We start from the raw sequence: 115,343 nt of genomic DNA, 5'->3' as shown, positions 1-115,343 counted from the left end.
CTGTCTTAATGGCTTTGATCGAAGGTGGCATTCTATTGCTGCTTGGTTTACAAGTACAAGCAGTAGGTCAATTTTTTGTAATGGCTGTGTTAGCAGGATTAGCGTTCATGTCGATCGTCTTATTCCTGACCATCACATTAGATAACGTTGGACGTTTTATCGCCATGTTATTATTGATTGTTCAACTGGGCGGTTCGGGTGGAACATTCCCGATGCCGTTGACAAATAGCTTCTTTAACGCGATTCATCCTTTCTTGCCGATGTCTTACTCTATTTATGGTTTCAGACAAGCCATCACTGGAGGAATGGGTCAAAACTTATACATGCAAAGTATCTTGATTTTACTGATTGTATTTGTAGTATTCAGCGGTTTATTGTTGCTGTTTATGACCATTTCACAAAAGAAAAAAGTTGAGACAACAGAAAACGAAGAAACGTTAACAGCATAAAAAATAAGCGGTCTGCTTTTCTCATTGAGAAGAGCAGACCGCTTTTATTTATTCAAAACCTAAGATGAAAATTCCGACCATAATGCCTGCAATAACCAAGTATTGGCTTCTGGTTAATTTTTCTTTTAAGAAAATACGGGAAAGAATGACTGAAACGATACTGTAACAAGAAATCAGGGGTGTGACAATAATAGCATTGCCCGCGATAGCATAGACGTAGAAAAATTGTCCGAACGTTTCAAACAAGGCTGCATAGCCTTTTGTTCTTTCTTCAAAAAGATTAAACGATTGTTTTTTTATACCAATCAGGTAAATACCAGCTAAAATAGCACAAATCAGAAATGTAAGCTCATAAGAAGTGTTGGCTTGGTTTTCACTCATAACTTTATCTAAGATAAAAGCATCAGCAAAAGTCCCAACACCGTCGATAATGGCATATAAGATGGGTAAAATAATGGCAAGTGCACCAATTTGATATTTTCGATCAATTTTTTCTTTGTGTCTCATTCTGTCCAAATCAGCTTCTCTTTTTTCAAAGATAGATAATAACAAGATACCCACTGAAATAAGAGCAACAGCAAAAAACTGCAGACCGGTCATGACTTGCCCTAGAAAAATGAATGTCAGCAAAGAGGCAATAGCTCCGGATGAGTTCATCACAGGGGATGAAACGGATAGTTCGATATAACGCAATCCAATGTACCCAATCGTCATCGAAAGGATGTACATGCTGGAAACCGGTAAGTAACGAATGATATTCATGGGATCATAAGAAATATCAGTAAATAAAATCGTCCAAAAGGCATGAATTCCCATAACTAGACCGACCATCATCACAATTCTTAAATGGCTGTAAGGGTCTTTTGGATTTGTTCCTTTCTTATAAAATAAATCTGCTGCTCCCCAAGAGAAAATAGAAATCAATGTAAAAACAAACCACATACTCTTCACCTTTTCATATTTATAAATTTGCGAATAACTTATGTAGAACAGACAATGGAATGAATGCTAAAACGACTGTTAATTTCGCCTTATTTATAGTAGCACAAAATGACCGTAAAATAATAGAAATAAAAAAAATCTATGAAAAAAAATGAAAATATAAGATTAAGTGTTGCCTATCCAGGCAATAGCATAATGGATAAGCATCCCAACCCTTTTAAGTACCTTAAGTCTTTGAAAGTTCTATCAATAAGGTAGGCAAACTTCTTTTGAATATAATAAAGAGTTTAAATCCCTACCTATTTAAAAAAATCGATAGTATCCTTCTTTTTCCATATGGTCCCATTACTTGATTAATAGGAGAAGAGCGACTAGACTAAATTTGAGTTTAGAATTTAGGAAAGCATAGGTAAGGAAGCTATGAAGTAATTCACTTTAAAGCAGAAAATTTTAATGACCAAATAACAAAAGAAAAGCTGATCTGGCTTTATTTGGTATGAATAAAAACATCTGAAAGTGGATTGATTTCAATGAGCTGTAGTTGCCTAACTCTTATCCTAATGCGGTTAGGTTTATTAAGAATAGCCCAAGAAACGATCTTCTTCAGAGTTGAAGGAGGTTTTTGTGTTAATTGAAGTACACAATTGTGAAAAACCATGGGAGAAAACCAGCTTTTTGCTATCCTTGAATGGTATGTTTATGAAAATGATCGAATTGAAATCGTAGGGCGAAACGGCTCTTGTAAAACAACCTTATTGAATGTCTTAGCTGATCGTTATGCATAAACGGGGTTTATCGAACAACTGCTGAAAACACTGAAGCAGTTAAAAAATACTGAGAAATGAGAGGATGTTGGAGATGAACCAAAAGGTGGTTTTCGAAAAACTAGCGGTCAAGGAGCGCACGCAGTATCTAGAGCTTTTCTTATTGGCTGATGAAAGTGAGGCGATGATTGAACGCTACCTTAATGAGGGCGAAGCGTATTTGATCCAAATAGAAGAAAAAACTATTGGAGTCATCCTGTTTACTTTTCCAGATTCGCAAACGGTCGAAATAAAAAACATCGCTATCGAACCATGTCATCAAGAACAAGGCATCGGCAAGCAGACACTAGCACTTGCAGAAAGCCATTATGCTGCAAAAGGGTTTAACACGATGGTCGTTGGTACGGCTAACTCTAGCATCTCAGCTATCGTTTTTTATCAAAAAGCAGGATTCAGAATAAATAGTATAAAAAAAGATTTCTTTCTTCATTATCCAGAACCAATCGTGGAAGATGGTATTCCAGCTATCGATATGCTCATCTTTGAAAAAAAGTTAAAAGTCTAACGTCTAACCGATAGACAATCAAAACCTTTTAGTAGTGAGCTTAAAGTGGCAAACAATATCCTATAGCTTTATAATAGGGATACGATAGAGGATAACTAAAAGAAAGCTGGTGTAATGATGAAACTATTTATTAAGGAAAAACGTTTTTCATGGCGCGATACTTTGATTGTTCGAGACGAGCAGGATAACGTTGTTTACGAGGTTAAAAGCGAGTTGCTTTCGATTGGAAATAAAGTCCATATTCAAGATCAGGAAGGCAAAGAAGTAGCTTCTATTGAGGAAAATAAAATGGGGTTTTCACCTAAATATACGGTTTACCAAATGGATAAAAAGGTAGCGGTGCTTAAAAAAGATAAGAACTTGATTGGTTCGGATTACACGATTGAAAAATTAGATTGGAAAATCACCGGACATGTAGAAAAAGATGACTTCCATATTAAAAAAGGTTTTGGCACCATTGCTACGTTCAAGAAAAAATTCCTTTCTATTGGAGATGTTTTTGTCTTAGATGTGGATCATGAAGAAGATACTGTAATGGCGTTAACCGTTGTTATAGCCATTTGGTGTCTGAAGCTGGATGCTGAAGAAGCTGAAAAAAAGGAATAGAGTCACGCTCTAAGCCGACCTCAAATTTGAATGTAAAAAAAACGTGCATTGCCTATTGTTATTGCAATAGGCAGAGCACGTTTTCTATTAGAACGGCCGCAAAGCAAATCTTTAAAAAGAGTCCTTAATTCTTATTCTGAAGGGACTGGTTCAGTTGTATCGTATTTTTGCAAAGAGTGGGAGGCCATTTTAAAGGCGACCATAGCAATGACGCTGACCGAAAAGAAAAAACTTAATGCCGGCCAAAATACATTTACGCCAATAACAACTGCTACAGTAAGCAGCATAGACAAGGTCACGAAAGGCTGCGTGAGACCAATAGTCAGTGCTAAAAAATAAATTTTGTAAATCGGCAATTTGTATTGAACAAAAATAGGGAAACTGTAAAGAACCATAATACTAAATAAAAGGGTCAAAGTGTAAATGGCATAGCGCAGGATAAGTAATCCATCAGATGTTTGTCCTGCCGTGTAATAGATATCTACGATCAAGACGACACTGATAAGAAGTAAAGGCAATCCTACTTTATAACTATGCCAAAAGCTTTTTCGAAATTCGTAAAAAAATGTTTTGAAAATCGGGATTTTTTTATTCCCTTTTTCCCAACTCCGAATGACTTCGAATAAAGCCACCAACGAGGGAATCAATGTGATCAGCGGAATTGAAAATAAGATAAAAACAAGGTTCAATGTAGCTAATCGGGCTGCCCATTCAGTACCCACAATAATGGCTTCTGAGAATTTCTTTTTTTCCATAATTTGAACCTCCTAACGAAAACTCTGGAACTAAAGGTAAATTTGTCATCTACCCTTTAGAACCAGCCGTTAAATCCATACCTTCGATAAAGTAACGTTGTGCAAAGAAGAAGAGCAAGACAGTAGGCAGCAAGACTAAGGTTGCACCAGCCATCAAATAATTCCATTGCGCAGTAGCTTGACTTTGGAAAGTCTTCAATCCAATTTGAAGTGTGTACATTGATTCCTCATGAATATAAAGCAAAGGCCCTAGAAAGTCATTCCATGCTCCGTTAAAAGCACCAATAGCAATCGTAATGATTGCAGGCTTTGTTAAAGGAATCATCAGACGGCTCCAAATATAAATGTGATTCGCTCCATCTATTTTAGCTGCTTCAACTAATTCGTTGCTGATGGACATATAAAATTGCCGCATAATAAAAATACTAAAGGCATTTCCAAAAAACGAGGGTACGATTAACGGCAAATACGTTCCGACCCAGCCGATTTTTGAAAATAAGACGTATTGCGGAATCATGGTAACAAATCCTGGAATCATCATAGTTGTTAAGACCAGTGAAAACAAGAGATTGCGCCCAGGAAAACTGATTTTTGCAAAACCATAAGCAATAAAAGAATTAGATAACACATTTCCAATAACAACAAAGAATGTGATAAATAAAGTATTCAAAGCATAACGGAAGAAAGGAAAAGTTTTAATGGTTTCAACATAGTTTCCCCACTGGATTTCTTTAGGAAAGAGTGTTGGAGGAATACGGACGATTTCCGACATCGGCTTCAATGAAGTAGAAACCATCCAAACAATAGGAGTCATCAAAACGATGCTCACAGTAATCAATAAGATAAAAATAATTATCTTTAATGTTCTTTCTGATTTTTTCTTACTTTTAAAATGATTCTTTTTTACAGTTATTTTGGCTTCCGTTGCTGCAACAGTTTTTTCCATTAACTATTCCCTCCTTCATACCGTACCCAGAGAGGCGCAAGTTTAAGGTTGATGAGTGTTAAAATAAAGACAATGAAGAATAATCCCCAAGACATCGCCATAGCGTAGCCCATATCAAAAGCTACAAAGGCTTTATTCCACATATGCAAATTATAGAAAAGCAGAGAGTTGGCAGGTCCGCCTGTTCCACTATCGGTCATAATGTAAGCCTCTTGGAAAATTTGAAAAGATCCGATGATCGATGTGACCACGTTATAAAAAATAATCGGGGTGATCATCGGCAGTGTGATATGCCAAAAGCGTTTGAAAGTATTCGCTCCATCTAATTCTGCAGATTCATAAAGTTGCGTGGGGACGTTCTGCAATGTAGCTAAGAAAAGCAGCATTGAACCGCCTACGCTCCACAAGCTCATAATAATAAGTGCTGGTTTTGTCCATTGGGGATCAAACAGCCAGGCAGGTCCTGTAATACCAATGTAACTTAAAACAGTATTGATCAATCCGGTGGAAGGGGCCAGCAATTGCATCCATAATACATAAACAGCAACTCCTGATAGAATAGCGGGCATATAAAAAATAGTTCTAAAAAATTTTATTCCCCGCATTTTTTGATTCAATAATACGGCCATTAAAACCGCTCCAACTGCATTTAGAGGGACACTGAACACAACGTAATAAAGAGTATTGTAAAGGGATTTCCAGAACAAACCATCTTGTGTAAACATTCTTTTATAATTGTTGAACCCAATCAAATCCATCTTAGAAGTTAGGTTGTAGTTTGTAAAACTTCCATATAAAGAAAAAAGCATCGGTCCCATTAAAAAGGCAACAAAACCAATAATAAAAGGAGAAACAAAAAGAAGTCCCCATAAAGCTTCTTGTCGTTTTAATTTAGTCCATTTTGTTTTATTCTTATTTTGTTTTCGAGATAGCATCGAATTCACCACATTTCTTTTTTTTTGAAAGCGACGTTTGAAACGCTAAGAGCTAAGTATGTTTAGTAAAAAAATAAAAGCTAGGACAAACTTGAAAGGCAACTTTTTAATTAAGCTACCTTTCAAGTTTGCTGCCATAGCTTTTTTTGCAAGTTTGTTTATACAGTGGAAGAACTAGTTGTTTTGTTCAACAAGATTTTCTACAGATTTTTGTGCATCATCCAAAGCTTCTTTGGCTGATTTGTTTCCTAACATAGCCGCATCGATTTCTGTATTGACTAAAGGTAAATAGTCAGGTGCAGAAAGGGGGACAGGCGTGATGACAGTTGTTTCAAGAGCCTCATTAGCTATTTCATAAATCATTTGTCCATTCTCGTCAAGTTCAGAACTTTTTGCTAAGCTTTCATTAGCAGACTGGTTAGCCATAATATCAAAACCTTGTGAGCCCCAGTATTCTTGAACATCATCACTAGTTAAATATTTAATGAATTCCCATGAAGCATCTGGGTTTTTAGCACCGTAAGGAATCTCGGCTGTAAAGCCTCCACCCCAACTATAGTGACCAGATCCTTCTGTTTTTTCTGGTAAAAGAGCAACGCCAAAATTGACGTCTTGGTCCAATTGCTGCAGTTCAACAAAGTAATTGATATTCTGACCTCTCATAGCCACAAGTTCCGAAACAAATGGATCGGCTATACCAGCTCCAAATTCAGCTTCATAAGATTCTACAGTGCTTTTACCGATATGATTTTGCCAATCTAACACCCACTGTAACGATTCGACTTTATTAGGTGTGTTGATTTTTACTTCATCTTTACTATCAAACCAGCTGGTACCATTATCAGCGTTGATAGCCCAGACATCCTCGCCAGTACTCCAAAGCGGATAAAACCCGATAGTTTTCCATTTGTCGCCGTCTTTTTCTTCTAGAGCTGAAGCATATTCTTCTAAGTCAGCCCAAGTTGCAGGAGGGGTTTCTGGATCTAAACCAGCTTTTTCAAATAAGTCTTTATTATAAAATAGGACCTGAGTATCTGTGTTGAAAGGAAGACCATAAACTTCATCTTCATAGGTGGCTGCATCTAAAAGCTGAGGATAAAAGCGCGATTCGATTTCTTCATCTTCTTTGTCAATATATGGTTGAAGATTGATGGCTTGATTTGCGTCTGCACGTTGTTTTACAGAGTTGATGTCTTGAATGATCACATCTGGCGGATTTCCTGCAGCTACTGAAGCAAGAGATTTTGTCCAAATGTCCCCCCAAGGCTGATAAACATGTTTTACCACAATGTCGTCTTGTTTTTCATTAAAATCAGTAATAATTTTGTTGACTGCTTCGCTCCGTGGGCCGGATCCCCAGAAACTCCAAAATTCAATTTCAACTGGTCCATCACCAGCATTGGTGCCTGGTTTTCCAGTAGCGGAATCGTTATTGCTGCCGCATCCTGCTAACAGCAATACAGCTCCTACAGACAAAACGAGTGACACTAAAGAACGCTTAGTAAATTTTTTCATGCTTTTCCCATCCCATCTTTTTTATTAGTTGTCTGTTAAAATAATGATTTAAAAAGTTCATTTATAATGACATAAACCATTGATAGCTTTTATGGGATCACCTCCTGCTAGTTCCTTTTTTATGTATAAAAGGTTGCTTTATCAAAATTGGAAAGCTAGAAAAAGCAAGCCCTTACATTCAAGCATTTCTCAATAATCAGTTTGCTAAAAACCTACTTCAACTACTTTCAGAGATCATGCCGAGAACCTCCAAATAATCAATAGAGAACCAAATCAACCCTTTTTTCGTAGAAGCGCTTCTCTTCTCTAAAACTATACCATTAAAGATTTTTTGTCAATTTAAACGGCCATTAATCCTTCAACAAAGCTATTTTGTATTAGATTTAACAGAACGGAAATTATTTACTGAAATCCAGTAGAATTTTAATTTGAATTGTGGTAGTATTGTATAATTACAAAAAAATACAAAAAAGAAAAAGGAGACAATGATAGATGGACTCAGACCCCGATAGTCAGTCGTTAGCAGTACAGATTCTGATCATAGTAATATTAACCGCACTTAATGCATTTTTTGCAGCAGCAGAAATGGCATTTGTTTCATTAGATCAACGCAAAATAAAGGAGACTGCTTTACAAGGAGATAAAAAATCGCTTAACATTCTAAAATTATTAGGCAACCCAGATAATTTTTTAGCCACTATCCAAGTAGCTATTACGTTAGCTGGATTCTTCTCAAGTGCATCCGCAGCAACTAGTTTTGCTGTTCGCTTAAAACCGATTTTAACGAATGTTCCTGGTGGGGAACAAATTGCTGTTGTAATAGTGACCATCGCACTTTCTTATATTACGCTCGTATTTGGTGAATTGTATCCAAAACAAGTAGCCTTGCAAAAAGCTGAAGAAATTGCAAAGTTAACTGTGGGCCCTATATTACTCGTTCAAACGTTTGCTATGCCTTTCGTGAAACTACTGTCATTCTCAACCAGCATTTTGAAAAGAATGACTCCGATTGATTTTAACAATGAAGAAGAGAAGATGACTCGTGATGAATTTCGTGCTTACTTAGAAAATAGTCAAAAAGAAGGAGCCATCGACCTTAACGAATTCTCGATGTTAAGAGGCGTCATGTCAATGGATACGAAAATGGCCAAAGAGATCATGGTACCTCGAACCGATACTTTTATGATCGACTATAAGGATGGAAATAAAAAAAACATTCCACTATTATTGGATTGCAGATATTCACGTGTTCCTGTGTATGAAACTGACAAAGATAACATTATCGGTGTCTTGCACGTAAAAAGCTTATTGCAAGCTTCTAGGACAACAAACCTTGATGAAATTAATATTAGAGAAATTATGAATACCCCATTATCTGTTCCGGAAACCATCTATATGAATGATTTGCTGTATGAAATGAAACATACGCGTAATCAGATTGCTATTTTAAATGATGAGTATGGAGGAACAGTAGGAATCGTAACATTAGAAGATTTATTGGAAGAAATCGTAGGCGATATTGACGACGAATACGATGAAACGCATCAATTAGTCGAACAGTTAACTGAAAATCGTTACTTAGTAGCTGGATCAACGCCTCTTTCCAAGTTCAATGAATTTTTTGATACCAACATTAAATCAAACAATGTAGATTCTATTGCCGGATACTTTATAACTGAATATGGAAATATTCCGCAAAAAGGAGAAAAAATCAGTATAAAGCATAAAAATTATGTTTTTACAGCTAATGAAATTGAAGGTTCAAGGGTAATGAGTCTGTTTATTGAACGAAATGCAGACAGTGTTGACAATAAGGCAGCTGTCCAGAAAATAGTATCAAATGACCAGCTTCAACTGCAATAAAAGGATCAGACAATCACTGAACCCTTAAAACGTATGACAGTATAAAGCTGTTATGCGTTTTTTTGTGGTTCGAACATTATTGATGTTAATAAATGAAATGTATGTAGTCCACAATCTTGATAGTTCTGCTTGTTGGGACTTAATTAAGCATATTAACTAAAGTAATAAGAACAAAACGTTAGATAAGGCAAACAATCATTGATCTAAAGAGTCAGTGTAATGAAGCCGATTGTTGGTAGTCGGTAAAAAGAACAAAGGAACAAAAGTGTAGTTAATTGTTATTTAATTTTAAGGAGGGTATACTTAACTTGTAGCAAAATTACTTTTTAGGAGGAATTTATAATGAGTTATATGACTGAGTCAGATGTAACAAGTTTATTGAATGAATCAAAAAAAGAATTGGATCGCCTTACGACAAAGCGTACGGAAGATTTAGGGAATTCAATTAATTACATTGAAAATGAACTTGAGATCCAACGCACACAAGGTAAAATTACAGCTTATGAATATGTCTTGAATGCAGATGCTAACTAAGCAATATACCAAATTGATTTTAATCTTCCAATAAGAAAAAGAAGCAGGTTTTAGACTGCTTCTTTTTCTATCTAAAAATCGTCTAACGAGAAGAAGTAAAAAAAGAAAAAATATCTTAAGTGAAGCGGTTTCATGGTATACTAATGAGAATAACAACACCTCTAGAGAATCCATCTTCTAACTGCTAACAACACGAAACAGGATAGCTGTTGATAAAAATACAAGGAGGAAAAAAACAATGGATGAATTTAAAAAAATAATCTTAGCTGGTATTGGCGGAGCATCTGTAACGTATGAAAAAATGGAAGACACCCTTAACAAACTGGTTGTTAAAGGCAGGCTGACAGTTGATCAAGGGAAGTTATTAAGTCAAGAATTAGTCCGGAAGAAAAAAGAGAAAAACTCAGAGGAAGAATTGAGTCGAGAAGATGTGCAAGAATTATTGATGGCTATGAATGTTGCACAACGAAAAGATATTGAAGAATTAGAGAAGAAGGTTGATCAATTAAACGAAACGATTGATAAACTGATCAACAAATAATAATAAGACTTAAAAAGCAGGAGGTGGAGAGCATCTGTGAGAGATCGTGATCGATTTAGAGAAATTGTTGGGGTATTGACGGCTTATGGTTTTGGACATATTTACAATACAAAAATTCGGACTCAAAAAAAAGAGTTGGACCCGAAAAATTTACGTAAAGCTTTTGAAGAATTGGGTCCCAGTTTTATTAAAATAGGACAAATCATTTCAACAAGAAGAGATATCTTGCCGAAAGAATACATTGATGAATTGTCTAAACTGCAAGATGCTGCTCCACCCTTTCCATTTGAAGATGTTCGAAGAATTTTTAGAGAAGAATTTAACCAAGAATTAGAAGATGTTTTTGAAAGTGTAGCAAGAAAACCCATTGCTAGTGCTTCAATTGCGCAGGTTCACCGCGGTCGGTTATTGAATGGGAAAGAAGTGGTTTTAAAAGTTCAACGGCCTAGTATAGAAGAAAGCTTTTTAAGAGATATCGATTTATTCATTAGAATTGTATCTAAAGCTGAAAACATGTTGAAAGAAATTGTGGTCGATCCAGTTGCGGCATTTAAAGAGATTCGGGAAACGACTAAAGTTGAATTAGATTTTCGCAACGAAGTACATTACATGCTTAAATTTAAAGAATTAAACGCTGATATTGCCTGTGTTGGTGCTCCCGCAGTGTTTACAGAACTTAGTTCAAAACGAGTGATCGTCCAAGAATATATCGAAGGATTGAAAGTAACACATACAGAAGCATTGCTTGATGCAGGATATGATTTGGACGATATTGGCCAAAAATTACTGTTATCTTATCTATCTCAAGTTTTTCACGATGGTTTTTTCCATGGAGATCCTCATCCAGGAAATTTGATTATCAAAGAAGGAAAGATTTACTACATTGATTTTGGTATTATGGGAGAATTATCTAAACCGAATAAAGAAGTATTGAACCAATTATTGAAAGCTATTGTTTTAAAAGATATCAATTTATTGATTCATTTGATTTTGCAGATGGGCATTCAAAAAGGCCGAGTGGATCGCAATGAATTATATGAAGATTTGTCTTATCTGTTTGATACGTATTTTTCGACTAATTTGAGCAATATCCATATTGCCAGTGTCTTAACCGATATGTTCGAAATGACCAGCAGGCACAATTTGGCAATGCCCAGTGATCTAATTACCTTGGTAAAATCAATGACTATCTTAGAAGGAGTCATTACCGATTTATCGCCAGAAGCTAATTTGATACAGATCACAAAAAGTTACCTGAAAACAAGCGGAACGTTTAGTGCACGTGATTTATTAGATACGGAAGAAGCATTGTTGCGAACGTATCAATTTGTTAGTCATTCAGCTAAATTGCCAAGTCAGCTATCGACTTTTTTAGATGACTTGATCAATGGACGCAGCAAATTTACAATCGACTTGGCGGGTATGGACGAAAAATGGATAGGTATCAATAAAATGGTGAATCGTTTAGTTTTTGCTCTCATTGTTTCTGCTTTAATCATTGCATCCGCTTTTGTTGTCATAGCCACAAAAGGTACACAGCTGTCTATTATTGGAGTAGCAGGCTTTTTAGCTGCTGGCTTTTTAGGATTGTGGCTTTTGATTTCCATTATTCGATCCGGCAATCTCTAGAACAAAAACCCCTATAAGTCGTTAGAGCAGAGAATCTCTCATGACTTACAGGGGTTTTATTTAGTATTAGTTGGTTTTTTCAGTTTTTTTTCTTTTGAAGAACCAAATGATAAAAGCAATTGCAGCAATGGCAATCACAGCGTAAGCGATGTGCGAATAGATGTCCATATAATGGACGATAACTTCCCATTGTGAACCTACAGCGGCGCCTAAATAAATCAAAATGGTATTCCAAATCAATGTACCGATAGTTGTCAAAGTAATAAATAGTCCGAAGTTCATATTGGACATTCCGGCTGGGATTGAAATCAAACTTCTGATCAGCGGAATGAAACGGCAAAAGAAAACAGTCCATACGCCATGCTTATCAAACCAGCGATCGGCTTTATGAATATCCTTTCTAGTTAAACGTAAGATATGACCCCAACGGTCTACGATTTTTTCTAACCGTGCAACATCTAACAACAACCCAATACCATAAAGAATCACAGCACCGATCACAGCACCAATGGTTGAAGCAATAATCATTCCCAGAATATTTAAACTAGTGCCTGTCGTCATAAAACCGCCAAAGGTTAAAATAACTTCTGATGGAATCGGCGGAAAAACATTCTCGATCATAATTAAAAATGCTACCCCGATATAACCAAATTGTTCCATAATACCTTGAATCCAAGCTTCCATAATTAATCTCCTTAGTGTTAAAATCATTTTTTTACTTCATGCATTAAAGAATAATAGTCTAATATATTACAAGTTGTTTTTTGCTTTATCTAGTAAAGCTTTAGCAGTTTCCAAGTTCATATGAGGTGCTTTTTTTAACTCATCGGCAACTGCTTCAATCCAATGATCCGTTGCTCCAGCACTGATTGCCAAAGACTTAGCGTGCAGTCCCATATGCCCTTTTTGGATGCCTTCCGTTACTAAAGCTTTAAGAGCTGAAAAATTTTGTGCTAGTCCAATGGAAACAATCACTGATTCTAATTCTTTAGCATTTTTAACACCTAGTAAACGCTGACTGAATTGAGCAGTGGGGTGAATGGAGATTGATCCTCCAACAAAACCAATGGGCATGGGCAAGGTCAAACTGCCGAGTAGATCTCCATTATCAGCTTTTTTCCAAGTGGAAAGAGCCCGGTATTGTCCTGATTTAGCAGCATAGGCATGAGCACCTGCTTCAATTGCCCGCCAGTCATTGCCGCTTGCTAAAACAACCGCATCAATGCCGTTCATGATCCCTTTGTTGTGGGTAACAGCTCGATAAGGATCAGCATAGGCAAATTGAGCAGCTTCGATTAAACGATCGCGGACTGCTTCACCTGACAAATCACCACGCTTTAATAAGTTTAACGGAACTCTGCAAGTAGCAGTCGCTAAACATTCTGTAGCGTAGTTTGAAAGGATGCTCATTAAAACCTTTCCTTCGGTCAATAGTTCTAAATAAGGAGCAATAGCCTCCATCATAGTATTGACGATATTAGCTCCCATTGCTTCTTGAACATCGATATAAACATGAACGACTAAAAATTCAGGAGACTCTTCAGTCGATTCAATCAAACGAATCATGATATCGTCTGCTCCGCCGCCACGTTTTACGATAGAAGGATGAGCTTGATTAGCTTTGTTAAGGATGTCTTTTTTATGTAGCTTTAATTGTTTTTGAGCATGTGTTGTATCTGGAACTGCTTTTAACGCCACTTGTCCGATCATCCGCCGTTTTGTTATGCTGGTTTCAAATCCGCCTGCTTGAGCAATAAGTTTGGCGGCAGAGCTGGCTGCTGCAACTACAGAAGGTTCTTCAGTAACCATCGGGACAGCATATTCTTTGTCATCCACTATTAAATTCAGCGCCACACCTAAGGGCAAAGCATATTGTGTCAATTGGTTTTCTACCATACTATTAGCCAATCCGTCAGATAAAAGAGGAGTTTCTTTTAAAAACTGTTCATCCTCTGATGTAAGGATTTGTGCCTCTAAAAGTGCTTGGACTTTTTCTTGTTTGGATTTTTTATAAAACTTTGAAAAATAAGCAGCAGCCATTTTTTAAACCTCTTTCTATATATAAAGTAGAAAATTAGCTCGTTTATTATCTTAGCATAGAACGATGCCCAGCTCTAGCTTAAAGTTATTATCTTAAGAGAAACCTTAACTATTAAATCAACGCTAATGGTTGATAAGGAACTGACAAAGCGATAATCCTATATAACCTGCATACTGAAAAATAATCGGCTAAACTTGATCAGCATCAATGTTTGTTAGAAGAGCAGCCGGTATACTAACAGTAGAAATAAGAACAAGAGCAAATCAGAAACAATAAAGCGAAAAGCTCGATTTGCATCCTGCTTTTTATTTACTAGCTTTAAAAATACAAATAAAGTATAGGAGGAAACAAACATGAGTAAAGCCGTTTATCAATTAGAACCGTTAACTTGTCCATCTTGTATCAAAAAAATTGAAACAACTCTAAGCAAAACAGCAGGTGTTGAATCTGCAAAAGTGATGTTCAATTCCAGCAAAGTCAGAACCGAATTTGATGAAAACGAAATTAAAGCGGATAAAATTGAAGAAACCATTACAAAACTAGGTTATCCAGTTTTGTCTGTCAAGGTATCTTAATAGCCAGCAAAAAGATTCTGACGTTGTTTCGTTAGAATCTTTTTCAATTTGTAAATGAAGTGCTGTAAGCAGCTAGCTTTAGAGTTATAATGACAGAAGACAGTTTAAAAAATTAGCAAATAGAGTTATTTTAGGTTACTGGAGGGGAAAGAAATGAGAAAAGAAGATACCAATGCTGGTCATAATCAGCACCATCATTCACATTCACATAAATCGTGCGTTTCTTCGGTTCCAATTTTTAACCACTTAGAAGAAGAACAAATGAACGAAATAACGAAAACCATCCATTCTGTAAACTATAAAAAAGGCGAAACTGTTTACCACGCCGGAGAACAGTCGGATTCTTTGTTTATTGTCAATAAGGGGAAAATCCGAGTTTATCGTTTATCGGAAAGCGGCAAAGAACAGCTGGTTCGTATTTTAATGCCGGGAGATTTTACAGGAGAATTGGCATTATTCACTGAAACCACCTATGTATCGTTTGCTGAAGCCATGGCAGAGACTAGTGTTTGTAGGATCAAACGTACTGATTTTCAAAATTTATTGTTACAATATCCAACGATTTCTTTAAAGGTGCTAACGGAATTTTCTAAGCGGCTGGCGCAATCGGAAAAACAATCCATGCGCTTCGCCACTGAAAAAGTAGAGACACGCATCGCATTATTTTTAGCTGAATGTTTCGATAGTGAAAATCAAACGGATACTATCGAATTGCCTATGAGCAAAAAAGACCTAGCTTCTTATCTAGGAACTACTCCAGAAACAATCAGTCGAAAGTTTACAGAATTAGAAGCACAAGGTCTGATTGAACAAAAAACACATAAATTAATCAAAGTGTTGGACTTGGATGGCTTATTATTATATTGAGTGTTTTAAAGAATTAAATAGGTTTAAAAAACTAGATTGCAACGATTAGTTTTTTAAACCTATTTTTCTTGATGAACTTAAAGCAGCTTCTTTATCTATTTGGTATTGCTTAGCAGGAAATTTTATTTTCTTTAAAACACAATATGTAGTGGTTGAAAATAAAGACATTATGCTATATAGTGATTTAGAGAGAAGGGATAAAAAAGAAAGAGGTGAACATTAAATGCAAATCTATACTAAAAGAGGCGACTACGGAAATACAAATATCATTGGCGGCCGTACCGTCAAAAAAGATTCTGTACGAGTAGAAGCCTATGGGACGATTGATGAAGCCAATTCTTTGATCGGATACATAATCAGTCAGATGAGCGAACAAGACGAATCTTTAAAAAGTGAACTAATTGAACTGCAGCACAGTTTATTTGATTGCGGGACAGATTTGGCGACACCCCACGGGAAAAAAGACTATAAGGTAACAGAAGAAATGATCAAATGGATTGAATCGCGAATCGATGTTTATGCAGAAATTCCAGATGCAATCGAATCTTTTGTTTTGCCAGGCGGTCATCCCGTTGCGAGTTTATTACATTTGGCTAGAACGACCGTTAGAAGAGCTGAACGGCGCATTGTCAGTTTAGCTGCAGTAGAAGAAATAAATCCTCATGTCGGCATTTTTATCAATCGTTTGTCAGATTATTTGTTTGCTGCAGCACGGTTGGTCAACCATCAAGCAAGCGTAAAAGAAACCTTGTATGAAAGAGGCGGAAAAGTTTTCCATACATCTTTAACAAAAAAAGATATCCGCTAAAATTGAATAAGCTATTGAAAACTGGAAGTTGGTGAAAATCCAACACGGTCCCGCCACTGTAAAAAGCAGCCGCTTTGAGTCAGGTCTTTTTTCAATTGCTTTTGAACCGACTGTTTCGAGGCAGAACAGACGGGTGTCCAACAAGATTCTGCCTTGTTGTTTTTTTGTCTCAAAAAGCTTACTATTATTGATTTGGAGGAAGAAAAATGAAATTAAAATTAAAATTAGGTTTGGTTATTGCAGCTTCATTAGCATTGGTGGCTTGCAGCGATACCAATCAACCAGCAGGAAATGAAAGCAGTTCAGTCGCTTCAAGTGAGATGACCGCCACAAGTTCGGCTATAGAAACAGTAGCGGTATCGATCAATGTCCAAGAAGCAGGCGAAGATTTACCTGACGCAAATAAAGAAATAAAAGCAGAAGCAGGCGAAACCTTGCTAGAAGCCATGGAAAAGAACTATGACATTACCGAAAAAGACGGTTTTATTTCTGCTGTTGAAGGACATGAACAGGACGATAAAGCAGGGAAATACTGGCTATACACTGTCAATGGCGAACAAGCTGCTGTAGGGGCAGCAGACTATATTTTAGAAGATGGCGACACTATCGTGTGGAACTTAGATGGCATGTAAATCTAAACCATTGTCTATTCAACGAATGACGTTACTCGCCATGATGACGACACTTTGCCAAGTGAGCCGGTTAGTATTTCAATTCTTGCCAAATGTCCAACCCGTGACCGTTATCTTAATCATTTTGACCCTTTCATTGGGAATCAGCGACGGCATGATCGTAGCTGTTTTATCTATTTTTATTTCCAATATTACATTAGGCATGGGGGTATGGACACTTGCTCAAATGATTTCATTTGTTTTTCTTGTCTTGCTGACAGGACTAGTCGTCAAACCGTTTTTTACACGCATTCCGTTTGTGTTCATGGTTTTTTACGCCGTGTTGTCTGGGTATCTGTATGGTTTTATTATTTCACTTGTACAAGCGCCTTTCTTTGGCATTCAAAACATCTGGGTCTATTATATTTCTGGTCTGCCGTTCGACACCCTGCATGCTATAGGGAATGGAGGATTTTACCTGATATTAGCTCCGATTTTATTTCCATTGCTGAAAAGATTCACTGAAAAGTATTTTGCTGAAAAGAATTAATGAGTTTAAGTAACAGCAGTTTAAAGAGGAATCTAACTTTAAACTGCTGTTACTTTTTTCATTTAAACATATGGTAGACTATAGGAGTAAGAGAAATAGGGCTCGTAGATGAAAAATGTTAGCGATACCATGTTATAATGTTGGCATAGGAAAAGCTAGGGCAATCAAATCCTTAGCAGCTAAATGACAGTAGGGAAGGTGAAGAGATGACTCAGTATTTAGGAATGGATATTGGCGGAACGGAAATTAAGTATGGTCTTATCAATCATGACGGAGAAATCAGTGAAACTCAAAGAAAAAAAACGCCCATGGATTCATTAGACCATTTTATTGAAGCAATTGGAGACATTTACGATGCTTTTGCGGATGAAATCGAAGGAATGGCCATTAGCATGCCAGGAATCATTCATTCAAAAACGGGCTATGCTGTTCATGGCGGGACATTGGAATACATTAAAAATATGAATATGGTGGAATTACTCGAAAGTCGGTGTCCAACCACTATTCATATAGAAAATGATGGCAAAGCAGCAGCTTTAGGGGAGTTATGGAAAGGCCATTTTCAAGAGATTCAAAATGGTGTGATTTTAGTTTTAGGAACAGGCATTGGAGGCGGAATCTTGATCAATGGACAAGTGTTGAAAGGAACCCATCACTCAGCTGGAGAATTCTCTTTTATAAAAACCAATGTGGATAAAAGCGATGATCAAGATTACATGTTTGGTTTTCAAAATGGGTTAAGAAAATTATTTAAAACTGTTTCAAAACGAAAAGATATTCCGCTAGAAGAAATCGATGGCCATTTAGTCTTTCAACTTGCTGAAGAAGGCGATCCCGTTATTTTAGAATGCTTAAATGCCTATTGCCGAACGTTAGCAGTACAAATTTTTAATTTTCAGACCATCTTAGATCCTGAAAAAATATTGATCAGCGGTGGAATCAGTAAAGCACCGTTACTGATCGAGTTGATCAAAAAAAATGTTGCCGAAGTTTTTCAAGAAAAAAACACAGAATTATTTTATGCGCCAATCATTGAAAAAAGTAAAAACGGCAACAGAGCCAACATTATTGGAGCTTTGTACAATTACAAATTAAATGAAGGACTTTCTTTTTGATAGTTATTTTTACCTATATAAATAAAAACAGCTTCAAACCAAAGGATTTAATCTTTGGTTTGAAGCTGTTTTTGTTAACGATAAGGGCGCATAGCACGTGGTTTATCAATGATCTCTTTGTAAACCACAGCTTTCAATAGTTCTTTTTGAAAAGGCACTTGTTTTTTTTGCTTATTTACGCGTTTTTCTGATTGAACAAAAGCTTTAGCTTTTTGCTGCATATCTTTTGAGACGGTTTTTGCAATCCGTTCCCTATCTTGTGCTTCAGTCTGCAGTTGATGTTGCGTGACTAAGGGCTGAGCACTTTTATGGTGGCTTTGCTTAGTGGTGATATGTTGATCGTAATTACGCGCTGGACGTTGTGTTCGCGTTGTTTGTTGCTTAACAGCACGTGTCTCTTTTTGAACAGCCTTATTCCGTTGTTGCGCCGGCGTATTTCTTAACCGATGTGTTTCTTGTTCTACTTCAGTCTTAAGTGTTTGGTATTTTGCCAAAACTTCTTTTGACCGCGGCTTATTTCCTTGGGTTTTTGAATTGGAAGCCTGCTGTTTAAGAAGCGCACCTCCGATTGACTGTATTACTGAAATAATGAGAATGATAGGAACTAAAAGACTTAATAAACCAATAATTGTGTCCATTATTGATCACGATCACTTTCGCCTAACCCAGAAATGGAATCTCTCATAGAGGTATCCGCATTGATGTTTTTCATATTGTAATAATCCATCACGCCTAATTTACCAGCTTTTAAAGCTTCCGCTAATGCCAATGGAACTTCCGCTTCCGCTTCAACTACACGAGCACGCATTTTTTGAACTTCAGCAAGCATTTCTTGTTCTTGGGCAATGGCCATTGAACGTCTTTCTTCCGCTTTTGCTTGAGCAATGTTTTTATCTGCTTCGGCTTGTTCCATTTGCAGGCTGGCACCAATATTACGTCCAACATCGATATCTGCGATATCGATAGACAAGATTTCAAAGGCAGTACCTGAGTCTAACCCTTTTCTCAAGACAGTTTTTGAGATAGAATCAGGATTTTCTAAAACGTCTGTGTGTTTCGCAGCACTACCGACTGTGGTAACAATTCCTTCGCCAACACGAGCGATGATAGTTTCTTCACCGGCTCCTCCAACTAATCGTTCAATGTTCGCACGAACGGTTACTTTAGCACGGGCTTTGACTTCAATTCCGTTCATTGCCATAGCAGCAATTTGCGGTGTTTCGATAACTTTTGGATTAACACTGACTTGAACCGCTTCGAATACGTTCCGACCAGCTAAATCAATAGCTGCTGCTTGTTTAAAAACTAAATCAATATTAGCACGTTGAGCAGCAATCAGGGCATCGATAACTTGGTTGATATCCCCGCCGGCTAAATAGTGAGCTTCCAATTCATTGATATCAATGTCTAAGCCAGCTTTAGTAGCTTTGATCAAAGGACGAATAATATTTTGGGGAGCAACTCTTCTTAAACGCATCCCTACTAATGTTCCGATAGAAACTTTCACTCCAGAAAAATAAGCTGTTACCCATAACCCCACTGGAACAAATCGGAAAAACATACTTAAAATGACAATAACGATAATTGCAATAATCCCAATACCGATTAAACTACTTGTTTCATTTTCCATACTGATTACACTCTCCTAACAATTATTTTAGAACCTTCAACTTTGATCACTTCAACAGGTGTATCAAATTCAATTTGTTCCCCGGAACTTAACACATCTAGTTCTTTGTCGTCAAACTTAACTTTTCCTGTAGGTCTTAAAGTCGTCGTTGTGACACCTTTTTTTCCTAGGTATTCAGAATAATCTTTGCTGCTGGAATAACCGCTGATTCGATCCAAATTATTTTCCAGTACCAATTTATTTAAATTTCCAAAAGAATATCCATTTTTTAACAACACGATAGCTAAAATGACAGCCACTAAACCGGCCACACTTAAATCAATCAAACTTTTTCCGATATTTTGGTCATAAGTGAGATAAATACCGCCAAAAAGCAAGATGCCGCCTAAAATGCCTGCAACTCCAAAATTTGGAATGAACACTTCAAGTATCATTAATAGGATACCTAAAATAAATATAGTGATGGGAAACCATTCGCCGCTTCCATTCAATAAAAAGTACCCCGCAAAACTCCCGAGTGCCAATATGCCGCCTAATACATAATGAGGAGTTAAACCGACAACCACTAAACCAACAAAACCTAGACTTAAGAGCAAGATATTCAAATTTTTCACCTCCTTCAAAAACAGACATGTCTTTTTTTATAATGAATTCACTCATCCACTGAAAGTTACCGTAACTAATTTTCTGAATCTTGCTATTTAAGAGTGAAGGACAAAAAAACAATAGCATTTTAAGCCTCAAACAGCCTGTGTATTTCTTTTGCAAGAAATGTCTATAGTTTATTTTACCATTCTTAAGACATTTACGCACTTATGAATAAAAAAACATTGTTTTGATTTTACGTAACTACATAAATCAAAAAATAGAACCGTTAGTTTGGATGGCCGAGTAAGACAAGCGCCAAACAAATAGCTAACTTTCAATATTTTAAGTTAAATAAAGATTGAAAGGCTTTAAAAAAGGAATTTTTGAGTAGAAAGGATCAGTTTTTTTTTATTTAAGGAGGTATTTAGCAGAGATACTAAAAATAGCAGAATCTTTTTTTTATAAAGAGAAAAAAAGATTGTTCTCTTTACGAATTAAAGGTATAATTGTTGTGACAACAGTTGTTAGGACAACCAATTTCAGGGCTTGATTTTAGCAAGAGTTTAAACACATTTATTCAAAATACCAATGAACACAATAAAAACAAACGAAGAAGGAAGTGGAACCTATACGCACGAATTTAGAAGCACTCAAAAAAAAGATGTTTGATACGTTGCCTTATCTTTGCTTAGGAATCATTTTATTTGCGACGATTATTTTATTTTTTGGCAGCGCCAATGCGGTAATCGGAATAATCTTTTTGTTTTTCGCAAAAGGAGCAGTCCATTCTGCGTTTACTATAGAAAGTCATTTGACAAGCGGCTTTTTATTTTTATTAATGGCCGTACTCGGTACTTTTGCAACGATGGGTTACGTAACGTCTATCGTGTTAAATTTTTTGGTTTTCTTTTTGTTGATTTTCGTTTATTCAGATGATTTTGCACCAAAAAATTATTTTTTATTCGGATTAGAATTTGTGTTAATGCAAATGAATCCGGGAACTTTTGACATGTTATTAAATAGAAGCTTTGCAGTATTATATGGTTTTGCTGTCACAACCTTATTTATCATTGTTGCGAAACGGTTGAAAAAAGAACCGGCAGAAAATCCATTGATAAAGAAAGGGTTTGCTGTCATTTCCAATCAGCTGAACAGCTTATCAAAAGGGCAATTATCTCAGCTGCATGCTGGGGAAATCTTTGACATTGTCTCAAAATATTGTGCGGTAGAATACAATACTGTTTTTAAACAGAATGGTTTGATGTCTGGAAAAGAGAAAAACAGATTTCAGTTAGTGCTTTGCTTGGAACAACTTGGACAATTGATCAATGAAGCAAAGCTTCATTATGAAGAGTTGGATCAAGCCGACCAGTCATATTTTTATGATCTAAGCAAACTTTTTGAAAATAGTATGACCCGAGACAAATTAATATCACAATTGGAACATTTTTTGAAGAACTCTCATTTACAAGATTCGCATCTGAATTCAGATTGGAGATTACTGCTTCAGAGTTTGATCAAAACACTCCATGCAAAAACTGAAAAAGTAAACCACACAGCAACCGTTAAAAATAAATTAGCGTATAAAGGCAGTCAGTTAAAGCAACATTGGGGATTTCACTATTTTCAATTTCGTTTTGCAATACAAAAATCCTTGATCTTAGCTTTTTCTTTTGCTTTAGCAAACGCATTGCCTTTTTCTAATAGTTATTGGATTCCAATTATGGTTTATACAACCATTGGCGCTTATCCTGATGAAGCCTTTAAAAGTGCTGTGACACGTGTGGGAGGAACACTGGCGGGTCTCGCTTGTTTCGTTCTGGTGACCCAATTTATTCCAGTAAATATTCGCTTATTCGTTGTTTTATTCATCGGATTAACGATTATATTATCGACAACCAATGTTTTTATTACCATGATAGCAGGGACTCAAATGGCGGTATCCAGTATTGCACCTGTTTTTGATACCATTCCTTCCATTTTATTACGTTTTGCGTGCGTTATTGTGGGCGCAGTGATAGCTGTTGTTGGCGGAAGACTTATTTTACGTGCCAATCGTGATGATAATTACCAAGCTAAGTTAAATGAACTGTTGCAGATTGATAACCAGCTGGTGACGGAATTAAATCACGCACTGGAACAGGGCATGAGAGGCAACCATGTTAGCGAGCTGATTTTATCGTTGCATTTAACAACCAATGAGCTCCTCAAAGCTATGCCTCGTCGAAAAATGATTGATAAAGTACAATTAGCTAAATTAATTATCTATAACCGAAGCTTTTTGAAAGAAGTTTTGCTTATCTTTATGAGTTTAGATTTATCGAAAACGGACAAAGAGAATTCTGAAACTATTCAAGAAGCCCTTATTGTGCTCGAGCACTTGCTGGCAACTAAGACTGAAGTCCAAAAAGAGTCAGAAATTTATTCAGCTTATATTGAAAAAGCCAAATCAAAAACAAACTTAGATTACAGAATCGCTAAATGCAGTCTTGCTTTTCAGCAAATCAGGGGAAAAGTACATTTGTCTGGTGATTAATCTAAGAAAATTGCCGTTTTATGAAGCGAAAAGAAAACAAGAGCAGTGTCTAATGCTGCTAAGCCTAAAGGAGGCAAAGAGGTGAATACCAACAATTATTTTTTATCGTTTCGTACAGCAGTCGTTTCTAAAAAAATGCATCTTTTTGTAATGCGTCAATTGGCACCATTAGATATCACGCCCGAACAATGGGCCGTTCTTAGTGCGATCAAAGAAACAGAAAATACATCCCAAAGGATATTAGCAGAATTGACTGAGAAAGATCGGCCAACAGTGAACCGAATCATGGATGTTTTATTAAGGAAAGAATTAGTGGAAAAATGTGTTGATGAAAAAGACCGACGTAAAACCATTATTTCACTGACAGAGTTAGGTATTAAAAAAATTGAAGCCATTTCTCTCGTTATTAAAAAAGCATTAACCGAAATGTTTAAAGGTTTGACGGAAAGCGAAATCGAACATTTTTTAAGTACGCTGCAATTAATAGAAAAAAATATCGAAGAATAGTTAGAATATGGAAGAGGGGAATTGATGAAGAAAACAGTAATAGAACTATGGAAAATGAAAAAAACCAATGACCCCATCTTGCGTGTCATCGGGGCAGGGTTTAGTATGGGGATCCCCTTGTTTTTGGGACTGTATTTAGGCAACATGCAGATTGGAACGTTCGGTTGTTTTGGGGCATTTGCTTTTTTATCTTATCAGCCTTTGCCGTTAAAAAAATTGATTCAACGTATTGTAACGGTGGGGCTAGCTATTTTAACAGCTTTTTTCTTCGGTATGTTGGCGACTCTGATTCCTTGGACGATTCCGATCGTGATCAGTTTGGTGAGTTTGATTGGATTTATGGTTTGCCGGGCTTTTAAAATACCCAATCCAGGCCCTTTTTTTGTGATTATGGTTTGCTCAATGGGAACAGGTATGAAGTTGCATTTTCCAGAAATTTTGCAAGCTGTTGCTTATGCTGGTATCGGTGTTTTGTCAGCAGTTGTAATGGCAGCAATCGTTGGTTATATCAATCAGAATTGGTTGCATCGCGAGGTAATAGTTATTACTGCAACCAAGCATGAATTGATACTAGACACTGTTGAAAATGATTCTAGAATGTTATTGTCAGCAATACACGATGCTGGAATTATTTTCTTTGCGGCTTATATCGGCCAGTCGCTTGATTTGGGAAACCCTTATTGGATCACGATTTCTTGTGCGGCCGTATTGCAGGGAAGAGATTTAAAGATGGTGTTTCACCGCAATATCCAACGAATCGTTGGCGGGATGGTCGGTTTGTTTATCGGAGCCCTTTTGTTGAATCTGCATTTGCCGGTCTGGCAAGTCGTTCCGATCATCGTACTATTAAATCTGTTCGTAGAATTCTGTATGGTTCGTAATTATGGCATTGCTAATTTTTTTACAACACCGTTGTCTTTATTGTTAGCTAATCTGTCACGCGAACAGTTTGCGATGGACCTAGTTGAGTACCGGTTTTGGGGAATCGTATTGGGAAGTTTAATTGGTCTTGCCGGAGCTTTTTTAATTACTTACAGTCTTAAAATGTATGATAAAGAATTGTCGATCATCCAACTAATGAATAAAAAAGACTAAAGAGATTTCCAAGCATAGGGATTTATGTTTGGAATTTTTTTTAGTTGAAAATAAAAAGAAAGCGTTATCAATAAAAATGCGGTATACTAATAGTATAGAAAAGAAACAACGGGAATTATTCTTTGGGAGCTTTTTTTACGATTCCATACAAAAATAGTATCTTTTCTGGTATCATTAAAATATAGTGATAATATGATGAGTATAGTTCTTTTTTTGTTCAATATATTGAAAGGGGTCCTGTAAATGGTTAAACAAGTTAGTAAGGAAACATATGAAGCAGCTTTAGCTAAAGAGTTGTATTTATTTAATATAGGACAGCATTTCGACAGCTATTTAGTTTTGGGATGTACAGCTGAAGTTTTTGATCACGTTGCAGGTTTTCGTTTTACTGTTTGGGCACCACATGCACAAAGCGTTGCTGTAGTAGCAGATTTTTGTGATTGGACAGAAGGTTTGCCAATGGAGAAAGTAGATGAAACAGGCGTTTGGACCCTGTTTAGTCAAAATGCTCAAGAAGGACAATGTTATAAATACCGTATTGAACAAGCAAATGGCGAAGTGAAACTTAAAATCGATCCATACGCTCATGAATTTGAAGTACGTCCAAAAGATGCTTCGATCGTAAAAGCTTTACCAGAAAAAAAATGGAAAGACCATTTATGGATGGCCAATAAAAAACGGCGCACAGCAGCAGAAAGGCCGTTAAATATCTATGAGGTGCATTTAAGTTCATGGAAATGCCATGCAGATGGATCCTGGTATAGCCTACCGGAATTACAAGACGAATTGATTCCTTATGTTAAAGAAATGGGGTATACCCATATTGAGTTTATGCCGTTGATGGAACACCCGCTAGATGCTTCGTGGGGATATCAACTGACTGGGTATTACGCTGTATCTTCTAAGTTTGGGAAAATGGAAGAGCTGCAAAACTTTGTTGAAGCAGCTCATCAAGCAAATGTCGGCGTTATTATGGACTGGGTTCCAGGACACTTTAACCGCAATGATTATGGCATGGCTTACTTTGACGGTACTCCGCAGTTTGAATACACCGATAGCAACAAAGCCCAAAATTTCAGATGGGGTACAATGAATTTTGATTTAGGCAAAGCACAAGTTCACAGTTTTTTGATTTCCAATGCTTTGTTTTGGTTAGAACAGTTTCACTTAGACGGTTTACGTGTAGATGCTGTTTCCAGCATGTTGTATCTAGATTATGATGAAGGCCCATGGATTCCGAATGAAGATGGCAGCAACCATAATCGTGAAGGAGTCAGTTTTATCCAAAAATTAACGACAACCGTTTTTGAACGCCATCCGGAAACACTCATGATCGCGGAAGAAAGTACTGCATGGGCCAAAGTAACTGCACCAGCCGCTCAAGGCGGTCTAGGCTTTAATTACAAATGGAATATGGGCTGGATGAACGACACCTTAAAATTCTTCGAAATGGATCCACTTTTGCGAAAACACCACTTTAACTTAATTACTTTTTCTTTTATGTATGCGTTTAATGAAAAATTTATTTTGCCTTTCTCACATGATGAAGTTGTCCATGGGAAAAAATCTCTGATGCATAAAATGCCTGGCGATCGCTACAATCAATTTGCTGGTTTACGGACAATGGAAGCTTACAAGATGGTTCATCCCGGGAAAAAGTTAGATTTTATGGGAAATGAGTTTGGCCAATTTTTAGAATGGCGAGTTCATTCAGAATTGGAATGGAGCAGTCTGGAAGATGAAATGAACCGCAAACACCGCTATTTTATGCAGACACTCAATGAACTGTATAAAAAAGAACGAGCTTTTTGGGAAATAGACCACGAAGCTTCAGGTATAGAAATTTTGGATGCGGATAACGCAGAAGAAACAATTTTGACATTCTTGCGCAAAGGCAAAAAAGCTCGTGATTTCTTAATCGTTATTTGTAACTTTGTTCCTATTGAACGACGCCATATGAAGGTTGGCGTACCTTACGAAGGTCAATATGAAGAGGTGCTGAATACAGAGATGATTGAGTTTGGCGGCGTTTGGACAAAGGGGCAAGGAACCTTAAAAACGGCTAAAGAGCCCATGAATGGTTATGACTATTCAGTAGAACTGATTTTACCAGCGATGAGTGTGGTGATTTTACGGCCTAAACGAGTGATGGGAGTCCCAAAAACGAACTAGAAAAATAGAAGCAATGGTTGGATTGCACCAATGGTTAATTATAGAAGAAAACATAAAAGGAGGGATGAGGAGGAATAAGGTTTTTCTATTCTTCCGACCATTATTATGAGAACAGAAACGTTAGCTATGATTCTAGCAGGTGGACAAGGAACACGTTTAGGAAAATTGACGAAAGAAATTGCAAAACCAGCGGTACCGTTTGGAGGAAAGTATCGGATCATTGATTTTGCTTTAAGCAATTGCGTTAACTCAGGTATTAAAAATGTCGGCGTAGTGACACAATATCAGCCAAGAGAACTAAACAGCCACGTTGGCAATGGAGCTGCTTGGGGTCTGAATATTCATAATGGAGGTGCAACGATCCTTCAACCCTATTCTAGTGTAGAAGGAGAAAAGTGGTTCAAAGGAACAGCTCATGCTATTTACCAAAACATTGATTTTATCGATCGTCACAATCCAGAATACGTATTGATTCTTTCAGGAGACCACATTTATAAAATGGATTACCAAGAAATGCTGACTTTCCATAAAATGAAGAAAGCGGCTTTAACAGTCGGCGTGATCCCTGTTCCAATCGAAGAAGCGCCGCGTTTTGGTATTATGAATACCGACCAAACAGGACGGATCATTGAATTTGAAGAAAAACCCAAAGAGCCAAAAAGCAATTTAGCTTCCATGGGAGTCTATATTTTTGATTGGGCCATGTTGAAAAAATACCTGATCGATAACCAAGCTAAAGAGCGGACGATGGAAGATTTTGGACAACACGTTATTCCTGCTTACTTAAGAAATAACGAAAATGTCTTTGCATATGCCTTTAGAGATTATTGGAAAGACGTAGGGACCATTGAAAGTCTCTGGGAAGCGAATATGGAATTTTTAGATCCGACGCATGCTTTGAATATCCGGAATTCAGACTGGCGCATTTATTCACAGAACCCTTCTGCACCGCCGCAATTTTTAACAGCTGCTTCCAACGTCACGAATGCGATGATTGTTGACGGATGTTATGTAGCGGGAGAAGTGACGCATTCCATTTTGTCTCATAACGTCAAAATCGGAAAAGGGTCGGTTGTGAAAGACAGTTTTATAATGGCAGATGTGACTATTGGGGAAAACGTTACAATAGAGTACGCTATTGTTGGCGAACATGCCAGAATTCATGATGGAGCTCAGATCATTGGAAAAGAAAAAGAAATTGCGGTTGTTGGATACAGTGAAGAGATTGGGGGACTAAAAGATGAAGAAGCATAAAGTATGTGCTATTTTAAATTTAAATGAAGATGGTTCAAGGTTGGCGCCCTTAACCGATACACGGCCGATTACCTCATTGCCCTTCGGCTGCCGGTATCGATTAATTGATTTTCCTTTTACAAGTTTACACAGTGCTGAAATCGAATCAGCTGCTTTTTTCTTGACGGGAAATGGACGTTCTTTGCACGATCATATTCGCAGCGGAGCTTCTTGGGGATTAGATTCTTCTATTGGCGGAGGATTGTTTCCTCATACGGAGATTGATATAAAAGAAGCTGTGGAAACTCATCAACCGAACCAGCTAAGCAGTTTTTATCATGACCAAATCCATTATGTTGTCCGTTCAAAAGCAGATTATGTTGTTGTGATGGGCAGCAAGATGTTGTGCAATATTGACATTCAACCGCTCTTGCATTACCACCAAGAAAAAGGATCCGATGTGACGATCATGTATAAAAATGTGCCAAAAGAAACGTGCACAGCAAGTGCTGCAGAATCTCATTTTTCTTTTGATGCTGAAGGAACGGATAGAATTACTGGCATCAACTTGGTTAGTCATATTCCTGAAGAAGTGGGGAGAGTTGCTTTAAGCATGGGAATTGCCATTATGCGTTCTGAGAAATTTATTGAATTGACGACTGAAGCTGGCAAACAAAACTTAAAAGGGGACACGTTGCTGTTGGTGAAAAACCAATTGGAACACAATAAAGTTTACGGATATGAGTACACTGGGTATTTAAAAGACATCGATGATATTGAAAGTTACTTTGATGCCAACATGGACATGTTAAATGAAGATAACTACAACGCGTTGTTTAACCGTGGCGATGCTATCATTACAAAAGTTAAAAATGGTGCGCCAACCTTTTATTCTAAAGAAGCTGAAGTTAAGAATGCTCAATTCGCGAGTGACTGTTTCATTGAAGGAAAAGTAGAAAACTCATTGATTTTCCGTAAAGTGAAAGTGGCTAAAGGAGCTGTGATCGATCACTCAGTCGTGATGCAAGGCAGCGAGATTGGCGAAGGAGCCCACTTAGAATACGTGATCTTAGATAAAGGAGTAAAAGTCGGCGCGGGGGTCAGTCTTAAAGGAACTCCTGAAGACGTTTTAGTGATCAAGAAAAATGCAGTGATTGAAGCAGAGAAAGGGGCTTAAGCTCTGATGAAAGTATTATTTGCAGCAGCTGAATGTGCACCTTTTTTTAAAACAGGGGGCTTAGGCGATGTAGCTGGCGCGCTGCCGAAAGAATTAAAAAAACAAGGAATCGATGTAGCCGTCGTTTTGCCATTTTATACGACGATGCCGCAACTATATAAAGACCAATTAGAAGATGTCATGCAGTTTGAAGTGAAAGTCGGCTGGCGCAATCAGTTTTGCGGCATAAAAAAATTAATAAAAGATGATGTAACGTATTATTTTATTGATAATCTTTATTACTTTGATCGTCCTAGTATTTATGGTTTTGACGACGACGGCGAACGGTATGCTTTTTTTGCACAAGCTATTTGTGAAATGATGGAAAAAATTGAGTTTATACCAGATGTATTGCACGTAAATGACTGGCACACTGCCATTATTCCGGTCTTATTAAAAGATAAATACCACTGGATCAAGCAATACAAAGAGATCAAAACGATGTTGACCATTCATAATCTTCAATTTCAAGGTATTTACAATCAAGCTGTTTTATCTGATTGGTATGGAATTGGTTATAATGCCTTTCACGAACAGGGGCTGAAGTATTATGAAGATGTCAATTGTTTAAAAGGCGGTATATTTTTTGCAGATCATGTCACTACTGTTAGTCCAACATATGCTCAAGAAATTCAAACCGCTTATTTTGGCGAAGGTTTAGATGGTGTTTTACGCCAAAATAATTACAAATTAAGCGGCATTTTAAACGGAATTGATTACGATGTTTTCAATCCAGCAACGGATGACAAGATTGAAGCTCACTTTTCGATCGATGATCGAAGCGGTAAAGCTTTGGATAAAGCTTTACTACAAGAGCGCGTTGGTTTGCCAATTGAACCTGAAGTGCCTTTGATGTCGATGGTGAGTCGTTTGACAACGCAAAAAGGATGCCATTTATTGCAAGAAAAAATGGATGAACTGATGCAGCGAGATATCCAAGTCTTGATTTTGGGTACAGGAGAAACGGAATACGAAGAAAGTTTCCGTTACTTTACTTGGCGTTATCCGGATAAGTTTAAAGTCATCGTTGATTTTGATACGACGTTAGCACAGCAGATTTATGCCGGCAGCGATTTGTTTATAATGCCTTCAGCTTTTGAACCCTGCGGCTTGTCTCAGCTTTATTCGCTTCGTTATGGAACATTGCCTATCGTGCATGAAACAGGCGGCTTAAAAGACACTGTTGAGCCGTACAATGCTGTTACAGGCAAAGGAACAGGTTTTAGTTTCTACGATTATCGAGGTCATGTAATGCTCAAAACCATTGATCAAGCCTTAACCGTTTACTATGATGAACCTGATCAGTGGGACAGTTTGATCGAACAAGCAATGCAGCAGGATTTCAGTTGGGAAAAATCAACTGAAAGCTATATTGAACAGTACAAAGCATTGTAACAGCTGGAAATGCTGTTACTGCGAATTTCGTAGCAATTGAAAGAGCCCTGATTATTGAATAGCCGAAGGAGAAAATCTGACTGTATTCAAAATTGGGGCTATTTTTATCTTTGCACAACGTTGCTGTGAATCGATTCTGAAGTTAAGAAAAGAGGGGTTTTTATGGTTTTAACGACAAAAGAATTTAGAGAAGACTTTAGTAAGACATTTGAAGGATTGTATGCTTTTGATCTTTCAGAAGCTTCGCCGATCCAATACTATACAGCATTAGGAAATTATTTGAAAGTTTATAGTGCAGACAACTGGAGTCACACGAATCAAGCTTACTTAGAACATCAAGTGAAGCAAGTGTACTATTTTTCGATGGAGTTTTTACCAGGACGTATGCTGAAAAGCAACTTGCTTAATTTAGGAATCTTGGATACTGTTCGTGATGGTCTAAGAGAAATGGGCTTAGATTTTGAAGTTATCGCACGTGCAGAAGTAGACCCGGCGTTAGGAAACGGCGGATTAGGAAGGTTGGCTTCTTGTTTTATGGATTCGATTGCTTCACTAGGTATTCCAGGCAACGGCAACGGCATTCGGTACCGTTACGGCTTATTCCAACAAAAATTTGTTGATGGATATCAAGTTGAGCTGCCCGAAAACTGGCTGCGTGACGGCAATGTATGGGAAGTGCGTAAAGAAAATAAAGCCGTGACGGTTCGGTTTGGCGGGCAAGCAATCTTAAGCGAAGATTCTGATGGCCGCTTAAAACCGATTTACTCTCAAACACAAAACATTTTAGCAGTCCCTTATGATACAGGGATGATTGGGTACCAAAATGAAGTTGTGAATAATTTGCGGCTATGGTCGGCTGAAATTCCACCTGAAGAAGAAATCCATTACCATACGATTGCTGATCGTGAGAAGGTGAACCAAATCACTGAAGTTTTGTATCCAGATGATTCAAATTACGAAGGACAGATTCTGCGTTTAAGGCAAGAATATTTCTTTACTTCGGCAGGCGTCCAAAGTATTGTCCGTTATTACAAACAGATGGGATTAGCTTGGCAGCATTTTCCAGATAAAGTTGCTATCCACATCAACGATACTCACCCGGCTTTATGCATTCCAGAATTAATGAGGATTCTTTTGGATGAAGAAGAACTAAGCTGGGAGCAATCCTGGGAAATCACTCAAAAAACGATGAGTTATACCAACCACACTATTTTACAAGAAGCGATGGAAAAATGGCCAGTGCATATGGTTCAAGAATTAGTGCCGCGTATTTACCAAATCATTGAAGAAATCAACCAACGGCATATCGATAAAAAACTGCCATTATATACTCCAGAATTAACGTATCGGACAACGATCATTGCCGACGGGAATGTGAAAATGGCTCATTTGGCTATTATTGGAAGCCATAGCGTCAATGGTGTAGCTAAATTGCATACCGAAATTTTGATGCATGAAGTCTTACGAGATTTCTATCAAATGTATCCAGCTAAATTCAATAATAAAACGAATGGCATCACGCAGCGGCGTTGGTTGCACTTAGCTAACGAAGGATTAACAAAATTGATCGACAACAAAACCGGAACCGCATGGAAAACTAATCCGTCTGAGTTAAAACTGTTTAAATCTTTTGCCAATAATGAAGATACATTAGCTCAGCTTGCTGAGATCAAATTAGAAAACAAGAAACAATTCGCTGTATATGCAGAAAAAGAAATGGGAATAAAGTTGGATCCGACTGCATTGTTCGATGTACAGATCAAACGTTTGCACGCCTATAAACGTCAACTGTTAAATGCATTGCATATTTTAGATCGCTATCTAAAAATCAAAGATAATCCTGATTTGGATATCCAACCGCGTGTTTTTATTTTCGGAGCAAAAGCTGCTCCCAGTTATGTTTATGCGAAACAAATCATCAAGTTAATTAATGCTATTGCTGATATGGTCAATAACGACCCAGCTATCGGCAACAAAATCAAAGTCGTTTTTGTGGAAAACTATGGCGTTTCATTAGCTGAATTGATCATTCCAGCTGCAGAAGTGAGCGAGCAGATTTCATTGGCTGGCAAAGAAGCCTCTGGAACGAGCAATATGAAACTGATGCTGAACGGTGCCTTGACAGTGGCAACATTAGATGGAGCCAATGTGGAAATCCGCGATTTTGTTGGAGAGGATAATATTTTCTTGTTTGGGTTGAACGATCAAGAAGTCTATGCTTTTTACGAAAATGGCACTTATCATTCGCGGGATATTTACGACTCGAATCCTCGATTGCAACGTGTTTTAAATACTTTTATTGACGGGACTATTCCAGGGATCGAAACAGAAGGTCGAGTTATTTTCGATTCATTAGTACAGTACAATGATGAATATTTTGTGCTGAAAGACTTTGAAAGTTACGTTGAAGTTCAAGAAAAAGTTGATCAATTGTATCAGGATCCAATGGCTTGGAACCAAAAGTCTCTTTTGAACATAGCTAGTTCAGGTCCGTTTTCAGCCGATTTTACGATCAAACGCTACGCAGAAGAAATTTGGAAAACCGATTCTCAATTGCCCGCGATACAACAATACATTCATTTAACGGAACCCATTTAAAAAATCGTGTTCAGATGGAAAGATTCTATCATCTGTGTATTTGAATCAAAGCAGATTAAGGAAGGTTTTTATATTGGAAAAGATAACCTATAATTCATGGTCAAACAACTATAAAACACCATTTGGGGCTTTAAAAGTGGATAGCCAAGTGGTGTTTACCATCAACTGCCAATTGCCCGCTATCCATGCAGTCTATCTTATGATCCACAAAGATTTTGGACAGAGCTTTCAGATTGAAATGGAGGCAGTAAAAGAAGGGAATTATCAGACTACCTTTGAATTAAGCGAAGGCAGTGGGTTGTATTTTTATTACTTTAAAATCGATTATCCCTTAAACAATCATGTTGAAACTCTTTACTATGGCAATAATCGATACCAATTGGGCGGTCTAGGAGAAACGTATTATGAAATTGAAGACATCAAACAATATCAGCTAACTAGTTATTTATATGATGACCCAGCTCCTGAATGGTATCGGTCAGGAGTAGCTTATCAAATATTTGTTGATCGATTTTATAATGGAAACGAGAAAGGAATTGTTTCCCATCCTAAGAAAAACTCATTTATTTATGCTTCACCAGAAGATGATCCTGTCTATTTAAAAGATGAAATAGGCGACATTATGCGTTGGGAATTTTTTGGCGGGAATTTAAAAGGCATTATTCAAAAGCTGCCATATCTAGCTAACTTAGGAATCACGATCCTTTATTTAAATCCTATATTTGAAGCTCGCAGCAATCATAAATACGACACGGGAGATTTTTTGAAAATCGACCCCATGTTTGGCGATGAAGCCATTTTTAAAGAGTTAATCGAACAAGCTCGAACATTGGGTATCCATATTATTTTAGACGGCGTCTTTAATCATACAGGAGCGGATAGCCGGTATTTTAATCGTTACGGAACGTATGATGACCTTGGAGCTTACCAGTCGCGCGAAAGCGAGTACGCTGATTGGTACACCTTTGATCAATTTCCTGAGGAGTACCAATCATGGTGGGGTATCAAGGATGTACCGACTCTTAATAAAGAAACGCCAGCAGTTCAAAACTTTATTTACGCTGGTAAGGACAGTGTGATCCGAACCTGGTCTAAATTAGGGTTAGGAGGGTGGCGTATTGACGTGGCTGATGAGTTGAGCGACTCTTTTTTAGCCGGTATCCGAAAGGCGTTAGAGGAAACGATTGCTGAACCGGTGTTGATCGGAGAAGTCTGGGAAGATGCGTCCAACAAAATTGCGTATGAGCAGCGTCGCCATTATCTTGAAGGCGGTATGTTGCACGGCGCCATGAATTACCCTTTTCGAGAAATCATTATCGGGGTATTAAACCATACCATTACAACGAAAGAAGCAGCTTTGCGAAGCATGCATCTAAAAGAAAATTATCCTCCAGAAGCCTTTAAAAATAATTTTAACAACATAGGAACCCATGATACAGCAAGAATCTTAACGGCTGTTCAAAATAATGTACCGGCCTTAAAGCAAGCTTTAGCATTATTGTTCGCTTTGCCAGGAATACCTTGCCTTTATTATGGAGACGAAGCGGGGGTAGAAGGTGGAGAAGATCCTGCGAATCGCAAAATGTTTCCATGGGGGCGAGAAAACAAAACGATCCAGTCTTATGCTTATGAATGGATAGCTTTAAGAAGAGAAGAAGCTGCCTTACAAGAAGGAGACTATTACGCTTTTTCAACTAGAAAAGTCTTAGGAATCGTACGCTACTTAAGCGAAGAAGAATACCTCGTTCTTTTGATAAACGTATCAGACCAAGAAGTAACGTTCACTACAAAAGAAACCACAGCAGACTATTCTTTTGATATCCAAGCTTTTTTAACTAAACAAGGTTTGGCTGAAAAAACTATTCCAGCTCAAGGAATTCAAGTGATCAAAAAATCAAGATGATCTGTGTTTAACAGAAAGTAAAAGGAGAAGTTGGGGTACCATTCCAGCTTCTCTTTTTAAATGAGAAAAAAATAAAAAAAGTATGTATCTTAGAAAAAAGCTGATATAATAGACTGTTGGGGCGTGTAAAGGAAGCTTGCTTTCTTTTATGCTGCTTTGGATGAACGATTCAGCGGCCCATGACTCCACATTTAATGTCTGCCTGATAAAGGCAAACAATTAAAAAAGGAGAAGATAAAGTGAAACTTTTTAATTTAGAAGAAAAAAATACAAGTGTCAAACAAGAAATGATGGCAGGGTTCACCTCGTTTTTTGCGATTTCGTACATTATTGTCGTCAATCCTTTGATTTTAGCTGATGCGGGTATGCCGGCACAATTGAGTGTCTTTGCGACCATATTTGTTTCAGCTATCGGAAGCATTTTGATGGGTATTTGGGGAAAAGCACCCTTAGTGATGACCCCTGGTATGGGAGTCAACGCGTTTTTCACTTATACTATTGTGGGTTCCATGGGATTGAGCTGGCAAGAAGCACTGGCCGTGGTGGTAACCTCAAGTTTTATTTTTATTATCATTGGCTACACGAATATCAGTACTTTACTGGTACAAGCCATTCCGGATTCATTAAAACATGGCATCACAGCTGGGATCGGGTTGTTTTTAGTGATGATCGGTTTGGAGAATGGCGGGATTATTGTTGACGGGGGAGCTAACTCATTTGTTGTATTAGGAGATTTAACGAATCCCTTAACCCTTTTGGCTTTATTGGGAATTACGCTCTCTGCTGTTTTATATCTTAGAAGAGTAAGAGGCAGCTTTTTCATCGGAATTGTTGTTGTAACGCTCCTTTCATTAGTGCTAGGGGCTCACACGCCGGGAGATTCATCATTTTCTTTGAGCAACTTGACTGAATACCCTGCTTTGATCGGAGCGTTTGATTTCTCCAGTGCATTCACTATTCCCTTTATATTAGCAGTATTCTCATTGACGATGATTTTGATTTTTGAATCGATTGGACTGTTTGAAGGGATGTTAGAAGACAAGAGCCGTTTCAAGAATGCCTTTCGTGTTAGTGGTGTAATGACGCTGCTATCAGGACTGCTGGGAACTAGCCCAACTATTCCTGCTGCTGAAAGTGCTTCAGGAATCAAAGAGGGTGGAAAGACCGGGCTTACCGCTGTGACGGCTGGAGTATTGTTCCTGCTTTCTTTAGCATTTACACCGTTATTGGCTTACATTCCGAATGCGGCTTTAGCTCCGGTTATTGTGATCACTGGAGCAATTATGATGGAAAATTTACAGCACATTCCATTTGATGATTTTAGTGAATGGCTGCCGGCTTTCTTTATTGTCGTGATGATTCCGTTGACTTCAAGCATTGTAGATGGCTTGGCCTTTGGTTTTATTGCTTACCCTATTTTAAAATTAGCAATAGGCGAGATTGGAACAGTCAAAAAAGAAATGCGAATCGTTTCTTTCTTATTTCTATTGACGATGATTGCCATCGCGGTGCTTTAACATACACATTTGAATAATACAAAGAGGAGGTTGGGATTTTTGTCCCAACCTCCTCTTTGTGTTTTGTTTAGGATTCTTCTTTCTCGATATCAGCGATCACTTCTTTAAATGTAGCAACGGGTTGTGCGCCGCTGATGCCATATTTTTCATTGATCACGAAGAACGGAACGCCTTGCACACCTATTTCAGCTGCTTCTGCTTGATCTATCCGAACAGCGGAAAGAAATTCTTCAGAGGAAAGTATTTCGCGGACTTTATCTTCGGCTAAGCCTAATGAAACTGCAAGCCTAACCAACACGTCAGTATCGTTTAAGGATTGGCTCTCAATAAAGTAAGCTTTTTTTCCGAGTTCGATAAATTCATTGCCTTTGCCTTGTTCTTTAGCGTATTGAAACAAACGATGAGCTTTTAAACTGTTTCCGTGCTGAATGGTTTCATAATGGTAATCTAAGCCGGTTTCGTGAGCCATTTGCGTCACTTGTTTGATCATCTCTTGAGCTTGGGATTCTTCCATACCTTTTTTTTCTTTGAAATATTCTTCGATTGATCCTTCATATTTTTCAGGAGCAGTTGGATCTAATTCATAACTATGGTACTCGATTTCAACATCTTGTCGATCCCCTAATGCTTCTTCCAAATGTCTTTTTCCAATATAACAAAAAGGACAAACAAAATCTGTCCAGATATCAATTTTCATCCATCATTCTCCTATCTCTATTTGCTTACTATTTGATAGTTCATTCTTTAGCATACCGAAAATCTGATTCTTTTGTCAATGAAAACTGTTCCCAATATTCTTTTTTTAATCCTCTGCACGTTTATCCCCTCTAATCCAATAAGGCGGATAAAATATATGAGGAATTTAATAAAAAAGTTAAGCACTTATGGAGTTTTGAGGTATTTTTTGTATCCTCGTGTCAAATTTTCGTATCGTAAAAGGGATTCCTGATCTATTTAAAAAAAGTAAAATTTTAAAAGTAGTTGCATTATGAAATTTTTATGTGTATATTATTAACATGTTCTCATTTAATTGGAATTTGATTTCAATACGATTAAAAATGAGCAAAAAGGAGAATGGGCATAATGAAAAATAAAAAGTGGTGGCAATTGAGTGCTGTGGTATTAACAGCAGGTTTATTAGCGGCATGTGGAAACAGTACTGAAACAGATGCGGAAACAAGTTCAAAAGATAAAACAAAAGGCGAGAATTTAGCAGAAGAACAAGTCTTAAACTTAGTGGAAATTGCTGAGTTGCCGACAGGAGATACTGCACTTGCGACCGATACAGTTAGTTTTACTGTTTTTAACCAAGTAAATGAAGGGCTTTATCGTTTGGATAAAGATAGCCAGCCTATTCCTGCTTTAGCAACAGAAGAAGCAACAGTTTCAGAAGACGGATTAGAGTATACCTTTAAATTACGGGAAGGGGCAACCTGGTCTAATGGCGATCCTGTAACAGCGAAAGATTTTGTTTATGCTTGGCAACGGGTAGTGAATCCTGATACAGCCGCTTCTTACTCTTATTTATTTGAAGGAATCAAAAATGCTGCTGCCATCATGGCTGGCGAAGCAGAACCAGAAACGCTGGGAGCTGAGGCCGTTAATGATTATGAGTTTAAAGTAACCATGGAAAAGCCCGTCCCATACTTTATTTCTTTAATGGCTTTCCCAACGTTCTTCCCTCAAAACGAAGCGTTTGTTGAAGAACAAGGCGAACGTTATGGTACTTCTGCGGAAACGATGATTTTCAATGGTCCTTTTACATTTAGTGAATGGGACGGAACGAATTTGAACTGGACATACGAAAAGAATGAAGATTACTGGGATGTTGAAAATGTTATCTTAGATGAAATCAATGTAGAAGTTATCAAAGAAACTTCTACAGCGCTAAATTTATATGATTCTGGACAATTGGATCGTGTTAATTTAACAGGAGAATTTGCGAAACAATTCCAAGGGAATGAAGATTACGTTGTTGAAACTGAAGCAAGATCTTCTTACTTGCAGTTTAACCAAGAACGTGACGGCCAAAAGACCGATTTAGCTAACGAAAACTTGCGTAAAGCCCTTGCCATTTCTTATGACCATGAATTGTTAGTCAATGAAATTTTAGCAAATGGTTCTCAAGAATTAGGAGGATTAGTTCCTGCCGATTTAGCAGCGAATCCGACAACCGGAAAAGATTTCCGCGAAGAGTCTGGAGATTATCTAGCTTATGATAAAGAAGCAGCTGTTGAGTATTGGGAGAAAGCAAAAGCTGAATTAGGCGTCGACAGTCTAGAGTTAGAATTACTTGGCGACGATGATGAATCCAATAAAAAAATTGCTGCTTATATGAAAGATCAGATTGAAAGCAATTTACCAGGTGTAACCATAAAAGTTAGAAACGTACCTTTCAAAGTCCGTTTAGAAGCACAGACTAAACAAGATTACGATTTTGCTTTAGGCGGTTGGGGAGCAGATTTTGCTGATCCGGTAAACTTTATTGATTTGTTAATGACAGACAGCCCGTATAACCGTTCTAGCTACAGCAATGAAGAATTTGATAAATTAGTCGACTTGTCTAAAGGCGAAAATGCAACCGATGTAGATGCTCGTTGGAAAAACTTATTGGATGCAGAAAAAATCCTATTAGATGAAGCAGGCGTGGCACCACTTTTCCAAAGAGCTGCTGCCACTTTGCAAAAAACATATGTTAAAGACATTTACAATCACCAAGTAGGAGCAAAATACACTTACAAGAATGCTTATATCGAAGCTCATTAAACTGAGTTAATTAAAAAGCCAACATGAAAGCTTTCCTTTTCATGTTGGCTTTTTGTATCGCCTAGTTCATTAAAGTCTTGGAACTTAGGATACAGATAAGAATCATGAGGACTGGTAATAGAACTGCCAAAAAAACACTCATGCTTTTTGCATGAATGCTTCAATCGTGTTGGCGCAGCAACAGGTAGTCTTTTTCGTCTGCTTCATCGAACAAATTCAATGAATCAGGTGTCAATTTGGACACGATCAATTCGTATCCATAATGGTCTTTGAAAACCAGTTTTTGTTCAGTAATGGTGGTTAACTGGCCGTTCATTATTTGTTCATTTAGATAAATTTTTTCATCATCAGTGATTTGGATCGATAGCGCGATAAAAGAGTTAGGCTCAGATATGGTCCATTTTCCAACAAAAAAGGTTAAAGGGTTTTGTGTAGAACGCGTCTTTTTAGCCTTAGCAGCCGAACAAGTGAGACCGGTTAAGATTGAAAAAGCGATAAGAAGTTTTAAAATAATTTTTCTATACATGTGCGTATCTCCTTAGAAAATAAGTGCATCCTATGCAACTCAATTCAGATGAACTGAATTAGGAAGCCCGTAATCAACTATTCTATTATACCGCTCTTGAAAGACGATAGACAGGGCAGTAAGATATCATTTTGATGACAGAATGAAGATGATTTAATGACTGTCCTAAAAAAGGACAACAATGATGAAACAAGTTGTTTTCAGAAAATATGCGTGAAAGACTTGATTCTTTTCATAAAAAAAGGGAAAATGAAACAAGCTATTTAAACTGAGAAGGAAGTGGATTTGATGAACGTGGTAAAATTTGGCGGAAGCTCTCTGGCTTCAGGAAGCCAGTTAAAAAAGGTGCTTCAAATTGTCAAAGGAGATAAAGCACGTAAAGTGGTGGTTGTTTCAGCACCGGGCAAGCGTTCATCGGATGACGAGAAAGTGACTGATCTGCTGATCGACTTAGGAATGAAAGCTTTAGCGAAACAAGATTATCAAGCTGTTTTAAGCAGTGTTATTGCTCGCTACTCGAGCATAGCAGAAGAATTAAACTTAGGAAACGAGATTATCGATGAGATTGAACTAAATCTGGCAGCCTTAGTAGCTGGAAATAAACAAGAACCAGATTATTATTTAGATGCTTTCAAGGCTAGTGGAGAAGATAACAATGCTAAGCTAGTGGCCGCTTATTTCAATCACGAAGGCCTTCCTGCTCGTTACGTCAATCCCCAAGAAGCTGGGTTGATCGTAACCAATGAACCTGGAAATGCTCGTGTGTTGCCGGAAGCTTATGAAAAGCTGCAGCAGTTGCGTGCATCTGAAGAAGTAATTATTTTCCCTGGTTTCTTTGGATACACTAAAGACGGAAAAGTTTGTACCTTTTCACGGGGAGGCTCAGACATTACCGGTGCCATTTTAGCAAATGGAACCCAAGCGGATCTATATGAAAATTTTACAGATGTAGATGCGATTTACGTGGCTAATCCTAATGTTGTGGAAAATCCGAAGGGGATAAAAACATTAACGTATCGTGAAATGCGTGAACTATCGTATGCTGGTTTTTCTGTTTTGCATGATGAAGCTTTGCAGCCAGCTTTTAAGCAAGGGATTCCAGTACAGATTAAAAATACGAACAACCCTGAAGCTCCTGGAACCAGCATTGTCAAAGAACGGCATTCTGCAGATCAAGGAGTGGTCGGGATTGCCAGTTCACATGGATTTTGCAGTATTTACATTGAAAAATATTTAATGAACCGTGAGATTGGATTTGGCCGGCGTGTATTAGAAATACTAGAAGACCAAAAACTTAGTTACGAACATATGCCTTCAGGAATCGATGATTTAACGATCATCTTAAGAGACCACCAACTGTCTGACGAAGGAGAAGCGGCCCTTTTAGAACGGTTAAGAGTAGAACTAGAAGCCGACAGTGTTGTCGTAGAACGGAATCTGGCGTTGATCATGATCGTTGGAGAAGGTATGCGCCGCAAAATCGGGACGATGTCCAAAGCAGCTACAGCTTTTGCAGAAAGCAATATTAATATCGATATGATCAACCAGGGAGCATCAGAGGTCAGCGTTATGTTCGGTATTGCTGCTGATCAAGAAGATAAAGCGATCCAAGCGTTGTACAAAGCATTTTTTGAATAAGAAACTAGGTAGAACGTATAAGGATCCTGGAAAAGCGATATTGTCGCTTTTCCAGGATCCTTTTTTAATCTCTGATCAATCCTCGTTTTGAAAAACTCAATCATCAATCTTACTAGTTGTGCGAAGCAATCTTAACCCATTTAAAATGACTAGTAGAGTACTGCCTTCATGGCCAATGACGCCTAAAGGCAATGTAATCACTTGAAATAAGTTGCTTAGAATCAAAAGAACGATGACCGTAATGGCAAAAATGATATTTTGCAGCGTAATTTTTTTCAACTGGTTTGATAGTCGGAAACTAGCAGGCAATTGATTCAAGTCGTCTTTCATCAATACCACATCAGCCACATCAATGGCAATATCTGTGCCCGCTCCCATAGCAATACCAATCGATGCATTCGCTAAAGCGGGGGCATCGTTGATCCCATCTCCTACCATTGCAATGGTTCCGTATTGTTTTTTCAGCTGCATAATGAGCTCAGCTTTCTCATGAGGCAAACAATTCGCTTTGACTTCATCCACCCCCAGCATCTGCCCAATCGTTTCCCCTGTTGCTGAATTATCACCGGTGATCATAACAGTATGGATGCCGTGAGCTTTGAAGTAAGCAACCATAGATTGAGCGTCTTTTTTAGGCATATCCAGCAAACCGAAGTAAGCGACTACTTGACAATCGCGGCTGACATAAACCACTGTTTTTCCTTCTTTTTGGATTTTATCAGCATGGCGGATAAAAGGGGAGTCAGCTTCATTGACGATGTATTCTTTTTTACCGATCCTCCATTCACTGCCCAAAGCAGTTCCAGTCAAACCATATCCAGTATGATCGTTAATATTTTCTATCAAAAGCGAAGTATGACTGCTTTTACTGAAAGCTTGAACGATGGCTTTAGCGATAGGGTGTGTGGAGGTCTTTTCTAAAGCCGCACAAATGCTCATAATTGTCTGTTCGTTCTCACCAGATTTGAAGCAGGTATCGGTAACTACAGGCTTTCCTTCAGTTAAAGTACCGGTTTTATCAAATGCGATAGCGTTTATTTGACCAAAGTTTTCAAGATAAGAGCCGCCTTTGAACAAAATGCCTTTACGAGCTCCATTTGAAATAGCAGCGAGAGTCGCAGGGGCAGCTGAAGCAACTAAGGCACAAGGAGAAGCAACCGTCAGTAAAACCATACCGCGATAGAACGATTCATTCCAATCCCATTGTAAGACAAAATAAAAAATAGCAATCATCACTGGAACAAAAATCAGTACGATCAGTACATATTTATTTTCAATCGCTTCAATCATGGTTGCTGTTTTAGAAGGTGTACTTTGTGCTTCAGCAACCATTCGCAGAATCTTAGCAAACAACGTATCAGAGCTGTCTTTAGTGACTTGCATCATGATGGCTTCGCTTAAATTGATCGTCCCTCCGATAAGTTCATCGCCATCCGTTTTTTCAATTGGAATAGCTTCTCCTGAAATCGCAGATTCATCGATCAAACCGTTTTTAGTCAGCAGTACTCCGTCAATCGGGATGTTGGCGCCTTTTGGGATCATCAGTTGATCACCGATAGACAAGGAAGCGGTCGGCACTTCTGTGATCGAACCATCCTTGTGAACCAAGTGAGCTGTTTCAGGAGTCAAATTTATTAAGTCTGTAATGGCTTTAGTACTTTTATTCGTTGCATAAACTTCAAGTGAACCGCTAAGTGAAAAAATAAAGATCAATAAGGCGCCTTCCATCCAAAATCCAATGATAGATGCACCGATAGCAGCTAAAATCATTAAAATATCGACATTCAGCTGCTTATTTTCAACAGTATTCTTTAGACCTTCTTTAGCTTGATAGAAGCCGCCTATCATAAAAGAAAGAATGTAAATTAACGCCGCAGCTTCATAATTAGCCTTTACGCTTAAAAATAGACCTAAAGCAATGAGCAGACCACTTAAAATGGTTGCGACCATAGGCTTATTGTCTTTAATTAACCCTCTCATAAGTTTTCCTCCTTTTTTGTTCGTTGACCATTCGTTAAGTTAAATATATCACAAATAGTTATCAAATGATAATGATTCTAATGAAGTGAGAATGATAATTGTTCTCAACGTTCATTAATTTGTTTAAATAGGAATAGATAGAAAAAAGGATCAAACAACTAGGGGAATGTTGTTTGATCCTTTTTTAACGTAGATGGCTGATTTGATTCCAGCCTTCTAATGAAAACTGATCATCTTGATGCAGTAAAATTGAAATACTCGTATTTTCCAAAGGAATTTGGGAACGAATTTGTTTAAGGTCTTTTCCTAGCAAAGACAACAAGGTGGCAGTCGTGGTAATGCTGTGGCCAACAAACAATAAATCTTGATTAGGAAATTGTTCAATAGCTTGGTGGACGGTTTTGGTGCCTCTCACAATCAATTGACTGTATGTTTCTCCATTGAAATCAGTTGGATCGTATAAGTCTGGTCGATTGCGCAAATGATAAAAAGTTTCTGGTTTCTCTTTTTCAAAATGGGGAATATAAGCACCTTCCCATTCACCGTATCCGAATTCTTTGAAATCTTCATTGTAGTGTATATCATAAGAATGCTGAAATTGAGAGGCAATCAACTGAGCTGTATCGACGACACGTTTTTGCGGACTGGCAATAATTTGTTTAATGGCATACGGGTTTAAAACTATCCCCGTTTTGACAGCATCTTTTTTACTTTGTTCTAATAAAGGAGAATCAATATCTCCACCTTGTACTCGATCCGCTAAATTATACTCTGTTTTTCCGTGCCGGACAAAAAATAGTCGTTGCATAGTAAAAAGCTCCTTATCAATTTGAAATTTTATTTCATTTTAACACATAAAATAAATGGCGAGTAGTGCTTTATGAAAAATAGACAGTAAGAAATGACACTGATAAAAAAGTGAGTGTTGAACTTTAATTATGTGGTATAGGTTGTTAATTGCTTTACCCAAAAGGAATTTATAGGCTTCAATAGACGATTGGTCCAAAATTTATTTTTTGATAGAAAAAACTTGAAATATTATTTCAACATGGTATGATGAATTTATCAAATAAAACGTTTTCAAAGGAGGGGTTCTATGCTAGGTGTTTCAGTCTTCCTTGGAGAAGATTTAAGCGAGGAGACAAAAGACTATCTCGTCACAATGAAAAATATTGGATTTAAAGGTATTTTTTCTTCGCTGCATATTCCAGAAGACGACAGCACACAGTACCTAAAACGATTGATCACATTAGGAGAGTGGTCTAAAAAATTAGGTATGGAATTGATGGTGGATATTTCAGGATCTGCTTTAACCAAAATTGGTTTGTCTTTTGATGATCCGGCAGAAATAACCGCGACAGGTATCACAGGTTTACGAATAGATTATGGCATTTCGAATCGAGTTATTGCTGATTTATCAAAAGTCATGAAGATCTCGCTGAACGCTAGTACGATCACCGATAAAGATGTGGCAGAGCTAAGAGCCGCTGAAGCTGATTTTCAACAATTGGAAGCATGGCATAATTATTATCCAAGGCCGGAAACAGGATTGGCTAAAGTTGATTTTATTGCTAAAAACAGTTGGCTGAAACAATTAGGATTTCGTGTAATGGCTTTTGTTCCTGGAAATGCAGAATTAAGAGGGCCTTTGTTTGAGAGTTTGCCGACGCTCGAGAAACAACGTCATATGCACCCGTTGGCAGCAACACTTGAATTGCTTAGGGACTGTTTAGTAGAGGATGTCTATATCGGCGATCCAAAAATAGACGATAAAACACAACGGCAATTTGAGGCTTATTTTAATAAGGATCATTTGCTGCTGTTTGCCGCACCTGAAAAAGACTCTGCTTACACACAGGCTGTTTTAGGCCACCATCAGAATCGTTGGGATCCAGCACGAGATGTATTGCGTAGTGCGGATGCTCGATTCAAGAAAATAAGCACGGTTCTACCTGAAGATCCGAAGCCTCGGCCCAAAGGCAGTATTACCTTGGATAACCAGCTTTACGGCCGCTACATGGGTGAAATTCAAGTAGTGGTTCGTCAGTTATCGGCCGATGAGAAAGTAAATGTTGTGGCTCAGATTATTCCAGAGGATACATCATTATTGGATTGGTGTACTGCTGGCCAACAGTTCGAGATTCAATTGAGTGAGAATTAAAAAGAGGAGTTTATGAGAATGGATTTAGGTAAATTAGCAACAGAAACAAGAAATGAGCAAACGATGGAGTTAGATAAATTATCCACAGCAGAATTTTTGCAGGTCATGAACCGAGAAGACCAAACGGTTGCCAAGGCAGTCTCGCTTGAAATTCCGCAAATCACTAAAGTAGTAGATGCTATTATACAATCATTTAATCAAGAAGGACGTTTAATTTATATGGGAGCCGGAACGAGCGGCCGTTTAGGGGTACTGGATGCAGCTGAATGCGTACCGACGTTCAGTGTGGACCCGAGCATGGTGCAAGGATTGATTGCCGGTGGAATGAAAGCGATGACAGTAGCTGTGGAAGGTGCTGAAGATTCAAAAGAATTAGGAGCACAAGATTTGAAAGCGATTGATTTAACTGAGAGAGATGTTGTTGTCGGGATCGCAGCTAGCGGTCGAACGCCTTATGTGATCGGCGGATTGGAGTATGCGGATCAAATTGGAGCAATGACGGCTACGATTTCATGTAATAAAGATGCTGAAATCAGTGCATTTGCTAAGCTGCCTATTGAGGTTGAAGTTGGACCAGAAATTCTGACAGGGTCCACACGCTTGAAATCAGGAACAGCCCAAAAATTAGTATTAAATATGCTATCGACAGGTGCTATGGTGGGAATCGGAAAAGTTTACCAGAACTTAATGGTAGATGTAAAGCCGTCTAATAAAAAATTAGAAGAACGTGCCAAGCGTATAATTATGGAAGCGACGGAGTGTTCTTATGACGTCGCAAGCGAAATGTTTGAAGCAGCAAATCATCAAGTAAAATTAGCAATCGTTATGATTTTGACTGACTCATCCAAGGAAGAAGCCAGTGAAAAGTTAACGACTGCCAAAGGATTTATCCGTAAAACAATTGCATAAGAATGCTAACCTAGGAGGATATAAAAATGGCTGAAACAAAAGTACAGCGTTTAGCTAGAGAAATCTATGCGCAAGTTGGCGGTATGGGAAATGTTAATAAAGTGATTCACTGTATGACACGAGTACGAATGGACATCAAAGACAATGAAAGCGTTGATCTAGACGGATTAAAAAAAATAGACGGCGTCATGGGAGTTGTTGAAGATGATACATTGCAAGTTGTATTAGGCCCAGGCATTGTTAATAAAGTTGCCAATGAAATGGTCAGTATGGCCGGTGTACGTTTAGGCGAAACGATTCCGACTCAAGCAGCATCCAGCGGTCCTTTGTCTGGCCGCGAAGAAGCAGAAAGAAAAGCCGCAATCACGAAAGCCGATCAGAAGAAAAAGAACAATACCCCTTTTAAACGAGCACTAAAGTCGATCGCTAACATCTTTGTTCCGTTAATTCCAGCATTTGTTGGTGCGGGGATCATCGGCGGAATCGCCTCTGTCATGCAAAACATGCTGACAGCGGAGACGTTGAGCGGAGAAACATGGGTAACCATGGTTGTTGTATTAAACATTATTAAAAATGGGCTGTTTGCTTATTTAAATATCTATGTCGGGATCAATGCTGCAAAAGTATTTGGAGCAACCGAAGGACTCGGAGGAGTCGTGGCTGGAATCATCTATCTAACCGGGATGGACCCAGAACTGCCTTTGCCAAATATTTTTACAGGCGGCGATTTAGCTGCAGGTCAAGGTGGAATCATTGGCGTTATCTTTGCAGTCTTTCTTTTAGCGATTGTTGAAAAATGGTTGCGTAAATTCATTCCTGATTCAATTGATGTTATTGTGACACCAACGATTGCTTTATTAGTTATTGGACTTGTAACGATTTTCTTGATCATGCCGATTGCGGGTGTTATCTCATCTAGCTTAGTTGGAGCGATCACTTGGGTCTTGAATGTTGGCGGCGCATTTGCCGGATTTGTTTTAGGTGCAACGTTCTTACCGATGGTTATGTTCGGACTTCATCAGATATTGACACCGATTCATATCGAAATGATTTCGACACAAGGCATGACATTGCTTTTGCCGATTCTGGCAATGGCAGGCGGCGGACAAGTTGGAGCAGCAGTAGCTCTTTGGGTAAAATGCCGTAAAAATAAACAGTTGACGAATATGATCAAAGGATCTTTGCCTGTTGGGATTTTAGGGATTGGAGAACCGCTGATTTATGCAGTAACATTGCCATTAGGTCGTCCGTTCATCACTGCTTGTATTGGTGGAGGTATCGGTGGAGCTGTGATTGGCGCAATTGGCGGAATTGGAGCAACAGCGATTGGACCATCAGGTGTGGCTTTATTGCCGTTGATTGCTAATAACTTATGGTGGGGTTATGCACTAGGATTAGCAGCGGCTTATGCTGGAGGATTTGTGGCGACCTATTTATTCGGAGTTCCTAAAGAAGCAATGGAACCGTCAGAATTGCCTTCAACTGAAACAGCAAACCCTGAGATGGTTGACCTGGAAGAAACAAGTGTTGTAAGATAAGACAGTTAAAAGAATCGATAAAAGGCCTCTAAGTCTGTTGATTTAGAGGTCCTTCTTTTTACTGAAATGAAAGGAGAGGTCTTATGCAGAGCAATCTTTTATTTAGGATCAAAGAAAAAATGGCTGATCTGCCTCAATCAGAAAAAAAAATTGCGGCTACGATCTTAGCTGATCCAGCAGCTGTGATTCAAATGAATGCCACGAGTTTAGCCTTGCAAGCCGGTTCCAGCTCTGCAGCGGTTATCCGCTTTTGTCATTCGATCGGGTTAAAAGGGTTTACTCAGTTAAAGTTAAATTTATCAGCGGATACTCAAGGGATCCAAGAAAAATTGTACAGTGAAATTCAACCGAATGAAGAGTTGGGTCAAATCAAAAAGAAGTTTTTAATGCAGACTCATCATGTTTTTAAAGAAACCAACCAGACTCTAAAGGCCGATTGCGTAGCGCAAGTCACCCAATGGTTTAATGAGAGCAAAGTAATCTATACTTATGGAATCGGGGCTTCTCATTTAGTGGCTTTGGACTTGCAGCAAAAATTCAGCCGGATCGGCAAATCGATCATCTGCTCGCAAGATCAGCATCTGCTTGTGACATCTATGTCGGTGACGGAAGAAAATGCAGTATTTTTAGGCGTTTCTAATAGCGGCGAGAAACAAGAGGTTATCGCTTTGATGAAAACGGCTAAGAAACTCGGAATAAAAACCATTTCATTAACGAAAGAAACGACGAATACATTAAGTCAATTAGCAGACATTTCGTTAAAGACAGCTAACAGTCATGAAGCGCCTTTGCGAAGCGGCGCCACTGTTTCATTATTAGCACAAATGTATGCTGTTGATTTATTGTTCTACGATTTTGCCACCAAGTATTATGATACAACGATTGAGAACTTAGAAAAATCAAAAGAAGCTATTCGGAGTTTGTCTCATGATTTAGAAGCATAAAAAAAGAGGTTCTCCATTTGCTGAAAAAGCAAATGAGGAACCTCTTTTTTATTAACCAAATAAAGCAAAGTAACCAATAACTAATATCCCTAAGACAATTCGATACCAACCAAATGCTTTGAAGTCATTATTTTTAATGTACCCCAACAAGAATTTGATAGCCAAAACTGAAACAAGGAAGGCTACGACCATCCCGGTCACTAAGATACCGATCTCCATGCCCGTAAAGTTAAAGCCAAATTTAACAAGTTTTAATGCACTGGCACCGAACATAACTGGAATAGATAAGAAGAAAGAATATTCTGCAGCAATGTAACGAGAAGAGCCTAATAAGATAGCACCTAAAATCGTTGCTCCTGAACGTGACGTTCCTGGGATCAACGATAGGACTTGGAACATCCCGATCAAGAAAGCCGTTTTATATGTTAAATCTTTGAAGGTTTTAATAGAACCTTCACGTCCAGCATTCCGGTTTTCAATCACAATAAAGAGTACTCCATAAACGATCAGCATGATGGCAACTGTTAAATAATTGTATAAGTGTTCGTTCAACCAATCATCAAACAATAAGCCTAAAACAGCTGCAGGCAATACTCCAACGATAACTTTATACCAAATAGACATCGTATCTTTTTTTTCTTGTGTTGTTTTTTTTGGTGAAAATGGATTTAGTTTATGGAAGAAAAGCAAAACAACTGCTAAAATAGCTCCTAACTGAATCACAACAAAAAACATTTCTTTAAATGCTGGAGAAGCATCCAACTGAATGAATTCCTCCACTAAAATCATATGGCCGGTACTGCTGATTGGCAGCCATTCAGTAATTCCCTCAACGATTCCTAAGAAAATCGCTTTTAATAATTCAATGAAAACCATGTTGTACTCCTTTCGACTCTTTCATTCTATCAAGACACAAAAATAAGTATACCGAAATTTTATTAAACTTCCAAATGAATTAAGTAAAATATCTCCTTTTTATTAGAATCTTATTCTCTAGAGAGCTCATTTTCTTTTAGTCAGTGAAAAAAGGTTAGAGCTGTCCGTAAATCATTTGAACCAATAAACTGCTGACAGCCACAAAGAACCAGGTGATCAAACCTAATAAAACGGGCTTAGTACCTGTTTTTAGCATATCTTTTACATTAGCTGTTAAACCAATTGATCCTAAAGCCATGGCGATCATAAAGCGAGAAGCCCATTTTGCTGCAGCAATAAACCCAGCCGGTAATATTCCAGTACTGCTGATAATGGAAGCAACTAAAAACCATAGAATAAACCAAGGGAAGATTTGTTTGATCGAAACGGTATCACTGGTTTTCTTTTTCTTGAAAATTTGAATACCCGCAATCACTAAAGAAACGGGAATGATCAGTGTAGCACGTGTCAGTTTAACAATAGTGGCATAATCACCCGCTGTTTCACTAAAACTATACCCAGCAGCAACAACGGAAGAAGTATCATTGATTGCTGTTCCAGCCCATAAACCAAAACCAGCATCAGACAACTGCATTAAATGCCCGAAAAACGGAAACAGAAAAACGGCCAGAATGTTAAATAGAAAAATAGTGGAAACGGAAAGGGCAACTTCATCATCATCCGCCTCAATAATCGGAGCAACGGCAGCAATCGCAGAACCCCCGCAGATAGCTGTGCCTACGCCGACTAAGATTTTTAGATTCGTTGGAATTTTCAACCATTTACCAACTAAAAAAGCGACAATGAAAGCAACAGCAATGGTAACTAACGTGACACTGATAGAAGTTGCGCCTGTTTTGCCGATATCTTGGATATTCAAACTAAAACCTAGTAAAATAATGGACCACTGCAAAACTTTTTTTGCTGAAAATTTGATTCCGGGTTGAAAATCCTCTCCGACTCCAACCGTGTTTTTGAGCACTAGCCCAATAATGATAGCGAAAACAGCACTGCCGATAATGGGGAAAAAGTTTCCCAATACTGTAGAAACAGCGGCAATCAAGCCAGCTAAGATAAGGCCTTTTGCTTTTTTCATAGATAAGAACTCCTTTCAAAATTTTCCTTATCTAACTATAGCACAATTTTAATAAAGAGCAGCCGAAAAGGGGATAAAAAGAAGACTTGATTTAAGAAGTATCTATAAGCTCAGCCGTTCGATAATAACTGCTAATAGAAAAAGAAAGATGGCTCCGGGTTCCAATAAACAAAAAATGGAAAGGGTGCCGTTTATCTTCAAAAACAAAGAGCTTTATGGTATCATAAAGTGAGCCTTTTCATTGGGATAAATTAATGGGAAGAATTATAGAATTTCTAAGGAGATGGATATACATGGGAATGTTTGATTTTTTAAAGAAAAAAGATACAACACCTGAAAATAGTCCAGTAAAATTATACGCACCAGCAAATGGGAAATTGATCCCAATTGAGGAAGTTGCTGACCCTGTCTTTTCACAAAAAATGATGGGCGATGGTTTTGCGGTTATTCCAACAGATGGAAAAATCACTTCACCAGCAGCAGGTAAAGTACTAAGTGTGTTTCCAACACAACACGCAGTAGGCCTTTTACTTGAAAACGGCGTAGAAATTTTACTCCACATGGGGCTAGACACAGTAGAATTAAGCGGCGGACCTTTTGAAACAGTCGTTAAAGAAGGCGACCAAGTGACACCGGAAACCGTTATATCTACCGTTGACTTAGCTGCATTAGAAGCAGCTGGAAAAGACAATGCAATGGTCGTTGTCTTTACAAATATGGACAAAGTATCTGATTTCAACTTGTCTGCTTCAGGCGATGTTTCAACTGCTGCAGAAATAGGATCGGTTACAGCTAACGCATAAAAATAGAAAAAATAAAAAGGCCAGAGAAAAAGCAACTCTTTTCTCTGGCCTTTTTTTTTATTGGTTCTATCATTTTGGGTGTTGGTAAGTGAAATGACTATATGCTGCAATCTTGAAATTTTTGGAGGAATAGTGGCTGCTTGTAGCCTTGAAAACCTGGAGACCCAAAGGGGCTCCAGGCGGTCCAATGGCTTTCTACAAGCAAACACGTAAGTTCCGAAGGAAATTTCAATCTAAGAGACACCAACACGATTTGATAAAGAGCCTTTTTATTTAGCTGGTCTAACAAGTGTATACTCTTCATTCAATGTTGCATACTGATCACCAGCTAAACGAGCAACAGGATTTAAATTTCCTGTGAGAATATACTCTTTAGCTAAATCAAACACAGTTTCATCAAAGAAGAAATCTGTTACACGAATGATGAAGAGGTCAGTGACCACAGTTCCATGATCATCTTCGATTGGAACATATTGATGCACTGTTCCTTCAAAATGGATTTTAGCTTCTTTGATCGTTGGAACGCTGACCGTGTGGCTGTCTATCAAGGTTAAATTTGTCCGTTCAAGCTCGCTTTCATCAGGGGCTAAAGGAGCAGAGGTCCGATTCATTTCTTCAACCAAATCATAATCTACGATATGAACGACAGCTTCTCCACGGTCTAAAATGTTGCGCGCCGTATCTTTGATTTCGCCTGATTTTCGTAAAATAGCTACAGTTAGTAATGGCAGTTCATTAGAGGCAGCACTGAAAAAACTGAAAGGAGCAGCATTAACGACCTCGCCGTTTTTTGATAAAGTCGTAACCCAAGCAATTGGGCGAGGAATCACACTGCCGCTGATAAACTTGTATTGTTGTTTTTTAGTTAATTGAGCTGATGTAAAATGAAGCACATAAATCCCATCCTTTTTTCCTGTTAAAACAAAATCCGCAGTCTGCTTCTTGAAAAATCAAAAGCATTCGTGACTGCGGAATTCAGTTAATAGTTGTATTTCTGTAAACTAATCCAAGTTACACCTTTTTTGTCTTACAGGTATTCTTTTTCAAAGACTTTGTTGCTGCGAACCGTGTCGATCGGACGCACAAGTTTTTCGATTTCAGCACGCTTATTACGGAAAGCTGGCGGCAAAGCCAATTTTTCGCCAAGGGTTTCATAACTTTCTTCATCATCAATAAAGCCAGGACCGTCGGTTGCAAATTCAAACAAGATGCCTTGTGCAATACGGGCGTAGAGCGATTCAAAATAGAAGCGGTCGACATAGCCAGAAGTTGGGAATCGGAATTGCGCCATTCGTTCGACCCATTCATCTAGAGCAGCCCGATTTTCCACACGGAAAGCTAAGTGATGCACACTGCCATAACCTTGTTGAGCTTGCGGCAAAACTTGGTTGTGTTCAACGATCATTTGCGCTCCGTTACCGCCTTTTCCAACTTCAAATAAATGAAAGTCGCCTTCTTGGGCAATTTCTTTGAAAAGGAGAACTTTTTCGAGAACTTCTTTTAAAAAGTCGAAGTTAGCGATACGTACAAAAACGGGCCCTAAGCCAGTAATAGCAAATTCATCAGGAACGGGACCTTTATGCCAAGGCGCTCCAGAACCGATACCGGTATTGTTTTCATCGGAAATCAATTGATAGAGTTGTTCATCAAAGTCTTCAAAAGATATTGTTTTAACACCAAATTGTTCCTTGATACCGGTATGCTTTACATCATATTTAGCAAAACGCTTGATCCAATAATCCAGTGCAGCATCGCTTGGGACACGAAAAGAAGTCTTAGAGATATCATTCGTCCCTTTGATCCCTTTAGGGGTACCCGGAAAATCAAAAAAGGTCATATCGGTTCCGGCACTGCCTTGATCATCTGCAAAAAAGAGATGATAGGTTTGGATATCGTCTTGATTGACGGTTTTTTTGACTAGTCGCAAACTTAAGACAGAGGTAAAGAAATCATAAATTTTTTCTGCACTGCTTGTAATAGCGGTGACGTGGTGAATCCCTTTTAATTCGTTCATATTAAAATTCCTCCAATTGAGCTTCGATTTCTGCTCGTTTATTTTCTAAAAAAGGGGGTAAAGAAAAGCTTTTTCCCAATTCTTCCACTGGCTCATCTAATGTAAAGCCAGGTCCTTCGGTCGCAATCTCTATTCGCAAGTGATTGGGTTCCTTAATGTAAAGACTCTTGAAATAACCCCGTTCAACATACAATTCAATATCTAACTGAGATTCTTCAGCTTTTTGGTGCAGCGTTTCAAGTGCTTCTGAAGAATCAACGGAATACGCAATGTGGTCAATCGTTCCGCGTCCCATTCTAGTAACCGCTCTGCTGCAGCTAGGTTTGACTGTAGTCAGGAAATGAGTAGCAGGATCGGCTACTTGTCCAATAGCTTTAGTTCTTGTTAAACCTAAAAAATTCGTTAAAAAATTTAATGTTTTTTCCGGTTCTTCAACTCGTAATGAAGCTTCAGCTAAACCGATGATTTGATAGGCAACAGGTATATCAGAATGTCGGGTAGCATTTTCAGGTAAAATAGTTTCATCTGTTTCAATGAATGCAAGAGGCAATGAATCATCGTCTTCAAAAGCTAAAGTCTGCTTGCAACTATTGTATTCTGTTACAATTGAATAGTCATTTAACCGTGATTCCCAATACGCTAAACTTCCCTTTGGAACGTTTAAAAAAACAGTAGAAAAATAATTATTTTCATTATAGGCATGCCCAATATTCTTGTATTCAAAAAACGTTAAAAGTGTACCGGGATTGCCTTGATGATCTCCATAGAAAAGATGCCGGATTTTTGTGTCTTGCTGATTAACAGTATTTTTTACAAATCGTAATCCCAAAATTTCTGTATAAAAATGATGGTTCGCAGTTGCTGATTTTGTAAAAGCTGAAATATGATGAATTCCTTTAATCATTGTCAAGTCTCCTTTATTTCAAAATAGGTCAATTGTTGGTTCATCGTTTTGATCTGCGTTAATCTTAGTGTAACATAGAAAAAACGCACTTACAATAAATAAGTTTAATTAGAGATAAATTAAGTCGAAGTAATAAAAAACAATAATAAAAACTCACTAAGAGTTTCTATTATTGTTTTTTATGTCCTGCTTATTCAAAAAATACACAAACACATTCAGGTGCATAAACGTCTTTTTGAATCAACGTTAATTTTCCAGATTCTTCGTTACGTTCAAACAACGTTAAATTATCTGAATCTTGATGTGCGACCACTGCGAATTTTCCAGAAGGGTCTAAATCAAAGTCACGCGGAATTTGTCCTTCAGAAGGAACCCGTTCGATCAGTTTCAATGACCCGTCTTCAGTTGAAACAGCGAAGACAGCGATTGAATCGTGGCCACGGTTAGAAGCATAGACAAAACGGCCGTCATTAGAAATGCGAATAGCTGCTCCGCCATTAAAACCAGTGTATTCAACTGGAATAGTAGAGAGCGTTTGGATATGCGAGAAAGCACCTGTTTCTGGTTCATAACTCACGGTAATGATCTCGCTGCTTAATTCAGCAAAGATATAGGCAAATTTTCCATTGGGATGAAAAACTAAGTGCCGTGGGCCAGCCCCAGGCGCAGTGTCAAAGCGGCTCACTTCAGTTAATTTGCCTTTTTCACTGATGGCATACGTGTATACGGCATCTGTTCCTAAATCGCAAGCAACCAAATAAGTACCGTCAGGTGTTAAATCACTATAGTGAGCATGAGGGCTTTGTTGGTTTTCGTGAATACTAGAACCGGTATGTTTAACCGTATCTAATAACGTTAAATGACCTGCTGCATCAGTTTTTAGAACAGCGATCTCGCCTTTGTGGTAATTAGCGGTATATACAAAAGAACGGTCATCGTCAACACTGACATAGCAAGGAGGAGCTCCTTCAGCCGTTACAGCGTCTACAGGAACAAATTCGTCTCGTTCATTCTTTTTAAAAGAGACCAGTCCGCCTTCGCCGTTTTCTTTTGAAATGGCATATAAAATTTCTTTATTTCCTGATAAAGCGAGGTAAGTAGGGCTGTCAGCTCTAGCAATAAAATGTAAGTTTGTCAGTTCTTTTTTTTCAGTATCCAATTGGATTTGATAAATTCCTTTGCTTTCGCGTTTAGTATAGGTTCCTAAAAAGATAGTTTCTTTCATATGAACTTCCTCCTAATGATTTCGTATTCAGTAATAAATTAAGTATAGCATAGAACGAAAAAACAATGATAATAAAACCTGCAAATTCAAAAAAAGGTTCCCCTTCTAGTAACAAAAACTAGAAGAGAAACACAGAAAAAGTTTAGGTCGTTGCATTTCGCGGGTTTAGCAGCTTCATAACCGCTGCATAGATCCGTTCGTTCGATTGAGTATCGCGGTATTCGATCAAAGCATCGGCTTTTTTCCGATTTTTCCGATTCAGTTTGAAAGGAGGTTTACCGAGTTGTTCTAGAAGATAAATAAGATTTTCTTCATTTGAAGTGATCTCACCCGGCAGTTCATTTAAGTAAATTTCACGAGGAGCGATAGGGCTGGTCGTGTCTGATAAAGCCACCTCTGGCTGATAAAAATAAACAGGTTTCGTTAAAAAACTGAAATCAAAAGCAAGCGGATCAGAATCGGTTATAAAAATGCTGCTTTCTTTGACTAACTGCAAAACATCAACATATTCTTGCAGCAGAACCTGACAATTTAAGGCAGAGAAGTCGCTCAAGTAACGCAACATGGCATGCGGCAAAGCGACCACCACTTGTAAATCGCGTTCTGCACTAAATCGTTTAAAGTCAGGGTTGTCTAACAGACTAAGAAAACGCTTGGCCGTTCGGTCGATTGCTTCCGTTTGATAATGCAGTCCAGTTTCTTGTTCCGTCGGGAAAATCAAAAGTTGATGAGTGTTTAAAGCACCTTCTTTTTCTTCTAAAAGAGTATCAAAGCGAGCTAAACCAGTGATGGCTACTTGCTGTTCAGGATAATCCAGCGTTTCAATAGCATAACGCTTTTCGTTTTTGGAACTAACAAGTACTAGGTCTGTCTCGAATTGCTTTGTGTCAAAACCAAGAGAGGCTTTAACTGGCTGCAGTCCTAAAACATTATTTTGTAAAAGAACGCGTTTAGCACCGATGGTATCTATCCATAGCGGGTTGCGCGTTGGATAAATGTGGTAAGGCGCTTCAGAGGTCAAAATGATTTGAGCCATCAATAATGTTCGGATGTATTTCTTCGATTTAAAGGGCAAGACATGATCTTCCCCTAGAGCGCATACTTTTTCATAATCAGGCGAATCTGGATCAAGAACGTAATAAACGTCTAGTTCAGGATAGGTTTCGCGTAAGTAACGGAAGTAGTACCAGCCGTTATTGCGGGCTTCCATTGGTTTTTCGCCGATGATCCAAATCTTTCGGTCGGTATAGAAAGGTTTTATTAAACGAGCAAACGGTTGGATCTCTCGATAATATTCATAAACCTCTTTAGCGTACTTTGTTGCAGCTAAGGTTAACCCGTTATACTGTTCAGTAAAGTTAGGCGCAAAGAGATAAACCCATTTGCCATATGCAACAGCGTAGTCTTTATAAATCTTACGAGACTTTAAATCTTGTGGGTGTGCTATGCGTACCACAGTTGGATCAAACAGACCATTTAAGTAAACTTCAAAGTAAAAGTCGAAATCTTCATCGCCAATGTTGTCAATAAATAATTCCTTGGCAAAGTCATCTAACGCAACGTCGATCTCATAGTCGTAAAAGTAATGATGAGTTCCGTTTTCCAAGCGATTCAATTGATGATTGGAATGGATGGTGCGTTGAGTACCTGATTTGCGGCCCACCATAATCGTATCAACGCGGTTAATGGCTATCGCTGTCGTGATAAGTTCGCCAGCAACGTGTAAGTGGCCTTTTTGGATTTCAACTTTATTGATTTGACTAGCATGGATATAACGAATGCTGCGCACAGGGACATTTACTGTAAAACAAAAGCCATGGGTCTTGCGGCTGAAATAAGGATAAATATTATTGTCTTCATCCTTAAATTGCGATAAACCAAACGAATCAAAATGATCAAATAAATCAAGCGAAAGCGGTTCTTCTTTTTGAATCCACTCGTCATTCACCAAATATTGGATAACGAAATAAAACTCAAAATGTTCTTTTGGATTTTTTGAAGTGTTTTGGCGAATAAATTCGCGGATAGAAACTGTAAAACGGTAGGTCGATTCGCCTGTTTTCTCAGCTAAAAAAGGGTAACGAGTCCCTGTTTCTCTATGCAGGATATAGAATTCCTTTAAGCTGGGCGTTTGCTCTTTCGAAAGGGAAAGAGTGGTCATAATTGTATCGCCTTCTTTGCGTATTGAAAAAGAAGGGTGTTTAATCGTTTTAAGTTGTTGCTCAATGATTTCTTCAGATTGGATGTCTTTGCTGGATGACATAAAATAGTACCCCCAATATCGCATAGTTAGCGATGATTCACTAAATTTATCATACCAGTCCATTCAACAGGTGGCAAACGGTTTCGGTCAAATGTATGGAAAAATTGATTGAAAAACTAAAAAAAGGGCCAAACTTCAAACCTCCCGAGACAAAATGTGTCTTTCTTTACCATTAAAACCCTGAATTATGTTAAAATATAGAGTAACAAGTTAAGTATAGTTTAAGAAGGGAATGGATAGGATGTTAGTTGGAAAAATCACCGCCATTGGCGAACACGCAATCACTCAGAAAGACCCTATTATTATTTTATTTGGAGAACAAGCAACGGAGGATCTTCGAACGGTTTCTATTATTCAGTCTTTTGAAAAAGATAAAGAGAGAGTGGACTTAAAACCAGGTCAAACCATTACATTTGATGAACAAGTTTATACTATTTTAGAAGTAGGCGCTTTAGCCAATGAAAATCTAAATACGATCGGTCACGTAACTTTAAACTTCTCTGAAGTTCCTGAGGAAGATAAATTAGCAAGCGGGATCTACTTAGAACCGTTTACTTTGCCAAAAGTAGCGGTTGGTACTACTATTCATTACGCAAAATAATAAATAAACGCTGGAACCGAGGGGGGAGAACCGGATGGAACAAGAACAAGAAAAAGTCAAAGTCAAAACTGTTGCTACTTGGTTTTGGAGATGGTTTTTAAATAACAAAGTGGTGACTATTTTATTGGTCTCATTGTTGATATTGCTGAATATATTGGTTTTTTCAAAGATCACTTATGTCTTTGATCCCCTTAAAGGTTTTATTGAGGTGATCGGATTGCCTCTTCTAATGGCTGGTATTTTGTATTATTTAGTAAATCCATTGGTTGATTGGATAGAAATGAAAAAAGTTCCACGGGTTGGCGGTATTCTGATTATTTTTGTAGTGATTATTGCTTTGGTTGTTTGGGGCGTGACTACCTTGATCCCGATTATTCAAGAACAAACCTTGAGTATCATCAAAAACTGGCCGCAGTACTGGGAAAGTGTTGTCATCCAAGCCGATGCGTTAGTAAGAAGCGATGTTTTTTCTCAGTTCCAAGAACAACTGACAGATATCAATCAAAACATTATGTCGTCTATTTCTAAACAAGCAACAAATGTAGTGAATTCTACTGTTTCTGGTATAGGAAGCGTGGTAGGAGCTGTAACGAACGTTTTTATAGCGTTGATCACTATGCCGTTCATCTTATTCTACTTATTAAAGGACGGCCGCGATTTGCCGTATCATATGATGAAGTTTATCCCAACAAAAATGCGGTTAAACACCTATAATTTATTAAGCCAAATCAATACACAAATCAGTCAATACATTCGGGGACAACTGCTAGTCGCATTTTTTGTGGCTCTTATGTTTTGGATTGGATTCGCTATTGTGGGTCTTGAATATGCGGTAACATTGGCTGTTATGGCAGGTTTTTTGAATTTGATTCCTTATTTAGGTTCATTTCTGGCGATGGTGCCCGTCGTGATCATCGCATTTGTCGCCTCACCTGTGATGTTAGCAAAAGTTTTGATCGTTTTTGCTATTGAACAGATGATTGAAGGACGAGTTATTCAACCTCAAATTTTAGGCAGCAACTTAGACATTCACCCAGTAACCATTATTGTGGTGTTGTTAACTTCAGGAAAATTGTTCGGTATTCCCGGAGTGATTCTAGGGATTCCTGGATATGCAGTCTTAAAAGTTATTTTTGAGCATTTCTTCCAATGGTACCAACAACATTCCGGCTTATATGAACACGATTATAATCCGGCCTATGAGCCAAGTCTTCCGATTGAAAAAAGGAAGCACTTTAAACGGAAAAAAAAGAAAAAATAATCTAAAAAAAAGAACACCGGAATATTTTTCGGTGTTTTTTTTTTTTGAATTATTTGGTTAAAAGGTTTGGCCTAAAGCTGTTGCTTCTGCTACTGCGTCAGCAACGATTTTTGGAGCGTCTTCTGGAGCAAAATCCATTCCTTCTACGAATAGTTCATGAAAATCGGAAACGCCAATAAAATTAAAAATAGTTTTGATGTAGATACTGGCAGGATCTTGACCGGCATAAGTACCGCCGCTGGCTTGAATGTGCAAAACTTTTTTATCTGCAGCCAGACCGATTGGTTGGCCCAACTCATTGTATTTAAAGGTTTTCCCAGAAACGTTGATTGTATCTACCCAGGCTTTTAACCGGGCTGGCACATTTAAGTTCCATAAAGGATTAGCTACGACGACTTTATCGGCAGTTAAAAAATTATCTGTATAATTGCCGAATAAAGTAACTTTTTCCTGTTGAACTTCTGATAATTTATCAAATGGAGTGCCAGAACCAAGAGCAGCCCAAGCGTCAAGCAAGTTGCGGTCAATTTCCGGTACAGCCATATCGTATAAATTAGTATCCTCTATAACATGATCAGGATTTTTCTTTTTATAAGATTCAACAAAAGCATCCGTTACTTTCATTGAACGTGAAACCTCACCGGTTAATGGATGGGCCCTAACAATTAGTAATTTAGTCATTTTGAACATCCTTCTTTCTTTTGTCTTTGTGATGAAAAGGATAACGAACTTTATTCTTTATTATCTTACTAAAGATAAGTAGCGGTTGCAATAAAAAAATGACGGTATAAAACGGATTCATGAAAAAACAAGAGAAAAATACTTGATTTTTTTTTCATAGTCTCCTATAATGACAAAGTGTCATATGACGAGGTGTCATTTTTTGTACGTTGAAAGGAAGGAAAAACGTGCCAACAAAAACTTATTTTAATCTATCGGAAGGCAAGAAAAGCCGCTTATTAGCAGCAGCAGCAGCAGAGTTTTCTCGAGTTCCTTTAAACGAAGCATCCATCAATAACATTATCAAAAAAGCAGATATTTCACGGGGCAGTTTTTATCAGTACTTTGAAGATAAAGAAGATCTGTACTATTATTATCTGAGTTTATTGAAACAAGATACGCAAGAGATGTTGTTCGACAGCTTCAAGGAAGCGGAAGGCAATCTGTTTGACGGTTATCGCATCTTTTTCCCAAAAACACTCGCTTTGATCATGGACGAAGAACATGTTGAATTTTTTAAGCATTTATTCTTACACATGGATTATCGAACCACTAAAGAAGTTACTCCTGAATCTGTTAGACATTGTGGTCAGAAAAAAAATTTCCACAAAGAAAAACTAAAGGAATACATCAATATCGAGGGAATGAAATTGGAGAAAGAAGAAGATTTTCCTATGCTGATTAAGTTAGTGATGTCTATGTTATTCAATACGATTGGAGAAGGCTTTTACAAACAATATTCGCAAGAAGAAACCATTTTAATATTTAATAAAAAGTTGAAATGGATCGAACAAGGTGTTAAAAAAGATTGAACAATTAGGAGGAAAACAATACTATGATGAAATTAGCTAAACGCATGAACGGTCTTGCGGTATTTGGAGCAATCCTGTTTATGGTCATTCAAGTTATCGGCGATTTATACTTGCCAACTTTAACAGCAGACATTATCGATAACGGAGTAGCGACAGGAGATGTTGACTACATTATTTCAGTCGGTATCAAAATGCTCGGGTTTTCTTTATTAAGTGTGGCGGCAGCGACGGCTAATGTTTACTTGGCTTCACGTCAGTCTCAGTTGCTAGGAAAAAATGTTCGAAGCAGTATTTTTAAGAAAGTATCGTATTTTTCAAATGATGCGATCGATGAGTTAGGAACGTCTTCATTGATCACCAGAACAACGAATGACGTTGTACAAGTTCAAATGGTAGCGATGATGGCTTTAAGAATGATGATCATGGCTCCGATCATGTTAACAGGAGCAGGAGTGATGGCTTACAACCGTGAGCCTAAACTAGCCAGTATTTTTCTTTATGTTCTTCCTATTCTAGCAATATTTATGGTTGCGATTATGTACTTTGCTGTTCCTTACTTTAAGAAAATGCAAAGCAAAACGGACCGGTTGAACTTAGTGTTCCGTGAAGGATTGACTGGTATTCGCGTTATCCGTGCGTTTAACCGTAACGATTCAGAAATCAAACGTTTTGATGCAGCCAATAAAGATTTTGCAGATACTTCGATCAAAGCTAATACAATCATGAGTTTCATGATGCCGGTTATGACGTTGATCATTAGTGCAACCAACATTTCAATTATCTGGTTTGGCGGACATTACATTGGCGATGGCTTGATGGAAGTAGGAAACTTGATTACATTTATGACTTATGCTATGCAGATTCTTATGAGCTTTATGATGTTATCAATGATTTTCATTTTCATTCCCAGAGCACAAGTATCTGCAGCTCGGATAAATGAAGTCTTAGAAACAGAAAGTTCTGTTAAAGACCCAGAAAAACCTGTTAAAGTTCAAATGGCTGATAAAGGAACATTAGAATTTGACCATGTTGATTTTCGTTACACAGGCGCCGAACAACTAGCCCTAGAAGACATTGACTTCAAAGGAAATAAAGGCGAAATGGTGGCTGTTATCGGTGGAACAGGTTCGGGTAAATCTACTCTAGCTAACTTGATTGCGCGTTTTTATGATATTGAATCTGGCAGCATTCGTATCAATAATGTTGATATTCGTGATATGAATCAAAAGGATTTACGCAGTCTGATTGGTTATGCTCCACAAAAAGCAGTGTTGTTTACAGGAACGATCCGTTCAAATATGCAATACGGTAAACCTGATGCAACCGACGAAGAAATTTGGCATGCATTAGAAGTAGCGCAAGCTAAAGACTTTGTATCAGAATTGCCAGATGGCTTAGACAGCAATGTGGAACAAGGAGGAGGCAACTTCTCAGGTGGACAAAAACAACGCTTAAGCATCGCACGTGCGCTTGTTTCTAAAGCCGATATTTTAGTGTTTGATGATTCGTTCTCAGCATTAGACTTTAAAACAGACGCTGCTTTAAGAAATGCTTTAGTGCCTGAAACGAAAGATTCTGTCGTGATGGTCATCGCTCAACGGATCAGTACCGTTATGAACGCCGATACTATCTTAGTAATGGATGGCGGGCGAATCGTTGGTAAAGGAACACACGAAGAATTAAAAGAAACGAATGCAACTTATCAAGAAATCATGAACTCTCAAATGAGAGAGGAGGAAATTTAATGAAAAACGCAGGCTCATCAAAAATGCAGGCACGTAAAGCTAAAAACTTTTGGGGAACACTAAAAAGATTGCTCGGCTATATGTCGAATCGCTTGTTCGCGATTGCTTTAGTATTTGTCTTAGCGATCGTAGCGACTGTTTTACAAACCAAAACACCGAAAATTTTAGGGGAAGCAACGACTGAAATTTTCAAAGGGGTTATGGCTGGAGCTAAAATGCAACAAGCCGGCCAGGTTGTTGACAAGCTGCCCATTGACTTTGATGTGATTAAAAATGTTTTAATAACCGTAGCCATTTTGTACGTTTTATCTGCAGTATTCCAATATTTCCAACAGTTCACGATGACGCGTGTAGCTCAAAGAACGGTTTACGATTTGCGGAAAGAATTAAAAGATAAAATGAATAAAGTACCCATGAGTTATTATGACACACACTCAAACGGAGACATCATGTCACGTGCCGTTAATGATATGGATAACATTGCTAACACATTGCAACAAACTTTAACCCAATTCGTTAATAGTTTTGTATTGTTCTTTGCTGTTTTATATATGATGCTCAGCATCAGCTGGCAAATGACATTGATCGCGTTTATAACAGTCCCATTAAGCGTACTAGTCATTAGTTTAATAGCACCACGATCTCAAAAACTTTTTGCTGCACAACAAAAAAAATTAGGCTTATTAAATGACCAAATTGAAGAAACTTATGCCGGTCATGTTATTGTTAAAACGTACAACCGTGAAGAAGCAGAAATTGAACTGTTTGAAAAACAAAATGAAGAATTATACCAATCTTCATGGAAAGCTCAATTCTTCTCAGGATTTGTTATGCCTTTAATGAACTTTGTTAAAAACTTAGGTTACTTGCTAGTTGCTGTAGTTGGGGGAATTAAGGTTGCCAATGGCGGAATGACACTAGGTGACGTTCAAGCTTTTCTACAATACACCAATCAATTCAGCCAACCCATGAGCCAAATGGCAAACTTGGTAAATACGATCCAAGCTACGATTGCTTCTGCTGAACGGGTTTTTGAAGTGCTGGATGAAGAAGAAATGACAGAAGAAAAATCTAATGTCACTCCTATTCCAAACTCGCCCTATAAGATTTCCTTTGACCATGTTCAATTTGGTTATGGCGATGACAATGAAGAATTGTTGATGAAAGACTTCAATTTGAATGTCAAAGAAGGCCAAATGGTTGCTATCGTTGGACCAACAGGTGCGGGTAAATCGACCTTGATCAACTTGCTAGAACGTTTTTACGATGTTAAAGGCGGAAGTATCAAGTTGGACGGTGTGGATACCAGAGATATGACGCGCGAGGAATTGCGTTCACATTTCAGTATGGTATTGCAAGATACATGGTTATTTAATGGAACGATTCTTGATAATATCAAATACGGTAGTGAAAAGTATGGAAAAGACGAATCTCGTGTTTCTGCAGCAACGAAAGCTGCTCATGTGGATGACTTTGTTCATACATTGCCGCTTGGTTACGATACTATCTTGAATGAAGAAGCCAGCAACATCTCACTTGGACAACGTCAATTGATCACCATTGCTCGGGCTTTCTTAGTTGATCCAGAGATATTGATTCTAGACGAAGCTACTTCAAGTGTAGATACACGAACAGAAGTCTTGATTCAAAAAGCAATGCGTAAATTATTACAAGGTAGAACAAGCTTTGTTGTCGCTCACCGTTTATCAACGATTCGCGATGCAGATAACATTATTGTCATGAATGAAGGAGACGTAATGGAAACCGGCACACACGATGAATTGATGGCAAAAGGCGGTTTCTACGCAGACTTATATAATAGTCAGTTTGCTGAACAACCAGCTATCTAATGAAGTAAAAGGATAAATAAGCCTCTTTTGATAACTTTATTATCAAAAGAGGCTTATTTTTTCACACAAAAAACCACCTTAGCAGGAGTAGCTAAGGTGGAAAGGGTAGGTTTTCTTTTAAACCTGGAGGAGGTAAAAGAAAAAATAAAAAAGTTGGTTGTTATTGGTATGACTTTAGTATAGTGGGAAATTGTGAAGAAGTTGTGATGAAAGTTAAAGCATTTCATGAAGTAAGCTAAAGATGCAAGAGAAATAGAGAGTGTGTTAAACTAAAAGAAAAAAACAAAGAAAATGAGGGAGACAAAATGACCGAGTATAAAACGATGACGCTTGAAAAAAATGAAGAGATGTTAGAGTTAGCCTGCTATGCTTTTAATCTAGAAAAAACAGAAAAGCGTGAAAAAGAATTCAAGGAACTTTGTGCTGTTTCAGCTTGTTATGGTGCCTTTCAAAATGAAACATTAATGAGCCAAATCATTGTCCGTCCAATGGAAGTTTATTTACATGGAAAGCCTTTTTCTATGGGAGGCATCGGTTTCGTATCCAGTTATCCTGAAAATAGAGGGGCCGGAGATATCGCTCAGTTAATGAAGCTGTCATTGGAAAAAATGAATGAACAAGGCCAATTATTGTCTTATTTAGCGCCTTTTTCTTATCCTTTTTACCGAAAATACGGCTATGAACAATGTTTCGATGATATTCAATATACGATTGATGTGAGTGAATTACCGAAAGTTCAGAAGACACCAGGGATGGTTCGCCGTGTCAAATGGGAAGATGTAAAAGAAACGATGAGAGCGCTTTATACCGAGCGTTACGAAACCAGTGTTGGTCCGCTTAAGCGCAGTGAGTGGGATTGGGAATTTTTAATGATGTCGCGAGAAGATTCTGCTGTTGCTTTGTATCTGGATGAAGAAGGGGAAGCACAAGGTTATTTGATCTATTCTTTTAAAGGTCAAGCTGTCGGAACTTTTGTATTGCAAGAAATGGTTTATCTGTCTCATGAAGCCTTTAAAGGATTATGGAACTTTGTAGCTTCGCATAAAGCTACTTTTCACACCTATCGTTATAAGACGGGCGAACATGAAAAAATGGCCTACTTGTTAGAGAATCCAAGAATCAAACAAGAGCTGGTTCCTTCTATGATGGCTCGAATCGTAAATATTCAGCAATTTCTCATGGCTTACCCTTTTAAAGAACGGGCTCCTCAAACCTTTTATTTGAAAGTTGAAGATACTGCGGCTTCCTGGAATACAGGCGTTTGGAAAGTGGAATTGCATTTAACAGACAGGAAAGTTACAAAAATAACAGACGAGCAAGAAATATTTCAAGAATCGATCCTATCGGGAACCATTCAAGCTTGGACTCAAGTTTTTATGAACTACCGCACAATTGAAGAATTGCACTTTTTCGAACGAATCCTAGGAGACAAGCACCTACTGGCAGAGTTTGCAGAACGCATACCAGCAGGAGTACCTGTTTTATACGATTATTTTTAATTAAAACCGATTTCCAGTTCTTCTTGCATTCTACGTCTTTTTCATTTATACTTATAAAAAGTAAGTGAAAAAAAGTGTGATAAATGACGTGAACTAAGGAAGGAATTAAAAAATGATGAGCTTAAATGAAAAAACGCATATTGGAGAAGTCGTTTTAAATGTTGAAAACTTAAAGGACATGAAACAGTTCTATCAAACTATTATTGGCATGGATATAAAAACTGAAACATCATCAGCAGTTTCTTTTGGAGCAAAAGAAGATGAAACCATTCTCTTGACACTGCAATCCGTTCCCGCAGGCGATGTTGATGTTCGTTCAACAGGTTTGTATCATTTGGCTTTATTGTTGCCTACTCGACAGGATCTAGGCGAGATGCTGTACCATATTCTCGTTTCTGGTTATCCTTTGACTGGTGCCAGTGATCACGGTTATAGTGAAGCTCTTTATTTGGATGATCCTGAAGGAAATGGGATTGAAATTTACTGGGATAAACCAAAGACTGACTGGGATATACGTGCCGATGGCCAAATTGCGGGCGTAACAGAGCCAATGGATGCAGAAGGTGTGATTGCTGAAGCCAAAAAAGCGTTCAGCGGATTGCCTGTAGGAAGTTTTATGGGGCATGTTCACTTATTTGTAGCTGATTTAGATAGGACCGAAGCTTTTTATAAAAATTTAGTGGGCTTTGATTTGAAATTTGATTTTGGTGCTCAAGCAAAATTCTTCGCGGCAGGTGAGTACCACCACCAAATCGGAGCAAACACTTGGGCTGGAAAAGGAATTCCAGCAGCTGAAAAAGGAACTCGCGGTTTGGCTTATTATACGATCGTAGTCCCTGTTAAAGAGGACTTTACACGTATTCAAGCAACGTTAGATGAACAGCAGTACGCTTACCAATTGGATGAAGCGGCAAACGTTCTTTCATTGGAAGATCCTAATGGAATTACATTAAAAATCGTACAAGGATAATCTAAACACTAGACCCTAAAGGCTGCAGCCTTTAGGGTCTAGTGTTTTTTCTGACCTCTGCAGACGACAGAAATAAAAAACAACATTATCGAAAGAATAAGAATACCATTACTTTGAAAACAGCTTCTATGCTATGATCAAATTAAAGCTAGAAGGTTATTTGTTTGATAGAAGAACGCCTGCTATATAAGGAAAGAGCATTACTCTGAATGACGGAACCAGTAAGTATGAAAAACAAGCACATAATAGTAGCTTCTTCAAGCAAGTGAAAAGCTGCAACAGCATCCATAATGGATATAACATTAGAACAATTTAAAAGAAAGGAAGAGTGCAATGTACAGCAATACTAGAAAATTGATCCAACGCTACATCGAAGATCAGACACTACCTGGAGCGAGTTATGCGTTCATTAAGCAACAGGAAACCAAACAGTATCGTGAGGGTTTGGCAGCGGTGATTCCTCATAAAGAATCGATTATAGAAAACCAACAATACGATGTTGCTTCGTTAACAAAAGTTATCTTGACGACAACCGTTATTCTGCAGTTATGGGAAAGCGGGACAGTGTCACTGGAAGATTCTGTCCAGACCTACTTGCCTGACTTTAGCGCTGGCCAGGTAACCATTCGCCATTTGCTGACGCACACTTCGGCCTTAAATGGGTTTATCCCCAACCGGGATGCTTTATCAGCAAGTGAATTAAAAGCAGCTTTATTGAGAGTGCCAATGGAAGACTCTTTCGGAATAGAAGCGAAGTATACCGATACGAATATGATCTTATTAGGGTATATTATTGAAGTTATTGAAAAGGAAACGCTAAGTGCTGTTTTTGAAAAGCGAGTGATCCAGCCTCTAAATTTGCGGTATTCAACCTTTCATCCAGCAGACCTGGCCCAATGTGCTCCAACAGAAAAACAACCGGATCGCGGTGTGATCAGAGGAGTGGTACATGACCCCAAAGCATTAGTATTAGGCGATCATTGCGGCAGTGCGGGGTTGTTTTCTACGTTGAACGATGTTTCGCGCTTTAGCCAGATGCTGCTTCAAAAAGGGCAGTTAGACGGTATTCGTATCTTGCAGGAATCAACCGTTGATCAATTGTCACAAGATTGGACGCCAAATGGGAAATTAGAACGCTCTTTAGGCTGGGATTTAAAAGTCAGAAAGAAAGACTGCTACCTTTTTCATACTGGTTTTACGGGTACGTTTATTTTACTGGATATAAAAAAACAAGAAGCTTTTGTCTTTTTATCTAACCGCGTTCATCCAACTAGTGATACACCGGTGTATCTCAAGAAACGAGATCAATTGATCGATACGTATTTTTCAGAAAAAGAAGCAGCTATGAATTAAATTTTCCAGAAAAGCAATATAAAATCGTTTTCAACTATGGTAAGATAATAGAGAAGTATACACATGGGAGGAATTTTAAAAAATGAATGAACCATTGTTTCTGAAAGCTATTTTACAAGAGAAGATTTGGGGCGGTACAAAATTAAAAGATGTCTTCGGGTATGATTTGCCCAGTGACAAAGTCGGCGAATGTTGGGCTATTAGTGCTCATCCGAACGGACCGAGTACAATACTGAACGGTCCTTACCAAGGAATGACCTTAGCGGAAGTATGGGAAAAGCATCGCGATGTTTTCGGCAATGCCAAAGGAGACGTTTTTCCATTACTAACTAAAATATTAGACGCGAACGATGATTTATCAGTACAAGTTCATCCAGACGATGCTTATGGTTTGGCGCATGAAGGTGAATTAGGGAAAACGGAATGCTGGTATGTGATCGATGCCGATGAAGGAGCAGAAATCATTTACGGGCATCATGCTCAAACAAAAGAAGAATTGGAAACAATGATTCGTGAAGGCAAGTGGAATGATTTGTTGCGCCGCATCAAAGTGAAAAAAGGCGACTTTTTCTTTGTACCAAGTGGAACCATCCATGCCATCGGGGCTGGGATCATGATTCTGGAAACTCAACAATCCAGTGATACGACTTATCGTGTTTATGACTACGACCGTAAAGGCGATGATGGAAAACCAAGAGAATTGCACATTCAACAATCTGTTGATGTGACGACCGTCCCGCATGTCGATGCTGCATCAGACATTAAAACAGAAAAGTTGGAAAATGTTGAAATCACAAGTTATATAAAAACTGATTTTTTTGATGTTTACCAATGGAACATTACAGGGAAAGCAGCATTTGAAGCTACAGCACCTTATACATTAGTGAGCGTTTTAGAAGGCGAGGGAACGCTGTCAGTTGAAGCAGGCGATTACCCATTACACAAAGGAACGCATTTCATTTTACCAAATGAAATCAAAAACTGGTCAATTGACGGCACTTTGCAAATTATTGCCTCTACACCAGGAACGAGCCTTTAACAGAAATTAAAAAACCACCGCTCTAAACGATTTTTTTCGTTTAGAGCGGTGGTTTTTGGTTAAGTGAATAACGTTTCGGCTTCTTGCGGAAAGCGTTTCTTAACAGCTTCTTTTAAAATACGGTCTGTTAAGGTTACGTTGCGCACCAAGAGCGGTCCGTGCAGATAAGAACAATACGTTTGTTTGTAATGAGCACCTTCCGTTTTGTCTTCGCCGTTGTTGCCTTGTCCGATTTCAACGATGCCCAAAGGTTTGACATTCTCACCTAAGAAAGTTCGGCCGTTGTGATTTTCAAAGCCTTTGTACGTTTCACCAAACTCATCGTTTTTAATCACGATATCGCCAATGAAACGATTGTTTTCTTGATTGAGTGTGTAGTGATCTAAAGCACCGGCGCCTTCGATTTTATTGCCGGCAGCATCGACATAATAATGCCCTAACAATTGGAAACCGCCGCAAATGCCGACCATTACGCCATCTTTTTCAATATAAGTTGTGATGTCTTCTTTTTTGTTTTGCAAGTCTTTTGAAACGATACGCTGCTCAAAATCTTGACCGCCGCCAAAGAAAACCAAATCGTATTTAGCTGGATCAAAAGGCTGATCTAAACTAACGATTTCAGTATCAAAAGTAATGCCATGCTGTTTGGCACGGTGTTGGAGCATCAATAAATTGCCGTTATCGCCATATGTGTTCAGTAAATTTCCATAAAGATGACAAACTTTTAATTCAACCATCTTACATGCCTCCTTCAATATAATGCTGATTGGCAAGTTCTTTACGCAGTTGCAAGACAGCTGTATAAGTTGCTAATACATGGATTTTCTTAGTAGGTGCATTTTTGAAACTAGTGATCAAATCAGCAATGCCAGGAACGACCTGTAAATCTTCTTCAGGAACACCCGCGACTTCTAAACGAATTTTGATATCCTCAACACGTTCGCCGCTGACAGTGATTTGTTTGATATTCATATCCGTGATGCTTTCATAATCTGCGTCCCATATCCAGCTAACATCGGTTCCATCTGCAGCGTTTGCGTTTAAAATCGAAACCAATGAAAAAGGTTCAGGATCACGAGCGATCATATCGAGTACTTGGTTCAAACCAACCGGGTTTTTGACTAAGTTGACTGTGATTTCTTTGTCATCGATGTTAATGATCTCTTGACGGCCGAAAACTCGTTTGGCAGATTGAAACCCTGTGCGGATCTCATCAGGCGTGACATCGAAAATGCGTCCAATACTATAAGCTGCTAAAGCATTGTAGATGTTGTACTGACCGCCGATCGTAATTTCAAAAGGTTCACCATCGATCACGAAACGAGAAGACTGATGGTCCATTTTCATGATATCGGTCATGCGATAAGTTAATTCTGGACGTTTAAACCCACAATGCGGGCAGTAGTACTTCCCTAAGTTACTGTAAGAAATAAACTTGTAATGCAAAATATGATGGCATTGAGGACAAAGAACTCCATCAGTATTATAATGAGCCTGCATTTCTCCATCTGGTAAGTGATCAAAGCCAAAATAAACGCGTTTATTAACGGTTTCTTTCGAATTAAAGATAGGTGCGTCGCCGTTGCTGACAATTAAAGCATCTGGCGCTAATGCTGCACCATCTACCATCAATTGATACGTAGTGTAAATTTCTCCATAACGATCCATCTGGTCGCGGAAAACGTTGGTGAAAACGATTGCTTTTGGTTTGACGTATTTAGTGACGTGCACTAAGCTAGCTTCGTCTACTTCCAAAATCGCCACTTTTTTCTTGTCATTTTTAGTGTAAGAATGGTGTTGCAAAAAAGTCGAAATGATTCCTTGCAGCATGTTGGCACCAGTCGGATTTGTAATAATATCTGGGTGTTTTTGTTTTAACACTTGATAAGTCAGAGCAGTGGTCAAAGTCTTTCCGTTTGTTCCTGTTACAATAACAACTTCATAGTCTTTTGATAAAGCGCCTAAAACGGTCGGATCAAGTTTTTGAGTGATCATTCCAGGATAACTGCTTCCACCTTTAAAAAATGTGTGGAGACCCCATCTAGTTGTTTTTCCTACCATAATGGCAAATGCGTTACGTATACTCAATCGAGTTTCCTCCAATAAATGAAATTACTTTTTTTATACTACTTTGTCATTCTAGCATAATTTTTTTGAAAAAATATTAAAATTGACTAACTTGTTCTATTCTATAGATAAATTTAAACAATTTACTGGCTTTAAAGCAAGAATAAGAACAGTAAACGAAAGAAGCCAAAACAATAGGAAAACAAAAAGCGGCAAGAGAAAAGCAGTTAAATAAATCTTTTGTAAGCGATCCGATTAAGCAGATTCCGTTTTTCTTTTATAAATTTAATGCAAAGTCAGGGCATTTACCGTATAATTCTAAGAGATTCCTATGAAAGAAAAGAGGATAAGCAAATATGGCACAACTTTTTTTCAAATATGGCGCAATGAATAGTGGTAAAACTATTGAAATTCTTAAAGTTGCCTATAATTATGAAGAGCAAAATAAACCAGTCGTCATTATGACAAGCGGACTGGATAACCGTGATGAAATAGGTGTGGTTTCAAGCCGCATTGGTTTGCGACGTGAAGGCATCGCTATTTTTAACGAAACAGATGTTTTTCAAACGGTTAAAGAACTGGATTTTGAACCGGCTTGTGTTTTGATCGATGAAGCTCAATTTTTATCTAAAGAACACATTTTTCAATTGGCTCATATTGTCGATAACTTAGGCATTCCGGTAATGGCCTTTGGATTGAAAAATGATTTTAAAAATGAATTGTTCGAAGGATCAGAATATCTATTGCTTTACGCAGATAAAATAGAAGAAATGAAAACAATCTGTTGGTACTGCCACCGCAAAGCTATCATGAACATGCGCTTGATTGACGGCAAACCTGTTTATGCAGGAGAACAAATTCAAATCGGTGGAAATGAAAGTTATTTTCCAGTATGCCGAAAACACTATTTCAATCCGCCGTTAGACACCATTGAGGTAAAATAGAGTTCAGAACGCCTTAACTAAAATAGATAGGCAGAAAATCATAAAAATAGAAAAGGAGCATCTAGTTATGTTTGATAGATTAGCAAGCGTTGAAGGACGTTATGAAGAGCTAAACGAATTACTGAGCGATCCTGAAGTCGTGAGTGATACAAAACGTTTAATGAAACTGACCAAAGAAGAAGCAAGTTTGCGCGAAACGGTTGCTACTTACCGTCGCTATAAAGAAGTCGAAAAAGATATTTCGGACACAGAAGAGCTTTTAGGAGAAACTACAGATTCCGAAATGACCGAAATGGCTAAAGAAGAATTAGCCGATTTAAAAACTGAAAAAGTACAAATAGAAGAAAAAATGAAAGTTTTGATGCTTCCTAAAGATGAAAATGATGACCGCAATATCATCATGGAAATTCGAGGAGCAGCTGGCGGCGATGAAGCAGCTTTGTTTGCTGGTGACTTATTCGGGATGTACCAAAAATATGCGGATGCACAAGGCTGGAGAACAGAAGTTTTAGATGCGAATGTAACGGGAATAGGCGGCTATAAAGAAGTTACCTTGATGATCACTGGCGAGAACGTTTATTCGAAATTAAAGTATGAGAATGGCGCACACCGCGTACAACGTGTTCCGTCAACAGAATCTCAAGGCCGTATCCATACTTCAACTGCAACAGTAGTCGTTATGCCTGAAGCCGAAGAAGTAGAATTGAACATTGCAGACAAAGACATTCGGACAGATATTTACCATGCCAGCGGAGCTGGTGGACAACACGTCAACAAAACCGCTTCAGCTGTTCGATTGACGCATTTACCAACTGGGATTACTGTTGCGATGCAAGATGGCCGTTCACAGATCCAAAACCGTGAAAAAGCGATGAAAGTCTTGCGTGCACGTGTATACGATCATATCCATAATATTGCTCAAAATGAAATCGATGCTGAACGAAAATCAGCCATTGGAACCGGAGACCGTTCTGAACGGATTCGGACATACAATTTCCCGCAAAGTCGTGTGACAGATCACCGAATCGGGCTGACCATCCAAAAATTAGAGCAAATTTTAAATGGAAAATTGGATGAAATCATTGATGCTTTGGTATTGCATGACCAAACAGAAAAGATGGAGCAACTGCAACATGAAAATTAATGAAACCTACCGAGAGGTCCTGAAATGGGCTTCTTCTTTTTTAGAAGATTCTGGTCACGAAGGTATTGCAGCTGAGTTGTTGCTGAGAGGACGTTTGGACTGGACAAAAACAGATTTTATTTTACAGTTGAATGAACAAATCCCAGAAGAGATAAAACAACAATTAATAGCAGATGTTACCCAGCATAGCCAAGGGATTCCTATCCAGCATCTTTTAGGCTATGAATGGTTTTATAATTATCGGTTTAAAGTAACCGCGGACACATTGATTCCGCGTCCTGAAACAGAGGAAATCGTGGATATCTTTTTGCACCAAGCACCTGAGCGTCCGTTAAAGGTATTGGATATTGGCACGGGAACGGGAGTTATTGCGATCACAATCAAAAAAGAACGACCGCAAGATGATGTAACAGCTGTTGATTTGTCAGCGAAGGCTTTAGCGGTCGCCAAAGAAAATGCTGTTGCCTTAGGAGCAGATGTCCAGTTATTGACAGGAGATTTAACGGCTCCAGTAAAAAATCAGCAATTTGATGTGGTGATTTCTAATCCGCCGTACATTGCTGAAGAGGAGCAGGTGTATATGGATAAATCCGTTTTAACTCATGAACCTAAAATGGCTTTATTTGCTGAAAATCATGGTCTGGCTATTTATCAAAGATTGGCTGAGGAAATTCCAGCTGTTTTAAAACCTACGGGACAAATTTTTTTAGAAATAGGATTTAGACAAGGAGCAGCAGTCAAAGCTATTTTTAAAACGGCTTTTCCAAATGCGGACATCACGATTAAGAAAGACATGAGTGGTCAAGATCGTTTGGTCCAAGTTCTCTTGGCGTAAAACAGCTAGTTGTCACAGATTGTGCATAATCAATGAGTTGAATTTGGTAAATAAAGGTTTTTAATAAAATAAAAGGAAGTGATCCTGTGGATACTAAAGTTTTTCAGTTGGATGAAATCGAACAAGCGGCTGCCTTATTAAAGCAGGGAGAACTTGTTTCATTCCCTACTGAAACAGTTTACGGGCTTGGAGCAAATGCCCAGAATGAACCAGCTGTCAAAAAGGTTTATTTAGCTAAAGGAAGACCAAGCGACAATCCCTTGATCGTTCATGTTTCTTCTATTGAAGAAGTGAACGCTTACGTTGAAGAAATTCCCAAAGCAGCCCAAACCTTAATGGAAAAGTTCTGGCCAGGTCCACTTACGTTGATTTTTAAACTAAAACCGGGTGCCTTTGCAGACACTGTGACGGCTGGTTTAGACAGCGTGGCTATTCGGATGCCGGATAATCAAGCGACACTTGCATTGATCAAAGCAGCCGGTATGCCATTGGTTGGTCCAAGCGCGAATACCTCCGGCAAGCCCAGCCCTACAACAGCTCAGCATGTCTACCATGATTTGCAAGGGAAAATCGCTGGTATACTGGATGGTGGCGAAACTGGGGTAGGATTGGAATCAACAGTTTTAGATACGACAAACCCTGAGGCTCCGGTTATCTTAAGACCAGGCGCGTTAACAAAAGAAGCGTTAGAAGCAGTCATTGGAACGGTTTATGTGGATCGTCATTTAGTTTCTGAGGAAGAAAAGCCTAAAGCACCTGGTATGAAATACAAGCACTATGCACCGGATGAACCGGTCATCATTGTCGATGGATCAAGCGAGAGTTGGCAAGCGGCTATTGCTCATTACCAAGATCAAGGAGAAAAAATTGGCTTGCTGGTGAATGAAACGCGTGCCCGACAATTTAAAGGACAAGTAGCAGAAGTATTTTCATTGGGAAAAGAAGGAAGCGTTGCGGAAGCTGCCAAAGCTTTATACGCCGGGCTGCGTTTTTTTGAAAAAACAGATGTAACACTTATTTTAGCAGAAGCTTATCAACGCGATGGAATAGGAGATGCCTATATGAATCGGTTAGAAAAGGCAGCAGGTCACCATTATTTTAACGATTGATTTAGGGAGAAAAGCAGCGGAAGAAATGCTATACTTAAGCTATTCTATTAAAGGGTGTGGGTTAACGGATGGATTATAAAGAATTTGATAAAGAATTATTTGAGGCAATCGATCATGAACGTGAACGTCAAGAAAATAATATCGAATTGATCGCTTCAGAAAACTTTGTTTCGGAAGGTGTGCTGGCAGCTCAAGGCAGCATTTTGACCAATAAATATGCTGAGGGATATCCTGGCAAACGCTACTATGGGGGCTGTGAATACATCGATATTGTTGAAAATCTAGCAATCGACCGCGCTAAAGAACTTTTTGGTGCTGAATATGCGAACGTGCAGCCTCATTCTGGCTCAGGAGCGAATATGGCTGTTTTCAATGCTTTTTTAGCACCTGGCGATGTGGTTTTAGGAATGGATTTGACCCATGGTGGGCACTTAACTCATGGTTCACCGGTTAACTTCAGCGGGAAAACATATGATTTTGTTGCTTATGGGGTGGACAAAGAAGCAGAATACCTTGATTATGATGCAGTACGCCAACAAGCACTGAAACATAAGCCGAAAATGATCATTGCTGGCGGCAGTGCTTATGCCAGAAAAATAGATTTTGCTAAGTTTCGTGAAATAGCAGATGAAGTTGGGGCTTATTTGATGGTTGATATGGCTCATATCGCTGGATTAGTGGCTGCAGGGTTGCACCAAAACCCTGTTCCTTATGCAGATGTTGTGACCACCACAACTCATAAAACCCTGAGAGGTCCGCGCGGCGGATTGATATTAGCTAAAGAACAATATGGAAAAGCGTTAAATAGTGCTATTTTTCCTGGTATTCAAGGCGGTCCATTGGAACACGTGATTGCTGGAAAAGCCGTAGCTTTAAAAGAAGCAATGATGCCAGAGTTTAAAACATACGCAGCACAAATCATTAAAAATGCAAAAGCAATGGAAAGTGTCTTTAATTCATCGGCTGGTCACTTAGTAAGTGGCGGGACCGATAACCATTTATTGCTATTAGAAGTGAGACAATTTGGTTTGAACGGGAAAGAAGCGGAAGCGTTGTTAGATAAAGTCGGAATCACAGTGAACAAAAACACGATTCCGTTTGAAACGTTGAGCCCTTTCAAAACCAGCGGGATTCGTATTGGAACGCCAGCTATTACGACACGTGGTTTTGATGAAGCCGATTCTAAAGCCGTGGCAGAATTGATTGTGGCTGCTTTGAATGCTAAATCCGACCCTGAGAAGCTTGCTGAAATCAAACAGACTGTACGTCAGTTGACAGCAGCTAACCCTTTGTACCTGACAAAATAAAAGACATACTAAAAGTAGATGCCGCTGGTATCTGCTTTTAGTTTTTTTATACTTAAAAAACCAAATTTTTTTCGGTTCTTTACTATTTAGTATTGGCAAGTAAAAATAATGACGGACGAAAATCTCCGTTAGAATAAAGAGTTCGATCATAGGGTTGTTTTCTTTCTCATGTACTACTTACCATATGCGATTTCTATTGTTTTTCTATTTAACTGAAGGTAGTGAAATTTTCGGATCCGAAAATTTTCCGATCTAACAACCACCTATTTCATCCTGTAGACTCATTTTGGAGCAGGAAGATGAAGTCCCCTTCTTTTGACAAAAAGCCCTTTTTGCTAGAATCTACTAAAACTCTAGCCTTTAAAGCAAATTTCCATTACAATAGAATTGTTTGAAAATTTATAGAAAATGAGGGTTGAAAATTATGGGCAAATTTCATGTTATAAACCATCCGTTGATCCAACACAAAGTTACGATCCTTCGTAACAAAGAGACCGGGACCAAAGATTTTAGAGAAGCTGTGAATGAAATTGCGCGCTTAATGGCTTATGAAGTTTCAAGAGACATGCCATTACAAGATGTTGAAATCGAAACGCCTTTAGTTAAAACGACTCAAAAACACTTAGCAGGTAAAAAAGTTGCGATTATTCCAATTTTAAGAGCCGGTTTAGGTATGGTCGATGGTATTTTAGATTTGATTCCAGCAGCAAAAGTTGGACACGTAGGAATGTACCGTGATCACGAAACCTTAGAAGCTGTTGAGTACTTTATTAAATTACCAACAGACATTCAAGACCGTCAATTATTTGTTGTCGATCCTATGTTGGCAACCGGTGCTTCTGCCATCGCTGCTATTGAAGCTCTAAAAAAACGCGGAGCAAGCTCGATTAAATTCGTTTGTATTGTTGCCGCTCCAGAAGGCGTGAAAGCTTTAGAAGAAGCTCACCCGGATGTAGACATCTATACAGCAGCATTAGATGAAAAATTAGATGAAAATGGCTATATTTTACCAGGTTTAGGCGATGCTGGTGACCGTTTATTCGGAACGCTATAAGCGTTGTAAGTATAGATAGGAAACTCAAGAAAAAGATTTCTTTTTCTTGGGTTTTTTGTATTTATCTTTATGCAAAAAAACAGTGAGACAACCGCACTCAAATTTTGGGAATGGCAATGAGGCAGACAGAAAAGAAAGCTGCTGAAAGTAATTTTTTTAATAAAAAAAGCTGAAATTACTGTATTTTTTTAATTGAAAACAGAAAAAAAAGGTCCGAAATGGCTTGAAATTAAGGACGAACATTATTATATCAAGGGGTTTATGAAAAATAGTGTTGTTTTTCACAATCCTTTGTATTTTATTTTAAATGGTGGTATGATAGCATCTGTCAGCAAGACTGGAAAACAAAAATTTTAAAATATCCTCTTTTTTCTTTTAAAGAATGCCCGCAGTATCGCTATCGGGGTTCTTCAAAATAGGAAAGAAAACGAAGGTATGTTAAAATTAGCTTTGAGCTTGAGAAAGAAAGGATAACGACTCATTTGATGGCTTGCGACGTTTTGTTGAGATCAATACAGAGTTTAATTATGGAAAAGAGGTGAACGTTGTGGAACACGAGTCCCCGATATTACATTTATTCGGTCTGAGTTTTAATGTAACCAATTTAATTACTACTGTGTCAGCGTGTGCCATTGTTTTTCTTGTCGCTTTCATTTGTACAAGAAATATGAAGTTGAAACCTACAGGTAAGCAAAACTTTATTGAATGGGTTGTCGATTTTGTGCAAAATATTATTTCTAGTTCAATGTCGAAAGAACAAGGGGACAAATTCGGACTATTAGGCTTTACGTTAATTATGTTTGTTTTTGTTTCAAATATGATGGGGCTGCCTCTAATATTGAATGTCAATGGACAACAAATGTGGAAGAGTCCAACGGCTGATCCGATCGTAACGTTGTCGATGGCTTTTATGGTCATTCTTCTATCGAATTACTTTGGGGTACGGGAACAAGGTTTTAAGAATTACTTTATGAATAGTTTTATACGGCCCGTACCATTCTTGTTGCCGATCAAACTATTCGAAGAATTTACAAATACACTGACTTTAGCTTTACGGTTATACGGAAACATTTACGCCGGTGAAATTCTGCTAGGGTTGATCGCCACTTTAGCTCAAAGCTATGGTGTCTTTACGTGGATTGTGGGAATTCCATTAGGTATGGTTTGGCAAGCCTTCTCGATTTTTATCGGAAGTATCCAAGCCTTTGTCTTCACGACTTTAACAATGGTATACATTTCTCATAAAGTAGAGCATTAAAGATAGAGTATCAATGAATTATCAAATATAAAAAAATTAGACGGTCATAGAGAGAATACTTAAAAATTAGGAGGAAATTATTATGGGTTTAATTGGAGCAGCAATCGCAATCGCAGGTGCAGCTATCGGAGCAGCATTTGGTTCAAGTAAAGTTATCGCAAAAACAATCGAATCTATCGCACGTCAACCAGAAATGAAAAGTGAATTACAAACATTAATGTATATCGGTGTTGGGTTAGTTGAAGCGATTCCGATCATGGCTGTTGTTATTGCATTTATCCTTGTATTTAGTTAATCAGGCGAAATGGATTACCGGCTGACATCAATAAAATGCGTTAAAGGCAGCGCTAACAAAAACCTCTGCCTTTTTTCGCGGATAACAAACCTGATATAGTAGAAGGAGTGAAGTAAATGTTCAACCAGTTAGTTTTAGGAGCAACAACTGCCGGGGATACAATTGTTGTACTAGTATCGTTTTTACTCTTGATGATTTTATTAAAGAAATTTGCTTGGAAACCGCTGATGAGCATTATGGAAAAGCGGGAACAAACCATTGCAAGTAACATAGAAAATGCTGAAATTGCCAAAAACGAAGCTGAGCGCCTAGCTGCAGAACGCCAAGAAAAACTAGATAAAACGCGAGCTGAAGCAGCCACGGTCTTAAATAAAGCAAAAGCTAGTGCTGAAAGTACAGAAAAGGAACTGTTAGCAGCTGCTCAACAAGAAGTACTCCGTTTAAAAATGGATGCAAAAAAAGAAATTGAAAATGAACGACAAATGGCTTTAGCAAGTGTACGACACGATGTGAGTTCGCTTTCTATTCAAATTGCTGAAAAACTGATCAACAAAGAATTAACCAATGAAGGGCATGCCGAGTTGATAGATCAGTACATCGAAAGGCTGGCTGATACCAATGAGATTAAATAGAGATATGGATGCAAGCCAGTTAGCTAAAGCCTTTTATCAGGATGCACTTGAAAAAGGAACGGAAGATGAGGCGTTCGATAACTTAATGGATATTCGTCAAATTTATGCAGGAAATAAAAACTTGACGAAGTTTTTCAATAACCGACAAATTGCACAAACAGATAAAGAACAGGTTTTAGAGGATCTAACGAAAACATTTTCGTCGGATATGCAGAAATTTATCAAAACGATTTACAATTTTAGACGGATGTCTGATTTGTTAGCAATCGTAAATGCATACGAAACGTTATACGACCATGAAAATCGGACAGCTATTGCAAATGTTACGACCACTGTTCCTTTAACAGAATCGCAAGAAAAACGCATCCAAGAAGTATTTATAAAAAAATTAGGTGCCAGAAAAGTTCTGATCAAAACAATCATTGATGAAGAAATATTAGGCGGCGTAATCATTGAAATCGAAAATAAAGTTTTTGATGGCAGTATTCGTGCTAATTTAGAGAGTTTAAGGAAACAATTAGTTAAGAATGAACGATAAGAAATAGCTGAAGAGGTGAAAATTTATGGGGTTAAAAGCTGAAGAGATCAGTTCGCTCATTAAACAACAAATTGAAGGTTTTCGTAATGAGTTGGTTGTTGACGAAGTTGGAACGGTCAGTTATGTCGGAGATGGTATTGCTCGAGCTTACGGGTTAGAGAATGCGATGGCCGGAGAACTACTTGAATTTTCTAACGGCGTTTATGGAATGGCACAAAACTTGGAAACAAATGATGTCGGGATCATTATTCTCGGCCCATTTGAAGGAATCGTTGAAGGCGATACGGTCAAGCGGACTGGACGCATTATGGAAGTTCCAGTAGGCGATGCAATGATTGGACGTGTAGTGAATTCATTAGGTCGGCCTATAGATGGACTAGGTGAGATTCAAACAACGAAAATGCGTCCTGTTGAAGCTGCGGCTCCCGGTGTAATGGACAGACAATCTGTTTTTGAGCCTTTGCAAACAGGGATCAAAGGTATAGACGCATTAGTACCGATCGGACGCGGACAACGGGAACTGGTTATTGGAGACCGTAAAACTGGGAAAACAAGTTTAGCGATCGACACGATCATCAACCAAAAAGGGCAAGATACGATTTGTATCTATGTAGCGATCGGCCAAAAAGAATCAACGGTTCGTTCACAAGTGGAAATATTGAAGCGATTTGGCGCAATGGATTATTCTATCGTGTTGACTGCAAGTGCATCTCAGCCAGCGCCATTACTCTATTTAGCACCTTATTCAGGTTTAGCCATGGCAGAAGAATTTATGTATAACGGCAAGCACGTGTTGATTGTTTTTGATGATTTAACCAAACAAGCTGCTGCTTACCGTGAACTGTCTCTTTTACTTCGTCGTCCGCCGGGCCGTGAAGCGTATCCCGGAGATGTTTTTTATTTGCATTCAAGGATGCTAGAGCGGGCTGCTAAATTAAATGACGCATTGGGTGGCGGTTCGATTACGGCTATACCATTTGTTGAAACACAAGCAGGAGATATTTCGGCTTACATTCCGACGAACGTTATTTCCATCACTGATGGACAAATCTTTTTAGAAAGCGATTTGTTCTATTCAGGCGTTCGTCCTGCATTGGCTGCCGGATTATCTGTCTCGCGGGTCGGAGGAGCTGCTCAAATAAAAGCGATGAAGAAAGTTTCGGGTACCTTGCGTTTAGACTTAGCAAGTTTCCGTGAATTAGAAGCTTTTACGCAATTTGGGTCAGATTTAGATGCTGCTACTCAAGCGAAACTAAACCGTGGGCACCGAACAGTCGAAATCTTAAAACAAGGGCTGCATGAGGTCATCAGCGTTGAAAATCAAGTGTTGATTTTTTATGCGTTGACTCACGGCTTCTTAGATACCATTTCGATTAGCGAGTTAGGAAGATTTGAAAAAGAATTTTATGAATATGTTGGAAACCAACACCAAGAAATAATAGATGAAATTGCTGAAACGAAAGATTTGCCAGATAGTGAAAAAATTGATGCTGTCATCAATGAATTTATCGACAACTTTTTCACAAGTGCCATCGATCCTGATAATGAAGAGTATATGCCAGGAACTATGTAAAGGCGGTGAATAGGAATGGCTGGTTCTTTAAATGATATTAGTAAAAAAATAGCTTCTACCAAAAAAACGAGTCAAATTACAAATGCTATGCAAATGGTCTCAGGAGCTAAGTTATCTAAAGCGGAACAAAAAGCAAAAGGGTTCCAAATTTACGCTAAAAAAGTTCGAGAAATCGTAACGAATTTAGCGCACACACAGTTAACAATGATTGAAGACAGCGGCTTAATTGGCACAAATTCGCCTTCTAATATTGATTTTCATGATATGTTAGTAGAGCGGCCAGTTAAAAAAACCGGTTATATCGTGATCAGCTCCGACAAAGGATTGGCTGGCGGATACAACAGTTCTATTATTAAAGCTACCGTAGATATGATCCAAAAAGACCATAGCTCGCCAGATGAGTACATCTTTATGGCTGTTGGCAGTACAGCTGGAGATTTCTTTAAATCAAGAGGCATGAACGTTGCTTATGAATTAAATGACATCAGCGACCACCCAACGTTTGATGAAATCCGCGGCATTGCCCGGACAGCAACTGAAATGTATAAAAACGAAGTATTTGATGAGTTGTATGTTTGCTACAACCACCACATTAACACCATAACGTTCCAATTTCGTGCCGATAAAATGTTACCTTTAAGTGATTTGGATCCTTCAGAGACAGTGGAATATGAAAGCGACTATTTATATGAACCTTCAAAAGAAGAAATCTTGGATATTTTATTGCCGCAATATGCAGAAAGTTTGATTTATGGTGCTATTTTAGATGCTAAGGCCGCAGAGCATGCTGCTCGTATGACCGCCATGAAGGGCGCGACCGATAATGCTAAAGATATTATTGATGACTTGACGGTGAATTACAATAGAGCTCGTCAAGCCGCCATCACGGAAGAAATTACGGAAATTATAGGTGGGGCTTCCGCATTAGAATAGTTTAATGAATGGGAGGAAAAATGAATGAGTAGTGGTCAAATTGTTCAAGTTATTGGACCGGTTGTTGATGTGGAATTCCCAGTAAATGGCGATATACCAGAAATCAATCATGCTCTTGTAGTAAAAAAAGTAACAACCGATGATGCTGAAAAAGATGCAAGAAAAGAAAATACGATTGTACTAGAAGTAGCGTTGCAATTAGGAAATGGTGTACTCAGAACCATTGCAATGGAATCAACAGATGGATTGCAGCGGGGAATGGAGGTTTCTGATACTGGAAGCCCAATCACAGTTCCTGTGGGAGAAGATACGTTAGGAAGAATGTTTAATGTTTTAGGCGAGACGATCGACTTAAAAGAACCGTTCGGTGATGACGTACGCCGTGATCCCATTCACCGTTTTGCTCCAGCTTTTGATGAATTAAGCAGCAATACATCGATTCTTGAAACAGGGATCAAAGTAATCGATTTATTAGCACCTTATTTAAAAGGTGGTAAAATCGGATTATTTGGTGGTGCCGGAGTTGGTAAAACCGTTTTGATCCAAGAATTGATTCATAATATTGCTGAAGAACATGGCGGAATATCTGTTTTTGCGGGTGTCGGAGAACGGACCCGTGAAGGAAATGACTTGTATTTCGAGATGCAAGAATCCGGTGTTATTAAACGAACAGCGATGGTCTTTGGTCAAATGAATGAACCGCCTGGTGCACGGATGCGTGTTGCCTTGACTGGTTTAACCATTGCTGAATACTTCCGTGACGACGTTGGTCAAGATGTGCTGCTCTTTATTGACAACATTTTCCGATTTACTCAAGCAGGTTCAGAAGTTTCGGCTTTGCTTGGCCGGATGCCGTCAGCTGTTGGGTACCAACCAACGTTAGCGACTGAAATGGGTCAATTACAAGAACGTATTACTTCAACGAATAAAGGTTCGATCACATCGATCCAAGCGATTTATGTGCCAGCAGATGACTATACGGATCCAGCCCCTGCAACAGTTTTCGCCCATTTGGATGCAACAACCAACCTAGAGCGTAAACTTACAGAGCAAGGGATTTATCCGGCAGTCGATCCGTTAGCGTCTACTTCTAGCGCATTGGCGCCAGAAATCGTCGGTGAAGAACATTACCGTATCGCTAACGAAGTTCAACAACTTTTGCAACGGTACCGTGAATTACAAGATATTATTGCTATTTTAGGGATGGATGAATTATCAGATAGCGAGAAAATCGTTGTTTCGAGAGCTCGTCGTATCCAATTTTTCTTATCGCAAAACTTCCATGTAGCTGAAGCATTTACAGGAATCCCGGGTTCGTATGTTCCGGTTTCTGAAACGGTTCGCGGCTTTAAAGGAATTTTAGAAGGCCGCTATGACGATTTGCCGGAAGATGCTTTCCGTAACGTTGGACGGATCGAAGAAGTTATTGCAAAAGCTGAAGCAGCAGGTTATTAATAAAGGAGGCAGTATAAATGGCGGAATTACATGTACAAATCGTGACTCCAGCTGGTATTGTCTATGACCATCGTGCGAGTATGGTGATTGTAAAAGCCATTGATGGCCAATTAGGAATCATGCCTGAACATACACCTATTATTGTTCCTTTGACAATCAATGGTGTCCGGATCAAACGGGTAACGAATGATGCTGAAGACTTGATTGCTGTAAACGGCGGAATAATGGAAGTACGGAACAATGTCTGTTCCATTATTGCGGATAGTGCTGAAAGATCGAGAGATATTGATGTAGAGCGTGCTTTTGCAGCTAAACACCGCGCTGAAGAGTCGCTTCGTAAAGCTGAAGCTGTTCACAATAATAAACAGCAAAAACGAGCAGAGATTTCATTGCGTAAAGCAATCAATCGTATTTCTGTCTCTAAACACAATCGTTCTTAAACGAGTAAAGGAACTTCCAGTTGCTTAAAGGCAGCTGTGAGGTTCTTTTTTTCTTGTTTTCTCATGGAAGCTATGAGAAACGGCTTAAAACTTGCTGAGATAAAAAGAATAAAACTGTTTTTTTAAAAGGAAGTCCGCTACTATAGAAGAAGGTATTCTTTTATTTAAAAGGAATATTGGTTTGTTTTAGCTAGCAAATCCTAGAAATACCATTTCAAAAAAGTATGTGTTAAACTAAACATAAGAGGAGCAAGACAAAATGAATTTTATAGGAACCCAAGCAGTCATCAGTCTTTTTTCACATGTCTTCTTTATTTTATTAGCATTTTGGGGCTTAAAAGGGTTGTTGATTGAAAAATGGATCAAAAAAAATCATATTGCTCAAGCTCGAGTGCTCTATTTGTTTTTGTCCATTACTATCGGCTATACCGTAAGTTCATTTGTATTGGAATTTATTTTGCAATCGCGTAATTTAATTTTTTTATTTTAATGGTTTTATTAACTGTTAAAGCAATAAAAAAATCTGAAAAATTGAAACTGTGCCTACTTCTATGTTATAATGCTTTAGATTGCTGTAAATTGTTAGAGCAACAGGGAATGGTAGTTGGCAACAGAAATTTCGGAGGGATATAATCATGGAAAAAATGATTGTTCGTGGCGGTAAGCGTCTTGAAGGAACAGTAAAGGTCGAAGGCGCAAAAAATGCTGTTTTACCCATTTTAGCAGCATCCATCTTGGCAAGTGAAGGCCAAAGCAAGTTAAGCAATGTACCCACTTTGTCAGATGTTTTTACGATAAATGAAGTATTGCGTCATCTAAATGTAGCTGTTAATTTTAATGAAACCGATAAAGAAATCACTCTGGATGCTTCAGGAGAATTGAATTTTGAAGCTCCATTTGAATATGTTAGTAAAATGCGCGCATCGATAGTTGTGATGGGCCCGCTGTTAGCACGTTTAGGGCATGCAAAAGTTGCTCTACCAGGCGGCTGTGCCATTGGAACACGCCCGATTGATTTGCATTTAAAAGGATTTGAAGCGATGGGAGCCAAAGTACATATTGAAAATGGCTACATTGAAGCTTTTGCCGATAAGTTAAAAGGCGCTCACATTTATTTAGATTTTCCGAGTGTTGGTGCTACTCAAAATATTATGATGGCTGCTGCATTAGCAGAAGGCACTACAACCATCGAAAATGTTGCACGTGAGCCAGAAATCGTTGACTTAGCTAACTTCTTGAATCGTATGGGAGCAAAAGTCTTTGGTGCTGGAACAGAAAGCATTCGTATCGAAGGTGTAGAAACATTACACGGAACAGAACATAGCATTATTCCAGATCGTATCGAAGCAGGAACTTTCATGGTGGCTGTAGCGGTTACGAAAGGCGATGTCTTCATTGAAGACGCTGTTTCTGAACACAATAAGCCTTTGATTTCTAAATTAAGCGAAATGGGTGTGCGCTTTATTGAAGGGGCTAATGGTCTACGGGTCATTGGACCTGAACAGTTAAAAGCAACGGATGTAAAAACAATGCCGCATCCAGGCTTTCCAACAGATATGCAAGCGCAAATGACGATTGCACAAGTATGTGCTGAGGGCATGAGTACTATGAAAGAAACGGTTTTTGAAAACCGCTACATGCATATGGAAGAGTTGCGTCGTATGAACGGTGAATTTACTGTCGAAAACCAAACGTTGGTTGTTTATGGACCAGCTAAATTGCAAGGAGCTGAAGTAGCCGCTACCGATTTAAGAGCAGCAGCTGCATTGATCATTGCAGGTATGGTGGCTGAAGGCTATACACGAGTCACTCATTTAGAATATTTAGATCGTGGCTATTATAAATTCCACAAAAAATTACAAGCTTTAGGTGCAGATATTGAACGTGTAAATGAAACGACTGAACATAGTTTGAAAACTGAAGAGTTGAATGCTTTATTTAATTAAACGTCTTTTGTGAATTCAAATGAAACTAAACTGGAATCAAATCACTTTAATGGGATTTTATTCCAGTTTTTTTTCTATGAATAAAATACTAAATAAGTTTTTTAAACGTTTTTCAAAAAAGTCAAGCAATGGTTTTAATTTTTTGAAATCACAGTTTCAGATTGTAAAGAGATATGTTATAATTATGAATTAGATGGCTAATGTTTAAAATTAGCCCTAGTTGAACAAGAGTTTAGGAGGAGAACATAGCAATGGCGAAAGACATAGGAATCGATTTAGGAACAGCTAATGTATTGATTCATGTAAAAGGAAAAGGAATCGTTTTAAACGAACCTTCAGTAGTTGCAATCGACACCAAAACCAATCGTGTCTTAGCGGTTGGAGAAGAAGCCTACTTAATGGTCGGGCGTACACCAGGAAATATACGAGCGATTCGTCCTTTAGATGGCGGAGTTATCGCTGACTTTGATATCACTGAAGCTATGTTGACTCACTTTATTAATAAATTGAATGTAAAGGGATTTATGTCTAAACCTAATATTTTGATTTGCTGTCCGACAAATATTACAGCGATTGAACAAAAAGCCATTATTGAAGCTGCTGAAAAAAGTGGTGGAAAAAATGTTTTTCTTGAAGAAGAACCTAAAGTAGCAGCTATCGGAGCTGGAATGGATATTTTTCAACCAAGCGGAAATATGGTCATTGATATAGGCGGTGGTACAACTGATATCGCTGTATTGTCAATGGGTGGAATTGTAACTAGCCGTTCATTGAAAGTAGCGGGAGACCGTATGGACAATGAAATCACTCAATACGTAAAGAAAAAATACAAACTTCTTATCGGGGAACGAACAGCTGAATCGATCAAAATGGAAATCGGAACAGTATTTGCCGATCGCCGTGACGATTCTATGGATGTTAGAGGACGAGATATGGTTAGCGGTTTGCCAAGAACGATAACGATCAAATCTGGTGAAGTTCAAGAAGCAACAGCTGAATCTATGTTGATGATCGTTCAACAAGCGAAAGACGTTTTAGAACAAACACCACCGGAATTGTCTGCTGATATTATTGATCGCGGAATTATATTGACCGGCGGAGGAGCACTATTAGATGGTGTGGATCAACTGTTTGCTGAACAATTAAAAGTACCTGTTTTTGTAGCAGAACTACCTTTAGATTCTGTTGCTTTAGGAACGGGAATCTTATTAGAAAACATGTCCAAGAAAAAATTCAGCCTTTAATTAAAAAAATCCAAAAAAAATGAGGTGACACAATGACAAAAGAAAAAATAGCAACGCAGATCTTAACGTTCATTTTAAAAGTTTTGCTTGTCATTGTTTTGATTGCCATCGCTTTAATTCTTGGAGCAATGGTGGGTTACGGAATCATTGGAGATGGAAACCCATTTGCCATTTTTGAAATGTCTACTTGGGGCCACATTTTCAGTTACTTTACAAAACCAACGATTGTCAATTAAAGAATAGAGAGACAGTACCAATAGAAAATCACTAGAAAAGGTGTGCAAAACTTTTTCGGTGATTTTTTTGTGTTTAAAAATGAATACGCTTTTTTTGACAGACAGTTAAAGTGTAAGACAATTAAAGGAGGAGAAAAAAATGAATCAAATGGCTTTAGTCGGTCGATTAGTTAAAGAAGTCGAATTGAAAGAAATCGGAGAAGGAAAAATAGTAACGAACAATACGCTAGCCGTTAAACGCAGATACAAAAATGAACAAGGGCAGCAAACAGACTTTATTCCGGTGGTAGCTTGGGGCCCAGTGGCAAAGTTGCTGCATACGTATTGCGAGAAAGGGCATCTAGTAGGTCTATCAGGCAGAATGCAATCGAGATCCTATGTAAATAAAGAAGAAGAAACGGTCTTTTTAGTAGAGATGGTCATCGATGAACTCCATTTTTTACAAGGAAGAAAAATACAGGATCCTTCTCTTTTGGAAGTAGAAGTTTAAAAGAAGAGAAGAGGCTCGTCCTGCAAGAAAATAAGGTGTAGCGAATGATCAACTAAACAAGTTTGAACAAAAAGAATAGATCAGCCCTCATTGTTTGAAAAAATGAGGGCTGTTTTTAATGAAACAATACAAAATGAGTGAAACAAACAAAAAATTCAGGTTAGCATTCAGTTGCCTTAAAAAAAAGAGTATACTAAACTAGAGTCAGCACAAAAAAGAGTATCAGAAATGTCAGCTCTTTTGCAATTTTTTTAAAACAAGCAAATAAAGGTTTCAGTGCTGCGGTATGGATCAGCACGCGACGGATTTTGAATCCTAGCAAATTAAAAAAGGCTGTTCTATCTAATAAAGCGAAACACCTATTCTACAATACGAAGGGAGGCATAGGTTTTTTTCTTCTGATCAAAGTCACAGAAGGAAAAGCCTATCACTAAATGAAGATAATCATGATTGAAGACAATCATTCGGTTTGCGAAATGATGGAAATGTTTTTTCAAAAAGAACAATGGGAAGCTGCTTTTATTCAAGATGGGAAAGAAGGGTTGGATTTATTTTTAACAGATGTAGCAAGTTGGGATTTAGTTATTCTTGATTTGAACTTACCGAGCATGGATGGTATGCAAATTTGCCGTGAAATGCGCAAAGTTTCTAAGCGCGTTCCGATCATTATGCTGACAGCTAAAGATTCTGAAAGCGATCAAGTGATTGGATTGGAAATGGGAGCTGATGATTACGTCACGAAACCTTTCAGTCCGTTAACGCTTATCGCCCGCATTAAAGCCATAACGAGACGTGCAGAGCTAAGCCATGACGACAGCAGCGGTTACGTCGAAAGCACATATGAAATTGAAACTAAGCACCTTAAAATCGATAAGAAGACACGTGAAGCCATCCTTTATGAGAAAGAGATCGAAGGCTTAACACCTAAAGAATTTGAATTATTGTATACATTGGCAAAAAGTCCAAAACAAGTCTTTTCAAGAGAACAATTATTGAGCATGATTTGGGACTATGAATATTTTGGCGATGAACGGACAGTAGATGCGCACATCAAAAAGCTGCGTCAAAAAATCGATAAGACTGGTCCGCAAGTTATCCAGACAGTATGGGGCATAGGCTATAAATTTGACGACACTGGAGTCGAATAAAAATGAAATTAAAATATTTTTATCAACAAATGCTGGCATTCTTTACAGTGATTATGACCATGCTGATCATTCTTGGTTTTTCTTTTTTACAATTTGCTAAAAATACGACTTACCGCAATACCGAAACACAATTATATGGGTATGCGGAAGCCTTGATCGAAGGCGATCTTCAAACAGACCAATTGGATACAGGACAAATCATATTGAAGAATCAAGGAGTCACGTTGAGCGTCTTTAACAGTGAAGATCAAATGATTTACCCCCAAGCGGAGTCTAATTACTCAAGCGGTATTTCTGCAGCGGATATGAAAAAATTAGAAGAAGGGCAGCGGATCTCATTGACCGTTCGGCAAAAAGACTTTTATGGCAATAACCGAGAAATTGCTTTAGTGTACCTGCCGTTTTATGTAAAAGCCAGCGGGGTATTTTCTGGTTTTGTAGCCGTCAGCTCGCCGATCAGCGGCATTGAAGCTAATCTCACAGAGTTGCGGGATAACTTATTTAGCGCCTTTTTATTTTCTTCATTAGGAGCGATTGTTATGAGTTTGTTGTTTGCAAAATACCAAGTCAATCGAATCAATCGTTTAAGAAAAGCGACCCATACTGTTGCACAAGGGAAGTTTGATGTCCACTTGGAAAACTACGGGCGCGATGAATTTGACGATTTAGCCAGTGATTTTAACAGTATGGTCGGTTCATTAAAAGATTCTCACGAAGAAATCGAACGTCAAGAAAACCGGCGAAGACAATTTATGGCAGATGCTGCTCATGAAATGCGGACACCGTTGACAACCATCAATGGGTTATTAGAAGGACTAGAACACGATATGATACCAGAGAACCAAAAACAACGCAGTATCGAACTCATGCGCAATGAAACACGCCGTTTGATTCGATTAGTGAATGAAAATTTGGATTATGAAAAAATCCGAACCAATCAAATCATGTTGTACAAACAAAATTTTAATGTTCAAGAAGCTCTTGAAATTATTATCGAACAGCTATCTACTAAAGCAAAAACGGCTAAAAATACGCTTGTTTTAGATTGCCCGTCAGAAATGATGATTTATGCAGATTATGACCGATTTATTCAAATTATGGTCAACCTTATCCAAAATGCGATTCAATTTACTCAAGATGGTGAAATCAAGCTCACAGGGTGGGTAGAAGACAATGCGAGCATTGTCACCATTGAAGATTCGGGAATCGGAATGGATGCTGAAGAAGTGAAAAATATTTGGGAACGTTATTATAAAGCCGATGTTTCTAGAAAAAATACTAAGTATGGAGAATCTGGTTTAGGGTTAGCGATTGTTCAGCAATTGATGAACTTGCATGGCGCTAAGATCAGCGTTGAAAGTACACCAGGAAAAGGTACCTTGTTTACGTTAGTTTTTCCATCAGAATCAAGTCAGTCAGAAAAGCAGACAAAAGATTAAAAAAGGATACAACAATTTTGTTGGCTGCTGAAAAATGACTTCTTATACGTTCAAATAGTCGTTAAGAAAAATACAAAAGCGAGAAAAGGAGATCATCCTTTCTCGCTTTTGTATTTATCCGATTTAGACTTTAAAGCTTAAAGCACCGATTTTGTGGCTTCACACAGACAAACACAGAAATCTGGGGAAAATGGTTCTATTAGAGTAGTTGCTGTATTTTCATTTGGTTTTTCTTAGGTGCTTTTCTTTCACATTCTTGATAAGGGGCTATATTTCTCTTGAACCCTACTGTAACGGATTATTTTCTTCCTTATGTACTATTTATAATATGTGGTCCCTGTCGCTTTTCTATTCAATTGCAAGTAAGATAGTTTGTCTCAAAAACGGGAAATCGAGATAAACTACTGCTAAAAAGAAAGGAGCTTGTCCCCGAATGGCGAAAACTGGTTCTATCATTTTGGGTGTTGGTAAGTGAAATGACTATATGCTACAATCTTGAAATTTTTGGAGGAATAGTGGCTACAAGCAAACACGTAAGTTCCGAAGGTAATTTCAATCTAAGAGACACCAACACGATTTGATAAAGAGCCAAAAAAAGCCAAAGCGACGAATAGCGCTTTGGCTTTTTTTAGATTAACAGATACAATTCATATGCTTATTTTTGTTCTTCTACAGGTTCTGCTTCGTTCAAACCATCAGTAGCGGGTTGGTTTAGGATAGAAGAATCTTCTTCTGTTTGCAATTCAGGAGCATTTGTTTCGTACAATTCAACAGTTGATTGTTTACCGTTTAAATCGTACAAGCTAGTTGCTTGATCGCCTAAACCTTCATTGATAGCTTTCATCCGTTCTAATTGGTTTTGGTAACTATAAGAAGCAGGATCAGTTTCTAATAAACCTTCAGGCGTATAGAAACGCAATAAGTCGCTATGCAAAATACTGTCTGACAAGCTTAGTTGAGTAGAAACAGCTTCTTTTAAAGCTTCTGTTTCAGCAAGTACTTCCTCAGAAGGCTCTTCAATCAATTCACCGGTTGCTGTGTCGTAAATATCTGCACCATCAAGAGTGTATTTCGGAGTTACAACATCACCGTTACGGAAAGCAACTGTTTCATCATGATCAGCTGAGAAGAGATCGGTTCCCATCATAATGTTGTCTTTAGTATCGACACCCAACAAATGCATCAATGTTGGCAGCATGTCAACTTGGCCGCCGAATTGTTCGTTGATTTTTCCATTGTCTGTTCCAGGAATATGGTACATCAATGGGATCCGTTGCAACATATCGTTGTCGTAGCCGTTCCAAGTTTCTGGATCTTCGCCAAGTAAAGGCGCCAATGTTTTGTTTCTTGAATTTGAAATACCATAGTGATCCCCGTACAAGACAATAATAGAATTATCGTAGAGACCAGAATCTTTCAGATAAGTGAAGAATTCTTCAATGGCTTGATCCAAATAATGAGCCGTCACAAAATAATTATTGATGGTATCATCAGGCGTTTGGGCCGCTTTGAATTCAACGTTTGCTTCATCCAATGGATAAGGGAAATGATTTGAAACGGTAATAAGTTTTGAATAGAATGGTTGAGGCAATTGTTCGATATACTGAACAGATTCTTGTAAGAATAATTTATCTTTCAAACCATATTCAAGGGTATTGCCTTCAGACATATCATAAGAATCAGCATCAAAGAAATAATCGATGCCTAATTGTTTATAGGTGTTGTCTCGATTCCAGAATGAGCCAACATTTCCATGTAAGACTGCACTTGTGTAATCTTTTTTAGAACGTAAGATTTGGGCTGCCGATTGGAAAGTGTTGCTTCCGCCAACTTGGGTAAATGCGCCACCTTGAGGCAAACCGAATAATGAGTTTTCTAATAACATTTCAGAATCAGACGTTTTACCTTGTCCTACTTGATGAAAAACATTCGTGAAACTTTGGGTTTGCTGGTCATGGAAAATACTGTTTAAGAAAGGCGTCACTTCATGCAATTCGCCATTTTCATCTTCTAATTGATAATCGATCAAAAATTGTTGGAAACTTTCTAAGTGCAAATAAATTACATTGCGGTCTTCAGCAATTCCAAACATTTCTGAATCAGGAGCAGCATAGTGTTCATTTACATAAGAGAGAACAGCATCCATATCCGACTCATCTGCGTTGGCTTTGATTTGATTGGACTGCGCCGTTTGGTAACCGTCGTAAGCAGTGAAAAAGTTCAAACCGAGGTATTTGACGATATAGTTCCGGTCAAAGGTACGCGCCAAGAGTTGCGGGCGATTGCTTTCTGCTAATGCTAAATTACCTGCAAATAAGGTTACAGCTAAAATGGTTATTGCAGCAGCGGAACGTTTTTTATAGAGACGTTGGTCAAGTTTGACCGTTTTTGTCAATACTAAACCAAGCAAGACAACAAAATCGAGCCAGTAAAAAATATCTCGTGCTTTTAATAAAGCGGTTGTGCTGGCTCCAAGACCGCCAGCAACATTCCCAGCACCAAGAATCGTGGTTACCGAAAGGAAATCAGAAAATTCTCGGTAATATAAGATATTGGCAAAGAGCAACACGCTTAAAAGAAAGTAAACCACGAATAAAACGGTATAAGCTTTCTTGCTTTTTTTAAAGTACAGGGCAATCGAAAGGAACAGCATGGTGGTCGCCACGGGGTTGATCAGCAAAATAAATTGCTGCATAGCTCCGGTAACACCAAGCGAGAATTCTTGTGTATACCCTAAATACGTTTTTGCCCAGAATAAAACGACTGCCAATGAAAAGAAACCGAGCCGTGTATTTAGTATAGATTTTAATTTAGTCACTAGTTAAGTCCTCCTTAAAGATACAAAAAAAATGCCTTTTTTTATCAAAGTGAGCGTCTGCTTATTTAATACGAATAAGCACCAGCTATTAAGACATATCATAGATATTTTACAGCTAATTTACACTAGAGTCAATTTTTTGCCTCATATAATCAGAATGTATTCGGATACAATGGCAAAAGAGCAGGGTTCTCTCATGTAAGGTTAAATTTAAGTAAAGTTTATTCTTTTTAGAGTCAAAAAAAACTAGTGATTAAGGTATAATGGGTAACATCAAGATAAAGGGAGGTTTTGCCTCACCATGTTTTTTTTACAATCTCTTTTTGATTTAACTGAAAATTTATTGGGCGATTCGATCAACCATTTTCCTTTGATTGAACTTATTTTTTACAGCTTAGATCAAGCCCTGTTTTATTTTATTTTTTGGGCCATCGGCCGAAGCTTATATTTGTTCATTCGCAAAAAGAAACAGTTGCCGATCAAAATCCGCCGCGAAGTTATTTTGAATCTGTTTGTTTTTTATTTGATCTTATTGATTCATTTGACCGTTTTTCGAGAAGAAAACAGCATTGGGAATGTTGCAGTAACGCTTCGTTCACTCGATCAAATCAATTGGACGCCATTTGTTCATACCTTTAAATTAACTCAGGGTGTCACTTTATTTGATTATTATTATAATTTATACGGCAATATCCTTTGGTTTATTCCTATGGGATTTGGAGCGGCCTATTTAACGACTAAACGCCATTACTTTTTTAAAACGCTGTTGTTGGGCTCGGTGGTCTCCTTTTCGATTGAAACGATGCAATTCCTGTTTCATACTGGAGTAGCCGATATCGACGATTTGATTTTTAATACTATCGGTACATTAGTAGGATTGATCTTATTTGAAGCCTGTCAATGGATTTTTTATAAAGTAAAAGGGATTAAAAAAAGAAAAATCAACTCCGTTAACCGCTCTTGAAAAATAAATACCACAAAGAGTATGGTATACTGGGGAGTTACAAATCAGAAAAAGCATTAAAAAAGGAGAAGTTGAACCGTGGAAAAATATATGTTGAAAAGACGCGCTACTGAGCGTGCACGTCAAGGTTATCCATTATTGGTATTGGAAGATTTTGTTAAAGAACCAAAAGTTTCAGAAGGTACCGTAATAGAATGTATTGATGAACAAAAGAAATTTGTTGCAGTAGCTTATTTAGCCAAACAAAATAAAGGCGACGGCTGGATTTTAACAACCCAAGCCAATGAAAAAATCGACCAAGCTTTTTTTGAAAGAATCTTCCAAGAAGCTTTAGATCAACGTTCAATCTTCCGACTGAATGACCAAACGACTGCTTACCGCGTCTTCAATGGAGAAGGCGATGGTTTAGGCGGGGTGACAGTTGACTTCTATGCCGATTACTACGTCTTCTCATGGTACAGTGCCGGTATTTACAAACACCGCGATCAGATTTTAGCTGCTTTTAAAACGGTAGCACCGGAAATTAAAGGAATTTACGAAAAAATTCGTTTTGAAATGAAAATCAAACCAGCTACCGACCTTGTTTTTGGAGAAGCTGCACCTGAGCCATTGATCGTTCAGGAAAACGGCATTCGCTATGCAACGTATTTGGATGATGGGTTAATGACTGGGATTTTCTTAGACCAGCGTGATGTGCGTCAAAGTTTGTTGGAAAATTATGCGATGGGTAAATCTGTTTTAAACACGTTCAGTTATACTGGAGCTTTTTCGGTTGCAGCAGCATTAGGCGGAGCGATTGAAACCACGAGTGTGGATTTAGCTAAACGCAGCTTGCCAAAAACAACAGAACAATTTGAAATAAATGGGTTAAACCCGGCAGACCAAACGATTCGTGTGATGGATGTATTTGATTATTTTAAATACGCTATTCGACACCAATTAGTCTTTGATGTGGTAGTGGTAGATCCGCCAAGCTTTGCTCGTTCGAAAAAACGGACTTTCAGCGCGGCACAAGATTATACTGGTTTATTGGAAGAGGTCATTCAATTGACTAAACCAAACGGTATCATTATTGCCTCAACCAATGCGGCTAATGTCACGACTAAGAAATTTGAAGGCTTTATCGAAGAAGCTTTTGAAAATCAAGGAGCTGCTTATTCGATAGAAGAAAAGCATACTTTGCCGGAAGATTTCAAAATCAGTCCTCATTTTCAACAAGGAGATTACTTGAAAGTTTACATTATCCGCAAAAAATAATCTGTCCTTAAAAGATGAATTTTAGACACTTTGTCAAGTCGTATTGGTGATTCTTAGGGGTTGGAATTTCCTCCGGAACTTACGTGTTTGCTTGTAGAAAGCCATGAAAAGGATTCAAGCAGCCACTATTCCTCCAAAAAATTCAAGATTATAGCATACAGTCATTTTCTTTATCAACATCAAAAATGATAGAACGCTTTATTCTAACGGAAAATTTCGTCTGTCATTATTTTGCTCATCAACACTAAATATTATAGACTCGAATTTTAAAGAAGGTTGATCAAGTGAAAAAAGCGAAACTACAAAAAACCAATGCCATTCGGTTAGTGGATAAAATGAAAATCAGCTATCAACTTCATGAATATCCTTGGGATGAAGATCATTTAGGCGCCGAAGCCGTTTTCGAAACACTGTCAGCACCGAAAGAATGGATTTTTAAGACCATTGTAACGACAGGCGACAAAACTGGCATAGTCGTTGCCTGCATTCCGGGAGACAGTGAAATTGATTTGAAAAAATTAGCTAAAGCCAGCGGCAATAAACGCATAGCGCTATTGCCGTTAAGCGAATTAGAGAAAACGACCGGTTATATTCGCGGCGGGTGTTCTCCGATTGGAATGAAAAAGCTGTACCCTACTTATTTTTCAAAACGTGCTGAACAAATGGAACGTATCATTGTTTCAGCAGGCAAGCGGGGTTTACAAATCGAATTGGATCCACTCGATTTACAAAAAGTTACTTCAGCTACATTTGCAGAAATCGAAAGTCCACACAACTGAAAAAATCCGTTGTTCCTAAAAAAGGAACAGCGGATTTTTGGTTATTCGTGATTTTCCAAAGCTTGAGCAGCAGCGTGCATGCCGGCGATACGACCGGTAATGAATGCCCCAGTGATGTTGTAACCACCAGTGTATCCATTGTAATCCAAAATTTCACCGGAAAAATATAAACCGCTGGTAAATTTGCTTTCCATCGTTTTGGGATTGACTTCCTTTGTATTGATGCCGCCTCCGGTGACGAACGCTTTTTCGATCGGAAGCGTACCATTGGCTGTAAACCGGAAATCTTTCAAAAACTCGATGAATTTCTCAAGTTGATCGGGTGTCATTTGTTTCAAAGGCGCATTTTCATCGACACCTAATCGTTCCAAAGCAAACAATAAATACCGTTCAGGCACTAAGCCTTTTAAAGCATTTTTTGTACTTTTTTCTCCTTCATTTTTCATTAAACCTTGCAGCTGTTGAGTAACTGCGCCTTTTGATAATTCAGGCAATGCATCTAATGAAAATGTGACGAAATCTGTTTTATCGCGTTGCATGGTTTGGTGAACAAACATGGAACAACGCAAAACTGCTGGGCCTGAAATACCAAAGTGGGTGAAAATCATATCCATTTGATGGGTAATGACTTTTTTTCCTTTTTTATTTAAGACACTAAGAGCCACATCCCGTAAAGAAAGACCTTGAAGGGTTTTATCTTGAATAAAAGCTTCATCAGACAAAACGGGTACTTCTGTCGGGTAAAGAGGTTTTAAACTATGACCGGCTTTTTTAGCCCATTTGTAACCGTCACCGGTTGAACCCGTTCTTGGCATGGCTCGTCCGCCAGTTGACAGAACGATGCTTTTGGCCGACAACTCTCGTTCATCTTGCAATCGCAAGCCTGCAACTTTATTGTCTTCAAACAGTAATGTATCAACCGGAGCATCGGTATAAACGGTAATGGCTAATCGCTCCATGATCTCGATCAAAGCTTCTAAAACAGTCCGAGCCTTATCCGTTATCGGAAACATCCGACCATGGTCTTCTTCTTTTAAAGCGACTCCGTTCGAACGGAAAAAGGCCATAATATCATAATTATCGTATTGATGGAAAGCACTGTATAAAAAACGTCCATTTCCTGGGATATGGGCGATGATTTCTTCTTTATCGCGGTTGTTGGTTACGTTGCAACGTCCGCCGCCGGTCACCAGTAATTTACGGCCGAGCGTTTTGTTTTTTTCGACAACGGCAACTTTTGCACCATGTTCAGCAGCAGAGATAGCAGCCATCATACCGCTAGTCCCACCGCCAACTACGATGACATCGTAATCTGTCATGCGGATTCCTCATTTCTGTTGGTCAAATTGTTAAAATTTCTTCACTTACCTTAGCACATTCCAGTCATTAGTTCCATCTCCTCGTGAAAGAATTTATATTGGAACCAGTTACATGTTGTAGTTCAACTCTTATCCTTGTTATGATGTGAGTATTAATAAATTGAATCATTAAGGAAGAGGTTGAATATGGAAATTTTAATTGCATTGTTGCCAGCTATTGCTTGGGGAAGTATTGGGTTAGTTAGTGGGAAATTAGGTGGAAATGCTTATCAGCAAACGGTCGGAATGACCGTGGGAGCGTTTATCTTTTCAATAGGAGTGTATGTTGTTTATCAACCTGCCATTGATATGAAAATTATTTTAGCAGGCTTGGTATCTGGGATATTTTGGTCTTTAGGGCAAATGAAACAGTTTCAAAGTATGCAGCTGATCGGGGTTTCTAATACGCTGCCTATTTCAACAGGTCTGCAACTGATCGTCAATACGTTGGCAGGTGTGCTGTTGTTTAGAGAATGGACCAGTACAAGAGACATAGTATTAGGGATTATAGCGATTGTTATTTTGATTGTCGGTGTGCGTTTGACGACTGTAACCGATAAGTCTGAACAAACGGATACTAAATCTGCTTCAGCCAAAAAAAATGGTGCGATGGCCTTGCTGCTCTCGACAGCTGGTTATGGATTATACACGATCACGATCAACGCTACCGGAGTGGATGCTTTAGCCGTTATTTTGCCGCAAGCGGTTGGGATGATGATTGGTGCTTTCTTGTTTTCTTTCCGACAAGAGATAAAAAGCAAGTACACGATGCGCAACATCGGGACTGGTTTGTTATGGGCAACAGGGAATATATTCATGCTGATTTCCATGAAGAATGTTGGTTTAGCTATTAGTTTCTCACTGTCTCAAACAGGAATCATCATTTCAACTTTAGGCGGCATCTGGTTTCTTGGAGAAACAAAATCGAAAAGAGAGTTCCGCTACGTTTTGCTGGGCTGTCTTGGAGTGATCGCCGGCGGCATTTTGATCGGCTACATCAAAGCTTAAAAAACCGGAATTAAGAAAGGGTAGGATGGATCAGAATGAATTATTTTAGAAAAAAACCGATGCCGCTAATAGGAGAAAAAACATCGGAATTGAAAAAAGACCTAAAAACAATGGATTTGATTTTACTTGGATTAGGAGCCATTGTTGGAACAGGCATCTTTGTGATCACAGGAACAGCAGCAGCAAATACAGCAGGACCCGCTTTGATCGTATCGTTTGTGATCGCTGCTTTTTCTTGCGTGTTATCTGCCCTTTGCTACGCTGAATTTGCTTCACGCGTTCCAGTTGCCGGAGGAGCCTACTCTTACGTCTACACTATTTTTGGAGAATTGGCGGGCTGGTTAGTCGGTTGGCTGATGATTTGCCAATATCTATTGGCTAACGCATCCGTTGCTTCTGGCTGGTCGGGCTATGTAAATGGCTTTTTAGATGGGATCGGACTAGGATTGCCGATGGCTTTACGCGCTTCCTATAATGCAGCAACCGGTTCTTATATCGATTTGATCGCGGTTTTAGTTACCTTAGGAGTATCGTATTTAGTGGTTCAAGGGGCTAAAAAAGCGCTCAGATTAAACAACTTAATGGTCATTGTGAAGTTTTCATTGATTGCTTTGTTTGTGATCGTCGGTGTCTTTTACGTCAAACCTGAAAATTGGACGCCTTTTGCGCCTTTTGGAATGAAAGGGGTCGTTTCGGGTGCAGCGTTTGTCTTTTTTGCTTTTCTGGGTTTTGATTCCGTCAGTACAGCTGCGGAAGAAACCAAGAACCCGCAACGCGATGTGCCTCGAGGCATTATCGGTTCTTTAGGGATCGCCACCTTATTATACATAGGGGTGACTCTAGTGCTTACGGGGTTGGTTCCTTTTGCACAATTAAATGTAAAAGACCCAGTAGCTTTTGCTATGCGCTTTATCGGTCAAGATGTGATCGCCGGTATGATTTCGGTAGGCGCCATTTTGACATTGTTGACAGTATTGATTTCGATGACTTACGGATTAGCTCGTTTGATTTACGCCATTAGTCGTGATGGCCTGCTGCCGGAAAAACTAAGCGAAGTAGATGAGAAATCGCATAGTCCTAAAAATGCTACCGCTACGGCAGGAGTCATTTCGGCCGTTTTAGCAGGATTTGTTCCTCTCGAACGATTAGCCGAATTAACCAATATTGTCACGTTGATGGTTTTTATCATCATTGCGGCCGGTATTATTCAATTGCGTAAAGAGTTTGGTCAACCCGGTGAAAAAGAATTTAAAGTTCCGTTAGTGCCATTCTTGCCGGTATTGTCTATTGCCGTCTGTCTGTACCTCATGATTCAGTTGTCTTTATCTGTCTGGTTGGCTTTTGGAGCCTGGTTGATCGTTGGCTTTGTTTTCTATGTAGCTTATGGGCACAACCACAGCAAATTAAATCTTTAAAAAGCTTCAGAAGTCTTTTTACTTCTAATTGTTGATGGATCTATCCTATAATAGCCATATAAACGAAGAGGGAAACGGAAAATACAAAACCGCTGACCGCTCGTTTGTAAGTGAATTCAAATTCTATATAGAAGGAGAAGGATAGTATGAAAACAGGTATGAGCAAAAAAGCTTTGATTGGTGCAACAACTTTAGCAACTTCTTTAGTTTTAGCAGCATGCAGCAGCGGAAATCAAGAGGACACAACGACTACGCCAAGCGAAGCTTCTTCAGAGATGATGATGTCAAGCGATCAAATGGACAGTTCCAGCATGATGTCATCGGACTCCAGTTCTTCAATGAGCTCTAGTTCCAGCACTGCAGATTCTAGTTCTTCTAGCTCTAGTAATACGGATGCCTCATCTAAAGGCATCGAAAACAAAACGTTTGATGTTAGTATGGAAGATGCTGTGAATAAATTTAAAGATGAATACTCAGATGCGGAAATCACATCTGTCAGCATAGACGAGGATTCAAACAATTATGTTTATAAAGTTGAAGGTTATAATGCAACGAACGAGGTAGAATTAGAAGTTGACGCTACCACCGGAGAAGTGATGAATAAAGACACAGACGATAAAGATAATGTCGATGATGATGAAGTCTTAGACTTAGCCGGACTGGTTTCACCGCAAGAAGCGATGAAAGCGGCATTGGATAAAGTCGGCAGCGGATACGCCAAAGAATGGGGTATCGATAGCAAGAATGGAACAATCTATTATGAAATAGACGTCGAAGGCAGCGACAGTGCGAATGATGATGTTCATATCGATGCTAAAACAGGAGAGTTTCTTGAATTTGACTAGAAAATAACTAGGTTAGCTGTGGGCCAGCCTTAACGATTAAATAAGTCGTAAGAAGCAGCTTTTACTGCTTCTTACGACTTATTTTGTGTTATACTGTTTTACATTGTTTTAAATTAAAAACTAAAAAAGAAAAAGTAGAAATGTAGGGATACTGATGGCTTTCGTAGAAATAATAAATGAATACAAACGCTATCAAATGGGGGAAACTACTATTTCCGCCAATGATGGCATATCTTTCGAGATTGAAAAAGGTGAATTTGCTGTGATCGTTGGACCGAGTGGTGCCGGAAAATCGACTGTTTTGAATATTTTGGGCGGAATGGATGTTGCGGACGAAGGGCAAATCATTGTCGATGGAAAAGACATTGCTGATTACTCCAAAAAACAATTGACTGGCTATCGTCGCGATGATGTGGGCTTTGTTTTTCAATTTTATAATTTAGTACCAAATTTGACAGCCAAAGAGAACGTAGAATTAGCTGGGGAGATTTCGCCACATGCGTTAGACGCTGAAAAGGTATTACAAGATGTCGGTTTGGGCCACCGATTGAATAATTTTCCTGCTCAATTATCGGGAGGAGAACAACAAAGGGTGGCCATTGCCAGAGCGTTGGCCAAACAACCAAAATTATTGTTGTGCGACGAACCAACTGGAGCACTAGATTATGAAACCGGAAAACAAGTCTTAAAATTGTTGCAAGATACTTGTAAAAATACAGGTACGACCGTGATCGTTATTACACATAACCAAGCAATTGCTCCTATGGCGGATCGGATGATTGAAATCAACAATGCTAAAGTTCGTGAAGTTACATTAAACCCCAACCCGACATCCGTTGCGGATATTGAGTGGTGAGGGGGTATAAAATGAAAAAGAAAGCGTTATGGAAAGATATCTTTAAAGAAATGTGGAAATCAAAAGCTCGATTCTTATCGATTTTTGCCATTATTACATTAGGCGTTGCTTTTTTTGCCGGGATCAAAGCAACCGGCCCAGATATGATTGATACAGCTGACCATTATTATCAAGATAAAAATTTAATGGATTTGAAAGTCGTATCTACTTACGGGCTGGAGCAAGAGGACTTGGAGTTGCTGGAAACCGTTAAAGGTGCTACTGTTCGAGGCACTTATAGCCAAGACGTGATTCTGCAGGATAGCAGATTAGTCACAAAAATCATGGGGTATCCAAAAGATGCAGGACAAGCATCCAATCAATATGCCGTTGAATCCGGACGGATGCCTGAAAAATCCGGTGAGATCGCTTTGGATGCTAATTTAACTTATACAGATGAGTATCAATTAGGCGATACGGTGACGTTGACAACAGATGATCAAGAAACCCCGTTGTCGGATACATTAGTTGTGGAAACGTATCAAGTCGTCGGATTTGTCCACAATCCTCAATACATTGAAAACTATGCCAGAGGCAGCAGTACCGTTGGAAAAGGAACATTGGACGGCTTTGCTGTGGTTTTAGATACCGACTTCGATAGCGATTATTTTACAGAGGCTTATCTGACCTTTTCTGATACAGCTTCGCTTGAAGCCTATTCAAAAGAATACGAAGACAAAGTTGAAGTGCACACGAAAGAAATCGAAGAACTTGTAAAAGAACAACCGCAAGAACGTTTAGACACCATCCAAAGCGAAGCACAAAAAGAAATCGACGAAGGCCAAGCTGAAATCGATGAAGCTAAAGAAAAATTAGCAGATGGCCAAAAGCAACTGGATGATGCCAAACAAACAATAGCGGCAGGTTGGGAAGATTACCAAGCGGGTCAGGAAAAGCTAACGACAGAAACAACCAAAGCCCAGGCGGAAATAGATGCCAATATCCAAAAATTAGCAGACGGCAAAGCCGAACTAGCTACGAAACGAGCTGAACTTGAAGCTGGACAAACGGAGTTAAATCAAGCTAAAGAAACGTTTGAGAATAAAAAAGCAGCAGCACAAGCTCAATTGAGTGCTGGGGCAAATGAACTGGATGCCAACCAGCAAAAAATCGATGAAGGATTGCAGGCGATCCAAGCAGCCGAAGCTGAATTGGAAGACGGCAAAGCAGCCATCGCTAGCGGCCTAGCTGAACTAGACACCAAAGCTCAAGAAATCCAAACGGGCGAAGCCGCACTTGCAAATCAAAAAGCTGAATTGCAAGCCGGACAAAAAGAGCTGGATGCGGCTAAGCGAACTTTTGAGACGCAAAAAAATCAAGTTCAAGACTTCTCAGCTACGGTCCGTCAACTAATAAATACTCCCATTGCCTCCGTTCCGGCTGAAACGCAGGCAACACTGATTGCAGCAGCTGGAGACGTCGATTCTTCCATGGGAGAGCTGCTAAGAGGTTATTTCAGCGGACAGCTGCCAGCCTCCGATGTTACTGCAGCTCTTGATTCCGTTCAGAATTCGTTGACAGCCGGCGAAGCAGAATTAGTTGCGAAACAGCAAGAAATCGACCAAGGCCAGCAAGCGATCCAAGCCGCTGAAACCGAACTAGCTGAAGGAAAAGCTGCAGTGAAAGCAGGTCAAGCTGAATTAACAACCAATCAGCAAAAAATACAAAGCGGCGAGCCTGAGTTAGCAGCTAAACGAGCTGAACTTGAAGCCGCCCAAACTCAATTAAACGAAGCCAAAGAAACATTTGAAGCCCAAAAAGCAGACGGAAAAGCTCAATTGGCCGCTGGTGAAGCTGAAATTGCTGCTAATCAGCAGCAAATCGATGCCGGTTTTCAGGCGATCCAAGCAGCCGAAACCGAATTAGCAGATGGCGAAGCTCAGCTGACTGAGGGGCAAGCAAAATTAGCTCAAGAAAAAGCAAATGGGGAAGCCGAATTGGCAGCGGCTAAACAACAGCTTGAAGCAGGACAAGCTGATTATGATACTGCTTTAGCAGAATTTGAAACAAAGAAAAAAGAAGCAGATAAAGAGATTTCCGAAGGTGAAGCCGAACTAGCGGACGCTAAAAAAGAGTTGGCAGCATTGACAGTCCCTGAATATTTTGTCTTTGATCGCAGTGTCAATCCGGGCTATGCTGAATTCAGTGATAATGCAGAACGAATTTCAGCCATCGCACAAGTTTTCCCGGTTTTCTTTTTCTTGATTGCCGCATTGGTGTGTTTAACAACTATGACCCGAATGGTGGACGAACAACGGTTGCAAATCGGAACGCTCAAAGCATTAGGCTATTCCAACTGGGATATTTCTAAAAAGTTTTTAGTTTATGCTTCGCTTGCCAGTATAGTAGGAACGGTCATCGGTTTAGTCATCGGCTACGAAGTTTTCCCGGCCGTTATTTTCAATGCCTATGGTTCTCTCTATAACTTGCCAAGTGTACGAATCACTTATTACCTCAGTTATGCGTTAATTTCATTTGCTATTGCGATTCTTTGTACGGTTGCTTCTGCCTATGTAGCTACGCGTGTTGAATTAAACAGCAATGCTGCTGAGTTGATGCGTCCAAAAGCACCGAAAATCGGCAAGCGCATTATGTTGGAACGTATCCCATTCATTTGGAACCGAATGGGCTTCATTCAGAAAGTAACCGCTCGTAACTTATTCCGCTACAAACAGCGCATGCTGATGACGGTCTTAGGTGTTGCCGGATGTACGGCCTTGATTTTAACCGGTTTTGGGTTATCCGATTCGATTGCGGATATGGCCGATTTGCAATACGGGAAAGTGATGAAATACGATGCATTAGTTGCTTATAACACAGACACAACTGAAGAAGATAAAGAGTACCAAGATTTTATTGGGTCACAAACGGATATCACAGGCCGCTTGGACGTGCTTCAAGAAACATACAGTGTTTCTGAAAAAGGCGTCAATACACAAGATGTAACGATTTTTGTACCTGAAGAAACGACTCAGCTAGCGGATTATGTGCTGCTAAACGATCGAAGTTCAGGAGAGAACTATTCGTTGTCCGATGATGGAGCGATCATTACTGAGAAATTAGCTAAGCTCTTTGATGTGAAAATTGGCGATTCTTTAACGCTGACCGATACAGATAACGATCAGGTGAACGTAACCGTAAATCAAATCGTTGAAAATTATACTGGTCATTATGTCTTTATGACAAAAGACTATTATGAAGCGGCTGTTGATCAACAACCTGATTACAATACTCAGTTGTTGAATTACGATAAAACAAAAAGTTGGGAAGACAAGCTGGGAAGCGAGTTAACGAATCAACCAAAAGTTGCTGCGGTCAACTTCGTTAGACAAATCAGCGGCGCTTTTGGCGACACAATGGCTAGTTTAGCGATCGTCACACTCGTCTTGATTGTTTCAGCAGGACTACTGGCATTTGTCGTGTTGTATAACTTGACGAACATCAATGTATCGGAACGGATCAGAGAACTTTCAACTATTAAAGTGCTAGGGTTTTACGATAAAGAGGTCACCATGTATATTTATCGTGAAAACATTATTTTAACCTTGATGGGAGTGGTAGCGGGATCCTTCCTCGGTATGCTATTGCATCGGTTTGTATTGTCTACTGCTGAAGTTGATATGATGATGTTTAGTCCCGATATTCAACCTTTGAGTTTCTTGTATTCAGGGTTGCTGACTATTTTGTTCTCGGGAATCGTAATGATTGCCATGCACATTAAATTAAAAGACATTGATATGATTGAAGCACTTAAATCAGTCGATTAACAGCAATAAGCTCACTTTTTCGTTTTTATGCGAAGAAGTGAGCTTACTTTTATTGAAAATCATTTTCCAAAGATAATAAGTGCTGAGATTATTTTCGTTCCAGCCGTTGGAACTGTATTGGGCTTTATCAAATCTCAAAAAAGTTTCGCGTTGTACGCTATACCAACTATATGATCGCCGGTTCGAATGAACGGCAGACATATGGTACATAAAAACAGGATACGTACCTTAACTGTACGATGAGACTGGACTTAAGGTACGCAAAACCAGGATACGTACCTTAACTGTACGATGAGACTGGACTTAAGGCACGCAAAATCAGCATACGGACCTTAACTGCACAATGAGACTGGACTTAAGGCACGCAAAACTTTTTGGTGACGGTAAGGACGAGAAACCTTTATCTGTATGGGTACATAAGTTAAGTTGATCAGTTGTGCTTTTCGGCTGCGGCCGAAAAGGTCCGATTGGAATGGATAAAGATGTTTGTATCCCATAGGAAGGACAAAATGGCAGCCATATAATACATAAGAACAAAATGCATTTTTTAGAAAACAGCTTTTAAAAGGAGGGAACACTTATTTATGCAACACTAGTGACAAAAAGCAAAAAAGACAACCAACATTAAACATCCCTTAACAGAAAAAGCACAAAACCCCTTAGAAAAAATCACTAAGGGGTTTTGTATCGAAAATACTTTAATCTGCTAGTCGATTGAAAAATTCTCGAACGTCTTGCCAATTGTTCATACGGTTAGGAAAGGAAATCTGTTTATTGTGATGTGCCGTGAATAATAAACCCGTTCCAGCAAAACCGTCAAAATGATGAACATGGTCGTCTATTAAATAATCAGCTTGAATAATACTTTTATTGCCGCAAAAGACAATGTTTTTCTTTTCGATAAACGGAAAATTACGCTGCATCCAATAAAACTTGTCATCAAAACTGTTTGGAAAATCCATTGCTGCTGAGGTGATAAAAATTTCGTGATGCAGCATCAATTCTTTTATTACTTCTTGTGCATCCTCAATAACTGGAAGGTCTTTAAAGAAGCCTTTTGTATTTCGGATAAATTTCATGATTTTTTCAGTTTCCGGATACAGTTCGCTAACATACTGATCCTTTAAATCGTTTAATTCGAGATCTGTTTCATAGAGATCATTGTACATTTGCAGATCTTTAAAATAAAAATCGGCGATGACTTCATCCATATCAATGGCAATTCTGACCATAAATCATCCTCCTCAATATTGATGTCGTTAGTCTAGTGCTGATCATTAAAAGTAGACAATTCAATTTTATAGTAATTCCACTTTTTATAGCTGACAACGACTTCCGCCACAGTTCCATCCTGTAGAATGGTTTTCTTGTCTTGACGGACGGTAGGTTCGTTTTCTTTCATGAGTAGGATAGCTGCAAGATCTTTTTCAGTTGGGAAAAAGATCTCATTGGTTTCTTTTGATTCCTGATCATACATACGAATATTAAAATCACTTTTAAAGCGATTATAAATAGAATCATAATAAGCTAAATTGGGGATATCTTTTTTGATAAATTGGCTGGGAATATAAGAAAAATGCAATAAGAAAGGATCTCCATCTACTTTCCGCACCCGCGTAATTTTATAATAGGTCTCATTTTTCAGCAATCTTAACTCTTTACGCATATTGGCGTCATTTTCTTCTTCGATACTTAAAACTTCTACTGTTTCTGTTTTGCCAGCAAAAACTTCAATATCTGAAAATTCAACAAGTTTTCTTTTACGCGAACGAGAGACATAAGTCCCTTTACCTTGATACCGCACCAGGTATCCTTCAGAGGCTAATTCTTGTATAGCTCGAATAACGGTAATAGAACTGACATTGTAAAGCTTTACTAATTCTGCTTCACTATAAAAGCGATCGCCGTGTTCAAATTCGCCGACTTCAATTTTTTTGAGTAAGTCATTTTTTATTTGTTGGTATTTTGGGATTTTCATTATGATCTCCTTTCTGAATAGTTACTCTTAATATATTAACTGATATCGCTTAAATGTGCCAATTTATTTTATTGTAAAAAGAATTGACAAATGTTACTTAGTATATTAATATACTAATTGTAAACGTTTTAGGAGAGGTGTAAAGATGAAAAAATTTGAAGTACAAGAAGATTTTTTGCTGGACGGTAAACCTTTTAAGATTATGTCTGGAGCAATTCATTACTTTAGAGTTCTACCAGAGGATTGGTACCATTCATTGTATAATTTGAAAGCGCTTGGTTTTAACACAGTAGAAACTTATATTCCATGGAATGTACATGAAGCGAAAGAAGGTGAATACGATTTTTCAGGCCGCTATGATATAAAACGATTTGTCGAAACTGCAGAAGAGTTGGGATTGCTTGTCATTCTTCGTCCTTCTCCCTATATATGTGCTGAGTGGGAATTTGGCGGATTGCCAGCTTGGCTGCTGCCTTATAAGGATATGCGGATACGGTCATCAGATCCCGCTTTTATGGAAAAAGTATCTCGTTATTATGAAAAACTTTTTGAAGTTATTACTCCGCTGCAGCTTGATCATGGCGGTCCCGTTATTATGATGCAAGTAGAAAATGAATACGGTTCTTATGGTGAGGACAAAGAGTACTTGAAGCTGCTGTACGACTTGATGCTTAAATTAGGGGTGACGGTTCCTATATTTACATCGGATGGGGCTTGGAGAGCTACACAAGAAGCTGGAACATTAACAGAAGCTAATATTTTAACAACCGGGAATTTTGGTTCTCGCTCAAAAGAAAACTTTAAAGATTTAAAAGATTTTCATGAATCAAAAGGGAAAAAATGGCCATTGATGTGTATGGAATTTTGGGATGGCTGGTTTAATCGGTGGAACGACCCAATTATAAAAAGAGATGGACAGGATTTAGCTCATGATGTAAAAGAAGCGTTAGAAATTGGAAGCGTTAACCTCTATATGTTTCATGGAGGCACCAATTTCGGTTTGATGAATGGCTGTTCTGCGAGAGGGCGGACAGATCTTCCGCAAGTCACCTCTTATGATTATGATGCACCATTAAATGAACAAGGGAATCCAACTGAAAAATATTATGCTTTGCAAAAAATGATGCAGGAACTGTTTCCTGATAGTGAACAGCAAGAACCGCTCGTGAAAGACAGCATGGAACTTAAGGCTATTCCATTGAATCAAAAAGTAAGTTTATTCTCGGTCATTGATGAGATCGTTGAAAAACAACAAGCTAAATATCCTGAAACAATGGAAGAATTAGGACAACAGTACGGATATACGCTTTATAGGAGCCGTGTAAAAAAAGACAGCAATGAAGAATTTTATCGCGTAATAGATGGCAGTGATCGAGTTCAGTTCTTTTTTAACGAAGAAAAAAAAGCTACCCAATACCAAGAAGAAATTGGAGAGAAAATTTATATTGCACCAAAAAACGACGTAAATCAGCTAGATGTTTTAGTGGAAAATATGGGCCGAGTGAATTATGGTCATAAACTTTTAGCGGATACTCAGCAAAAAGGAATTAGAACAGGGATAATGTCTGACTTACACTTCATTTTAGATTGGGAACACTATTGTTTAGAATTCACTAAACCCTTATCAATAGATTATGATAAAAAGTGGAAAGAAAATACACCTTCGTTTTATAGATATACACCAACTATTGATGAACCAAAAGATACGTTTATTAATATGGAATCATTTGGAAAAGGAATCGTTCTTGTTAATGGATTTAATATTGGGCGCTATTGGAACGTAGGACCGACATTGTCGTTGTATGTACCAAAATCTCTTTTACAGAAAGGAGAAAATGAAATCGTTGTCTTTGAGACAGAAGGTATTTGGTCTGAAATGATCAGTTTAGAAAAGGAACCTAAGTTTAAAAAACTTTAAAAAAATTGGAGGAAAATTAAGATGAGTATTACTGCTGTAAGAATAGATGGAAGATTGATTCATGGACAAGTAGCTAATTTATGGACTACGAAGCTGGGTATCAGTCGTATCATGGTCGTAGACGATGGTGTTGCTAATAATGCAATTGAAAAAAGCGGGTTGAAATTAGCAACACCAGCGGGAGTAAAACTAAGTATTTTACCAGTAGAAAAAGCAGCTGCTAATATTTTGGCGGGAAAATACGATTCACAACGTTTGCTGATCATTGCAAAAAAACCGGACCGTTTATTAAAACTGGTTGAATTGGGCGTACCGATCAAAGAAATCAATGTTGGAAATATGTCTCAGTCTGATGAATCAAAATCAATTACAAGATCGATTAATGTTCTAGACGAAGACATTGAAGATTTCAAAAAACTTAACGAAAAAGGTGTTGAATTGGTATCACAAATGGTACCAAATGATCGCGCAGAAAACTTTATGGCCTTGTTAAAACAACACGTTTAAGAATAGGTAGAGGAGGAAAAAATAATGGCAGTTGCATGGTGGCAAATTATATTGTTAACGCTTTACGCAGGGTATCAAATTTTAGACGAATTACAAGTTTATACTGGTCTTGCTCAACCGGTATTTGCTGGATTAATAGCTGGTTTAATCATGGGTGACGTTACAACAGGACTTATTATTGGTGGAAGTATGCAATTAACGGTTTTAGGTGTTGGAACATTCGGTGGTTCTTCAAAAATCGATGCCAATTCCGGTACTGTACTAGCGACAGCTTTTTCAGTGGGGATCGGTATGAATCCAGAACAAGCAATCGCTGCGATCGCTGTTCCGGTAGCTGGTTTAATGATTCAAATGGATATCCTAGGCCGATTTGCAAATACGTTTTTCGCTCATCGTATCGACACAAAAATTGAAGAAATGGATTATAAAGGCATTGAACGTAACTATCTTATGGGTGCCTTATCGTGGTCATTATCTAGAGCTGTTCCAGTGCTATTAGCATTAAGTTTTGGCGGAAGCTTTGTGAACTCTATCGTTGGTGTTTTGAACAACCAATTACAATGGTTAGGTGACGGATTAGCTGTAGCCGGTGCTGTTTTGCCTGCTGTTGGTTTCGCTATCTTATTACGTTACTTGCCCGTTAAAAAACATATGCCTTACTTGATTTTAGGATTTGTTATTACTGCACTGCTCACAACAATGTTTGGAAATATTCAATTGCTTGGCGGATCTATGGCTGGTGTAGTAGATGGATTTGCGAACACCTTTACAGGTATGCCAATGTTGGCAATTGCTCTAATAGGGTTTGCTCTTGCCTTTAGAGAATACAAACGCACGACAGAAGCGCCAAAAATTCAACATTCTAATGGTTCAGCATCAGAGGAAGGAGAAATAGAAGATGACGAAATCTAATTATAAATTAACCAAAAAAGACTTTAATCAAATCAATCGAAGAAGTTTGTTTGGATTTCAACTAGGTTGGAACTACGAACGGATGCAAGGGTCTGGCTATCTATATACTATTCTGCCTCAACTAAGAAAACTTTATGGAGATGGCACACCAGAACTAAAAGCAATGATGAAAACACATTCACAATTTTTTAATACAAGTAACTTTTTAAACACGATCGTTACAGGGATAGATATGGCGATTGAAGAAGAAGAAGGTATTGATGCACGGGAAACAGTAGCTGGAATCAAAGTTGGTTTAATGGGACCTTTTGCTGCCATTGGCGACTCGATTTTCGGAGCTCTGCTGCCGACGATTTTTGGTGCATTAGCTGCCAACATGGCAGTCAGCGGAAACCCGATTGGTGCTTTGCTTTGGATGCTGGTCAACTTCGCCGTTATGTTCTTCCGGTGGAAACAACTTGAAATTGCACATAAAGAAGGAGTCTCTCTGGTCACAACGATGCAAAGCCGACTAACTGCTATCACAGACGCAGCCACATTACTAGGAGTATTCATGGTTGGTGCGTTGGTAGCAACCATGATCAACGTTCATTTATCTTGGACACCTGTCATCGGCGACTTAGTTATTGATGTTCAAAATAACGTTGATATGATCATGCCTCGTCTTTTGCCAGCAGCAATCGTTGGAGCTGTTTACTGGTTGTTAGGTAAAAAGAACATTACTTCTACTAAAGCAATCTTTATCGTTTTAGTCGTATCTGTAGCTTTGTCTGCATTAGGCGTGATCGCAAAATAAGAACCAAGTAAAGGAATGAATAGAATGAATAACTTGATACTGGTAAGTCATGGGGATTTCTGTAAAGAATTAAAAAATAGCGCAGAAATGATCTTAGGGCCGCAAGAGAACATTTATACGGTCTCTTTATTGCCAAATGAAGGCGAAAAAGAATTTTCTGAAAAATTTGAAGCCGTTGCGGAACCGTTAGATGGCGACTATACAGTATTCGCTGATTTAATGGGCGGAACGCCTTGCAATATCGCTGCTAAAAAAATCATGAATGGATCGGACTTTAACTTATATGCAGGAATGAACATGCCAATGATCATTAGTTTCGTTAATGCATCGTTGGTCGGCAATACACAAACTCTCGTAACCGATGCACAAGAAAGCATTGTAAAGGTAAACGATTTATTAGCTGCTGATAATTTTGATGAAGAAGATGAATAGAATGGAGTCGAATAGATATGCAACTATTTACGAAATCGAAAAATGAACTGAAGGATTTGGGTGCATCGATCACAACAAGAGAGATTCAGCAACAACCTGAACTCTGGTCTGAAGCTTGGGAAAGTTATCAGAAACAGGAAGAAAAAATCCAAACCTTTCTAGAAAAGATAAAAAAAGAGGCCACAGGAAAAATTCGTGTTGTGTTTACTGGAGCAGGTACATCAGCTTATGTTGGCGATACAATTGTGCCTTATTTAAATCAAATGGGCGATACGAATGCTTTTTTATTTGAAAGTATCGCAACGACAGACATTGTTGCTTCTCCGAGAGACTACTTGCACGAGGACGACTGGACGATCCTAGTGTCATTCGCACGCAGTGGAAATAGCCCAGAAAGTATTGCAACCGTTGACGTTGCAAATACAGTCGTTAAAAACATCCGTCATATCACTATTACCTGTGCTGCAGAAGGTTCTTTAGCTAAAGCTGCTTCTCAAGATGAAGAAAACCTTTTGTTATTGATGCCAGAGCGTTCAAATGATCAAGGGTTTGCTATGACCGGCAGCTTTACTTGTATGACATTGACATCTTTATTAGTTTTTGACCAATCTGCTGCAGCAGAAAAAGAACAATTTGTAGCAACAGCGATAAAAATGGGGAAAGAAGTTGTTGAACAAGAAGAAAAGCTTTCGACTGTTTTGGCAACTGATTTTCACCGAATCGTTTATTTAGGATCTGGCAGTTTAGCAGGTTTAACACGTGAAGCACAATTGAAAGTGTTGGAACTAACCGCCGGTAAAATTTCGACCATGTTTGATTCTTCAATGGGCTTTAGACATGGACCTAAGTCGTTTGTTGATGAAAAGACACTCGTTTTTGTCTTTGTAAACAATGATGCTTACACTCGTCAATACGATTTAGATATTTTAAAAGAAATACAAAACGATCAAATTGCAAGCCAAACCGTTGCGATTGCTCAATCAATGGAAGAGGAAGGCTTTGAGGGTGAAGTGTTTGATTTTGATAACCAATACTCTTTGTTGCCTGAAGGTTATCTTGCTTTGCCATTTGTTA

Annotated in this window: 103 protein-coding genes and 1 riboswitch (2 of these 104 cut by a window edge); of the genes, 75 read left to right on the top strand and 28 right to left on the bottom strand. The window is 38.5% G+C overall.

Annotation, left to right across the window (positions count from 1 at the left end):
• A protein-coding gene (locus tag JHE06_RS09175; protein WP_236253495.1) for a YhgE/Pip domain-containing protein crosses the window boundary here: on the top strand, positions 1 to 449 show its 3' portion. It extends 2,473 nt beyond the left edge of the window; only the last 449 of its 2,922 coding nucleotides appear in the window; the start codon falls outside the window, past its left edge; it ends in the stop codon at positions 447 to 449.
• 48 nt (positions 450 to 497) lie between these two features.
• On the opposite strand, the gene JHE06_RS09170 is transcribed toward JHE06_RS09175, so the two are convergent.
• Entirely contained in the window at positions 498 to 1,391 is an 894-nt protein-coding gene (locus JHE06_RS09170) for a DMT family transporter (RefSeq protein WP_058919052.1), read from the bottom strand.
• A 656-nt stretch (positions 1,392 to 2,047) separates the two neighbouring features.
• Between JHE06_RS09170 and JHE06_RS12325 the strand changes: the two genes are divergently transcribed.
• The 3 genes from JHE06_RS12325 to JHE06_RS09160 all read left to right on the top strand — a co-directional run bounded on the left by JHE06_RS12325 (position 2,048) and on the right by JHE06_RS09160 (position 3,326).
• Entirely contained in the window at positions 2,048 to 2,176 is a 129-nt protein-coding gene (locus JHE06_RS12325; protein ID WP_268905206.1) for an ATP-binding cassette domain-containing protein, read from the top strand.
• Positions 2,177 to 2,249: 73 nt separating this feature from the next.
• A complete protein-coding gene (locus tag JHE06_RS09165; RefSeq protein ID WP_236253494.1) occupies positions 2,250 to 2,720 on the top strand; it encodes a GNAT family N-acetyltransferase in 471 nt (156 codons plus the stop codon).
• Between the two features lie 114 nt (positions 2,721 to 2,834).
• Complete coding sequence (locus tag JHE06_RS09160; protein WP_231726774.1) at positions 2,835 to 3,326, top strand: LURP-one-related/scramblase family protein; 492 nt, start codon at positions 2,835 to 2,837, stop codon at positions 3,324 to 3,326.
• A gap of 131 nt (positions 3,327 to 3,457) precedes the next feature.
• Here JHE06_RS09160 and JHE06_RS09155 read toward each other — a convergent pair whose 3' ends face one another.
• The 4 genes from JHE06_RS09155 to JHE06_RS09140 all read right to left on the bottom strand — a co-directional run bounded on the left by JHE06_RS09155 (position 3,458) and on the right by JHE06_RS09140 (position 7,477).
• Positions 3,458 to 4,081, bottom strand: a complete 624-nt coding sequence (locus JHE06_RS09155) for a YesL family protein (protein ID WP_201088581.1) — start codon at positions 4,079 to 4,081, stop codon at positions 3,458 to 3,460.
• A 49-nt stretch (positions 4,082 to 4,130) separates the two neighbouring features.
• Positions 4,131 to 4,895 (bottom strand): carbohydrate ABC transporter permease, encoded by a 765-nt coding sequence (locus tag JHE06_RS09150; protein ID WP_442861675.1) that lies wholly within the window; start codon positions 4,893 to 4,895, stop codon positions 4,131 to 4,133.
• A gap of 131 nt (positions 4,896 to 5,026) precedes the next feature.
• Entirely contained in the window at positions 5,027 to 5,962 is a 936-nt protein-coding gene (locus JHE06_RS09145) for a carbohydrate ABC transporter permease (RefSeq protein ID WP_058919048.1), read from the bottom strand.
• Positions 5,963 to 6,136: 174 nt separating this feature from the next.
• A complete protein-coding gene (locus tag JHE06_RS09140; protein ID WP_058919047.1) occupies positions 6,137 to 7,477 on the bottom strand; it encodes an ABC transporter substrate-binding protein in 1,341 nt (446 codons plus the stop codon).
• Positions 7,478 to 7,969: 492 nt separating this feature from the next.
• On the opposite strand from JHE06_RS09140, the gene JHE06_RS09135 reads away from it, so the two are divergent.
• From JHE06_RS09135 to JHE06_RS09120, 4 genes are all read left to right on the top strand, one after another.
• Positions 7,970 to 9,340 carry a hemolysin family protein gene (locus JHE06_RS09135; protein WP_058919046.1) on the top strand — a complete coding sequence of 457 codons (1,371 nt, stop codon included), beginning with the start codon at positions 7,970 to 7,972 and terminating at the stop codon, positions 9,338 to 9,340.
• Positions 9,341 to 9,691: 351 nt separating this feature from the next.
• Positions 9,692 to 9,874 carry a hypothetical protein gene (locus tag JHE06_RS09130; RefSeq protein ID WP_058920256.1) on the top strand — a complete coding sequence of 61 codons (183 nt, stop codon included), beginning with the start codon at positions 9,692 to 9,694 and terminating at the stop codon, positions 9,872 to 9,874.
• Between the two features lie 238 nt (positions 9,875 to 10,112).
• Positions 10,113 to 10,415, top strand: coding sequence for a phasin family protein (locus tag JHE06_RS09125; RefSeq protein ID WP_058919045.1), 303 nt, complete (start codon positions 10,113 to 10,115; stop codon positions 10,413 to 10,415).
• 36 nt (positions 10,416 to 10,451) lie between these two features.
• Entirely contained in the window at positions 10,452 to 12,044 is a 1,593-nt protein-coding gene (locus JHE06_RS09120; protein WP_058919044.1) for an ABC1 kinase family protein, read from the top strand.
• 66 nt (positions 12,045 to 12,110) lie between these two features.
• Here JHE06_RS09120 and JHE06_RS09115 read toward each other — a convergent pair whose 3' ends face one another.
• A complete protein-coding gene (locus JHE06_RS09115; protein ID WP_058919043.1) occupies positions 12,111 to 12,728 on the bottom strand; it encodes a DedA family protein in 618 nt (205 codons plus the stop codon).
• Between the two features lie 66 nt (positions 12,729 to 12,794).
• Positions 12,795 to 14,084, bottom strand: a complete 1,290-nt coding sequence (locus tag JHE06_RS09110) for a hydroxymethylglutaryl-CoA reductase, degradative (protein WP_201088579.1) — start codon at positions 14,082 to 14,084, stop codon at positions 12,795 to 12,797.
• Positions 14,085 to 14,438: 354 nt separating this feature from the next.
• On the opposite strand from JHE06_RS09110, the gene JHE06_RS09105 reads away from it, so the two are divergent.
• The 6 genes from JHE06_RS09105 (at position 14,439) to JHE06_RS09080 (ending at position 18,611) form a co-directional block, all read left to right on the top strand.
• Positions 14,439 to 14,660 (top strand): heavy-metal-associated domain-containing protein, encoded by a 222-nt coding sequence (locus tag JHE06_RS09105; protein ID WP_201088578.1) that lies wholly within the window; start codon positions 14,439 to 14,441, stop codon positions 14,658 to 14,660.
• 153 nt (positions 14,661 to 14,813) lie between these two features.
• Entirely contained in the window at positions 14,814 to 15,527 is a 714-nt protein-coding gene (locus JHE06_RS09100; protein WP_201088577.1) for a Crp/Fnr family transcriptional regulator, read from the top strand.
• A gap of 223 nt (positions 15,528 to 15,750) precedes the next feature.
• Positions 15,751 to 16,335 (top strand): cob(I)yrinic acid a,c-diamide adenosyltransferase, encoded by a 585-nt coding sequence (locus tag JHE06_RS09095; protein WP_201088576.1) that lies wholly within the window; start codon positions 15,751 to 15,753, stop codon positions 16,333 to 16,335.
• Positions 16,331 to 16,471, top strand: a riboswitch (adenosylcobalamin (AdoCbl) riboswitch). Its footprint overlaps the gene before it by 5 nt.
• A 70-nt stretch (positions 16,472 to 16,541) precedes the next feature.
• The gene (locus tag JHE06_RS09090) at positions 16,542 to 16,967 is read left to right on the top strand and encodes a DUF4430 domain-containing protein (protein WP_201088575.1); all 426 of its coding nucleotides are present in this window, start codon (positions 16,542 to 16,544) and stop codon (positions 16,965 to 16,967) included.
• Complete coding sequence (locus tag JHE06_RS09085) at positions 16,957 to 17,496, top strand: ECF transporter S component (protein ID WP_236253493.1); 540 nt, start codon at positions 16,957 to 16,959, stop codon at positions 17,494 to 17,496. The genes JHE06_RS09090 and JHE06_RS09085 overlap by 11 nt, the downstream gene beginning before the upstream one ends.
• Before the next feature lie 206 nt (positions 17,497 to 17,702).
• Positions 17,703 to 18,611, top strand: coding sequence for an ROK family protein (locus tag JHE06_RS09080; protein ID WP_201088574.1), 909 nt, complete (start codon positions 17,703 to 17,705; stop codon positions 18,609 to 18,611).
• Positions 18,612 to 18,685: 74 nt separating this feature from the next.
• Here the strand turns inward: JHE06_RS09080 and JHE06_RS09075 are convergent, their stop codons facing one another.
• From JHE06_RS09075 to JHE06_RS09065, 3 genes are read right to left on the bottom strand one after another with little or no spacing between them, the layout of a single operon-like run.
• Positions 18,686 to 19,249 carry a hypothetical protein gene (locus JHE06_RS09075; protein WP_201088573.1) on the bottom strand — a complete coding sequence of 188 codons (564 nt, stop codon included), beginning with the start codon at positions 19,247 to 19,249 and terminating at the stop codon, positions 18,686 to 18,688.
• Positions 19,249 to 20,241: a flotillin-like protein FloA gene (gene floA, locus JHE06_RS09070; RefSeq protein WP_156413274.1), complete on the bottom strand. Its 993-nt coding sequence runs from the start codon at positions 20,239 to 20,241 to the stop codon at positions 19,249 to 19,251. Before floA ends, JHE06_RS09075 begins: the two co-directional genes overlap by 1 nt.
• A gap of 5 nt (positions 20,242 to 20,246) precedes the next feature.
• Entirely contained in the window at positions 20,247 to 20,846 is a 600-nt protein-coding gene (locus JHE06_RS09065) for an NfeD family protein (protein ID WP_058919032.1), read from the bottom strand.
• 602 nt (positions 20,847 to 21,448) lie between these two features.
• Between JHE06_RS09065 and JHE06_RS09060 the strand changes: the two genes are divergently transcribed.
• The 10 genes from JHE06_RS09060 (at position 21,449) to JHE06_RS09015 (ending at position 37,001) form a co-directional block, all read left to right on the top strand.
• Complete coding sequence (locus tag JHE06_RS09060) at positions 21,449 to 23,365, top strand: FUSC family protein (RefSeq protein ID WP_201088572.1); 1,917 nt, start codon at positions 21,449 to 21,451, stop codon at positions 23,363 to 23,365.
• 81 nt (positions 23,366 to 23,446) lie between these two features.
• Positions 23,447 to 23,872, top strand: a complete 426-nt coding sequence (locus JHE06_RS09055; protein ID WP_201088571.1) for a MarR family winged helix-turn-helix transcriptional regulator — start codon at positions 23,447 to 23,449, stop codon at positions 23,870 to 23,872.
• A gap of 24 nt (positions 23,873 to 23,896) precedes the next feature.
• Positions 23,897 to 24,967: an FUSC family protein gene (locus tag JHE06_RS09050; RefSeq protein ID WP_201088570.1), complete on the top strand. Its 1,071-nt coding sequence runs from the start codon at positions 23,897 to 23,899 to the stop codon at positions 24,965 to 24,967.
• A gap of 243 nt (positions 24,968 to 25,210) precedes the next feature.
• On the top strand, positions 25,211 to 27,139 hold the full coding sequence (gene glgB / locus JHE06_RS09045) for a 1,4-alpha-glucan branching protein GlgB (protein WP_201088569.1): 1,929 nt from the start codon (positions 25,211 to 25,213) through the stop codon (positions 27,137 to 27,139).
• A 105-nt stretch (positions 27,140 to 27,244) separates the two neighbouring features.
• Complete coding sequence (locus tag JHE06_RS09040) at positions 27,245 to 28,393, top strand: glucose-1-phosphate adenylyltransferase (RefSeq protein WP_201088568.1); 1,149 nt, start codon at positions 27,245 to 27,247, stop codon at positions 28,391 to 28,393.
• A complete protein-coding gene (glgD, locus tag JHE06_RS09035) occupies positions 28,380 to 29,549 on the top strand; it encodes a glucose-1-phosphate adenylyltransferase subunit GlgD (RefSeq protein ID WP_201088567.1) in 1,170 nt (389 codons plus the stop codon). Before JHE06_RS09040 ends, glgD begins: the two co-directional genes overlap by 14 nt.
• Before the next feature lie 6 nt (positions 29,550 to 29,555).
• Positions 29,556 to 30,983 (top strand): glycogen synthase GlgA, encoded by a 1,428-nt coding sequence (gene glgA, locus JHE06_RS09030; protein ID WP_201088566.1) that lies wholly within the window; start codon positions 29,556 to 29,558, stop codon positions 30,981 to 30,983.
• A gap of 162 nt (positions 30,984 to 31,145) precedes the next feature.
• On the top strand, positions 31,146 to 33,581 hold the full coding sequence (locus JHE06_RS09025; protein WP_201088565.1) for a glycogen/starch/alpha-glucan phosphorylase: 2,436 nt from the start codon (positions 31,146 to 31,148) through the stop codon (positions 33,579 to 33,581).
• Between the two features lie 73 nt (positions 33,582 to 33,654).
• Positions 33,655 to 35,484 carry a glycoside hydrolase family 13 protein gene (locus tag JHE06_RS09020; protein WP_236253492.1) on the top strand — a complete coding sequence of 610 codons (1,830 nt, stop codon included), beginning with the start codon at positions 33,655 to 33,657 and terminating at the stop codon, positions 35,482 to 35,484.
• 239 nt (positions 35,485 to 35,723) lie between these two features.
• Positions 35,724 to 37,001 (top strand): NCS2 family permease, encoded by a 1,278-nt coding sequence (locus JHE06_RS09015; RefSeq protein WP_058919024.1) that lies wholly within the window; start codon positions 35,724 to 35,726, stop codon positions 36,999 to 37,001.
• A 67-nt stretch (positions 37,002 to 37,068) separates the two neighbouring features.
• Here JHE06_RS09015 and JHE06_RS09010 read toward each other — a convergent pair whose 3' ends face one another.
• A complete protein-coding gene (locus JHE06_RS09010; RefSeq protein WP_058919023.1) occupies positions 37,069 to 37,698 on the bottom strand; it encodes a DsbA family oxidoreductase in 630 nt (209 codons plus the stop codon).
• 386 nt (positions 37,699 to 38,084) lie between these two features.
• Between JHE06_RS09010 and JHE06_RS09005 the strand changes: the two genes are divergently transcribed.
• Positions 38,085 to 39,767 (top strand): peptide ABC transporter substrate-binding protein, encoded by a 1,683-nt coding sequence (locus JHE06_RS09005; protein WP_201088564.1) that lies wholly within the window; start codon positions 38,085 to 38,087, stop codon positions 39,765 to 39,767.
• A gap of 160 nt (positions 39,768 to 39,927) precedes the next feature.
• On the opposite strand, the gene JHE06_RS09000 is transcribed toward JHE06_RS09005, so the two are convergent.
• A complete protein-coding gene (locus JHE06_RS09000) occupies positions 39,928 to 40,293 on the bottom strand; it encodes a DUF4828 domain-containing protein (RefSeq protein WP_201088563.1) in 366 nt (121 codons plus the stop codon).
• Between the two features lie 288 nt (positions 40,294 to 40,581).
• Between JHE06_RS09000 and JHE06_RS08995 the strand changes: the two genes are divergently transcribed.
• Positions 40,582 to 41,931, top strand: coding sequence for an aspartate kinase (locus JHE06_RS08995; protein WP_201088562.1), 1,350 nt, complete (start codon positions 40,582 to 40,584; stop codon positions 41,929 to 41,931).
• A 96-nt stretch (positions 41,932 to 42,027) separates the two neighbouring features.
• Here the strand turns inward: JHE06_RS08995 and JHE06_RS08990 are convergent, their stop codons facing one another.
• Positions 42,028 to 43,911: a heavy metal translocating P-type ATPase gene (locus JHE06_RS08990; RefSeq protein WP_201088561.1), complete on the bottom strand. Its 1,884-nt coding sequence runs from the start codon at positions 43,909 to 43,911 to the stop codon at positions 42,028 to 42,030.
• Between the two features lie 184 nt (positions 43,912 to 44,095).
• Positions 44,096 to 44,719 (bottom strand): histidine phosphatase family protein, encoded by a 624-nt coding sequence (locus JHE06_RS08985; RefSeq protein ID WP_058919018.1) that lies wholly within the window; start codon positions 44,717 to 44,719, stop codon positions 44,096 to 44,098.
• A gap of 288 nt (positions 44,720 to 45,007) precedes the next feature.
• On the opposite strand from JHE06_RS08985, the gene JHE06_RS08980 reads away from it, so the two are divergent.
• From JHE06_RS08980 to JHE06_RS08965, 4 genes are all read left to right on the top strand, one after another.
• Complete coding sequence (locus JHE06_RS08980) at positions 45,008 to 46,072, top strand: DUF871 domain-containing protein (RefSeq protein WP_058919017.1); 1,065 nt, start codon at positions 45,008 to 45,010, stop codon at positions 46,070 to 46,072.
• A gap of 18 nt (positions 46,073 to 46,090) precedes the next feature.
• Entirely contained in the window at positions 46,091 to 46,981 is an 891-nt protein-coding gene (gene murQ, locus JHE06_RS08975; RefSeq protein ID WP_058919016.1) for an N-acetylmuramic acid 6-phosphate etherase, read from the top strand.
• 26 nt (positions 46,982 to 47,007) lie between these two features.
• Positions 47,008 to 48,519, top strand: a complete 1,512-nt coding sequence (locus tag JHE06_RS08970) for a PTS transporter subunit EIIC (protein ID WP_058919015.1) — start codon at positions 47,008 to 47,010, stop codon at positions 48,517 to 48,519.
• Between the two features lie 83 nt (positions 48,520 to 48,602).
• Positions 48,603 to 49,463 (top strand): MurR/RpiR family transcriptional regulator, encoded by an 861-nt coding sequence (locus JHE06_RS08965; protein ID WP_201088560.1) that lies wholly within the window; start codon positions 48,603 to 48,605, stop codon positions 49,461 to 49,463.
• Positions 49,464 to 49,514: 51 nt separating this feature from the next.
• Here the strand turns inward: JHE06_RS08965 and JHE06_RS08960 are convergent, their stop codons facing one another.
• Positions 49,515 to 50,339 (bottom strand): undecaprenyl-diphosphate phosphatase, encoded by an 825-nt coding sequence (locus JHE06_RS08960; protein ID WP_058919013.1) that lies wholly within the window; start codon positions 50,337 to 50,339, stop codon positions 49,515 to 49,517.
• Between the two features lie 154 nt (positions 50,340 to 50,493).
• Complete coding sequence (locus tag JHE06_RS08955) at positions 50,494 to 51,474, bottom strand: YeiH family protein (protein WP_058919012.1); 981 nt, start codon at positions 51,472 to 51,474, stop codon at positions 50,494 to 50,496.
• A gap of 299 nt (positions 51,475 to 51,773) precedes the next feature.
• Here JHE06_RS08955 and JHE06_RS08950 point away from each other — a divergent pair, with 299 nt between their 5' ends.
• On the top strand, positions 51,774 to 52,277 hold the full coding sequence (locus JHE06_RS08950) for a PTS sugar transporter subunit IIA (RefSeq protein WP_058920252.1): 504 nt from the start codon (positions 51,774 to 51,776) through the stop codon (positions 52,275 to 52,277).
• A 269-nt stretch (positions 52,278 to 52,546) separates the two neighbouring features.
• Here JHE06_RS08950 and JHE06_RS08945 read toward each other — a convergent pair whose 3' ends face one another.
• From JHE06_RS08945 to JHE06_RS08925, 5 genes are all read right to left on the bottom strand, one after another.
• Positions 52,547 to 53,170 carry a flavin reductase family protein gene (locus JHE06_RS08945; RefSeq protein WP_058919011.1) on the bottom strand — a complete coding sequence of 208 codons (624 nt, stop codon included), beginning with the start codon at positions 53,168 to 53,170 and terminating at the stop codon, positions 52,547 to 52,549.
• Between the two features lie 134 nt (positions 53,171 to 53,304).
• Complete coding sequence (locus tag JHE06_RS08940; protein ID WP_201088559.1) at positions 53,305 to 54,291, bottom strand: ring-cleaving dioxygenase; 987 nt, start codon at positions 54,289 to 54,291, stop codon at positions 53,305 to 53,307.
• A gap of 1 nt (position 54,292) precedes the next feature.
• A complete protein-coding gene (locus JHE06_RS08935; protein WP_201088558.1) occupies positions 54,293 to 55,195 on the bottom strand; it encodes a VOC family protein in 903 nt (300 codons plus the stop codon).
• Between the two features lie 190 nt (positions 55,196 to 55,385).
• Positions 55,386 to 56,420 carry a lactonase family protein gene (locus tag JHE06_RS08930; RefSeq protein ID WP_058919008.1) on the bottom strand — a complete coding sequence of 345 codons (1,035 nt, stop codon included), beginning with the start codon at positions 56,418 to 56,420 and terminating at the stop codon, positions 55,386 to 55,388.
• Positions 56,421 to 56,562: 142 nt separating this feature from the next.
• Positions 56,563 to 58,683, bottom strand: a complete 2,121-nt coding sequence (locus JHE06_RS08925) for a CDP-glycerol glycerophosphotransferase family protein (RefSeq protein WP_201088557.1) — start codon at positions 58,681 to 58,683, stop codon at positions 56,563 to 56,565.
• 241 nt (positions 58,684 to 58,924) lie between these two features.
• Between JHE06_RS08925 and JHE06_RS08920 the strand changes: the two genes are divergently transcribed.
• Both JHE06_RS08920 and JHE06_RS08915 read left to right on the top strand, forming a co-directional pair.
• Positions 58,925 to 59,284, top strand: coding sequence for a PTS glucitol/sorbitol transporter subunit IIA (locus JHE06_RS08920; protein WP_058919005.1), 360 nt, complete (start codon positions 58,925 to 58,927; stop codon positions 59,282 to 59,284).
• Positions 59,285 to 59,318: 34 nt separating this feature from the next.
• Positions 59,319 to 60,545: an AI-2E family transporter gene (locus JHE06_RS08915; RefSeq protein ID WP_058919004.1), complete on the top strand. Its 1,227-nt coding sequence runs from the start codon at positions 59,319 to 59,321 to the stop codon at positions 60,543 to 60,545.
• A 57-nt stretch (positions 60,546 to 60,602) separates the two neighbouring features.
• Here JHE06_RS08915 and JHE06_RS08910 read toward each other — a convergent pair whose 3' ends face one another.
• The gene (locus tag JHE06_RS08910) at positions 60,603 to 61,226 is read right to left on the bottom strand and encodes an FMN-dependent NADH-azoreductase (protein WP_058919003.1); all 624 of its coding nucleotides are present in this window, start codon (positions 61,224 to 61,226) and stop codon (positions 60,603 to 60,605) included.
• A gap of 227 nt (positions 61,227 to 61,453) precedes the next feature.
• Between JHE06_RS08910 and JHE06_RS08905 the strand changes: the two genes are divergently transcribed.
• The 7 genes from JHE06_RS08905 (at position 61,454) to manA (ending at position 70,533) form a co-directional block, all read left to right on the top strand.
• Positions 61,454 to 62,077: a TetR/AcrR family transcriptional regulator gene (locus JHE06_RS08905; RefSeq protein WP_058919002.1), complete on the top strand. Its 624-nt coding sequence runs from the start codon at positions 61,454 to 61,456 to the stop codon at positions 62,075 to 62,077.
• Between the two features lie 23 nt (positions 62,078 to 62,100).
• On the top strand, positions 62,101 to 63,822 hold the full coding sequence (locus JHE06_RS08900; RefSeq protein ID WP_058919001.1) for an ABC transporter ATP-binding protein: 1,722 nt from the start codon (positions 62,101 to 62,103) through the stop codon (positions 63,820 to 63,822).
• Positions 63,822 to 65,672 carry an ABC transporter ATP-binding protein gene (locus JHE06_RS08895; protein WP_201088556.1) on the top strand — a complete coding sequence of 617 codons (1,851 nt, stop codon included), beginning with the start codon at positions 63,822 to 63,824 and terminating at the stop codon, positions 65,670 to 65,672. The genes JHE06_RS08900 and JHE06_RS08895 overlap by 1 nt, the downstream gene beginning before the upstream one ends.
• Before the next feature lie 305 nt (positions 65,673 to 65,977).
• Positions 65,978 to 67,171, top strand: a complete 1,194-nt coding sequence (locus tag JHE06_RS08890) for a GNAT family N-acetyltransferase (protein ID WP_201088555.1) — start codon at positions 65,978 to 65,980, stop codon at positions 67,169 to 67,171.
• Between the two features lie 115 nt (positions 67,172 to 67,286).
• Positions 67,287 to 68,141 carry a VOC family protein gene (locus JHE06_RS08885; protein ID WP_197408995.1) on the top strand — a complete coding sequence of 285 codons (855 nt, stop codon included), beginning with the start codon at positions 67,287 to 67,289 and terminating at the stop codon, positions 68,139 to 68,141.
• 333 nt (positions 68,142 to 68,474) lie between these two features.
• On the top strand, positions 68,475 to 69,494 hold the full coding sequence (locus JHE06_RS08880; RefSeq protein WP_058918997.1) for a serine hydrolase domain-containing protein: 1,020 nt from the start codon (positions 68,475 to 68,477) through the stop codon (positions 69,492 to 69,494).
• 82 nt (positions 69,495 to 69,576) lie between these two features.
• A complete protein-coding gene (gene manA, locus JHE06_RS08875; protein WP_201088554.1) occupies positions 69,577 to 70,533 on the top strand; it encodes a mannose-6-phosphate isomerase, class I in 957 nt (318 codons plus the stop codon).
• Positions 70,534 to 70,592: 59 nt separating this feature from the next.
• Here manA and JHE06_RS08870 read toward each other — a convergent pair whose 3' ends face one another.
• Together JHE06_RS08870 and JHE06_RS08865 are read right to left on the bottom strand one after the other, a co-directional pair.
• Entirely contained in the window at positions 70,593 to 71,270 is a 678-nt protein-coding gene (locus tag JHE06_RS08870; protein ID WP_058918995.1) for a type 1 glutamine amidotransferase, read from the bottom strand.
• Between the two features lies 1 nt (position 71,271).
• Positions 71,272 to 72,621: a Mur ligase family protein gene (locus tag JHE06_RS08865; protein WP_201088553.1), complete on the bottom strand. Its 1,350-nt coding sequence runs from the start codon at positions 72,619 to 72,621 to the stop codon at positions 71,272 to 71,274.
• A gap of 335 nt (positions 72,622 to 72,956) precedes the next feature.
• On the opposite strand from JHE06_RS08865, the gene JHE06_RS08860 reads away from it, so the two are divergent.
• The 21 genes from JHE06_RS08860 to JHE06_RS08760 all read left to right on the top strand — a co-directional run bounded on the left by JHE06_RS08860 (position 72,957) and on the right by JHE06_RS08760 (position 92,620).
• The gene (locus JHE06_RS08860; RefSeq protein WP_058918993.1) at positions 72,957 to 73,544 is read left to right on the top strand and encodes a thymidine kinase; all 588 of its coding nucleotides are present in this window, start codon (positions 72,957 to 72,959) and stop codon (positions 73,542 to 73,544) included.
• A gap of 67 nt (positions 73,545 to 73,611) precedes the next feature.
• Positions 73,612 to 74,688, top strand: a complete 1,077-nt coding sequence (gene prfA, locus JHE06_RS08855) for a peptide chain release factor 1 (protein ID WP_058918992.1) — start codon at positions 73,612 to 73,614, stop codon at positions 74,686 to 74,688.
• A complete protein-coding gene (gene prmC / locus JHE06_RS08850) occupies positions 74,678 to 75,523 on the top strand; it encodes a peptide chain release factor N(5)-glutamine methyltransferase (protein WP_201088552.1) in 846 nt (281 codons plus the stop codon). The genes prfA and prmC overlap by 11 nt, the downstream gene beginning before the upstream one ends.
• A gap of 86 nt (positions 75,524 to 75,609) precedes the next feature.
• Positions 75,610 to 76,632: an L-threonylcarbamoyladenylate synthase gene (locus JHE06_RS08845; protein WP_201088551.1), complete on the top strand. Its 1,023-nt coding sequence runs from the start codon at positions 75,610 to 75,612 to the stop codon at positions 76,630 to 76,632.
• 68 nt (positions 76,633 to 76,700) lie between these two features.
• Positions 76,701 to 77,939: a serine hydroxymethyltransferase gene (gene glyA, locus JHE06_RS08840; protein ID WP_058918989.1), complete on the top strand. Its 1,239-nt coding sequence runs from the start codon at positions 76,701 to 76,703 to the stop codon at positions 77,937 to 77,939.
• A gap of 424 nt (positions 77,940 to 78,363) precedes the next feature.
• On the top strand, positions 78,364 to 78,993 hold the full coding sequence (upp, locus tag JHE06_RS08835; protein ID WP_058918988.1) for a uracil phosphoribosyltransferase: 630 nt from the start codon (positions 78,364 to 78,366) through the stop codon (positions 78,991 to 78,993).
• Positions 78,994 to 79,540: 547 nt separating this feature from the next.
• Positions 79,541 to 80,251, top strand: a complete 711-nt coding sequence (gene atpB / locus JHE06_RS08830) for a F0F1 ATP synthase subunit A (protein WP_058918987.1) — start codon at positions 79,541 to 79,543, stop codon at positions 80,249 to 80,251.
• Positions 80,252 to 80,333: 82 nt separating this feature from the next.
• Entirely contained in the window at positions 80,334 to 80,546 is a 213-nt protein-coding gene (atpE, locus tag JHE06_RS08825; protein ID WP_058918986.1) for a F0F1 ATP synthase subunit C, read from the top strand.
• Positions 80,547 to 80,662: 116 nt separating this feature from the next.
• Positions 80,663 to 81,178 carry a F0F1 ATP synthase subunit B gene (gene atpF / locus JHE06_RS08820; RefSeq protein ID WP_058918985.1) on the top strand — a complete coding sequence of 172 codons (516 nt, stop codon included), beginning with the start codon at positions 80,663 to 80,665 and terminating at the stop codon, positions 81,176 to 81,178.
• Positions 81,165 to 81,716 carry an ATP synthase F1 subunit delta gene (gene atpH / locus JHE06_RS08815; protein ID WP_201088550.1) on the top strand — a complete coding sequence of 184 codons (552 nt, stop codon included), beginning with the start codon at positions 81,165 to 81,167 and terminating at the stop codon, positions 81,714 to 81,716. The genes atpF and atpH overlap by 14 nt, the downstream gene beginning before the upstream one ends.
• A 25-nt stretch (positions 81,717 to 81,741) precedes the next feature.
• Positions 81,742 to 83,289 carry a F0F1 ATP synthase subunit alpha gene (atpA, locus tag JHE06_RS08810; RefSeq protein WP_201088549.1) on the top strand — a complete coding sequence of 516 codons (1,548 nt, stop codon included), beginning with the start codon at positions 81,742 to 81,744 and terminating at the stop codon, positions 83,287 to 83,289.
• Between the two features lie 15 nt (positions 83,290 to 83,304).
• Positions 83,305 to 84,222: a F0F1 ATP synthase subunit gamma gene (locus tag JHE06_RS08805; protein WP_058918982.1), complete on the top strand. Its 918-nt coding sequence runs from the start codon at positions 83,305 to 83,307 to the stop codon at positions 84,220 to 84,222.
• A 24-nt stretch (positions 84,223 to 84,246) separates the two neighbouring features.
• Complete coding sequence (gene atpD / locus JHE06_RS08800; protein WP_058918981.1) at positions 84,247 to 85,677, top strand: F0F1 ATP synthase subunit beta; 1,431 nt, start codon at positions 84,247 to 84,249, stop codon at positions 85,675 to 85,677.
• Positions 85,678 to 85,694: 17 nt separating this feature from the next.
• Complete coding sequence (locus JHE06_RS08795; RefSeq protein WP_058918980.1) at positions 85,695 to 86,117, top strand: F0F1 ATP synthase subunit epsilon; 423 nt, start codon at positions 85,695 to 85,697, stop codon at positions 86,115 to 86,117.
• A 259-nt stretch (positions 86,118 to 86,376) separates the two neighbouring features.
• A complete protein-coding gene (locus JHE06_RS08790; RefSeq protein ID WP_058918979.1) occupies positions 86,377 to 86,607 on the top strand; it encodes a DUF1146 family protein in 231 nt (76 codons plus the stop codon).
• Positions 86,608 to 86,752: 145 nt separating this feature from the next.
• On the top strand, positions 86,753 to 88,063 hold the full coding sequence (gene murA, locus JHE06_RS08785; RefSeq protein WP_201088548.1) for a UDP-N-acetylglucosamine 1-carboxyvinyltransferase: 1,311 nt from the start codon (positions 86,753 to 86,755) through the stop codon (positions 88,061 to 88,063).
• 251 nt (positions 88,064 to 88,314) lie between these two features.
• Positions 88,315 to 89,307 (top strand): rod shape-determining protein MreB, encoded by a 993-nt coding sequence (gene mreB / locus JHE06_RS08780; RefSeq protein ID WP_058918977.1) that lies wholly within the window; start codon positions 88,315 to 88,317, stop codon positions 89,305 to 89,307.
• Between the two features lie 32 nt (positions 89,308 to 89,339).
• Positions 89,340 to 89,543, top strand: a complete 204-nt coding sequence (locus tag JHE06_RS08775; protein WP_058918976.1) for a DNA-directed RNA polymerase subunit beta — start codon at positions 89,340 to 89,342, stop codon at positions 89,541 to 89,543.
• A 139-nt stretch (positions 89,544 to 89,682) separates the two neighbouring features.
• A complete protein-coding gene (locus JHE06_RS08770; RefSeq protein ID WP_058918975.1) occupies positions 89,683 to 90,033 on the top strand; it encodes a single-stranded DNA-binding protein in 351 nt (116 codons plus the stop codon).
• A gap of 434 nt (positions 90,034 to 90,467) precedes the next feature.
• Positions 90,468 to 91,181, top strand: a complete 714-nt coding sequence (locus JHE06_RS08765) for a response regulator transcription factor (protein ID WP_201088547.1) — start codon at positions 90,468 to 90,470, stop codon at positions 91,179 to 91,181.
• A gap of 2 nt (positions 91,182 to 91,183) precedes the next feature.
• The gene (locus JHE06_RS08760) at positions 91,184 to 92,620 is read left to right on the top strand and encodes a sensor histidine kinase (protein ID WP_058918973.1); all 1,437 of its coding nucleotides are present in this window, start codon (positions 91,184 to 91,186) and stop codon (positions 92,618 to 92,620) included.
• A gap of 655 nt (positions 92,621 to 93,275) precedes the next feature.
• Here JHE06_RS08760 and JHE06_RS08755 read toward each other — a convergent pair.
• Complete coding sequence (locus JHE06_RS08755) at positions 93,276 to 95,438, bottom strand: LTA synthase family protein (RefSeq protein WP_236253491.1); 2,163 nt, start codon at positions 95,436 to 95,438, stop codon at positions 93,276 to 93,278.
• Between the two features lie 301 nt (positions 95,439 to 95,739).
• On the opposite strand from JHE06_RS08755, the gene JHE06_RS08750 reads away from it, so the two are divergent.
• The 3 genes from JHE06_RS08750 to ybaK all read left to right on the top strand — a co-directional run bounded on the left by JHE06_RS08750 (position 95,740) and on the right by ybaK (position 98,438).
• A complete protein-coding gene (locus JHE06_RS08750; protein ID WP_201088546.1) occupies positions 95,740 to 96,402 on the top strand; it encodes a VanZ family protein in 663 nt (220 codons plus the stop codon).
• 78 nt (positions 96,403 to 96,480) lie between these two features.
• Complete coding sequence (locus JHE06_RS08745) at positions 96,481 to 97,659, top strand: class I SAM-dependent rRNA methyltransferase (protein ID WP_236253490.1); 1,179 nt, start codon at positions 96,481 to 96,483, stop codon at positions 97,657 to 97,659.
• A gap of 263 nt (positions 97,660 to 97,922) precedes the next feature.
• A complete protein-coding gene (gene ybaK / locus JHE06_RS08740; protein WP_201090001.1) occupies positions 97,923 to 98,438 on the top strand; it encodes a Cys-tRNA(Pro) deacylase in 516 nt (171 codons plus the stop codon).
• A 41-nt stretch (positions 98,439 to 98,479) separates the two neighbouring features.
• Here the strand turns inward: ybaK and JHE06_RS08735 are convergent, their stop codons facing one another.
• Complete coding sequence (locus tag JHE06_RS08735) at positions 98,480 to 99,757, bottom strand: NAD(P)/FAD-dependent oxidoreductase (RefSeq protein ID WP_058918969.1); 1,278 nt, start codon at positions 99,755 to 99,757, stop codon at positions 98,480 to 98,482.
• Between the two features lie 186 nt (positions 99,758 to 99,943).
• Between JHE06_RS08735 and JHE06_RS08730 the strand changes: the two genes are divergently transcribed.
• The 5 genes from JHE06_RS08730 (at position 99,944) to JHE06_RS08710 (ending at position 107,726) form a co-directional block, all read left to right on the top strand.
• Positions 99,944 to 100,804 carry a GRP family sugar transporter gene (locus tag JHE06_RS08730; RefSeq protein ID WP_201088545.1) on the top strand — a complete coding sequence of 287 codons (861 nt, stop codon included), beginning with the start codon at positions 99,944 to 99,946 and terminating at the stop codon, positions 100,802 to 100,804.
• Positions 100,805 to 100,839: 35 nt separating this feature from the next.
• The gene (locus JHE06_RS08725; RefSeq protein ID WP_201088544.1) at positions 100,840 to 102,219 is read left to right on the top strand and encodes an amino acid permease; all 1,380 of its coding nucleotides are present in this window, start codon (positions 100,840 to 100,842) and stop codon (positions 102,217 to 102,219) included.
• A gap of 146 nt (positions 102,220 to 102,365) precedes the next feature.
• Positions 102,366 to 103,064 carry a PepSY domain-containing protein gene (locus JHE06_RS08720; protein ID WP_201088543.1) on the top strand — a complete coding sequence of 233 codons (699 nt, stop codon included), beginning with the start codon at positions 102,366 to 102,368 and terminating at the stop codon, positions 103,062 to 103,064.
• Positions 103,065 to 103,218: 154 nt separating this feature from the next.
• Positions 103,219 to 103,920: an ABC transporter ATP-binding protein gene (locus JHE06_RS08715; RefSeq protein ID WP_058918965.1), complete on the top strand. Its 702-nt coding sequence runs from the start codon at positions 103,219 to 103,221 to the stop codon at positions 103,918 to 103,920.
• Positions 103,921 to 103,931: 11 nt separating this feature from the next.
• Entirely contained in the window at positions 103,932 to 107,726 is a 3,795-nt protein-coding gene (locus tag JHE06_RS08710; protein WP_236253489.1) for an FtsX-like permease family protein, read from the top strand.
• Between the two features lie 698 nt (positions 107,727 to 108,424).
• On the opposite strand, the gene JHE06_RS08705 is transcribed toward JHE06_RS08710, so the two are convergent.
• On the bottom strand, positions 108,425 to 108,958 hold the full coding sequence (locus JHE06_RS08705; protein ID WP_201088542.1) for a 5' nucleotidase, NT5C type: 534 nt from the start codon (positions 108,956 to 108,958) through the stop codon (positions 108,425 to 108,427).
• 32 nt (positions 108,959 to 108,990) lie between these two features.
• Positions 108,991 to 109,704, bottom strand: coding sequence for a GntR family transcriptional regulator (locus tag JHE06_RS08700; protein ID WP_201088541.1), 714 nt, complete (start codon positions 109,702 to 109,704; stop codon positions 108,991 to 108,993).
• A gap of 145 nt (positions 109,705 to 109,849) precedes the next feature.
• Between JHE06_RS08700 and JHE06_RS08695 the strand changes: the two genes are divergently transcribed.
• The 6 genes in view from JHE06_RS08695 to JHE06_RS08670 are tightly spaced (at most 24 nt apart) and all read left to right on the top strand, a layout consistent with a single transcriptional unit that may run on beyond the window.
• Positions 109,850 to 111,622, top strand: a complete 1,773-nt coding sequence (locus JHE06_RS08695) for a glycoside hydrolase family 35 protein (protein WP_201088540.1) — start codon at positions 109,850 to 109,852, stop codon at positions 111,620 to 111,622.
• Positions 111,623 to 111,643: 21 nt separating this feature from the next.
• The gene (locus JHE06_RS08690) at positions 111,644 to 112,129 is read left to right on the top strand and encodes a PTS system mannose/fructose/N-acetylgalactosamine-transporter subunit IIB (protein WP_201088539.1); all 486 of its coding nucleotides are present in this window, start codon (positions 111,644 to 111,646) and stop codon (positions 112,127 to 112,129) included.
• A 24-nt stretch (positions 112,130 to 112,153) separates the two neighbouring features.
• On the top strand, positions 112,154 to 113,041 hold the full coding sequence (locus JHE06_RS08685) for a PTS mannose/fructose/sorbose/N-acetylgalactosamine transporter subunit IIC (protein WP_201088538.1): 888 nt from the start codon (positions 112,154 to 112,156) through the stop codon (positions 113,039 to 113,041).
• A complete protein-coding gene (locus JHE06_RS08680) occupies positions 113,028 to 113,837 on the top strand; it encodes a PTS system mannose/fructose/sorbose family transporter subunit IID (protein ID WP_201088537.1) in 810 nt (269 codons plus the stop codon). Before JHE06_RS08685 ends, JHE06_RS08680 begins: the two co-directional genes overlap by 14 nt.
• 24 nt (positions 113,838 to 113,861) lie before the next feature.
• Positions 113,862 to 114,269, top strand: a complete 408-nt coding sequence (locus JHE06_RS08675; RefSeq protein WP_201088536.1) for a PTS sugar transporter subunit IIA — start codon at positions 113,862 to 113,864, stop codon at positions 114,267 to 114,269.
• 17 nt (positions 114,270 to 114,286) lie between these two features.
• On the top strand, positions 114,287 to 115,343 hold the 5' portion of the coding sequence (locus JHE06_RS08670) for an SIS domain-containing protein (RefSeq protein ID WP_201088535.1). It continues 122 nt past the right edge of the window; only the first 1,057 of its 1,179 coding nucleotides appear in the window; the start codon lies at positions 114,287 to 114,289; the stop codon falls past the right edge of the window.

This window comes from Carnobacterium sp. CS13, from assembly GCF_016653495.1.
Taxonomy (GTDB): Bacteria; Bacillota; Bacilli; order Lactobacillales; family Carnobacteriaceae; genus Carnobacterium_A; species Carnobacterium_A antarcticum.
Note: the sequence above shows the minus strand (reverse complement) of the source record. Positions and strands in the feature narration are given on the sequence as shown.

What these genes read in the sequence shown, in the direction of transcription:
- JHE06_RS09170 (WP_058919052.1), bottom strand. Translation starts at nt 1,391, where the DNA reads ATGTGGTTTGTTTTTACATTGATTTCTATTTTCTCTTGGGGAGCAGCA.
- JHE06_RS12325 (WP_268905206.1), top strand. Translation starts at nt 2,048, where the DNA reads ATGGGAGAAAACCAGCTTTTTGCTATCCTTGAATGGTATGTTTATGAA.
- JHE06_RS09165 (WP_236253494.1), top strand. Translation starts at nt 2,250, where the DNA reads ATGAACCAAAAGGTGGTTTTCGAAAAACTAGCGGTCAAGGAGCGCACG.
- JHE06_RS09160 (WP_231726774.1), top strand. Translation starts at nt 2,835, where the DNA reads ATGATGAAACTATTTATTAAGGAAAAACGTTTTTCATGGCGCGATACT.
- JHE06_RS09155 (WP_201088581.1), bottom strand. Translation starts at nt 4,081, where the DNA reads ATGGAAAAAAAGAAATTCTCAGAAGCCATTATTGTGGGTACTGAATGG.
- JHE06_RS09150 (WP_442861675.1), bottom strand. Translation starts at nt 4,895, where the DNA reads ATGACTCCTATTGTTTGGATGGTTTCTACTTCATTGAAGCCGATGTCG.
- JHE06_RS09145 (WP_058919048.1), bottom strand. Translation starts at nt 5,962, where the DNA reads ATGCTATCTCGAAAACAAAATAAGAATAAAACAAAATGGACTAAATTA.
- JHE06_RS09140 (WP_058919047.1), bottom strand. Translation starts at nt 7,477, where the DNA reads ATGAAAAAATTTACTAAGCGTTCTTTAGTGTCACTCGTTTTGTCTGTA.
- JHE06_RS09135 (WP_058919046.1), top strand. Translation starts at nt 7,970, where the DNA reads ATGGACTCAGACCCCGATAGTCAGTCGTTAGCAGTACAGATTCTGATC.
- JHE06_RS09130 (WP_058920256.1), top strand. Translation starts at nt 9,692, where the DNA reads ATGACTGAGTCAGATGTAACAAGTTTATTGAATGAATCAAAAAAAGAA.
- JHE06_RS09125 (WP_058919045.1), top strand. Translation starts at nt 10,113, where the DNA reads ATGGATGAATTTAAAAAAATAATCTTAGCTGGTATTGGCGGAGCATCT.
- JHE06_RS09115 (WP_058919043.1), bottom strand. Translation starts at nt 12,728, where the DNA reads ATGGAAGCTTGGATTCAAGGTATTATGGAACAATTTGGTTATATCGGG.
- JHE06_RS09110 (WP_201088579.1), bottom strand. Translation starts at nt 14,084, where the DNA reads ATGGCTGCTGCTTATTTTTCAAAGTTTTATAAAAAATCCAAACAAGAA.
- JHE06_RS09105 (WP_201088578.1), top strand. Translation starts at nt 14,439, where the DNA reads ATGAGTAAAGCCGTTTATCAATTAGAACCGTTAACTTGTCCATCTTGT.
- JHE06_RS09100 (WP_201088577.1), top strand. Translation starts at nt 14,814, where the DNA reads ATGAGAAAAGAAGATACCAATGCTGGTCATAATCAGCACCATCATTCA.
- JHE06_RS09095 (WP_201088576.1), top strand. Translation starts at nt 15,751, where the DNA reads ATGCAAATCTATACTAAAAGAGGCGACTACGGAAATACAAATATCATT.
- JHE06_RS09090 (WP_201088575.1), top strand. Translation starts at nt 16,542, where the DNA reads ATGAAATTAAAATTAAAATTAGGTTTGGTTATTGCAGCTTCATTAGCA.
- JHE06_RS09085 (WP_236253493.1), top strand. Translation starts at nt 16,957, where the DNA reads ATGGCATGTAAATCTAAACCATTGTCTATTCAACGAATGACGTTACTC.
- JHE06_RS09080 (WP_201088574.1), top strand. Translation starts at nt 17,703, where the DNA reads ATGACTCAGTATTTAGGAATGGATATTGGCGGAACGGAAATTAAGTAT.
- JHE06_RS09075 (WP_201088573.1), bottom strand. Translation starts at nt 19,249, where the DNA reads ATGGACACAATTATTGGTTTATTAAGTCTTTTAGTTCCTATCATTCTC.
- floA (WP_156413274.1), bottom strand. Translation starts at nt 20,241, where the DNA reads ATGGAAAATGAAACAAGTAGTTTAATCGGTATTGGGATTATTGCAATT.
- JHE06_RS09050 (WP_201088570.1), top strand. Translation starts at nt 23,897, where the DNA reads ATGAAGAAAACAGTAATAGAACTATGGAAAATGAAAAAAACCAATGAC.
- glgB (WP_201088569.1), top strand. Translation starts at nt 25,211, where the DNA reads ATGGTTAAACAAGTTAGTAAGGAAACATATGAAGCAGCTTTAGCTAAA.
- JHE06_RS09040 (WP_201088568.1), top strand. Translation starts at nt 27,245, where the DNA reads ATGAGAACAGAAACGTTAGCTATGATTCTAGCAGGTGGACAAGGAACA.
- glgD (WP_201088567.1), top strand. Translation starts at nt 28,380, where the DNA reads ATGAAGAAGCATAAAGTATGTGCTATTTTAAATTTAAATGAAGATGGT.
- glgA (WP_201088566.1), top strand. Translation starts at nt 29,556, where the DNA reads ATGAAAGTATTATTTGCAGCAGCTGAATGTGCACCTTTTTTTAAAACA.
- JHE06_RS09025 (WP_201088565.1), top strand. Translation starts at nt 31,146, where the DNA reads ATGGTTTTAACGACAAAAGAATTTAGAGAAGACTTTAGTAAGACATTT.
- JHE06_RS09010 (WP_058919023.1), bottom strand. Translation starts at nt 37,698, where the DNA reads ATGAAAATTGATATCTGGACAGATTTTGTTTGTCCTTTTTGTTATATT.
- JHE06_RS09005 (WP_201088564.1), top strand. Translation starts at nt 38,085, where the DNA reads ATGAAAAATAAAAAGTGGTGGCAATTGAGTGCTGTGGTATTAACAGCA.
- JHE06_RS09000 (WP_201088563.1), bottom strand. Translation starts at nt 40,293, where the DNA reads ATGTATAGAAAAATTATTTTAAAACTTCTTATCGCTTTTTCAATCTTA.
- JHE06_RS08995 (WP_201088562.1), top strand. Translation starts at nt 40,582, where the DNA reads ATGAACGTGGTAAAATTTGGCGGAAGCTCTCTGGCTTCAGGAAGCCAG.
- JHE06_RS08990 (WP_201088561.1), bottom strand. Translation starts at nt 43,911, where the DNA reads ATGAGAGGGTTAATTAAAGACAATAAGCCTATGGTCGCAACCATTTTA.
- JHE06_RS08985 (WP_058919018.1), bottom strand. Translation starts at nt 44,719, where the DNA reads ATGCAACGACTATTTTTTGTCCGGCACGGAAAAACAGAGTATAATTTA.
- JHE06_RS08980 (WP_058919017.1), top strand. Translation starts at nt 45,008, where the DNA reads ATGCTAGGTGTTTCAGTCTTCCTTGGAGAAGATTTAAGCGAGGAGACA.
- murQ (WP_058919016.1), top strand. Translation starts at nt 46,091, where the DNA reads ATGGATTTAGGTAAATTAGCAACAGAAACAAGAAATGAGCAAACGATG.
- JHE06_RS08970 (WP_058919015.1), top strand. Translation starts at nt 47,008, where the DNA reads ATGGCTGAAACAAAAGTACAGCGTTTAGCTAGAGAAATCTATGCGCAA.
- JHE06_RS08965 (WP_201088560.1), top strand. Translation starts at nt 48,603, where the DNA reads ATGCAGAGCAATCTTTTATTTAGGATCAAAGAAAAAATGGCTGATCTG.
- JHE06_RS08960 (WP_058919013.1), bottom strand. Translation starts at nt 50,339, where the DNA reads ATGGTTTTCATTGAATTATTAAAAGCGATTTTCTTAGGAATCGTTGAG.
- JHE06_RS08955 (WP_058919012.1), bottom strand. Translation starts at nt 51,474, where the DNA reads ATGAAAAAAGCAAAAGGCCTTATCTTAGCTGGCTTGATTGCCGCTGTT.
- JHE06_RS08950 (WP_058920252.1), top strand. Translation starts at nt 51,774, where the DNA reads ATGTTTGATTTTTTAAAGAAAAAAGATACAACACCTGAAAATAGTCCA.
- JHE06_RS08940 (WP_201088559.1), bottom strand. Translation starts at nt 54,291, where the DNA reads ATGAACGAATTAAAAGGGATTCACCACGTCACCGCTATTACAAGCAGT.
- JHE06_RS08935 (WP_201088558.1), bottom strand. Translation starts at nt 55,195, where the DNA reads ATGATTAAAGGAATTCATCATATTTCAGCTTTTACAAAATCAGCAACT.
- JHE06_RS08930 (WP_058919008.1), bottom strand. Translation starts at nt 56,420, where the DNA reads ATGAAAGAAACTATCTTTTTAGGAACCTATACTAAACGCGAAAGCAAA.
- JHE06_RS08925 (WP_201088557.1), bottom strand. Translation starts at nt 58,683, where the DNA reads ATGTCATCCAGCAAAGACATCCAATCTGAAGAAATCATTGAGCAACAA.
- JHE06_RS08920 (WP_058919005.1), top strand. Translation starts at nt 58,925, where the DNA reads ATGTTAGTTGGAAAAATCACCGCCATTGGCGAACACGCAATCACTCAG.
- JHE06_RS08915 (WP_058919004.1), top strand. Translation starts at nt 59,319, where the DNA reads ATGGAACAAGAACAAGAAAAAGTCAAAGTCAAAACTGTTGCTACTTGG.
- JHE06_RS08910 (WP_058919003.1), bottom strand. Translation starts at nt 61,226, where the DNA reads ATGACTAAATTACTAATTGTTAGGGCCCATCCATTAACCGGTGAGGTT.
- JHE06_RS08900 (WP_058919001.1), top strand. Translation starts at nt 62,101, where the DNA reads ATGATGAAATTAGCTAAACGCATGAACGGTCTTGCGGTATTTGGAGCA.
- JHE06_RS08895 (WP_201088556.1), top strand. Translation starts at nt 63,822, where the DNA reads ATGAAAAACGCAGGCTCATCAAAAATGCAGGCACGTAAAGCTAAAAAC.
- JHE06_RS08890 (WP_201088555.1), top strand. Translation starts at nt 65,978, where the DNA reads ATGACCGAGTATAAAACGATGACGCTTGAAAAAAATGAAGAGATGTTA.
- JHE06_RS08885 (WP_197408995.1), top strand. Translation starts at nt 67,287, where the DNA reads ATGAGCTTAAATGAAAAAACGCATATTGGAGAAGTCGTTTTAAATGTT.
- JHE06_RS08880 (WP_058918997.1), top strand. Translation starts at nt 68,475, where the DNA reads ATGTACAGCAATACTAGAAAATTGATCCAACGCTACATCGAAGATCAG.
- manA (WP_201088554.1), top strand. Translation starts at nt 69,577, where the DNA reads ATGAATGAACCATTGTTTCTGAAAGCTATTTTACAAGAGAAGATTTGG.
- JHE06_RS08870 (WP_058918995.1), bottom strand. Translation starts at nt 71,270, where the DNA reads ATGGTTGAATTAAAAGTTTGTCATCTTTATGGAAATTTACTGAACACA.
- JHE06_RS08860 (WP_058918993.1), top strand. Translation starts at nt 72,957, where the DNA reads ATGGCACAACTTTTTTTCAAATATGGCGCAATGAATAGTGGTAAAACT.
- prfA (WP_058918992.1), top strand. Translation starts at nt 73,612, where the DNA reads ATGTTTGATAGATTAGCAAGCGTTGAAGGACGTTATGAAGAGCTAAAC.
- prmC (WP_201088552.1), top strand. Translation starts at nt 74,678, where the DNA reads ATGAAAATTAATGAAACCTACCGAGAGGTCCTGAAATGGGCTTCTTCT.
- glyA (WP_058918989.1), top strand. Translation starts at nt 76,701, where the DNA reads ATGGATTATAAAGAATTTGATAAAGAATTATTTGAGGCAATCGATCAT.
- upp (WP_058918988.1), top strand. Translation starts at nt 78,364, where the DNA reads ATGGGCAAATTTCATGTTATAAACCATCCGTTGATCCAACACAAAGTT.
- atpE (WP_058918986.1), top strand. Translation starts at nt 80,334, where the DNA reads ATGGGTTTAATTGGAGCAGCAATCGCAATCGCAGGTGCAGCTATCGGA.
- atpF (WP_058918985.1), top strand. Translation starts at nt 80,663, where the DNA reads ATGTTCAACCAGTTAGTTTTAGGAGCAACAACTGCCGGGGATACAATT.
- atpH (WP_201088550.1), top strand. Translation starts at nt 81,165, where the DNA reads ATGAGATTAAATAGAGATATGGATGCAAGCCAGTTAGCTAAAGCCTTT.
- atpA (WP_201088549.1), top strand. Translation starts at nt 81,742, where the DNA reads ATGGGGTTAAAAGCTGAAGAGATCAGTTCGCTCATTAAACAACAAATT.
- JHE06_RS08805 (WP_058918982.1), top strand. Translation starts at nt 83,305, where the DNA reads ATGGCTGGTTCTTTAAATGATATTAGTAAAAAAATAGCTTCTACCAAA.
- atpD (WP_058918981.1), top strand. Translation starts at nt 84,247, where the DNA reads ATGAGTAGTGGTCAAATTGTTCAAGTTATTGGACCGGTTGTTGATGTG.
- JHE06_RS08795 (WP_058918980.1), top strand. Translation starts at nt 85,695, where the DNA reads ATGGCGGAATTACATGTACAAATCGTGACTCCAGCTGGTATTGTCTAT.
- JHE06_RS08790 (WP_058918979.1), top strand. Translation starts at nt 86,377, where the DNA reads ATGAATTTTATAGGAACCCAAGCAGTCATCAGTCTTTTTTCACATGTC.
- murA (WP_201088548.1), top strand. Translation starts at nt 86,753, where the DNA reads ATGGAAAAAATGATTGTTCGTGGCGGTAAGCGTCTTGAAGGAACAGTA.
- mreB (WP_058918977.1), top strand. Translation starts at nt 88,315, where the DNA reads ATGGCGAAAGACATAGGAATCGATTTAGGAACAGCTAATGTATTGATT.
- JHE06_RS08775 (WP_058918976.1), top strand. Translation starts at nt 89,340, where the DNA reads ATGACAAAAGAAAAAATAGCAACGCAGATCTTAACGTTCATTTTAAAA.
- JHE06_RS08770 (WP_058918975.1), top strand. Translation starts at nt 89,683, where the DNA reads ATGAATCAAATGGCTTTAGTCGGTCGATTAGTTAAAGAAGTCGAATTG.
- JHE06_RS08765 (WP_201088547.1), top strand. Translation starts at nt 90,468, where the DNA reads ATGAAGATAATCATGATTGAAGACAATCATTCGGTTTGCGAAATGATG.
- JHE06_RS08760 (WP_058918973.1), top strand. Translation starts at nt 91,184, where the DNA reads ATGAAATTAAAATATTTTTATCAACAAATGCTGGCATTCTTTACAGTG.
- JHE06_RS08750 (WP_201088546.1), top strand. Translation starts at nt 95,740, where the DNA reads ATGTTTTTTTTACAATCTCTTTTTGATTTAACTGAAAATTTATTGGGC.
- JHE06_RS08735 (WP_058918969.1), bottom strand. Translation starts at nt 99,757, where the DNA reads ATGACAGATTACGATGTCATCGTAGTTGGCGGTGGGACTAGCGGTATG.
- JHE06_RS08730 (WP_201088545.1), top strand. Translation starts at nt 99,944, where the DNA reads ATGGAAATTTTAATTGCATTGTTGCCAGCTATTGCTTGGGGAAGTATT.
- JHE06_RS08725 (WP_201088544.1), top strand. Translation starts at nt 100,840, where the DNA reads ATGAATTATTTTAGAAAAAAACCGATGCCGCTAATAGGAGAAAAAACA.
- JHE06_RS08720 (WP_201088543.1), top strand. Translation starts at nt 102,366, where the DNA reads ATGAAAACAGGTATGAGCAAAAAAGCTTTGATTGGTGCAACAACTTTA.
- JHE06_RS08715 (WP_058918965.1), top strand. Translation starts at nt 103,219, where the DNA reads ATGGCTTTCGTAGAAATAATAAATGAATACAAACGCTATCAAATGGGG.
- JHE06_RS08710 (WP_236253489.1), top strand. Translation starts at nt 103,932, where the DNA reads ATGAAAAAGAAAGCGTTATGGAAAGATATCTTTAAAGAAATGTGGAAA.
- JHE06_RS08705 (WP_201088542.1), bottom strand. Translation starts at nt 108,958, where the DNA reads ATGGTCAGAATTGCCATTGATATGGATGAAGTCATCGCCGATTTTTAT.
- JHE06_RS08700 (WP_201088541.1), bottom strand. Translation starts at nt 109,704, where the DNA reads ATGAAAATCCCAAAATACCAACAAATAAAAAATGACTTACTCAAAAAA.
- JHE06_RS08695 (WP_201088540.1), top strand. Translation starts at nt 109,850, where the DNA reads ATGAAAAAATTTGAAGTACAAGAAGATTTTTTGCTGGACGGTAAACCT.
- JHE06_RS08690 (WP_201088539.1), top strand. Translation starts at nt 111,644, where the DNA reads ATGAGTATTACTGCTGTAAGAATAGATGGAAGATTGATTCATGGACAA.
- JHE06_RS08685 (WP_201088538.1), top strand. Translation starts at nt 112,154, where the DNA reads ATGGCAGTTGCATGGTGGCAAATTATATTGTTAACGCTTTACGCAGGG.
- JHE06_RS08680 (WP_201088537.1), top strand. Translation starts at nt 113,028, where the DNA reads ATGACGAAATCTAATTATAAATTAACCAAAAAAGACTTTAATCAAATC.
- JHE06_RS08675 (WP_201088536.1), top strand. Translation starts at nt 113,862, where the DNA reads ATGAATAACTTGATACTGGTAAGTCATGGGGATTTCTGTAAAGAATTA.